Raw genomic sequence first — 115,343 nt, 5'->3', positions numbered from 1 at the left:
GAGCCTCATTTCGTCGCGACGCACGTCCGGCTCGCACCGGGGGACACCGTCGTGCTGTATTCCGACGGGCTGACCGAGGCGAGAACAGGCGTCGGCCGAGCGCGGTACGACGACACGGGGGCGCTGCTGGATTTCGCTGTCGCTCACGCCCCGTCGACGACGAGTGACATCGTCGCAGCACTCAAATCCTTGATGGAGAGCTTCGGCAGCGGGCTGGAGGACGATGCCGCCATCATGGCGTTCGGTCTCCCACACGAAGACCCCTAGAGAACGGCATCGACGACTTCCTGCATTCGCGAACGGAAATGCTCGCGTGAAAATCCTTCCGCCCACGAGCGAATTTCGGCTCGGTCGAAGTCCTTCGGACTGAACGACCGCATCGCGGTGGCGAAACCGTCGATGATCTCCTCGTCGGTACCGGGTGCCACGTGTAGACCGGTCTTTCCGGGCACCACCGTGTCGATGGCACCGCCCTCGCCGAGGGCGATCACCGGCGTACCGGTTGCCATGGACTCGACGGGCACGATGCCGAAGTCCTCGATCCCCGGCATCAGTAGCGCCCGCGCCTTGCGGTGCAGTTCGAGCAGATGCTCGTGCGAGACTCGGCCGAGGAACGTCGTCTTGGGGCCGGCGAGTTCGCGACAGGCGTCCATGGCGCGGCCGTCCCCGGCGACGACGAGAGGAACGTCTGCCGCCGCCGCTGCCCGGACGGCGATGTCAGGTCTTTTGTACGGAACCAAGCGCCCGGCGAGCAGGAAGAAATCCTCACGCTCGACGGACGCGTCGGGGGTGAACCCGTCGAGGTCGACGGGCGGGTGCACTACGAGCGCATCGTGGCGGTCCCACCAATCGGAAATTCGCTGCGCAACTGCCGTCGAGTTGGCTACGACCGTGGTCAGCTTCGGTGCGGCCGAGGTTTCGCAACGTCGTGCCACCGCGGACAGTGCAGTCAAGATTGCGGCGCCTGCCTTGCCTCCGCCTTCGCCGGCCCGGAGTTCGGGGTCCCACGCCCAGCGGGCGGGGCTGTGGACGTACGCGACAACTGGGGCCTCGGTGGCGAACACTGCCTGCGTCGCGAAAGCATGGTGGCTGACGACCACAGCGTCGTAGTTCTGCAACTTCATGTGTCGGAACGCCAGCGGAACCATGGGAAGTACGGGGGCGTACGAGCGTTGGCCGATCGCGTTGTAGACCTCGTTCAACCACGTAGTCCGTACGTCCTTCGATATGCCCGTCGGAACACCCTCCGGACGTGCGATCGGCGCGAAGACATCTGCCCGTGGCCAGTGAAGTGCCAGCTGCTCCATCACGTGCTCGGAGCCCGCGACCTCGGTGAATCGCTCGTGGACCAGGGCGAGTTTGTCATCCGGCATTGCTCTCGAGCTCCGTGTTCTGTGTGGTCGGTTGGGGAGCTGACGGCCGGTTGCGCCCCTCGAACTGTCGGGGGAGGTACGCGCGTCGTCCGAAACGCAGTCTATCCCGACCTGCCTGTTACTGGCCGCCCGCGATTCGAATCGTGGTCCCGGTCGCGTACGACGCGTCTGGGGACAACAATCATGCAACCGCGCCCGCGATCTCGGTCGGATTTCCCGCGCGTTGCATCGGAATCATGTCGGCGACCTTCGAAGGTCGGTCCGCATCTCGGTGGAACTCGGTCCAGATGACTCCCGGGGCAACAGCGTTCACACGAATGTTTCTCGTCGCCAGTTCCTTCGACAACCCGATCGTGAGCGCCTCCACGCCAGCTTTGGCGGCGGCGTAATGGACGTACATGTTCGGACTGCCGAGAGTGGCTGCCGCAGAAGAGATGTTGACGATCGACCCGCCGCCGGACTCGGTCAAGGGCTCGATCGAGTACTTGATGGATGCAAGGACGCCGACGAGGTCGAGGTCTATGTCTGCTCGTATCGCGCTGAGTTCGTTGTCGATCAGCGGCCCCACTGCACTAGCGGCCCCTGCATTGGTGACCAGACCGGTGAGAGAACCCGCGGCTCCGATCCCGCGGCTACCTCCTGTCACTACGGTGAGGGGAGGAGGCATGGCACCCACTGTGCCAGAGGCCGGCGTCGAAATTCTCCAGCGACGCTCGGACTCACTCTTGCTAGGGTCCTTGCTGTGGCATGGGAAGAAATTCTTCACGACGACGAGCTGACCGCTATGTTCGGCACGCCGAGTTACCGGGCGGCCAACAAGGATCGATCGTCGTTGCACGCTATGGATGTCCAGTGGTTGTCGCAGTCGCCCTTCTGTCTGATCGGCACCGCGGATACCGAGGGACGCTGCGATGTTTCGCCGAAGGGTGATCCGGCCGGTCAGCTGGTGCACATTCTCGATGACAAGACCGTCGCGATCGCCGAACGCCCCGGCAACAAGCGCATGGACGGATACCGGAATGTGTTGAAGAACCCGTTCGTCGGGATCAACTTCTTCATCCCCGGTCGAGGCGACACATTGCGCATCAACGGCGGCGCGCGGTTGATCAAGGATGCGCCGTTCTTCGACGACATGCAGGTGAAGGGTCATCGGCCGATTCTGTGTCTCGTCGTCGACGTCGAGCAGGTCTTCTTCCACTGCGCCAAGGCGTTCATGCGATCACGGTTGTGGGAACCGGAAACGTGGGACCCGACGGTGATGCCCTCCGTCGCCGTCATCACCAAGGCCGTCATGCCCGACTCGCCCGAGACGGTTGCCGATCTCGAACAGTATTACGGCCCGTCCTACGAAAAGCAGCTCTACCAACGTCAGTAGCGCTTTCTCGGGTCAGTCGACGCGTCCGAATGCGACGGCCCCGAGAATGGTGTGAGCGCTCGCGATGACACCGTCGAGGGATTCCGAGGTCGGTGCGAGCAACCATTGCTGGGTCATCATCAACACGGCGCCCACGAGTCCGACCGCCAGTGTTCGACGGTTGGGGCCCGCGAGTCCGTGTGCGGTCCCCGCCGCGTCCGCGACCGTGAGCACCACGTCGACGAACAGCGATGTCGTCTGCCGATAGAGTTCGTCTACTTCGGTCGATACGCCGAGCACTTCGAGTAGCACGATTCGGGCAGAACGCGGATCGTCCGCGACGCTCCGAAAGAAGTTCGACAATGCCGCTTGCAGTACGGCCTCCGGCGACTGGGTCTCATGTGTTGCAGGCGCCTGCACGCCGGCGAGCATCGTCTTCGTGGCGCGCAAGTACACCGCCTTCAGCAGATCCTCGCTGCTCTCGAAGGACTCGTAGAAGTAGCGTTTGGTGAGACCGGCCGTCGAGCACAGTCGATCGATCGACGCAGACCGGTACCCGGTCGTTCCGAAGATCTCGACCGCGGCGTCGAGCAGCTTCTCCCGACGTTCGTCCCGCCGTTGCACCGGCGACGATCCGCGGTACGGGCGGCCGCGGGCGTAGCCGGTCTCGGAAGTACTCACCACACGATCTTGACACTGATCGGTATCAGATGGGAAGCGAACCTGTCGGTCAGCTCAGCCGCAGCGCCAGATAGAACTCGACCCTGTCGTGCAGAAGAGATAGATCACGGCCGGTCAACTCCTCGACGCGCTGGATCCGGTATCGCACCGAGTTGACGTGAAGGTGCATATGCTCGGCGCACTTCGTCCACGACCCATTCGTGTCGAGAAACGCGGACAGCGTCGCGATCAAGTCGGTTCCATGAATGTCGTCGTACCGAGCGAGCGGGTCGAGCAGCCGAGACCGGAACATCAGGCGCACGTCCTCGGGTACCCCGGCGAGCAAGAGCACCAGCGTGCCGAGTTCGTCGTGGCCGACCACGTAGCGATCGTCGGTACGACGCGCGGCCAACGCTCGCGCGTGCTTCGCCTCCTCGACGGCGCTTCGCACGTCCCGCGCGGCGACCAGGCTGCTGACTCCGATCGACAGTCCGGTCTCGGACAGTCCGGGCGCGAGAACGTCGACGGCCCTGACGACGGCTGGTGTGATGTCGTCCTCGGCCGGGACGATCGCGATGACCTCACCGTCGATGATGCCGATCGCGGATTTCGCCGGTGCAGTGGTCTCGTGCACCAGTTGCCTGACCTCGCCCAGGCGCAGTACATCACCCGAGGCCGCAGCCGCGATTGCACTGTAGCGCGAGTGCACGGGAAGTCCGATGACGTGCATCTGTTGAGCGATGTCGGTCGGCGAGGCCCCATCGCACACGGCGCGCACGAATTCTTGTGCAAGGACGCCGGATCCGGTGAGTCGGTCGTCGGAGCGTGCGCGTTCGAGCGCGACGATCGAACATAGTTGTTCGGCGAGTGCCAGCCGCTCGGAATGCCATGTCTGCCAGTCGCTTCGAACGGCGACGAACCAGTCGACCACCCTAGCCGCGGAGTCGCTGTCGACTGGAAACATCGAGATCCCGTACCCGGGCGCGAAGTGTGGAAGCCTTCGCGCCGTGAGGAACTCGTGTGCGAGCGACTCGGGATCCGGTAGACCGTCAGGGCCGGCGAGCACGCGGCCCGAGGCCGCCATGATCCAACAATCCATTCCGAGCTCGGTACCGACGAGATCGAGGAGTGGCCCGATCCCACCGGGTCCTGTGCTCTCGACCAACCTCTGGTGTCGGTCGAGTACGGCTTTCAAATCCGAGGTTCGTGCGCTCGACAGCTGGCGAACCACGACCTCGGTCACCGTCGCGAACGCGACATCGGCGGGCACCCGAAACAGGGGCAGCCCGTGTTCGCGGCACGCTGCGACGAGGTCGTCGGGGACCACGCCGCCCTCGGATGCGGCGAGGGCCGCTACTCCCGCTTTCGCGATCGAACTGACGAATTTGTGTGAGTCGCCGGGTTCGGCCCGCCACATGAGACCGGTGAGCACCAACTCACCTCCGGTCAGGTATCGACTCGGATCCAACATGTCAGTGGTGACGACCCATCGGATCGTCGGGTCGAAGTGCTCGGGTGCCACCACTTGATGCAGCTTCAACTCGGCCAAACCCAGCAAATCGTGCAGCCTCACTGCCCATCTACCTCGCTCTTTGTAGGAACATCCAGAACCTACACTGTGATCGCCGTCATAGTTCGTCGTTCCTGTCCCTCGTTCGGGAAAGCCTGCGCAGCTGTACTGGATGCACACCCCAGCACCGACACTTTGGAGCCACGGCATCATGGACTTTCTACGGCCGCAGAACTGGGCCGACGCGTTGGCAATCAAGTCCGACGACGTCGACGCCGTTCCGATCCAGGGCGGTACCGACGTCATGGTCGAGATGAACTTCGACATACATCGGCCCACCGCGCTTCTCGACCTGAATCCGATTCGCGAGCTCACTCGGTGGGAGTGCTTGCCCGACGGCACCTTGCGGGTCGGTGCGGGCGTTCCGTACGTGCGCATCATCTCCGAGCTCGGGAACCGGCTACCCGGTATCGCGCAGGCATCGAGGACGGTCGGGTCGCCACAGATTCGAAACCGTGGCACGGTCGGCGGCAACCTGGGAGGCGCGTCGCCTGCCGGTGACCTGCATGCTCCGCTTCTCGCCGCCGATGCCGTGATCGAGGTCGAGTCCGCACGCCGCGGAGTCCGGATGATTCCAGCGACCGAGTTCTACGTCGGCGTCAAGCGGAACTCGTGTGAACCGGACGAGTTGATTCGCGCCTTTCACGTGTCTCCTGCGGCCGGGCCCCAGTACTTCTCGAAGATCGGCACCCGCAACGCGATGGTGATCGCGGTCTGTTCGTTCTCCATCGCGCTCTTCCCCGAGCAGCAGCGTGTCGGGACCGGACTCGGCTCCGCTGCGCCGACGCCTCGGCGGGCTTATGCTGCCGAGGAGTTCCTCGCCGCAGAACTCGACTGGTCCGGTCCGCTCGACGACCGGGTCGCCGCGCGATTCGGTGAGCTGGTTTCGGAAGCGGCGCGCCCCATCGACGATGTTCGCGGTACTGCGGATTACCGCCGCCACGCACTGGCAGTCATGGCGAAACGGACCCTTGGTTGGGCCTGGAAAGATCTCGGCGACAAAGGAAAGGCGGCATAGATCATGCGCGTCAATTGCACGGTCAACGGCAAAGAACTCGAAGCCGACGACGTCTGGGAGGGTGAGAGCCTGCTGTATCTCCTTCGGGAACGAATGGGATTGCCAGGATCGAAGAATGCATGCGAACAGGGCGAATGCGGTTCTTGCACCGTGTATCTCGACGGAATTCCCGCCTGCGCATGCCTCGTCGCTGCCGGGCAGGTCGAAGGCCGTCGGGTCCGGACGGTCGAAGGTCTCGCACAGGGTGAGAAGTTGGATCCGATGCAGGAAGCCTTCGTCGAATGCGGCGCTGTGCAATGTGGCTTCTGCACGCCGGGGCTCGTCGTTCAGGCGCACGACCTGATCGAACGAGTGCCCAACCCCTCCGATGCGGAGATCCGCGAATCGCTCGCCGGCAACCTGTGCCGTTGCACCGGATACGAAAAGATCCTCGACGCAGTACGTCTCGCTGCAACTCGAAAGGCCGAATCCCGATGACTCGTCAGATCATCCACAACGCGTACATCGCACCTATCGTCGGACACGAGATACCGCGTGGATACGTCGCGATCGAGGACGGGATCATTTCGGCACTCGGATCCGGTGACGCGCCTGCGCTCGAGGGGGCCGAGGTGATCGACGCCAGGGGTGGTCTCCTGACTCCCGGTCTGGTCAATACTCACCACCATCTGTATCAGTGGGCCTCACAGGGACTGGCCAAGGACAACACGTTGTTCGAATGGCTCGTTGCCCTGTACAAGCCGTGGTCGAAGATGGATGCCGAGGTCGTCGGCGGTGCTGCCGCCGCAGGTCTTGCCTGGTTGGCGAAGTCCGGATGTACGACGACGACCGATCATCACTACATCTTTCCGAAGGGTCGCGGTGATCTGTTCGCCGCAGAGATCGACGCCGCTCGTCGTATCGGCGTTCGCTTCCAGCCCTGCCGTGGGTCGATGGACCGAGGAGTGTCCGACGGCGGTCTGCCCCCGGACGAGGTCGTGGAAAGTCTCGACGACATCCTCACTGCCACCTCGGATGCGATCGACATCTACCACGACAGTTCGTTCGGATCGATGCTGCGCATCGCCGTAGCACCGTGCTCGCCGTTCTCGATCAGCAAGGACCTGCTCGTCGAGTCCGCAGCACTGGCGCGGAGCAAAGGCGTGCGGTTGCACACGCACCTCGCGGAAACTCTGGACGAGGAAGAGCACTGCATCGCTCAGATGGGCTGCACCCCTGTCGAATACATGGAACAGGTCGGGTGGCTCGGCGACGACGTATGGTTCGCCCACGCTGTACATCTGCACGACTCCGATATCGCGAAAATGGCCGCCACCGGAACCGGCGCAGCTCACTGCCCGAGCTCCAATGCACGCCTGGGTGCAGGAATTGCTCGGATATCGGATCTCCTTGCGGCGGGCGCACCCGTCGGCCTCGGCGTCGACGGCAGCGCCTCGGCCGAGATGGTGCCTCTCGCCGGAGAGATTCGTCAGGCGATGTACATGCAGCGCGCGAAGTTCGGTCCGACCGCACTCACGGCGCGTCAGGCGTTGGAAATCGGAACTCTAGGCGGCGCAACGGTACTCGGCCGCCAGGACGAGATCGGATCCATCGAGGTGGGCAAGGTCGCCGATCTGGCTCTGTGGAAGACCGATGGCTTCTATTCCGCCGTCGACGACCCGATCGTGGCCTTCGCCTACGGGCAGACTCCGCCGTTGGCCCGCCTCCTGGTCGGTGGCCGCACCATCGTCGAAGACGACGTACTGGTGAGTGCACCTCAGGATGCAGTGGCGCAGGAAGGCGTCGACGCGCACCGTCGGCTCATGACATTGGCGGAGGACGTCCTGTGACTACACCGACGAGGGCACCCGAGGACATCGCGGCCCCCGGCCGGGGCCGGGTGGGCGACAGTCCGCTTCGTCCCGACGGCACGCTGAAGGTCAAGGGAGAGTTCGCGTACTCCTCCGACCTGTTCATCGACGGAATGCTGTGGGGCGCCACACTTCGCAGCCCGCACCCGCGTGCCCGCATCGTTTCGGTCGACATCTCGAAAGCTCTTGCGGTGCCGGGCGTCGAAGCCGTTCTGACACACGAGGACGTGCCGGGGCGCAAGTGCTTCGGACTCGATCACACCTGGGATCAACCGGTTCTGGCGTTCGACGAGGTGCGGCACGAGGGTGAACCGATCGCCCTGATCGCAGCAGATCATCCCGAGACCGCGCGCAGGGCGATGGAGAAGATTCTCGTCGAGTACGAGGTGATGGAACCTCTTACCGACGCTCGACGTGCGGCGTTGGACCCGACCTATCCCAAGGTTCAGCAGCGTGGAGGCGTGGCGCGCCACCAGCCGGTACGGGTGGGTGATGTTGCCAGGGCTCGGGCGGTCGCCGAGGTCGTAGTGCAGAGCGAATTCTCCGTCGGTATTCAGGACCAGGCTTTCCTCGGACCAGAATCGGGTCTTGCGATCCCAGGCGAAGACGGCGGAATCGATCTCTACGTCGCCACACAATGGATGCACAACGACCTCGAACAGATCGGGCCGTGCCTCGGTCTGCCGAAAGAGAAAATCCGGATGACTCTCGCAGGAGTCGGCGGCGCATTCGGTGGGCGCGAGGACCTGTCCATGCAGATCCATGCGGCGATGTTGGCCATGCATACCGGCAAGCCGGTCAAGATCGTCTACAACCGATACGAATCCTTCTTCGGTCACGTGCATCGCCACCCGGCGCAGATGCACTACGAGTACGGCGCAACTCGCGACGGAAAGCTGCTCTACGCCGATGTGGAGATCATCCTCGACGGTGGTGCTTACACCTCGGCGACGCTCAACGTCGTCGGGAACGCCGCATCGCTCGGGGTCGGACCGTACATCATTCCGAACATCGAGATCGATGCCTACGGTGTCTACACCAACAATCCACCGTGCGGAGCGATGCGCGGATTCGGCGCCGTACAAGCATGTTTCGCCTACGAGTCGATGATGGACAAGCTCGGCGAGGCCTGCGGAATCGGCCCGATCGAGATCCGGCAGATCAACGCGGTGAGCCAGGGATCGATTCTGGCAACCGGCCAGGTAATCGAGGCGCCTGCTCCACTCGCAGAGATGCTTGCCAGGGCCGAGGCGATGGAACTGCCCGCCCCGCTCGATGCGTCGGACATCCGTAATCTTCCGGGTGGCGCGTCGCAGACAACCCACGGCGAAGGCGTCGTACGCGGTATCGGGTACGGCGTGGGCATCAAGAACATCTGCTTTTCGGAGAACTACGACGACTACTCGACGGCTCGTGTACGACTCGAAGTGATCGGCGGTGAGGCAACAGCATTGGTGCACACCGCCGCGGCCGAAGTAGGCCAGGGCCTGGTGACATTGGAAGCTCAGATCGCGCGGACCGAACTCGGGGTGACCAAGGTGGTCATCGCGCCGGCGGACACGAAGGTCGGCAACGCAGGCTCCTCCTCGGCATCACGCCAGTCCTACATGACCGGCGGTGCAGTGAAAGCCGCGTGCGAAGCAGTCCGTGAAGCTGTGTTCGTTCTTGCGGGTCTGTACGTGGGACGGGCAACAGCGGACCTCAGTCTCGACGGCGGCAAGATCGTCTCGCCCGATGGCGTTCTTGCCACGATCGAGGACGTTCTGGGCGAACGGGTCATCGAGCAGACCCGCGAATTCCACCACCGGCCTACCAGCGGAATGGATCCGGTCACCGGCCAGGGTGCGAGCCACACCCAGTTGGCGCTGTGTGTGCACCGCGCAGTGGTGGATGTCGACGTCGAGCTGGGATTGGTGAAGGTCGTCGAAATGGCGGCTGTTCAAGACGTCGGGAAGATTCTCAACAGGCTTTCCTTGGAGGGCCAAATTCACGGCGGATCGGCGCAAGGACTCGGCCTCGCGGTCATGGAGGAGATCGTCGTCAAGGACGGTCTCGTGAAGAACCCGTCGTTCACCGATTACCTCATTCCAACGATCCTGGACATGCCGCCGATGAAGCTCGACATACTCGAGAACGCAGACCCGCTCGCGCCCTACGGTCTTCGCGGTGCAGGCGAGCCACCGACACTTTCCTCCACACCGGCTGTCGTCGCCGCGATCCGCGACGCCACCGGACTGGCTCTCATGCGCGTCCCTATCCGCCCCGAACACATCGTGGGCAGCTGATCCATCTCATCCAGGCCGACCAAATGCACCCTCTCGTGCCAACTCCCCGGGTATGCGAGTGAAGTCTTTTCTCGGCCATCACAGCCCTGGGAGGGCATTGTCATGACACAGCTCGATTCATCCAGCACCAGCGAACGAAGCGTGTCCCAAGTGGACAAGTTCTTCTCGATCTCCAGTCGAGGCTCGACGGTGTCCCGCGAAATACGAGGCGGAGTCACTACTTTCGTCGCGATGGCGTATCTCATCGTGCTCATCCCTCTGATCATCGGCGACGCCAAGGACGTCACCGGGGCGACGCTCGACCCAGCGCAACTGTCGACCATGGTGGCGCTGTCCGCCGGGTTGACGACGGTGCTCATGGGAGTCGTCGGCAATGCACCTCTGGCCATGGCCGCCGGGCTCGGTGTCACGCCGATCGTGGTGTTTCAGGCAGCCCCGTACATGACGTGGCCGCAGGCGATGGGACTCGTGGTGCTCGAGGGCGTGGTCATCGTGATCTTCGCCTTGACCGGTATCAGGCAGCTCATCATGGACGCCATACCGTTGGTGCTCAAGCAGGCGATCGGCGTCGGCATCGGTGCGTTCATCGCACTGATCGGTCTCGTCGATGCAGGGTTCGTCGGCCATCACGAGGCTGCTGCTACCGCAGTGACACTCGGTACGTTCGGCAAGCTCGCGGGTTGGCCGGTGTTCGTGTTCTGTGTCGGGCTCGTCGTTATGCTCATGCTGTTCGTCCGACGGGTACCCGGTGCGATGCTGATCGGCATCTTCGTGGCAACCAATTTGGCCATCGTCCTGAATTCGGTGCTCGACATCGATCCCGAATCGTGGGGGCCTGTCGTGCCGAAGGTGCCGGATTCCATCGTCGCCACCCCTCAGTTCGGTTTGATGTTCGACGTCGACCTCTTCGGTGGGTTTGCCCGTGCCGGTGTCGTCACCGCCTCGGTGGTTCTGTTCACTCTCGTGCTGTCCGGTTTCTTCGACGCCATGGGCACCATTCTCGGCGTAGGTGAGGAAGCGGGCCTGGTCGACAAGCAAGGAAAGATGCCGGGGCTCAGCCGTATTCTGACCGTCGACGGCTTCGGCGCGATTCTCGGCGGCGCGATCAACGGTTCGGCCAACACCGCCGTCGTCGAATCCGCGGCAGGCGTGACCGAGGGTGCACGAACCGGCCTCGCAAGCGTCGTCACCGGTGGATTGTTGACGAGTTTGATCTTCTTCACCCCGCTTGCCGGCGTGGTACCGGTGGGTGCCGCAGCACCCGCGCTCGTGCTCGTCGGCGCACTGATGATGACTCACGTTCGCAAGATCGACTGGGCAGACACGGACATCGCCATCCCGGCGTTCCTGACGATCGTGTTGATGCCGTTCACCTACTCGATCACGGTCGGCGTGGCGGCAGGCGTCATCGCCTACACGCTGGTCCGTGTGGCGAAAGGTAAGACGCGCCAGACTCATTGGCTGCTCTACGTGATGTCGACGATCTTCCTGGTCTACTTCGCACTGCACCCCATCGAAGAAGCCCTCGGGATCTCGTGATGCGTGACATCGCGCCGCAGCTCGTCGAATGGCAGTCCGACGGTATGCCCTACGCGATGGCTACCGTCGTCGCCGTCTCCGGCAGCGCGCCTCGCCTGCCGGGGGCGGCGATGGCCGTCAATGCAGAGGGCGAGGCCGTGGGCAGCGTGTCGGGTGGATGCGTCGAGGGCGCGGTGTACGAGCTGTGCCGCGAGGTTCTGGCAAGCGGCACGTCCGTCCGGGAAGTCTTCGGCTACAGCGACGACGATGCGTTCGCAGTGGGATTGACGTGTGGCGGGGTGATCGAGGTCTTCGTATCGGTGGCCCCGCCTGCGTCGATCGTCGACGCGGTCGCCGCGGGGGCCGAGGTGGCGGTCGCGCAGGTGTTGGACGGGGTTGGCGCTCGTGTGGTCGTCGGCGAGCACGGCGTGTCGGGAACGACCGGGTACGCCGATATCGACGGTGTTCTGGTCGACGAAGCGCTGGCCATGCTCGATTCGGGTTCCTCGGGAATACGGTCGATCCGATGCAGGCCGGAGCTCGAAGTGTTCATTCAGTCCTACGCGTCGAAACCGCGGCTGTTGGTCTTCGGCGCAATCGATTACGCGACGGCATTGTCTTCGCTCGGCTCGTTCCTCGGCTACCACGTCACGGTGTGCGATGCCCGCCCCGTCTTCGCCACGTCCGCCCGCTTTCCCGTCGCGGACGAGGTCGTGGCCGAGTGGCCGCATTCGTATCTCGCTCGGACTGCCGTGGATTCACGGACCGTCGTCTGCGTTCTGACCCACGACGCGAAATTCGATGTTCCCCTGCTGAAGGTTGCACTGCGACTGCCCGTGGCGTTCGTCGGTGCAATGGGCTCTCGCCGAACACATCTCGATAGATTGCATCGGTTGCGGGAAGTCGGGCTCACTGAAGACGAGTTGTCGAGGTTGCGGTCACCCATCGGCTTGGACCTGGGGGCCCGCACGCCGGAGGAGACTGCGCTTGCAATTGCAGCGGAGTTCGTCGCCCTCCGCCGAGGGGGGAGCGCACTGCCGCTCGTCGGAACTCGGGGCCCGATCCATGGCTCGGCGGCTTCGCCGCCCGTGTTCGCGTAAGTACCGCCCAGGGTAACTACGCGCTCACGGTCGGCGACCTGGCCTGCGTCGTCAGTACGCGGCACCCGATGCCCCGAGGGGGTGCGTTGCGGCGCACCCGGGGTCCGATACCGTCGAAGAAGCGTCGACGCCGTTCCACTCGGTTACCTCCTGCGGGGTCGGCGCGGGGGAGGAGCTCGCGCATGGCCGATTTCGGGGAGCCGGGAACGTCCGGCGATATCTCGACCGAAGACCGGACGACGCCCTTGTCTGCGGTTGGCGTCGGCGTAGCAGTGCTGGCCGTCGTCTTACTCGGGATCAACCTGCGCTTGGTGTTCGGAAGCGCATCGTCGATGCTCGTCGAAATCCGTGGGACGTACCAGCTCGGCTCAGGATCCGCCGCGTTGTTGACCACAGGTCCGGTTCTGTGTCTCGGAGTGTTCGCGCTGGCCGCAACACGGGCGATTCGACGCTGGACCGTGCCCGCCGTGCTGACCGGTTGTCTGGTTCTCGTCCTCATCGGGACGGTGCTGCGGGGGTTGCCGTGGTGGCTCGCATTGGTGGGCGGAACGCTCATAGCGGGCGTCGGTATCGCGGTAGCGAACGTGCTCGGTCCGGTACTGATCCGCCTGCTCTTTCCTCATCGGATCGGGCTGATGACAGGCTTGTTCACTGCGTTGATCAGCGCGAGTGCCGGAATCGCCTCCGGAGCAACTCCTCTGCTCGATGCCAGGTTCTTGCACAATTGGCGTGTGACGCTCGCTCTGTGGGCGGTGCCCGCCGTTTTCGCCGTTGCGGCCATGGCGTTGGTCGCGTGGAGGCGCCGCCGTTTCGTTCCGATCGCGACATCACCGGCATCTGCCGGTCCGCGGTGGCAATCCGATGTGCTCCGTTCACCGGTCGCGTGGGCCATCACCGGATTCATGGGTCTGCAATCGCTGCTGGCCTATTCGATGATCGCGTGGCTCCCCACGATCTACCGAGACCGCGGCCTCACCGCCGAGAACGCAGGTCTGCTGCTGACAGCGCTGTCGATCTCGAGCATTGCGACGGCACTCACCGTTCCGATCCTCGCCGCTCGGTTGCGTAGTCAGAGTGTCCTCGCCGTCGCTGCGGCAGGATTGTCCGTCGCAGGACTGACCGGAGTCGTCGCCGGCGGCGTCGGGGGAGCGGTCGGGTGGGCAATTCTGCTCGGACTCGGGCAGGGGGCGCAACTTTCGCTCGCGCTGACATTGATGAACCTCCGCGCCCGGACTGCTGCGACCGCCACGAGTCTCTCGGCAATGGCTCAATCGGTGGGATACCTCGTCGCGGCGACGGGGCCGTTGCTGAGCGGGGCACTTCACAGCGCGACGGGTTCGTGGACTGCAACCCTCGCCGCACTACTGGTGCTGATGATCCCGTTGTCGGTGTGCGGTTGGATCGCGGGTCGTGACTCCACGCCCGGCGATCGGGCCGAGAGTGCGAGAACGGCATAGGGAGCTGACTCGACCCGCGCATGTTCGCTCACCGTGCGCGGAGGTAGCCCCTCTGCCGTAACTACGCGCGCACGAGCAGCGAAGCTGCAGTCACCCACGTCCGACGAACAACTCCACGCAGGCCGAGTTTGTCGTAGGCCGTCACGGCGTTCTTGTGATGCAGCGCTGCCACATCGACGGTGAACTCCTCGTCCGGGGCGAAGACGACCAGATCTGCGACGGCACCTACCGCGATACGTCCTCGATCGGGCATCCCGACCTGATCGGCGGTGTTCGTTGCCATCCAGCGGACCACGTCTGCCAGTGCGAACCCGCGTCTCGACGCCTCGGTCCACACCGCAGGAAGCGACACCTGCAACGACGCGATACCGCCCCACGCGTCACCGAAGTCGCCGGTGTCGAGGCGCTTGAGATCGACGGTCGACGGGGAGTGGTCGGTGACGACTGTGTCGATGACGCCGTCGGCAAGGCCCTGCCACAACAGTTCTCGATTGCCTGCCTCGCGGATGGGTGGGCAGCACTTGAACTGCGTTGCGCCCGGAGGAATGTCCTCGGCGTCGAAACACAGGTAATGCGGGCACGTCTCCGCAGTCACGCGAACCCCGTCTTGTCGAGCTTGGGCAATCATGGGGAGTGCATCCGCACTCGATAGATGAAGGATGTGCACCCGGCAGCCGGTACGCCTCGACAGGTCGATCACCTGGGCGATCGCCTGATTCTCGGCAGCCCGAGGGCGTGAGTCGAGGAATCCCGAGTACGAGGTACCCGACGCCGATGGGGCGGAGGAGATGACTGCTGCGTCCTCGGCATGCACGATCATCAACCCGTCGAACGACGCTATCTCGATCAACGCCTTCTCGAGTTCGGGCAGGGACAGCGGCGGGAATTCGTCCACACCCGAATGCAGCAGAAAGCACTTGAAACCGAAGACTCCCGCGTCGTGCAGCGGACGCAATTGCTCGAGGTTCCCGGGAACTGCACCACCCCAGAACCCGACGTTCACCACCGACTTGTCGGCCGCCACCCGTCGTTTGACGCTGAGAGCGTCGACATCGACAGTCGGCGGAATGCTGTTGAGCGGCATATCGACGATTGTCGTGATCCCGCCGGCGCGAGCGGCCCGGGTCGCACTGGCGAACCCTTCCCACTCCGTGCGCCCTGGTTCGTTGACATGGACGTGGGTGTCGACCAGCCCGGGAAGTAGTACCTCGTCAGGTCCGAGCTCGACGACCTCATCGGCGGCATGGGTGTCGTGGGCGTCCAAAGCGACGATGCGGCCGCGGCGGACTCCGACGTTCGCCGCGCGTTCCCGACCGTCGACGATTGCGCGCGGCGCGCGGATCAGCAGGTCGAACTTTTCAGGCATGTCGACTCGTGACGAGCTCGGGTGACGACGCTTGCCACGCCTGGTCGACGGAATCCAGAGCCTCGCCGTCGAGTTCGCCGAACAGTCTCAGCCTGGACAGGCCACCGTCCGGGTAGACGTCGAGTCGCAGGTGTGTGTACGCGTCGGACTTCTCGATCAGAAAGCGGTGCCGGGTATCCGGTTGGACGGCCGTGCGAGGAAGGATCTCGGTCCATGCGGTGTGATCGGCCTTGTGTCGCCGACGAGAGTCGATGGCACTGAGCCTGATCCAGCCTGGCGCGTTGCCGACGTAGTAGCTCGTGTCGACCTCCACATGTCGCGCAACACCGGGAGCTGCGAGCTCGAAGATCGCGTAGTCGTTTCCGCCGTTGCGTCGCCGAGAGTTCTCCCAGCCCTCGCCCATGTTGCGTGCCCTGCCGGGAAGAATGATGTTGGCGGGGGAGGAGTAGAACGCATCCGAGCACTCTGCGAGTCGCGCACCGTTCTCGGCAGCGAGCAGATCCACTGTGCCGCCCAAGAATCTTGGATTTTGAACCACCTCTCCGTGAACCCGGAACCGAGCGACACCGCCATCGGGATAGATCGACAGCCGAACGTGGGTCCAGCGATGCCGATCCGCCACCTCGTAGAAGTTGGCGGTGTCGCCCTCGGCCGGTGCCTTCGCGACGATGGTCTGCCAGTCGGCCTTCAACACCTCGTCGATCGACGGGTAGCCCTCGACGAACGCAGCCTCCACCGATACGAACGGGGGGTAGTTGCCTGTGAAATACGCGGTGTCGACGACAACGCCGTGCACGATTCCGGCAGCACCGAGCCGAACGACAGCCCAGTCGTGGCCGCCCTCGTCCCGGCGGCGACGAGTCTCCCAGCCGTCGTAGACCTTGCCCTTGTGCCCGAATTCGTGCGGATCGAAGAACGGTGCCTCGGGGCGAATAAGGTTCTCGCGCTGCGCGAAGAGCTCGTCGTTCGCGGCCGATACGCTCCCGCCGAGTGCACGAGAGGCAAGGTCGGTCAACAACGTGAAGTCAGGTGTAGTCATGAAACTCCTTCGGAAATAGTGGCGGAGAGGGCGATGAATTCACCGACCCTGCTCAAGAGTGCGGCCGCATCGCGCATCGACGCGGCCGGGTCTGGTTCGAGATCGGCCAGTGTGTACGAGTCGACGATGCCGTACTCGCGCAAACGGTCTGCCGCGACGGTGCGACGCCCGGACACTGTGAACACCGGGACGCCTGCCGTTCGGGCTGCCGCCGCCACCCCGATCGGTGCCTTACCGTGCAGTGACTGCTCGTCGAGCGAACCCTCGCCTGTGACAACGAGATCCGCCGACGCGAGATGCCGATGGAACTCGATGAGGTCGAGCATCGTGGCGATGCCGGGTCGAATGTCGGCACCCAATACAGCGAGCGCGCCGAATCCGGTTCCGCCGGCTGCACCGGAACCGGCAACACCACTGAGATCCCGACCGATTGCGGAGCGGACGACGTGCGACCACTGTCGCATCGCGTGTTCCAGGCAGAGCAGTTCTTGTGGACCCGCCCCTTTCTGCGGGCCGTAGACAGCGGCTGCCCCGGTAGGTCCCAGCAGAGGGTTGTCGACGTCGCACGCCAGCTGCATCCGTGGGCGCCACATCGCCGAGGTGTCGAGCCTGACCGCACCTCGCAGAGCACCGCCGCCGCGACCGACGTCGTTGCCGTCTGCGTCGAGGATGCGAGCCCCCAAGGCCTGCAGCATGCCTGCGCCGCCGTCGGTGGAGGCGCTGCCACCGAGTCCGAGAACGATGTGTTCGGCCCCGCCGTCGACGGCATGCGCGATGACTGTTCCGAGTCCGAATGTGCTCGCCCCGAGCGGATCGAGGGTGTCGAGCAGTTCGAGGCCTACTGCGGATGCGAGTTCGACGACGGCCGAGGTACCGCGGCGGGCATATGCCGTGTCCACCGGCAGGCCCGTCGGGCCCTCGCAGGACACGGCGACGGACTGCCATCCGGCGGCGACGGCAGCGTCTACGGTGCCGTCACCCCCGTCCGCGACTGGGAGGGTCACGATGTCCAGTGACGGATCGGCCGACACGAGGCCTGCCCGCAGTGCGTCGGCGACCTCCACGGCCGTCAGCGATCCCTTGAACTTGTCCGGAGCCAGAAGAATTCGAGTCATGTCTAGTCCAGTAACAGCAGGGCGGTCGGCGCGTCGGCGGACGTCTCGGCGAGTTCCTCGAACTCACCGACGTTGTCGATCTCGGTGCCCATCGAAATGTTGGTGACACGTTCGAGAACGATCTCGACGACGACCGGGACCTTGTGCTCGGACGCCAGTGTCCGTGCTCGGGTCAGGGCCTCGCCGATCAACGCGGGCTCGGTGACCCTGAGTGCTTTGCAGCCCAACCCCTCTGCCACTTGCACGTGGTCGACGCCGTATCCCTTGGGGATCCCGGGTTGGTTGTCCAGGTCCTCGTGGTGATTGATGTTGTCGAAACCGAGCTGCACGCAGAAGTCCATGTCGAATGCTCGCTGCGCCTGGCGAATCAGTCCGAGATAGGAATTGTTGACCACCACATGCACGTACGGCAGGTTGAACTGCGCGCCGACTGCAAGTTCCTCGATCATGAACTGGAAGTCGTAGTCCCCGGACAGCGCAACGACATCAGCAGTGGGATCCGCAGCAACAGCACCGAGAGCGGCGGGAATGGTCCAGCCCAACGGCCCGGCCTGCCCGCAGTTGATCCAGTTTCGCGGTGAGAACACGTGGAGGAATTGACCGCCTGCGATCTGGGAGAGGCCGATGGTGCTGATGTAGCGGGTGTCGCGGCCGAAGACCTTGTTCATCTCCTCGTACACGCGCTGCGGTTTGATCGGGACGTTGTCGAAATGAGTGCGGCGGTGCATGGTGCGCTTGCGGGAGGCGCAGTCGGACACCCAGCTCGTCAAGTCTTTGAGCTGTCCTGCGGTCTTGCGCTCGCGGGCGACCGCGACGAATTGCTCGAGTGCGGCTTTGGCGTCGGAGATGATGCCGTAATCGGGTGCGAAGACGCGACCGATCTGCGTCGGCTCGATGTCGACATGGATGAACGTGCGGCCCTTGCGGTAGGTATCGAGTCCACCCGTGTGGCGGTTGGCCCAGCGGTTTCCGATGCCGAGGACGAAGTCCGATGCGAGCAGCGTCGCGTTTCCGTATCGGTGCGCAGTCTGGAGGCCGACCATTCCTGCAGCCAGCCGGTGGTCGTCGGGGATAGTGCCCCAGCCCATGAGCGTCGGGATGACGGGCACGTCGAGAAGCTCCGCCAGCTCGACGAGTAGGTCCGAGGCATCGGCGTTGATGATGCCCCCGCCTGCCACGATCAATGGCCGTTCCGACGCGAGCAGCATGTCGATGGCCTTCTCGGCCTGTGCACGCGAACACAGCGGCTTGTGTACGGGAAGCGACTGGTACGTGTCGGGGTCGAAGTCGATCTCGGCGAGCTGCACGTCGATGGGCAGATCGATGAGCACCGGTCCGGGACGTCCGGAGCGCATGAGGTGGAACGCCTGAGCGAATGCCCCGGGGACCTGCGCCGGTTCGAGGACGGTCATCGCCATCTTCGTCACCGGTGCGGCGATGGAGGCAATGTCGACGGCCTGGAAGTCCTCTTTGTGCAGGCGTGCGACGGGCGCCTGGCCGGTGATGGCGAGAATCGGAATCGAATCGGCCATAGCGGAATACAGTCCGGTGATCATGTCGGTACCGGCCGGACCCGAAGTGCCGATGCAGATGCCGATGTTGCCTGCGGCAGCCCGAGTGAATCCTTCGGCCATGTGCGAGGCGCCTTCGACGTGGCGAGCCAGGACGTGGCGAATACCGCCGTGATCACGCATTGCGGCGTAGAACGGGTTGATCGCAGCACCCGGGAGTCCGAATGCCGTGGTAGCGCCTTCGAGTTCGAGGATCTTGACGGCAGCGTCGGCTGCGCGCATCTTGGCCATGTCAGTTCACCTTGCTTGTTTCGCGGTTGCCGGAGAGCCGTGCAACACCGCGGTAGAGAGCCGAATGATCGAGGCCACCATCGCCGTTGGCGCGGGCGGACGCCATCAGCTGTGCCAGGACTGCGCCCATGGGAACGACTACCCCTGCTTCTCGGGCAGCGGAGGTGACGATGCCGAGGTCCTTGTGGTGCAGGTCGATTCGAAATCCGGGCTCGAAATCACGGTCGAGCATCTTCTGCGCCTTCTGCTTCAGCACGGACGATCCGGCCAGTCCACCGCCGAGAACCTCGACCGCCGCAGCCAGATCGACTCCGTAGGCCTCGAGGAATGCGATGGCTTCGGCCAGGACCTGGATGTTGCCTGCAACGATGAGTTGGTTGGCAGCCTTGACGGTCTGCCCCGATCCGTTCGGGCCCACATGGACTACGGTCTTTCCCACGACATCGAGGACAGGCTTGGCTTCGGTGAAATCCTCGGAGCTGCCACCGACCATGATGGACAGCGACGCATTCTCGGCGCCGGCCTGACCGCCCGAGACCGGGGCATCGATCAGCCGAAACCCTCGTGCGGCAGCCTCGTCGGCCAGTGTGGCGGTGACATCGGGCCGGATGCTCGAGAAGTCGATGATCAGCGCGCCGCGTCGAGCGTTCGCGAATACCCCGTCCTCGCCGCTCAGAACGTCCTGCACATCCGGTGAATCGGGGACCATGATCGCGACGATGTCGGCGTCGGCTACCGCTTTGGCGATCGAGTCGGCGGCGATACCTCCGGCTTCGACGAGAGGCCCGGTGCGGTCGGGTGTGAGGTTGTAACCGACCACCTGATGGCCTGCGGTCGCGAGGTGAACGGACATGGGGCTCCCCATGATTCCGAGTCCGATGAAAGCGATGGTGCTCATGAATGTCCTTTGCTTCGTGGTGGTCTAGGTGCGGCCGGGAGTGGAGCCTGCGGAATGATCGGCCAGCCAGGAGAAGGTGTCCGGGCGGGTGGGCTTGTACTCGAGGCTGATGTAACCGTCGTATCCGCCGTCGGCGAGCTGGGCGAGGTAGCCCTCGATGTCGAGGGTTCCGGTACCGGGTTCGCCGCGGCCGGGGGAGTCGGCGATCTGTACGTGGCCGATGAGATCGATGTGCTCGTCGATCACTGCCGACACCGTGTCTCCGTTGACGGAGAGGTGATAGAGATCGGCGAGCAAGCGTAGGTTGTGGACGTCGTGCTCGCGGGCAACCCTTCTGATGGTGGCTACTGCACCTGCGGCACGCTTGATGGGGTACGCCGGGGCGCCGCTCACCGGTTCGACGAGGACGACTGCGCCGATTCTCGCGGCGGCGGTACCGGCTGCAGCGAGGTTCTCGATCGCGACGCGGTCCTGCTCGATCGGGTCGACACCGTCGATCCGGTTACCGTAGAGAGCGTTGAAGCCTTTGGTGCCCAACGTTTCTCCGATTCCGATTGTGATGTCGATGTTGTCCCGAAACGCCTGCACCTGGCTGGGATCGGACAGAATTCCTCGGTCACCTGCGGGCATGTCGCCTGCTGCGAAGTTGAGCCCGGTCAGTTGCACGCCTGCATCGCGGATGGCCGAAACGAAGGCATCGACATCGGCGTCGGCGGGGGTGGCTGTATCGAAGGGCCACCAGAACTCGACTGCGTCGAATCCGGCTTCCTTGGCTAGCCGAGGGCGTTCGAGGAGCGGTGTATCGGCGAACAGAATAGAGCAGTTGACGGTGTACGAATAATGCTGCATTCGCGTTCCTTTCGAGTTCAGGGTGTCGGAAGTCCGCGATAGCGACGCCAACTACCGGTATAGGTGATATCGATCAGTTCTTCGGGTTGCGCTTCGAGTACACCAGGCCGCAGGCCCACTCCTAGGACCGAGCGACCGTCGTCCAAGGCCACGACGGTGAGCTCCAGCTCGGGTGGTTCGTCGGGAAGGAACGCGGTCCTGATGTCGTCGAGAGGGATGTCGTAGAGCTCACCTTCGATGGCTGCGCCTGCCTTGTGGTCGAGCACGAGCGCAGGGAACTCGTCTCGGACCGAAAAGAACCGATAGCTGGGCGTCGTGCGCACAGTGCCGACGAAGGGATGCGCAGACACATTGTGGTGCAGGCTCCCGCCCCGCATGGCGCCGCCGTTGCAGAACAGCTCTGTCATGGGTTTGACTCCTTCCGAACCCGACGGTTCAAAATCCGTATTGCGGAATAGTAATTCCATCGATGGTTCGAGTGTGACCTGGTGCACTCGCTCCTGTCAACCGTCGGGGCCGTATTCAAGATCAAGTCCACAATGCGAAATATGCTGCCGTTCAATGATTCCTGCGAGAGGTCGAGATATGTGGCGATGCCTCTTGACACCACCTGTGACGGCTGTCACGCTCAATATATGGAATCCATGTTTCGCAATACGGAATCGTTGATCTCCGGTGTGTGCAGTCGTCTCAACGCAGCATCGGAACGAGACGGGCGGACTGCGCTTCGATTAGCTCTCGACGTTCCCCGATGGGTGGACGACATGCTCGGTCTACGGCCTTTCGCGAACGACGAGGCGGCTCTCAGGGCTATATTCACGGCAGCAGACCCGCTCACGCTCGCAGAGATCGACGGAGCATTGGACAAGCACCCTCGTATCGGCGACCGTCCGAGCGGTGACGATGCCCATTCCGAGCAGGCGCGGGGAGAACAGTCGGGCGTCGACCTGACCCAGGACGAGGTGGCCCACCGGCTGCGCGCGGGCAACATCGCATACGAGCAGCGGTTCGGTCGAGTGTTCCTGATTCGCGCTGCCGGACGTGATGCATCGGAGATCCTCGCTGCGCTCGACGAACGCATCGGAAACGATGCCGAGTCGGAGCTGCGCGTCGTCGAGCGCGAGCTGCGCGAGATCGCCGCACTCAGACTCGATCGGGTTCTTTCGAATGCCTGAACGTAGCCTGGTGAGCACGCACGTCCTCGACGCCGCGAACGGCGCTCCTGCCCAGGGAGTTTCGGTGACACTCGGACCCGATGCAGGGGCCGAGATCGCGTCGGGTATCACCGACGTGCAGGGCCGCATCGGAGATCTCGGTCCGCCCGCGTTGCCTGCCGGCCGCTACCGGCTGAAGTTCGACACCGGTCGCTACTTCGCCGGTAAGGGCGTCGAAACATTCTATCCCGCAGTCGAAATCGTATTCGAGGTCGTCGCCGACGCTTCGCACTACCACGTACCACTTCTTCTCAGCCCATTTGCCTTCACCACCTATCGAGGGAGCTAGTCATGAGCATCGTGCTCGGAGCCAACCAGTACGGCAAAGCCGAATGCAGACTCGTCCGGATCGACCGTGACACCGCTCGACACCGCATTACCGACGTCAGTGTCACATCGCAGTTGCGCGGCGATCTGGAAGCCGCGCACACCGAAGGCGACAACGGCCATGTCGTCGCCACGGACACGCAGAAGAACACCGTCTACGCCTTCGCACGGGACGGAATCGGCGCCATCGAGGACTTCGCTCTCAGGCTCGGTAGCCATTTCACCAGCAGTTTCGACTGGATCGACGGGGGACGCTGGGAGATCGAGCAGTACAACTGGTCGCGCATACCGTCGGGCACCGACGGCTACGACCATTCGTTCGTCAAGGGAAGTGACGAAAAGCGCAACACGATCGTCACCGTCGACGGTGACACCACCACCGTCATCAGTGGCATAACCGATCTCGTAGTGCTGAACTCGACCGCATCGGAATTTTGGGGTTATCCGAAAGATCGGTACACGACTCTCAAAGAGACAACCGACCGAATTCTTGCAACCTCGGTAAGCGCGCGGTGGCGGTATCTTGCGAACGACCTCGATTTCGACAAGATCTACGACGATGTCCGCACGATCATGCTCGACGCCTTTGCGTCGACTCACTCGCTGGCATTGCAGCAGAGCCTGTTTCAGATGGGAACCAAGGTGCTCGAAGCACATCCGGAAATCGGTGAGATCAAGTTCTCGATGCCCAACATTCACCACTTCCTCGTAGATCTGGAACCCTTCGGGCTCGACAACCCGGGGGAGGTGTTCTACGTCGCCGATCGGCCGTACGGCCTGATCGAGGCAACAGTCCGACGCGACGATGCCCCGGACGCCGGTCGCGCCTGGGACACCGTAGCCGGATTCTGCTAGGAGCGCGGCCATGAAGCTGACGAAACGCACTGGCACGCAGCATGACCACGACCCTGCTCGTCCCGAGGACGAGCGATTGTCGATCGGTAGGTCGTACATCTACGGATTGCAGCACATCCTGACGATGTACGGCGGCGTGATCGCACCTCCTTTGATCGTCGGTGGTGCGGCGGGCCTGACCGGAACGCAGATCGCCGTGTTGGTCTCTGCGGCCCTGTTCGTCAGCGGTGCCGCGACTCTCCTGCAGACGCTCGGGCTACCGTATGTCGGCGCAAAACTGCCACTGGTACAGGGAATTTCGTTCGCATCGGTGTCGACTATGGTCGCGATCGCCAGCGGGCCCGGCGGGTTGAACTCGGTGTTCGGAGCCATCATCGCGGCCGGTGCAATCGGAATTTTGATCACGCCGTTCTTCAGCAAGATCGTTCGCTTCTTCCCGCCCGTCGTCACGGGAACCATCATCACCGTCATCGGAATCTCGCTTCTTCCCGTCGCGGTGCGCTGGGCGATGGGTGGCGATCAGAAAGCCGCAGACTGGGGTTCGATGTCCAACATCGGTCTCGCCGGCTTCAGTCTGGGTGTCGTGCTCCTGGTGAGTCGCCTCGTGCAGGGGACGTTGTCGCGTCTGTCGATCCTGATCGGCATCGTGGTGGGTACGGTGTTTGCGCTGGTGATCGGTAAGGCAGATTTCGGAGGCGTCGGCGACGGCAGCATCTTCGCACTCCCGGAACCGTTCGCATTCGGTACTCCTGTATTCCAGATCGGCGCAATCATCTCCATGGTCGTGGTCATCCTCGTCATCATGACCGAGACGACCGCCGACATCCTCGCGGTCGGCGAGATCGTCGGCACCGAGGTGGACGCGAAGCGAGTCGGCGACGGACTCCGCGCCGACATGATCGCGACGACGGTAGCGCCCGTGTTCGGGACGTTTCCGGCCAGCGCATTCGCGCAGAATGTCGGACTCGTCGCTGTCACCGGCATCAAGAGCCGGTACGTCGTCGCGGCCGGTGGTTCCGTGCTGCTGTTCCTAGGCTTGTTTCCAGTGCTGGGCAGGGTCGTGGCGTCGGTGCCGCTCCCCGTCCTCGGCGGAGCGGGGATCGTGCTGTTCGGGTCGGTGGCCGCCAGCGGCATCAGAACCCTGTCGAAGGTGAACTTCGACGGCAATCTGAATCTGGTGATCGTCGCTGTCGCAATCGGATTCGGTGTCATACCCATCGCAGTTCCCGGGTTCTACGCCGCATTCCCCGAATGGGTCCATGTAGTACTCGATTCGGGGATCAGCGCTGCCAGCATCGTCGCGGTGCTTCTGAACATCTTCTTCAACGTGTTCACCCGGGGGCAAAGAAGCGCACCGTCGGTGGTGTCGGCGGCCCCGCCAGTGGGCACCGCGCATCATTCAGGCCGATAAGTTCCGCTTCGTGGAATAGTGTCGGTAGGTATCGACGGGAAAGGTGATTCACGTGGCAGCAGGCGGCGGTGTGCAGTCGGTCGAGCGAGCATTCGAATTGCTCGACATCATGGCCGCATCGGGTGGGTCGATCGGGATCAGCGAGCTTGCGGAAGCGGCCGACCTGCCGATGCCGACTGTGCACCGACTCGTCGGGACGCTGGTGACGCTCGGTTACGTACGTAGGCTTGCGACGCGTCGCTACGCATTGGGAACCAAGCTCATCGGGCTCGGGGAGAGTGCCACGAAACTGATCGGCGGTTGGGCGAAACCTTATCTCTCCGAACTGGTTCGACAGACCCACGAGACGTCCAATATGGCCTTACTCGAGGACGACATGGCAGTTTACGTCGCGCAGGTGCCGTCCGAGCACGCCATGCGGATGTTCAACGAGGTTGGCCAGCGCGTGCTTCCTCACTCCACCGGCGTGGGCAAGGCCTTGCTCTCCCAGCTCGACGACGAGTCGGTGCGTGCGCTGGTGGGGCGAACCGGTTTGGCGCCCAGGACAATCAACACCCTTACCACCCTCGACACCCTTCTCGCCGATCTCGAGGTGATTCGAGCCCGCGGGTACGCCATCGACGACGGTGAACAGGAAGTCGGCGTTCGATGCTTCGCGGTGCCCGTCATCGGGGCTCCGACCTTGACGGCGATGTCGATCGCGGGACCCACCGCACGTGTCACCCTCGAATCGGCCGAGCAGTTCGTTCCGCTTCTGCGTTCTGCTGCGGAGCGGCTGGCAAAGGATCTGGAGCCGAAGTAGCCGACCATGATCACGATCTTGACACCGGTCCGTATCAGATGGAAAGTGACACGTAGCAGTTCCCAATAAACCGGGGGGAACGGAAACTGGAGGTGACGGGCAATGCCCACACTCTCGAACAAGGTCGTATTCATCACCGGCGCGGCGCGAGGAATCGGCGCGGAAACCGCACGCGCACTCGCGGCTCGGGGAAGCAAGTTGGTGCTGGTCGACGTCGACGAGGCGCCGCTGGCCGAGCTCGGTCTGGAGCTCGGTGACGCAGCGGTGACCGTCGTCGCCGATGTTCGTGACCTCGACGCCGTGCAGGCCGCCGTCGACGCGGGTATTGCCCGGTTCGGGGGTATCGACCTCGTGCTGGCCAACGCGGGCATTTCGAGCTACGGATCCGTGCTCCAGGTCGACCCGGCGACATTTGCTCGGGTGCTCGACATCAACATTCTCGGCGTGTTCCACACGGTCCGCGCCGCACTGCCTTCCCTGATCGAACGCAAGGGATACGTTCTCATCGTGTCCTCGCTGGCGGCCTTTGCCGCGTGTCCAGGGCTTGCCGCGTACAACGCCAGCAAGGCAGGCGTCGAACAGTTCGCGAATGCGCTCCGTTTGGAAGTCGCCTACCAGGGGGTCGGTGTCGGATCAGCGCACATGGCCTGGATCGACACCCCGCTGGTGCAGGATGCGAAGGCCGATCTCGGCGCATTCCGAGAGATGCTCGACGTCATGCCGGGACCGTTCGGGCAGACCATGACCGTCGACAAGTGTGTCGACGCCTTCGTCGACGGTCTCGAAGGCCGCAAACGCAAGGTGTACGTTCCGAAGTGGGTGGGGTTTGCAGGCCGATTCAGGTCGATTGTGAACTCGGCGGTCGGTGACCGGGCTCTGCTCAAGCACGTCCCGCGGTTGCTCCCGAAGATGGACGCAGAAGTAGCAGCGCTCGGCCGCTCGACGAGCAAGCGCAACACCTAAGTCCCGCCCGTACTCACGAAAGTGTTTCGATGACCACGACATCCCCCTCGGAATCGACTTCTTCGACCGAAGTCGATTCGGTCGACTTCCTGATCGTCGGCGCTGGACTTTCCGGCATCGGTGCTGCGCATCACCTGCAGGCCAAGCTACCGAACAAGAGCTACGCCATTCTCGAAGGCCGCGGCGCCATCGGTGGAACGTGGGATCTGTTCCGTTATCCGGGAATCCGATCCGACTCCGATATGTACACCCTCGGATACAACTTCAGGCCGTGGACCGGCGACAAGTCCATCGCCGACGGTGAATCCATCCGGGACTACATCGAGGACACTGCCCGCGAGGGCGGGATCGACCGCCACATCAGATTCCACCACAAGGTTGTCTCCGCGGAGTGGTCGACGGCGACGTCGAAGTGGACCGTCACGTCGGTGCGGTCGGACACGGGCGCCAGCGTCGTCATCGAGGCTTCGTTCTTGATGTGTTGCAGTGGCTACTACGACTACGACAGCGGATTCACGCCGGAGTTCGTAGGGATCGAGACCTACGGTGGAGAGGTCGTGCACCCGCAGAAGTGGCCCGAGAAGCTCGACTACGCGGGCAAGAGGGTCGTGGTCATCGGTAGCGGTGCCACCGCAATCACATTGGCGCCCAATCTTGCTCGTGATGCCTCGCACGTCACTTTGCTGCAGCGATCGCCCAGCTACATCATGTCCCTGCCGTCGAAGGACAACATCGCCCTCGCGCTCCGGAAGTACCTGCCGGCGCGAGCTGCGTACGGAGTCACGCGATTCAAGAATGCTGTCACCGCGATCGGCATGTACGTGATCAGTCAGAAGTACCCGAACTTCATGAAAAAGCAGATCCGAAAGTTGCAGGAGGGGTGGCTTCCCGACGGATACGACCTCGACACCCACTTCACGCCGAAGTACAACCCGTGGGATCAGCGTCTGTGCCTCGTCCCGGACAACGACCTTTTTCGTTCCATCCGTAAGGACGAGGTCGAGATCGTGACCGACCACATCGAGCGCTTCACCGAGACCGGTATCGCGCTGACGTCGGGTCGGCACCTCGACGCGGACGTAGTCGTCACGGCTACGGGGCTCAATCTCGTCGCGTTCGGCAACGTCGAGATGAGCGTCGACGGCAAGAAGGTCGATCTCACCGAGACCATGGCGTACAAGGGCATGATGCTGACCGACGTCCCGAACTTTGCGTTCGTCGTCGGATACACCAATGCATCGTGGACTTTGAAAGCCGATCTCGTGTCCGACTACATCGCCCGGCTGCTCCAGAAGATGGACAGCGACGGTTTCCGCGAGGTCCGGTTGAAGCGCGACCCGTCGGTGGGGGAGGAGCCGTTCCTCGACTTCGCGGCCGGCTACGTCCTGCGGGCGGTCGACTCGTTCCCCAAGCAAGGTTCGATTGCGCCGTGGCGACTGCGGATGAATTACTTCCGCGACCTGCCCGCGCTGCGCTACGGGAAGCTCATCGACGAGAACATGACCTTGAAGTGAGGCGTCACTGACGTCACCCGTGAGGCGTCGTGAAGTAACACAGACCCCGGACCGTCCGATTTGGTATTCGAATCGTTATTCGGTGAGCGGCATTTCGGTTGGATGCACTGGCTGCGGCCTGGCAGTATTCGGTTCGAACTGATCGGTCGGTCTGGAAGTGGAGTGTTGATGAGGATCTCGCGCGGGATCGCGGCAGCGGCGGTAGCTGCGGTTGCGGCAACTGTCGTCCTGACCGGATGTACAGGCGCCACCGAAAGCAAGATCGATGCGGCGCCCATCGATTCGAACCCCATCGCCGAACTTTTGGGACCCAAGCTGTCGTCCACCGTCTCGGACGGCGCTGTCGGTTTCTCTCCGGCCGATCCGGTCACGGTCTCTGTCGCCGACGGAAAACTGGCCGAAGTCACCATGCTCAACCCCGAGGGGATGCAGGTAGCAGGCGCGATTTCACCCGACGGCCTGAGCTGGACGAACACCGAGCCGCTCGGGTACAACCGCCAGTACCGCGTGCAGGCCGACGCCTACGGCCTCGGCGGAGCGAGCAGCTCGGTCACCAGCTTCACGACGAGCCAGCCGGGGAACTTCACGAAGCCCTACGTGCTCCCGAACGAGGGTGCTGTCGTTGGAATCGGCCAGCCGGTCGCGGTGCAGTTCGACGAGACCATCACCGACAAGATCGCCGCCCAGAACGCCATTCAGGTCACCACGACCCCTTCCGTCGAAGGCGCGTTTTACTGGGTCAACGACCGTGAGGTTCGATGGCGCCCGCAGAACTACTGGGCGTCGGGAACTCGCGTCGATGTCGCCGTCGAGGTCTACGGACGCAATTTGGGCGACGGCATCTACGGCCAGGAAAACGCAAGAACCTCGTTCACCATCGGTGACGCCGTCGTGGCCACGGCCGACGACAACACCAAGCAGGTGACGTTCAACGTCAACGGCCAGGACGTCAAGACGATGCCGACGTCGATGGGCAAGGACAGTACGCCGACCGACAACGGCGTCTACATCATCGGCGATCGCTTCGAGCACCTCGTGATGGATTCGTCGACATACGGCGTCCCGGTGAACTCGTCGACGGGATATCGAACTCCCGTCGACTGGGCCACTCGGATGTCCTACAGCGGCATCTTCTTCCATTCGGCACCGTGGTCGGTCGGGCAGCAAGGCTATTCCAACGCGAGCCACGGATGCCTCAACCTGAGCCCATCGAACGCCAAGTGGGTCTACGACAACACCAAGCGCGGCGATATCGTCGTGGTCAAGAACACCGTCGGAGGCACACTGTCGGGCGTGGACGGCCTCGGAGACTGGAACATTCCGTGGGAGGAATGGAAGGCCGGCAACGCCACGAGCGTGTAGGTCCTAGTCGGAGCTCTGCTTCTCGTACCGTGCTGGATCGATGCCGAGAGTCTTCAGATAAGCGACAGGCTCGACGCTCGAACCGTTGTTTCTGACCTCGAAGTGTAGATGCGGCCCGGTTGAATTGCCGGTGCTGCCGACCGATCCAATCTGGTCACCCGCCGCAACGGTGTCGCCGACGTCGACGTTCACGCTCGACTGATGGCCGTAGTAGGTCACTGTATTGCCGCTCTTGATGCGAACCAGAGTGCCGTAGCCGTCACCGGCATCGCCTGCCTGCTCGACCGTGCCGCCCGTAACCGCATAAATCGGGGTTCCCGACGGTGCCGCCAAATCGACGCCCTGGTGGAACTGTCCACCGTTGCCGGTGGGGTTGTTCCGACCGCCGTAGCCGGACGTGATCTCGTAGCTGCGTGCGGGCAGCGGCAGGATCGAACCGCCGAGTCCGACGGATGGGGGAGCGATCTCGGTCTCGGGTTCGGCGGTGCTGCTGTCGTCGTTCGGGGCCGGACCGAAGTCGGAGTCGAGAATTACCGCTGCGACCTCGTTGATGAGCACGCCCGTCGCGTCCAGGACTGCGGCGAGGATCGCTGCTCGCTGTTGTGCGTCCGGCTGCGGTATGGGGATGTTGGGCAGCTCGATGGTCGGCTGCGCCGCGGCAACGGTCGGGTTGATCAGACCCGTGGTACCGAGGCACAGCGCCGCCGACAACACCGAACCTGCAATCACTCTGTGAACTCTTCGACCCACGTCTAGTGCCTCCTGCTTCTGACCCGACTGGTGTCCCAAGTGGGCTTCGAACTGCTGGTGGCGCATTTCGGGGCGCGTTGAATCAACGCTGAACGTTCACAGCTTTAACGTTGGTACTTTTCTTCCCCAAAAGTGCCATTTGTAACCGTACGTCACATGAACCCCATAGGAAACTCGAAAGTTGAATTACAACAACGTAATTCGTTGTGCGCCTGCGCCGCCCGTGCGTGCGTAGTTACGTCGGGCGGTAATTTTCCGCTCACCGACAGGTAGCGGGTCGTGCGCGCGTAATGACGGCGGGCTGTTACTACGCACGCACGGGCGGCGAAGCCGCGAACGCAAAAAAGCCGGCCTCCTCGCGGAGACCGGCTCTTCTGCTTCTATGGGGTGAGCGACGGGACTCGAACCCGCGACATCCAGGATCACAACCTGGTGCTCTACCAGCTGAACTACGCCCACCATAACTACGTCCACTCGGCCAATTTCTGGCTTGCGTTTCAGCAGCGTCGACAATACTAGCGGTTCGATTCTCAGGTTGCGAATCGCCCTCAGGTTGGCGTGTCGAGACCGTCCACGACGGCCGCGATCTCGCTGGTGGAGGGGCCTGGAGGGGCGACGAACACCGTCTGGCGGTAGTACTTCAGCTCCTTGATCGACTCCTTGATGTCGGCCAAGGCGCGGTGCGCGAGCCCCTTCTGCGGCTGGCCGAAGTAGATCCGGGGGTACCAGCGACGGGAGAGCTCCTTGATGGAGCTGACGTCGATCATGCGGTAGTGCAGGTAGGTGTCGAGATCGAGCATGTCTCGGGAGATGAAGCCGCGGTCGGTGGCGATCGAGTTGCCGGCGAGGGGAACAGTGCCCGCAACGGGTACGTGCTCGCGAATGTACGCAAGCACCTGTTGCTGAGCATCCTCGAGCGACACAGTGGACGCGCGCACTTCCTCGGTCAGGCCCGATTTGGCGTGCATCTTCTTCACCACGTCGGGCATACCGGCCAGGGCATCGTCGTCGGCGTGAATGACGATGTCGACACCCTCACCGAGAATGTTGAGCTCACTGTCGGTCACCAGCGCCGCAATTTCGATCAGCTTGTCCTTCGACAAGTCCAACCCGGTCATTTCGCAATCGATCCACACAAGTTTGTCCTGCACACGACACACACTAGTGCGACCATGCTCAACGTTATGGTTTGCGGTGGTGATCGAAGTAGTAGCGACGTGACAAAAGGAGTATGGAAGCAATGACGGTCGACCCGGCGTCCGAGAATCCCACCGCTGAAGCCCTGTCTCCAGCGGAGAGAGCGAAGGTGGCGAAAGCAGCTGCCGTAGAGGCCGCCCGCGTGGCCGAAGAGGCGTTGGCCGCCGCTGAGGCGGCCGAGAGGGAGGCTCTGGCCGCGGAAGCCGCTACCGACGTCGCACCGGCAGACACGGCAGCTCCGAACATCGCCGGCGAGATCGCTGCCGGGTACAACTCGAGCGGTGCGGCTCTCGAACTGGGCACCGTCGTCCTCGACGGCGTCACCGACCCTTCCGCACGAATACGAATCCCACTTGCGACGCTGAACCGCCACGGACTTGTCGCCGGAGCGACCGGTACCGGTAAGACGAAGACTCTGCAGGGAATAGCGGAGCAGCTGTCCTCAGCCGGCGTCCCGGTGGTCATGGCCGACGTGAAGGGCGACCTGTCCGGACTGTCGGCGCCGGGAGCCGACAACGATAAGATCCGCGCACGCGCAGTCGACACAGGGGATGTCGACTGGACGCCGTCCGGTCACCCCGTGGAATTTCTGTCGCTCGGGACCGAGGGTATCGGCATCCCTGTTCGCGCCACGATCACTGCATTCGGCCCGATTCTGCTGAGTAAAGTGCTGGGACTCAACAACACTCAGGAATCAACCCTGGGTCTGATCTTTCACTGGGCGGACAGGCAAGGCCTCGCGCTGCTCGACCTGAAAGACCTCCGCTCTGTCATCACGCATCTGACCTCCGATGAGGGCAAGGCGGATCTGAAAGGCATCGGAGGTGTCTCGTCGGCGACGGCAGGCGTTATCCTGCGCGCCTTGGTCAACCTCGAAGCCGACGGCGGCGACACATTCTTCGGCGAACCGGAACTCGAAACCGAGGACCTACTGCGCGTCGGTGCCGACGGCAAGGGCGTCATCACGTTGTTCGAACTCGGCGCGCACGCGGCGCGACCGGTCATGTTTTCGACGTTTCTGATGTGGGTCCTGGCCGACATGTTCCAGACGCTCCCCGAGGTCGGTGACGTAGACAAGCCCAAACTCGTTTTCATCTTCGACGAGGCGCACTTGTTGTTCGCGGATGCGTCGAAGGCATTTCTCCAGCAGGTCGAGCAGACTGTGAAACTGATTCGCTCCAAGGGCGTCGGCGTCATCTTCTGCACGCAGTTGCCGACGGACGTACCGAACGAAGTTCTCTCACAGTTGGGGGCACGTATTCAGCACGCATTGCGCGCTTTCACCCCGGACGATCAGAAGGCGCTGAACAAGACGGTTCGAACGTATCCGAAAACCAAGGCCTACGACTTGGAGAAGGCGCTCACCTCGCTCGGTACCGGCGAAGCGATCGTCACGGTTCTGTCCGAGAAGGGAGCGCCGACGCCGGTGGCCTGGACCAAGATTCGTCCGCCGCGGTCGCTGATGGACACGATCGGCAACGACGCGATCACCGCTGCGGCGTCGGCCAGTCCGTTGAGCGCCAAATACCGGGAGACGATCGATCGCGAGTCCGCGTACGAGAGGTTGGAGGCACGTGTCGCCGACGTTCCCGCACCGAGGGACGAGACGTTCGACCTTCCGCCGCTCCCGACCGATCTGCCCGATCTGCCACCGCCACCAGCGGAAGGCCCCTCCGCAGCCGAGCGGATCATGGACAACCCGGCCGTCAAGAGTTTCCTGAGATCGGCGGCTTCTGCTGCGGGACGGGAGATCTCACGAAGCATCTTCGGGACGGGGCGTCGACGCAGGCGTTGAGCCTACCCGCCCAGCTTCTTGTAGAAGCTCCCGACGATGGGTGCGGAGATTGCCCTCGGGCTGTACTGGCCTGCGATCGACATGCCCTTGCTAAGCAAGCCGGGTACGACACGCATCTTGTTCTTGGCCAACGAATCGAGCGACAGTTTCGCTGTGTAGGCACTGTCGATCCACAGGAAATCCGGCACGAGCTTGTCGACGATCGACGCCTCTGCCGGGTCGGGTGTCTCGGTACGCACCGGGCCCGGCGCCAGGAGGGTGACGTGCACTCCACTGTCCTTGAGTTCGAGCCGGAGCGACTCGGAGAACGTGTTGACGAACGCTTTCGTCGCGGCGTAGGTCGCGTTGTTCGGGATCGCCATGTTTCCTGCGGCCGATCCGGTGATGAGGATTCCGCCGCTGCCGCGAGAGAGCATCCCCGGAATGACCGCCAGCGTCAGGTCGTGAACAGCCACAGCGTTGAGTTCGACCTGATCGCGCTCGTAGGCGGGATCGAGACCCGACACTGGCCCGAACGTCGCGATGCCCGCGTTGTTGCACAGCACGCTGATATCACGATCGGCGAGCTCGTCGGCGAACGTTGTGCGTGCATCGCGGTCGGACAGATCGAGTACCCGAACTTCGACGGTCACCCCGTGCTCGTCGCGCAGCTTCGTCGCGAGCGCTTCGAGCAGCTCGCCGCGACGAGCGACGATGATCAACGAATGACCTCGGGCGGCGAGTTCGGTGGCTAACGCCTCTCCGATTCCGGATGAGGCTCCGGTAACGACGGCACGGGCTTCGGGCGTAGGGCGTGGCAGGCTCACGATGAGCCAGGGTAGTGGATGGGGCTACAGACGTGCGGCGAGGAGAGTTCCTTGCTCGATCGCGCGTTTGGCGTCCAACTCCGCCGCCAGATCGGCGCCGCCGATGACGTGCGTCGCTGTCCCTGATCCCTGCAGTTCGTCGACCAGTTCCCGGACCGATTCCTGACCGGCGCACACGACGATCGTGTCGACCTCCAGTGTCCTGGGGCGTTCGTGCTTCGCACCGAAGGTGATGTGAAGTCCGTCGTCGTCGATGCGTTCGTAGTTCACGCCGGATAGTTCGTGCACGCCCTTTGCCTTCAGCGCAGCTCGGTGGACCCAGCCGGTCGTTTTGGCCAAGCCGGCGCCGATTCTGCCCTCTTTCCGCTGAAGCAAATAGACCTCACGCGGCGATCGCGCTGGAACTGGCGTCGTCAGTGCGCCGGGAGCGGCTTCCGGTTCGGTCACCCCCCATTCCTGCTTCCACTCCTTCAGATCGAGGGTGGGAGATGCATCGGTGGTGAGGAATTCGGAAATATCGATGCCGATCCCACCTGCTCCGATTACGGCAACTCTCTTCCCGACCGGCTTGCCGTGCTCCACTACCTCCGCGTACGACAGCACGGACGGATGGTCGATCCCAGGAATCGACGGCATTCGCGGGACGACCCCGGTGGCGATGACCACCTCGTCGAAACCGCCCGCGAGTAGTTCGTCCGCGCTCACCCGGCGACCGAGATGCACCGTCACGTCTGCCTGTCGCAATGCGGTGGTGAAGTAGCGAATGGTTTCTGCAAACTCCTCTTTCCCCGGAATGCGCTGTGCGATACCGAACTGGCCGCCGAGAGTGGGCCGAGCTTCGAACAGGCTGACCGCGTGACCGCGTCGCGCAGATTCGAGCGCCGCGGACAGACCTGCAGGTCCGCCCCCGACCACGGCAATTTTCTTGGTCACCCGCGTCGGCATCAGCTGTAGTTCGATCTCCCTCCCCGCACGTGGGTTGACCAGACACGAGACGGTCTTGTGCACGAATGCATGGTCGAGGCACGCCTGGTTGCACGCGATGCAGGTGTTGATGCTCTCCGCCGAGTCTGCTTCGGCTTTACGGACCCAGAACGGATCCGCCAGCATGGGTCTGGCCATGGAGATGAGCTGAGCATCCCCGCGCACAAGAATGTCTTCCGCAGTGTCGGGCATGTTGATTCTGTTGGACGCGGCAACGGGAATGTTCACGTGCTTGTCGAGTTTGCCGGTGATGTCGGCGAACGCCGCACGCGGAACCGAGGTCACGATCGTGGGGACGCGTGACTCGTGCCAACCGATGTCCGTGTTGATGATGTCGACACCGACGCGTTCCAAATCCTGTGCGAGAGCAACGATGTCGTCCCAGCTCTGACCGCCCTCGACCAAGTCCGCCATCGACAGGCGGAACACGATCAAGAAGTCCTTGCCGACGGCCTCACGAATGCGACGGGCGATGTCCACTGCAATGCGACGCCTGTTCTCGGCGCTCCCACCCCACTCGTCGCGCCTGTGATTGGTGCGTATCGAAAGGAATTGGTTGATGAAATAGCCTTCGCCGCCCATGATCTCGACGCCGTCGTATCCGGCCGACTGTGCGAGCCGTGCGCAGCGGACGTAGTTGCGAATCTGCCACCTGACTCCGCGCGAGGTGAGCCTGCGGGGTCGAAAAGGATTGATGGGGGCCTTGATCGACGACGCAGAGACGCTGAACGGCTGATACGAGTACCGGCCGGCGTGCAGAATTTGCAGCGCGATCTTTCCGCCTTCGCGGTGCACGGCCTCGGTAATCCTGCGATGTCGTCGCGCTTCGATGCGATTGGTCAGCTTCGCTCCGAACGGCAGCAACCATCCCGTTCTGTTCGGCGCGTACCCGCCGGTCACGATCAATGCAACGCCGCCCCTGGCGCGCTCGGCGAAATAGGCTGCAAGTCTTCCGGTGTCGCGAGCGCGGTCTTCGAGGCCGGTGTGAATCGACCCCATTATGACGCGGTTCTTCAACGTTGTCGTCCCGACATCGAGCGGTGACAGCAATGTGGGATATCTGTCTTGAGTGTTCACAGTTTCTCCAGTATCTCGTCGCACCAGTCGGCAAAACCTTCTTCGACACGAATTCCGCCGCGCAGCACCAAGTACTGATGCAGCGCGGTTCCAGCAAGGTCGGACGGGGAGGGGAAGTCACGCTTCTCGATCAGGCGATACAGCTCCAGCCGTTCGACGTGAACCGAGCGGTGGCGTCGTACCTCGGCTTTCAGAGCGTCGATATCGCCGTGTGCCGCGCCGCGCAGCTTGACCGCGAGTTCCTCGCGCAGGACGCTCGGGTCGGTGGGTTCGGCGATCCACCGGTCCAGTTCGGCTCGTCCGGCGCGGCTGACCGAGTACACCTTCTTGTCCGGTCGGCCGTCCTGAACCACAGCCGCGCCGGTGATCCACCCAGCGCTGTCCATACGCGTCAACACCCGGTAGATCTGCTGGTGCGTCGCGCTCCAGAAAAAACCGATCGACTTGTCGAATCGTCGCGCGAGTTCGTAGCCCGACCCAGAGAGTTCGGTCAGTGAGACGAGTATCGCGTGTTCGAGAGCCACGCAGGCCAGTATGTATGCAACGAGGTGACTATGCAACTGGGTGCACCTCACGTCTTCCTCCATTCCGCCGGCTCCACTCCGGTCATCTTGGTCATTCCGCAGGCTCCACTCCGGTCTAGGCTTTCGGTCATGAGCACAGGGGCCGAGAATGCCGCCGTCGGCGTTGCGACTACGCGGAAGCAGGTATTCGCCTGGGGGATCTGGGATTGGGGATCGGCCGCGTTCAACGCGGTCATCCTCACCTTCGTATTCTCGGTCTACCTCACCGATGCCGTCGGTGAGGATCTTCCCGGCTCGATCTCTGCGACGTCGTGGTTCAGTTGGTCCGTCGGACTCGCCGGAGTGGTCATCGCGCTGCTGGCGCCGATTTCCGGGCAACGCTTCGATGCGCGCGGAAAACGAAAGCGCTCGCTGGCGTTGCTGACCGGCTTGACCGTCGTGTCGATGGCGGCCCTCTTCTTCGTCAAGGACGACTATCACTATCTGTGGCTGGGTCTCGTGCTTCTCGCAGCCGGATCCATCCTGTTCGAGCTGGCCAGCATTCCCTACAATGCGATGCTCCGGCAGGTCTCGACGCCGGAGAACATCGGTCGAGTCTCCGGATTCGGTTGGTCCATGGGTTATTTCGGCGGAATCGTGCTGCTGCTGGTGTGCTATTTCGGCTTCATCACCGGTGAGGGCGACACGCGCGGCCTGTTCGGGATCACCACCGACGGTGGTCTCAACATCCGGATCGTCGCATTGCTTGCCGCGGTGTGGTTCGCGGTGTCTGCGATCCCTGTTCTGTTGCGTGTTCCCGAACTACCCTCGTCGACAGCGGATCCCGACGCTGCCGACGCGGGATTGATCGAGTCCTACAAGGTGTTGTTTCGCGACCTCCGCGAACTGTGGGCGGTCGATCGACGAAGCGTCTACTTCCTTGTCGCCAGCGCGCTGTTTCGCGACGGATTGGCGGGGGTGTTCACCTTCGGCGCCGTGCTCGCGGTGAGCGTCTACGGTATCGGAACGGCTGATGTATTGCTGTTCGGCGTTGCTGCCAACGTCATGGCCGGGCTCGGCGCGATCACGGCAGGACGCATAGACGACAGAGTCGGGCCGAAGAAGGTCATCGTGTTCTCGCTCGTATCGATGATCGTCGCGGGAGTCGTGCTGCTCTTCGTATCGGGACCACTGCTGTTCTGGGTGTTCGGATTGATGCTGTGCTTGTTCGTCGGTCCGGCTCAATCGTCCTCGCGCACATATCTGGCGCGGCTCGCCCCGCCGGGACGCGAGGGCCAGTTCTTCGGTCTCTACGCGACGACGGGTCGAGCCGTGTCGTTTCTCGCGCCGACACTGTTCGGGCTGTTCGTGTTTCTGTTCGACGCCGATCGTGCTGGAATCGGCGGGTTGCTCGTCGTACTCGCCGTCGGGCTCGCGGCACTGCTGGCCGTGAAGTCTCCGGACAAGGTCTAAGGCGACACTCGCGAAAGGATTTCGGCAGCGAGGCGTTCGGGTGCTTCCTCGGGGATCCAGTGCGACACTCCGTCGAGTTCGACGAAAGAGTAGTCGGCGTCGACGAACTCACCGCAGCGCTCTGCGCCTGCTCGGCCGATGGCGGTGTCCCCGTTGCTCCACACGTACGTCGTGGGGATGCGCACCTCAGGAAGCTCACCGAACTCGTTCGTCATGGCTCGATACCAGTTGAGGGCTGCCGTCAACGCACCGGGCGCACTCAGGTGTTCGACGTACCTCTCGTCGGGGCTGTGCTCGGAGAACATGGCGCGCAGCCGAGCGGCGTTGTCCTCCAGCAGGACTCGCTCGGCCTTGTCCTCTTGTCGCAGGAGCGACATGTAGGTCGAGCGTTCGCGTTGGTCGGGGTCCTCGCGGAGAGCCCAGCCGAAGGCCGCGGTGTGTGGTACCGACACGGCGGTCAGCGAACGAACGTACTCGGGGTGCAGTCCCGCCAGCTGCCACGAGACGGCTGCTCCCCAGTCGTGCCCGACTATGTGGGCCGACTCCAGTCCGAATGCTCGGATGATCGACTGCACGTCACCGACCAACTTGGAGGACTCGTAGGCGTCGACACCGGTGGGCCGCGCACCAGGGGAGTAGCCGCGCTGATTGGGTGCGATGGTGCGCAGGCCCGCGGCAGTGAGCTGGGGAACGACTCGATCCCAGCAGTCGGATGTCTGGGGAAAACCGTGCAGGAGGACGACGGGAATGCCCTCGGCAGGTCCCTCGACGGCAACGTCGAAATCCAGATCATCGACGGACACCGTGGTCGTTGTCATGTGCAGTCCCTCTCAGCCGTGGTTCGGCTTCCACCCTCCCATGCCGAGCACGATCAGTCGTACCTGCTGTTCGGTGCGACGCAGCAACTCCCGTTCGTTCTCGCTGCCAGGCCTGTCGATCTCGAGCAGTCCGACGGTGGCAGTCAGCATCGTCGAGACGATCAGGTCGGCCGCCATTTCCAGGTCGGTGATGTCCCACCGTTCCAACCCTGGCATTCGGGAGAGATCGATGGTCAGTTCGCTGACGAACATGCGTAGCTCCGTGGCGAACGCTCTGCGAACTTCGGTGACTCCGCCGTAGCGCTCGCGCGCAAGGAATCGGAACTGGTCTTCGTGGGAGCGGACCTGACGGACGAGAATGCGTAGCGACTCGGTGGCGTTCTTGATGCTCGGGTCCTTGCGTGCATCACGAAGCATCTGCCTGAGCATCCGCATCGAATCCTCGACCAGTGCGACCCCCAGGTCCTCCATGGACGCGAAGTGACGATAGAACGCGGTGGGCACGATGCCCGCCGAACGCGTGACTTCCCGCAGGCTGACGCTGGCGAAGGAGCGGTCGCGCAGCAAATCCAGGGTGCCGTCGATGAGGGCTTGCCTCGTGCGCTCCTTGCGCTCGGCACGTGTGCCCGGTTCTGTCACGGGGTCGAGTTTATTGCTCTCCACTGCGAGATCACCTCCGGTCCTTCCGTGGCTACACCGTCGTTGTGATGACGGTCACTATCCGTGATCCTGTGTCGGTGCCATCACTTTTGCGTTGACAGGTCCCGGTGTGGATCTGCCACACTTGGATTCTAGTGCACAGACGTACACTCAATTGTTCGTCCGTTTCGACCGAGTGCGGGAGGCGACATGGCAATACAGCAGAAATCGCGTCGATCAGGATTTCGAGGCAAGTTCTCCTTGTTGTCCCTGTTCGAGGCCATGGCAACCCCGCATGCCCTCGACCGGTATCTGGAGTTGGTCGACCCGATGACCACCGTCAGGGATCTGCGCGGCGAGGTGACCGATGTACACCGGTCCACTTCGGACACCGTGACGTTGACGCTTCGCCCGACGCACCAGTGGGCGGGCTTCGAGGCCGGTCAGTTCGTTCAGGTCGGAGTCGTCATCGACGGAGTCCGCCACACGCGGTGCTACTCGCCTGCGTGCTCGCAGTACAGGTCCGACGGACGAATCGAACTGACCATCAAGGCGCACCCCGAGGGACTGGTCTCGCAGTACCTTCACCGCAACGCGCAACCAGGACTCGTGGTCAGCCTCTCGCAGGCGGACGGTACTTTCCATCTCCCGACGCCAAGGCCGGATCGCATTCTCCTGGTCAGCGGTGGGAGTGGAATCACGCCGGTGATGTCGATGCTCAGGACGCTGCTGGACGAGGGGTACAGCGGCGACCTGACCTTCCTTCACTACGCGTACACGGAGAACGACGTGTCGTATCGTGCAGAACTCGATGCTATCGCCAGTGAGCATCCCACTGTGCGTATCGCTCTGGCCTACACCGACCAAGTCGACGGTGGCGACCTGCACGGGTTCTTCGGCACAGAGCATCTCGACGCCGTCGCACCGTGGCACACCGATGCCGAGACGTACCTCTGCGGCCCACCGGGGTTGATGCGCGGAGTGAAAGGCGTGTACGAGGAACTCGGTCTGAGCGATCGCCTGCATCTCGAGGAATTTGCGGCCCCGACAATCGCCGTCTCGGAGGATGTAGACGGCGATGTGACGTTCTCGGACAGCAACGTGGTTGCGGAGAACTCGGGGCGGACGCTGCTGGAACAAGCGGAGGACGCGGGTCTCTCGCCTGCCTACGGCTGCCGCATGGGTATCTGCTTCACCTGCACGTCGGTCAAGACGTCGGGATGCACCACCAACGTCCAAACCGGCGAAATGGACAGTGAGCCGCACAAGAAGATTCAACTTTGTGTCTCAGTGCCCGTCGGCGACGTCGCCATCGAAATCTGACCGAATCGACCACATCTTTTCGACAACCGAAACGGAGAGTGTTTCAAATGTTCGGAATACCCTTGCCCTCACTGTCGTTGCCTTTCTTCGGCTCTGCTGAGAAGCCGGAGGGTTTGGCGCCGACCGTCCTGTCCTACGAGCAGGTCCAGGAGCTCGGCCGTGAGCTCGACGAGCTCCGAGCTCGCACCGTGGCCAAACTGGGTGACGAGGATCGTGAGTACATCTACAACATCGTCAAGACGCAGCGCGGCTTGGAGATCGCCGGGCGCGCGATGATGTATCTGCCTTTCCTGCCTCCGGTCTGGCTCGCGGGCGTCGGTGCGCTCGGTGTGTCGAAGATCCTCGACAACATGGAGATCGGCCACAACGTCATGCACGGCCAGTACGACTGGATGCGTGAGCCCGGGTTCAATTCACAGGTGTTCGAATGGGACACCGTGTGCCCGGCCGACCAGTGGAAGCACTCGCACAACTACATGCATCACACCTTCACCAATATCGTGGGCAAGGACCGTGACATCGGGTACGGAATCCTGCGGATGGACGAGGGTCAGAAGTGGAATCCGTACTACCTCGGCAATCCTGTCTACGCATTCCTGCTGATGACGTTCTTCGAGTGGGGCGTCATGCTTCACGATCTGGAGTCGGAGAACATCATTCAGGGCAAGCGAAAGTGGCACGACGTGAAGCCGCTGTTGAAGGGCATGTGGCGCAAGGCTGGTCGTCAGGTCCTCAAGGACTACGTGATCTTCCCTGCGCTGTCCGGTCCGTTCTTCGTCACGACCGTGGTCGGCAACGTCGGGGCCAACCTCATCCGCAATCTGTGGACCTACTCGATCATTTTCTGTGGCCACTTCCCGACGGGCGTGCAGACGTTCACCGAGGAGGAGACTGCAGACGAGTCGCGGGGAGAATGGTATGTCCGACAGATGCTGGGCTCGGCGAACATCGAGGGATCGCCGTTGTTCCACATCATGTCCGGCAACCTGTCCCACCAGATCGAGCACCACCTGTTCCCCGATCTGCCGGCGCATCGCTACCCCGAACTGGCTCCCGAAGTGAAAGCGCTGTGCGAGAAGTACGGATTGCCGTACAACACCGGCGGGTTCTTCAAGCAGATCGGTTCCGTGTGGGGCAAGATCTTCAAGCTTGCTCTTCCGAATTCGCTGACCGGATCCGAGCCGACGGTCGGTGTTATCGTCGAGCGCAAGAAGGTTGCTGCGTAAGTGGCCGGCGCTGTCGGGCCCGAATCCGAATCAGGGGTGGTCGTGGTGGTAGGCAAGTTCGAACGCAACAAGGACACCGTGCAGGAATTGACGGAGTCCGCCGCGAATCATGTGGGAAAGATCGCCGTCATCATCGCGGGGGCGGTTCGCGATGTCACCCGTGAGATCGGCGACTGGGTGTCCGACGGGATCGAAATGCGCGAGGCCGCAAAGAAGGCTCGCGAAGATTCGCCGGTCGGCAAGGTCATCAACGGAGAGTTCGAGAACCGCTGACCTTTCAGCCTTGACGATCCATTAGAGCGTTACCGCCGACGCCGGGTCACCGGTCCGCGAGGACCGGGGGCTCGGCGTCCGGCATTTTCGGATCTCGAGGCGAAACAATCTCAAAGAATGTTTGGCGTTCGTTTTCATACTTTCGGATCGCCAAATGGGTTACCGTTACCGGACGAACCACTAAGCGGCAGGAAAGGCGGCTCGACATGCGGTTGGATACCTCGTTCGCGCATTCCACGACCACATCTCATTCAATTGATCGCTCGTCGGCTCGCCCTGGCCGCGGAAACACACACGCTCTCGAATCGCTGAGCGCGCAGGTCGTGGCGCGATGCTTCCGAGCCGACAGGCTTCCGGTGAACGGTGAGCTGGAACCGGTGCGCTTGGCTGCCGATGATCTTGCGCGAAGCGGAGTGGCGCTACGCGACGCTCAGCGAGCCGTACACGTGGCTGTCAGTGCGGGACTCAGGACCAGCGTCGACGGCGACGCGGGTAGTGACGGCACGGATGTAGTCGGCAATGCAGTGTTCATGATGCGAGTTCTCGAGATACTGGGCAATGTCGTGTCCTCTACCTACCTCGATCACTGCAGGCAGGATTCGGGTGCGACGGGGGAGCGGGTCGCACAGTTGGTCGACCTTCTCGCATCGGACGATCCCGAAGCGCGTGCGGTTGCCGAGCGCAACGGAATCGAGGTAGCCGCGGAGTACGACGTGGTGTTCGTCCGATTCGTCGAAAGCGGCGCAGACGGCGGTCGGTCGATCACCCGGACACTCGACGCCGCTGCGGTCGCTGCTGCAGAGGCTGCCCTTGCCTCGGCCTCCTCCGTACGTGGTGCGTTGATCTCGCTGACCGCAGCGGGAGGAACCATTCTGGTGCCCTGCGTGGAATCGAACTCGGTCGAAGAATGTGTCGCTCGAGTCGGCTCGGTCCTACGCGTTGGAACTGTGTCCGCGACTGCGCGAGCGGCGCTAGGCGCCATCGAAGGTGCGGTGACCCACTGCCGCGAGTTGGTGGACCTGGCGAGATCGCTTCGGATGCAACCCCGGTTGTACCGCACGAGCGACTTGGCGCTGGAATATCAACTGTCGCGCCCCGGGCCCGGACGCTCGCGACTGCGATCGGTCATCGCACCGCTCGACGCGTTCCCGGAACTCATGCACACATTGCGGACCTTCGTCGACAGCGAAGCGAACCGTCGGGCGAGTGCGAAGTCCCTCTATGTTCACCCCAACACAGTCGATTACCGGTTGAAGCGAATAGAACAACTGACGGGAGTCGACCCGCTGAGTTCCACAGGGCTCATGTCTCTGCATGCGGCCCTCGTGGTGGACAGCCTCGAGCAGGCAAGCGTTGCACCTATTTCGCGCGAGAACGTGATCGCCGAAGCGTCGTGACCCTCGGTGCGGCGCCGACCGTCACTGCGCGATCGGCGCCCACGCAGCGGACGCTGTCAGTGATTACTCGGAACCCGGCGTCCGTTATCTCTCACACCGGAAGATGTGGATAGTCCGGGCTTCGGTGTTGGAACGCAAGGATGTTCGGATTCGCCACTGCGCCGTCGCGGATCTCGATCGATCGCTTGATGGTGTCATCGGCATCCCACGCGGCTGGGCCGTCGAGGACGGTACTGATGAACGGCAACAGCGATTCGCTGATTTCCCACGTCGCCGAATCCCAGAGGTACGACGGACTGTGGTCGACTGCGTAGTACCGGACGTTGTCGCCCACGGTGAACATGGGATCGGTGAACGAGGTTGGACGCGCCCATTCGAAACCCATGCCTTCGTCGCACGAGACATCCACGATCAGAGTGCCCGGATCGATCGATTCGAGGTCGGCGTTGGTGAGAAACGTCAACGGTGAATTCGTATCCTGCAGAACGCAGTTGACGATTATATCGTGATCGCCGAGGAATTCCGACAGGGGAACACGCCCGGTGTCCGTCAAAGCCCTACTGCGACGCGGGTTCTCGCCGTCGAGGTCGAAGTTGACGATTCTCGCGGAGTGGATCGGGGAGCTCACCGCGGTGACTCCGCGCTGAGTGAGTACGTCGACCTCGTGAATGCCGTGAGCGTTCAGAGCAGTGACCGCGCCGCGGGCAGTTGCCCCGAAACCGATAACGGCTGCTTTGAGCCTGCGACCGTAGTCACCGGTTGCGCCGATCAGCTGCATCGCGTGCAGAACCGAGCAGTATCCAGCGAGCTCGTTGTTCTTGTGAAAGACATGCAGACTGAACCATCCATCTGCTGTCCAGTGATTCATGGCTTCGAACGCAATCAGAGTCAGCTTGCGGTCGATGGCGACCTGCGTCAGTTTCTCGTCCTGTACGCAATGTGGCCAGCCCCATAGAATTTGGCCGTGCCGCAAGGACTCCAGGTCGGTCGACTGCGGTTTGGGGAGAAGGATCACATCGCACTGATCCACGAGTTCCGCGCGGGAACGCATGCCGCCGGTGAGCGACGCGATGTACTCGTCGGAGATTCCGAAGGGCAGTCCGTATCCGGTCTCGAAATAGATTCGACGCCTGAGCTCGTCGGGAATCCGGTCGATGTGCAAGGGATGTATCGGGAGGCGGCGTTCGTTCGGCTTCGATGACCGTGACGTGACGCCGAGGGTGAACTGGTGCACAATGGCCCCTTCGGTTGAGATCAGTCAACCACAACTCTGGCGCCCCGCTGACCCCTCGAGCAGCGCATCGAGCCGAACTCGGAAGCCTCCACCGAGTGAATTGAGCGAGCGGGTACACTCGTTCTCCGTGCTCGTACGAGGCCAACGGCCGGCGACGAGCAACGCCTCCGTAGCTCAGGGGATAGAGCAAGGGCCTTCTAATCCCTTGGTCGCAGGTTCGAATCCTGCCGGGGGCACTTCTCGGTGAGAAGGTGGTTCATGCGCGACATCCTCGATGATCTGTTAGCCGTGTGGCGTGCCGGAGGAACGGTCGGCATCGGAACCGTCGTACGTACGTTCCGATCGGCGCCGCGTCCTGCAGGCGCGTCGATGATGGTGAGTTCGGATGGTTCGGTACACGGATCGGTATCGGGTGGTTGCGTCGAGTCGGCGGTCTACGAGGCTGCGACGCTTGTTGCGGCCACCGGAAATCCGGTTCTCGAACGCTACGGAGTCAGTGACGACGATGCGTTCGCGGTGGGTCTGACATGCGGCGGGATACTGGACATCTTCGTCGAATCCGTCTCGCAGAACACCTTTCCCGAACTCGGCGCAGTCGCCGACGCCATAGCGGCCGACCGTCCCGTTGCCGTAGCGACGGTTGTCCGGCATCCTCTCGTCGAACGCGTCGGCCTGCGCATCGTGATCGAAGAGACCGACCATGCCGGTTCCGTGGGATCGGCCCGGTCCGATGCTGCGGTCGTCGACGACGCGCGTGGCTTGTTGGCGTCCGGGCGGACGGAAACGTTGACCTATGGACCCGACGGGGAGCGCCTAGGAGATGGGATGGACGTGTTCGTTTCCTCCTACGCCCCGCGCCCGCGCATGCTGGTTTTCGGCGCCATCGATTTCGCAGCCGCCGTCGCCGAACAGGGCACGTTCCTCGGTTATCGCGTCACGGTGTGCGATGCACGGGAGGTCTTTGCCACGCAACAGCGGTTTCCGTCCGCCGCCGATGTGGTCGTCGACTGGCCGCACCGCTACCTCGCCGGACAGATCGCTGCGGGCGCGGTGGATGACCGGACGGTTGTGTGCGTGTTGACACACGACCCGAAATTCGACGTTCCGCTGCTGGGCATAGCTTTGCGCCAGGCGAACTTTGCGTTCGTCGGAGCAATGGGATCCCGCCGGACCCACGAAGATCGCCTGCTTCGATTGCGGGAGGCCGGGTCGACCGAGGTCGAACTCGCGCGATTGTCGAGTCCTATCGGCTTGGACCTGGGGGCCCGGACTCCGCAGGAGACAGCGGTGTCGATCGCCGCCGAGATCGTCGCGCGTCGATGGGGTGGAACAGGGGAGCGGCTCGCGGGTCAGCGGGGACGCATTCACCACGACTGAGCGTGTGCCACGTCATATGATCTACGACGTGCAGTAGGACTTTGGGGGCGCTGGGTATCTGCGCACTGCAGAGACCTCTTACTCTGGGTGTATGGCAGCACCGCATGTGGAGACGAAGGAACCGGCATCGAGCGAGTCCACGGGGCTGGCGTCGACCTCGGTGTTCGCGACGGCCGGCCTCATCGCCGCTGTCGTGGCTGCCCTCGTGATCAGTCTGTCGGCTTCGGACGCATTGGTTCTGCTCGGCATTCCCGATCCGGGTCCGGCGACAACCTATGGCCTCCCGGCTGTGCGCGCAATCGGTGAGATCGCGGTGTCGATCGCCATCGGTTCGTTCCTTCTCGCCGCGTTCCTGGTTCCACCGCAGAGGAGCGGGGTACTCGACGTCGGCGGCTATCGCGCCGTACGGACCGGGTCGGTCGCTGCAATCGTGTGGGCTGCCTGCGCACTGGTTCTCGTACCCCTGACGCTGTCCGACACTTCTGGGCAACCCTTCACCGTGGCCGTCCAGCCGAGCAACTTGTGGGTCGCGCTCGATCAGGTTGAGATCGCGAGCGCATGGCGATGGACAGGCCTTCTTGCCGTGGTGCTCGCGATCCTGTCACGCGCGGTGCTTCGTTGGTCGTGGACGCCCCTGCTGCTGGTGTTCGCACTCGGAACGCTCATGCCGATCGCCGTCACCGGTCACTCGTCTTCGGGCGGCTCGCACGACGTCGCGACCAACAGTCTGATTCTGCACCTGGTCGGCGCGACGTTGTGGGCGGGTGGATTGTTCGCGGTACTCGCACATGCTCGACGCAAAGGTGCGCACACCGACGTGGCGACCAGACGATTCTCGGCGATCGCGACCGTGTGTTTCGTCGTCATGGCCGCCTCGGGAGTCATCAATGCACTCGTCCGCGTATCGATCTCGGACCTGTTCGACACCCTGTACGGACGGTTGATCCTGGGGAAGATTTTCGCGCTCGTCGTGCTTGGGATCTTCGGGTGGGTTCAGCGTCGCCGCTCCTTGCCCGCGCTCGCGGAGAACCCCGAATCACGAGGAGCGTTGATCCGCTTCGCCGGCGGCGAGGTTCTGGTGATGGCAGCCACGATCGGCCTGGCCGTCGGTCTCGGGCGCACTCCGCCGCCCTCGGACGTCGATCCCAACCTTTCCCTCACCGAGGCGGCACTGGGATACGACTTGAACGGGCCCCCTTCGGTGGCTCGGCTCGCGTTCGACTGGCGGTTCGACCTGATCTTCGGGACCGCGTCGATCGTGCTCGCGGTGGTGTACCTGCTCGGTGTACGGAGACTGCGCAAGCGGGGTGACGCTTGGCCGGTCGGCAGGACCGTCGCATTCGTGCTCGGGTGTCTGACGATGCTGGTTGCGACGTCCTCGGGCGTTGGAAGGTACTCGCCTGCGACGTTCAGCGTGCATATGGGCGCCCACATGGCCCTGTCGATGCTGGTACCGGTTCTCCTTGCCCTCGGAGGTGCCTTGACTCTGGCGCTCCGGGCCCTGCCCGCTGCGGGCAAGGATGGGATTCCGGGACCGCGAGAGTGGTTGCTGCTTGCTCTGCACAGTCCGGTCTCGAGGTTCCTGACCCAACCCGTCGTCGCGGCGGTGCTGTTCGTCGGCGGTTTCTACGCGCTGTACCTCGGCGGCATCTTCGGTGCGATTCTCGACAATCACGCCGCTCACCTGCTCATGAACGCTCACTTCATACTCAGCGGGTACCTCTTCTACTGGGTGGTCATCGGGGTCGATCCGTCACCGCGGCAGATCCAGCCGATCACGAAGCTCGCGATGGTCTTCGGTTCGCTGCCGTTCCATGCGTTCTTCGGTGTTGCGCTGATGAGCATGAACACGGTGATGGGCGGCTGGTACTACCGCACGCTCGGTCTCGACTGGAATGCCGATCTGATGGCCGATCAGAAGCTCGGCGGCGGCATCGCTTGGGCGACAGGTGAGATCCCTCTGGTGCTGGTGATGCTCGCACTGCTGGTTCAGTGGTCCCGTAGCGACGACCGAAACGCTCAGCGGACGGACCGCGCGGCTGATCGCGATCACGACGCCGACCTTGCCGCACACAACGCGATGTTCGCCGAATTGGCTCGACGAGACCGCGAGGCCGATCGCTGAGTTCGACTGTTCGTCAGTCGGCCGCGGTGATCTTGGTGAGAATCCGCTGCAGCTCCTCGCGCTCGGCGGCGTCGAGAGTGTCGAACAGTTCGACTGCCACTTTGCCTCGCGCGTCGTCGATATCGTGCAGCCTGGTGCGCCCGGTGTCGGTCAGTGACACCAGGACGGCTCGACGATCCGCTGGATCGTCAGCACGGGTCACGAGATCGGCAGCTTCGAGTGAGTCCACGATGTCCGTAGCCGATCGGGCGACGATGCGCAGCTGATCCGCGAGGGCGCGCAACCTCATCGGTTGCCCTTCGCGGGCCAAGACATGCAGCGCCCGGCTCTGGGACGGATTGAGGCCGAAGGGTTCGAGTGCGCCCATGTGCGTGTGGCGTATCCGGCGCGCGACGGCCATGAACGAATCGGCGAGGTTCGGGGTGTCTCCCGTGTGCATGGCGACAGCATAGCCCGGGTTGCCCGCAACCTCATAATGAGGTAACCTCTGCTTTATGCTTCACTTCGACCCAGGAGGATTACTTGGTACGCACACAAAGAGAAATCGCTGTCACTGATCCAGCGCCCGTCGGGCGAGTGCTCGCACTCTTTCGTCCCTATCGCACCCGCATCGCGGTCGTCACCGCGATCATCGTCTTCAGCGCCGTCGTCGCGCTGGCGTCACCCTTGCTTCTCCGCGAGCTGTTGGATCATGCCATCCCCGATCGCGACGTCACCCTCGTCACGCTGATCGCAGCCGGCATGATCGCCGTCGCAGTCGTCACCAATACCCTCGGCGTTCTGCAGACGTGGATGTCCAACGGTGTCGGTCAAAAACTCATGCACGACCTGCGGGTTGCCGTCTACAGCCACCTGCAGCGGCAGTCGCTCGGGTTCTTCGCGCGCACACGCACCGGTGAGGTGCAGTCACGCATCGCCAACGACATCGGCGGGATGCAATCCGTCGTCACCAACACGGCGACCTCCATCGCACAGAACGCGACCACGGTGTTCGCCACGATCATCGCGTTGTTCTTACTCGACTGGAAGCTCGCGCTGTTTTCGCTGATCATCCTGCCTGTCTTCGTGAGAATCGCACGGCGTATCGGCAACGAACGCCGCAAGATTTCCACCACACGACAGAAGTTGCTCGGTGAACTGTCCGTTCAGATCGAAGAGTCACTGTCGGTCAGCGGAATCCTTCTCGGCAAGACCACTGGATCCTCCGGTGTGTTGACCGAGCAGTTCGCGAAGCGGTCCGACGAGGTCGCCGACGTCGAACTCAGAGCGATGATGGCAGGCAAATGGCGCATGGCGAGCATGCAGATCAGCTTCGCCATCATGCCGGCGCTCGTGTACTGGTTCGCAGGTATCACCATCGGGAACGGAAGTGCCCTCACCGTAGGAACATTGGTGGCGTTCACCACGCTTCAGACTCAACTCTTCCGTCCAACGATGCAGTTGCTGAGCACCGGCGTCGAAGTGCAGAGTTCACTTGCACTCTTCGGTCGAGTCTTCGAGTATCTCGACCTCCCGGTGGACATAGACGAGCCCGCTTCGCCCACCGTCGTCGTGCGCGAGAACGTGCAAGGCAATGTCGCCTTCGAACACGTGGGATTTACCTACACGGATGCCACGCAGCCGACGTTGACCGATATCGACATCGATGTGCCGGCGGGAACCACGCTCGCACTCGTCGGATCCACCGGGTCGGGCAAGACCACGCTCGGCTATCTCGCGGCACGGCTACACGACCCGAGCGAGGGTCGAATCACGATCGACGGCATCGATCTTCGAGACCTGAGTACCTCCGCTGTCGCCGATCTCGTTGGCGTCGTATCCCAGGAGACGTACCTGTTTCACGCGTCGATTCGTGAGAATCTGAGGTTCGCCAAGCCCGACTCGAGCGACGTCGAGATCGAACAAGCGGCGCGCATCGCCCAGATCCATGACTTCGTCGTAGCTCTCGACGACGGATACGACACGTTGGTCGGCGAGCGCGGATACCGATTCTCCGGCGGAGAGAAGCAGCGCCTCGCGATCGCACGCACAGTGCTGCGGAACCCACCGATCCTGATCCTCGACGAGGCCACGAGTGCGCTGGACAACAGCACCGAGCGTGCCGTGCAGAAGGCACTGGACGAGCTGATGAAAGGCAGAACGACGATTCTCATCGCCCATCGGCTTTCGACCGTACGGGCGGCAGACCGCATCGCTGTTCTCGATCGCGGACGGGTCGTGGAAATCGGCACGCACGAGCAGTTGATCGGAGCCGACGGCCGGTACGCAGAATTGGTGCACGCGTCGGAAGGCGTTCCCGCAGTGATCGATCCAGAACGCGTCGCAGCGTAATTCGGCCCGAGACAGGACGGACAATGTATTACACCCTCGTCGACAGCGTCCGTGCCGAGATCGACATCAAGAAGTCCCGGTTCGTCGCTGTCGTTGCCCGAGCCGACTCCTCAGGAGCTGCACGAACTGTCGTCGCGGACGCCAGGAAGGCGAACAGTGCAGCAGGACATCATTGTTCCGCGTTCCTCGTCGGCGACGTTCCTGGAACGAGAATCGCACGCAGCAGTGACGACGGTGAACCGAGCGGAACTGCGGGGAACCCGATGCTCGAAGTCCTGACCGGCCACAACCTGACCAACGTCGTCGCTGTCGTCACCAGATTCTTCGGTGGCACCAAGCTCGGCACCGGCGGGCTGACCCGCGCCTATTCCGGTGCGGTGGCCGAGGCGCTGGCGGATGCACGATTGAACCGGAGAGTCCAGCGTGACCTGATCGGAGTCGAGCTCGATCACGCCGACGTCGGACGAATCGAGTCCGAGCTCCGCGGGCGCGGAATCACGGTCGTGTCGGTCGACTACCGGGCTCGCGCGGTGTTGACGCTCGCGGTGCCCGACGCCGAGGTCGTGTTCGGTGTTCTCGCCAATCTGACCTCAGGGACTGCGGAGCCTGCGCTGCTCGGTTCCGAGTACATCGACGAGGCCGTTTAGGTCCTAGCACGACGCACCGACGAGTTTTTCGTCGACAACGCTTCCGGCAGTGGGTTGTACACAGGTGTCGGCTTTATCCACAGATTGCGTTTCCGCCCGTTTTCGGTGGCGTTTCCACGGCACAGTGGATACGAGTCGGGTGCCACCCGATCGAAATCGACAGCCGAGGGGGCAGTTCATGTACGAGGCGCAATGTGCAGTGGTGGGGACGGTCATCACCAATCCGGTCAAGCGAGTGACCGCATCCGGTGACGAGGTACTGAGCTTTCGAATGGCAAGCAACGCGCGACGACAAGATCGCACGAGTGGCGAGTGGACCGACGGCGGCACCCTGTTTCTGACGGTCACCGCCTGGCGCAGGTTGGTCAAAGGCGTCGGCGGGTCGTTGATGAAGGGTGATCCCGTCATCGCCTACGGGCAGCTCAGAACAAACGAGTACACCACGAGAGAAGGCGTGGAACGATCTGCTCTCGAGATGACCGCCAGCGCGATCGGTCCCGATCTCGCACGCTGCATCGTCAAGGTCGAGCGCGCCAAGCCGGTGTACGCGTCGACGCAGGACGAAGGCCGGGAGGAGGACGAGTCCGATGACTCCTACGTTGAATCCGGCAGCGCAACCGGATTCGATGAGCCCGAATCCACGTCGGAATCGCAAGAGCCAGTGGGTGTGGGCGCCTAGGTGCCCAGGCGATCACCTTCGTAGTCCGGGCCCGCGTCAATGGTCGATTCGGGCCCGGATGAAAGTGGAGCCGATCAGGCGATAGTGTCGGAGGCGCTGTGGACCGATAAGCTGGCCCACATGGCGGAATTCATCTACACCATGAAGAAGGTGCGCAAGGCGCACGGCGACAAGGTCATCCTCGACGACGTCACGATGAGCTTCTACCCAGGAGCGAAGATCGGCGTCGTCGGTCCCAACGGCGCCGGCAAGTCCAGCATCCTGAAGATCATGGCCGGGATCGACCAGCCCGGAAACGGTGAGGCGTTCCTCGCCCCGGGTGCATCGGTCGGCATCCTCATGCAGGAACCGATCCTCGACGAAACCAAAACAGTTCGTGAGAACGTCGAAGACGGCCTCGGCGAGACAATGGTGCAGCTCAAGCGCTACAACGAGATCGCGGAGCTCATGGCTACCGATTACTCGGACGAGCTCATGGAAGAGATGGGTGAGCTGCAGGAGAAGCTCGACCACGCCGACGCGTGGGAGGTCGATTCTCAGCTCGAGCAGGCCATGGACGCGCTGCGTTGCCCGCCGCCCGAGTCCGGTGTCACCAACCTCTCCGGTGGTGAGAAGCGCCGTGTCGCGTTGTGCAAGCTGCTGCTCAGTAAGCCGGACCTGCTGCTTCTCGACGAACCGACCAACCACCTGGACGCCGAGTCGGTGTTGTGGCTCGAGCAGCACCTCGCGGCCTACGCTGGTGCGATTCTCGCCGTGACCCACGACAGGTACTTCCTCGATCACGTTGCGCAGTGGATCTGTGAGGTGGACCGCGGAAGGCTGCACGCCTACGAGGGCAACTACTCCACATACCTGGAGCAGAAGGCTGCGCGACTCGAGGTCGCGGGCAAGAAGGACCAGAAACTTCAGAAGCGCCTCAAGGACGAGCTCGCCTGGGTCCGCTCCGGAGCCAAGGCTCGCCAGGCGAAGAGCAAGTCGCGTCTGGCCCGCTACGACGAGATGGTGGCCGAAGCGGAGAAGACCAGGAAGCTCGACTTCGACGAGATCCAGATCCCGAATCCGCCACGGCTCGGTGACGTCGTGGTCGAGGTGAAGAGCCTGGACAAGGGGTTCGACGGTCGCGTTCTGATCAAGGACCTGTCGTTCACGTTGCCGCGTAACGGCATCGTCGGCGTCATCGGCCCCAACGGAGTCGGTAAGACGACGCTGTTCAAGACCATCGTGGGTCTGGAGGAGCCGGACGGCGGCGAGGTCACGGTCGGTCAGACGGTCAAGCTCAGCTACGTCGACCAGAACCGTTCGGGTATCGACTCGAAGAAGACCGTCTGGGAGACGGTGTCCGAGGGCCTGGACTTCATCACCGTCGGGACCTCGGAGTTCCCATCGCGCGCCTACATCAGTTCGTTCGGCTTCAAGGGGCACGATCAGCAGAAGCCGGCCGGAGTGCTCTCGGGTGGTGAGCGAAACCGTCTCAATCTGGCGATGACGCTCAAGCAGGGCGGCAACCTGATCCTGCTCGACGAACCGACCAACGATTTGGACGTGGAGACACTCGGCTCGCTGGAGAACGCGCTCGAAGAGTTCCCGGGTTGTGCCGTGGTCATCTCGCACGACCGGTGGTTCCTCGACCGGACGTGTACTCACATCCTGGCCTGGGAAGGCGGCTTCGGAGACAACGAAGCAGCCTGGTACTGGTACGAGGGCAACTTCGAGGGTTACGAGGCCAACAAGGTCGAGCGGCTGGGACCGGATGCGGCTCGCCCGCATCGCGTCACGCACCGCAAGTTGACCAGGGACTGATCGTTGGCCGACAAGAGATTCGAGTACCGACTTCAAGTCCGGTGGAGCGACTCGGATCGGCTCGGGCACGTCAACAACACCCGATTCGTCGAATATCTTCAGGAAGCTCGGGCGAACTTCATCACGCAATGCCTGCTCGAGGCGGAGGGTGCGCGGGGAGCGACGGTCGTGCGCAAGCTGACCATCGACTTCCTGCGCCCCTTGTTCGACGACTCGGGTCCGTTGGCGATCGAGATTTCGATTTCGAGCATCGGAAGGACGTCGTTCGGCGTCCGGCATGCGGTGCGCGATACCCACGGTGCGCTGTGCGCCGAGGCCACTGCCGTCATGGTTGCGTTCGACCTCGACACGCAGCACGCTCGGCCGTTGATCGACCGTGAGAAGGCAGTGCTCGCCGACTACGTCCACACCGCGCTCGACACCGAGTAGCCCGGCACCGCCGTCCGCACGACCGTTCCCCGATAGGCTCGCTGAGGCGAGGCCTTCGGGGCAACCGGTGGGCGCGGAAATCCTCACAAGGGAGTGTGGTTCAAGACATGCCGAACACGGCGGGTACGACGGATACCGACTGGACGAAAGAACTGCCGCCGGAGTTGACATCGCGGTTGCCGGAGATCGAGGCGGCGTACTTCGCACACGTCGACCTGGCCGATCGTGGCAACACCATCACCTCTGCAGAGCAGTACGTGTTCCGGTTGCACCTGCAGCTCGCTGCCCGCCGGATTCAGGGCAACGCCAATGTCCGGCTTCACGTTCCAGACGAGTCGAACACGGCGACGGGGCCGTCGTTGCAGATCGTCACCGATGACATGCCGTTGCTGGTCGAGTCGGTCGTGTCGGGGCTGTCGCGGTTGGGCGTCTCGGTCACGGAGATCATCCATCCCATCCTTTCGGTCACGCGCGAGCACGATGGGCGCCTCGTAGACGTCGGATCTTCCGCTCCGGGGACAGCTCGTGAATCGTGGATGCATCTGCAACTCGGCACCGGCGTCTCCGAAGACGTACTCGCTACGGTGGAACCTGCCATCAGGCAGGTGTTGAACGACGTTCGTGAAGTCATCGGTGATACCGAAGCCATGCGTGAGATCCAGAATTCGGTTGCGGCAACGCTGGAGGACGCGGCGACCGGGCGCGAGGCGACTGCCGCCGCTGAGCTACGCGACGCAGCCGGATTGCTGCGATGGCTGGCCGACGGCCACTACACGCTCCTCGGGTACCGCAAGTACATCGCGACGGAGGGTGCGGACGGAACGGTGCGCGCCGTGTCCGACGACGACAGCGGACTCGGAGTGCTGCGCCGCGACCAGGGCCTCGTGTCGGACTCGTGGACGCTCGACACACGGACCGAACTGGTCAACCTGACGCAGGGGTCGAGCCCAGCGACAGTGCACCGCTCGGTCTACCCGTATTTCGTGACCCTCTTCGACTCGGCGAATCCAGAGTTCGGAGAGCACCGGTTCGTCGGAGTGTTCACCGTGACCGCGTTGCACGAGAACGTCCTCGATATCCCCGTCATCGAATCGCGTGTGCGGTCGGTGATCGATCGCGCGGGTTACGACCTGTCGTCCTTCTCCGGTCAAGCGTTGCTCGAGGTACTCCAGTCGATACCTCGCGCAGAACTGTTCGCGACCGATTCCGACGCTCTGTACGAAACAGCCACAGCCGTTCTTGCGCTCGGTCGCCGACGGAAGGTCAAGGTATTTCTACGTGAGGACTCCAACGGTGCCTTCGTTTCGGCGCTCGTGTACCTGCCTCGCGATCGGTACACCACCCGGGTCCGGCTGGCCGTTCAGGATGCACTCCTTCGCGAACTGCGCGGTTCGGCAATCGATTACACCGCGCGGGTCACCGAGTCCGATCTCGCCCTTCTGCACGTGACCGTGCGACGCGACCGCGAGCAGTCGGGCGCCCCCGATCTCACCCGCGACAACGTGGCGCGGATCGAAGCGTTGCTCACCGAGACGATCAGGACCTGGGAAGACGGCTTGGCCGAGGCGGTGACGGCGAGTGCGACCACGGACTCGGGCGTCGCATCCAAGTACGCAGACGCCTTGCCCGAGGCATACAAGCAGGATTTCGGGCCCGAACGTGCCGTGTTCGACATCGCGCGTTTCGAGGCCTTGGCCGACGGTGCCATCGACATGCAGCTGTACCGCAACGCCGAATCCGACATCGGGAGTTGGCGTTTCAGCCTGTACATCGGTGGTAGGGGAGTGTCCCTCAGTCAAGTTCTCCCGGTCCTGCAGAGCCTGGGTGTCGAGGTCGACGACGAAAGACCGTATCCGGTAGTTCGCCCGGATGGACTGCAGTGCTGGATCTACGATTTCGGGGTGTCGGCGTCTCGCGAGATGCTGCTGGCTGCGATCGATGGTGACCTCGATGCCGAATTGCAGGGAGCCGGCGCTGCAGATCGCGAATCGCGTGTCCAACTCCGGTTCACCGATGCCTTCACCGCGGTGTGGGAAGGGCGCGCAGAGGCGGACCGATTCAACGAGCTGGTCATGCGTGCAGGTCTCGACTGGCGGCAGGCGCTGGTTCTGCGTGCGTACGCAAAGTACCTGCGGCAAGCCAATTTTCCGTACAGTCAGTTCAACATCGAGGGCGTTCTGCTGGCCAATCCGCGCACTGCGCAGTTGCTCGTCGGACTGTTCGAGGCGCAATTCGATCCAGACAACGCCTCCGAGGATCGGTCCCTCGAACTGAGTGGCGAACTGAAGTCGTTGATCGATCAGGTCATCAGCCTCGACGCAGACCGCATTCTCCGCGCCATCTTCGAATTGATCCGAGCGACGCTGCGCACCAACTTCTACGTGGTCGACGACGGTGATACGCGTCGGGAGTTCCTCTCGCTCAAGCTCGATCCGCAGCAGATCGAGGAACTGCCCAAGCCCAAGCCGACCTTCGAAATCTTCGTGTACTCCCCCCGTGTCGAAGGCGTCCATCTCCGTTTCGGGGCAGTTGCACGTGGTGGATTGCGATGGTCGGACCGTCGGGAAGACTTCAGGACCGAGGTGCTTGGCCTCGCCAAAGCGCAAATGGTCAAGAATGCCGTCATCGTGCCGGTCGGCGCGAAGGGTGGCTTCGTCGTCAAGCGTCCGCCTACCGCATCGGGCGATGCCGCGACCGATCGCGCCGCGACAGCCCAGGAGGGGCAGGCCTGTTACAGACTCTTCATCGCCGGCCTGCTGGATGTCACCGACAACTTGGATCGTGCAACCGGATCGGTGATTCCGCCGAGCAGGGTAGTGCGCCGTGACGACGACGACACCTATCTCGTCGTCGCCGCCGACAAGGGCACCGCGACGTTCTCGGACCTGGCCAACTCGGTGGCGGAGGAGTACGGATTCTGGTTGGGTGACGCCTTCGCGTCCGGCGGCTCCGCGGGGTACGACCACAAGGCAATGGGGATCACCGCGAAGGGCGCGTGGGAAAGCGTCAAACGTCACTTCCGTGAAATCGGAATCGATACGCAGAAACAAGATTTCACCGTCGTTGGCGTCGGAGACATGAGCGGTGACGTGTTCGGCAACGGAATGCTGCTCAGCCGTCACATCGGACTGCTCGCGGCCTTCGACCACCGGCACATCTTCCTCGACCCGACCCCTGATCGGGCTCGGTCCTTCGCCGAACGTGAGCGGTTGTTCGCACTGCCGCGCTCGTCGTGGGCGGACTACGACGCGTCGCTGATCTCGCCTGGTGGTGGAGTGTGGGAGAAGACGGTCAAATCGGTACCGGTCAGTGCGCAGGTGCGGGAAGCGCTCGGTCTGGGCCAGGACGTTACTTCGTTGTCGCCGCCCGAACTGATCCGTGCGATTCTGACGGCGCCCGCCGATTTGTTGTGGAACGGCGGGATCGGTACGTACATCAAGGCATCGAGCGAATCGAACGCCGACGTCGGTGACAAGTCGAACGACGCGGTTCGGGTGAACGGCAACGACGTTCGTGCGACAGTGGTCGGCGAGGGTGGCAACCTCGGCGCCACCGCACTCGGGCGCATCGAGTACGACATGGCGGGCGGTCGAATCAACACCGATGCCGTCGACAACTCCGCTGGCGTCGACTGCTCTGACCACGAGGTCAACATCAAGATCCTGCTCGAAGCCGCAATCGCCGACGGGGCGCTGGACCGAGACGACCGCGACGAGTTGCTCGCCTCGATGACGGACGAAGTCGGTCGATTGGTGTTGTGGGACAACATCATGCAGAACGAACTGCTGGGAACATCGCGGTTCGACGCGCCGGCGTTGCTGACCGTTCACCGACGCGTCATCGAAGATCTGGAGACGAGGCGTGGACTCGATCGGGAGCTCGAAGCTCTGCCGAGCGAGACCGAGATTCGCAAGCGTAAGGCAGAAGGACGTGGACTGACCTCTCCGGAGCTTGCGACATTGATGGCTCACGTCAAACTGACCCTGGAAAGCGATCTGCTCGCGAGCGAGTTGCCCGACAGCGACGTGTTCGCGTCGCGATTGCCCAAGTACTTCCCGGCGCCGTTGCGGGAGCCCTACGCGAGCTCGATCACCTCCCATGCGCTTCGCAGGCAGCTGGTCGCCACCACCCTGACCAACGAAACCGTCGACCGCGGCGGTATCACGTACGTCTACCGGTTGGCCGAAGATGCCGGTGCCACGGGGACCGACGCAGTGCGCGCGTTTGCCGCCGCCACCGCGATCTTCGGTCTCGAAGACCTGTGGCAGGAGATTCGCACCGCAGGCATGCCGACGGCGTCCTCGGACGAATTGCTCCTCGAATCGAGGAGGGTCCTCGACCGTGTGGCTCGGTGGTTGCTGACCAACCGTCCGCAACCACTGGCTGTCGGCGCCGAGATCAGCAGGTACGCGGGCAAGGTCGCTGCATTGAGCGGAATGGTCGGCGGATGGATCGACGGCCACCACTCGCGAAATCTCGACGGTCGCCTGAAAGCTGCCGTCGGCCGCGGAGCACCCGAAGAGCTTGCGACCAAGGTCTTTCGGCTACTCGACGTCTTCTGTCTGCTCGACGTCATCGATGTCGCCGACATCGTCGAGCAGGACCCGGCCGAGGTGGCCGAACTGTACTTCGCGTTGGATGCGCATATCGGGATCGATTGGTTGCTGACGTCGGTGTCCGGACTCGCGAGAGGAGACCGCTGGCATTCGCTGGCTCGCCTGGCCCTTCGCGACGACCTGTATTCATCTCTGCGCGCGATCACCAGGGAAGTGATTCTCGGCGGCGAGCCGCACGAGAGCACGGCCGAGAAGATCGCCGAATGGGAGTCGACGAACATGTCGAGGCTGGCACGCGCACGTGCAGCCCTCCGCGAAATCGCCGAATCGGGAACGCTCGACCTCGCCATGCTGTCGGTTGCTGCGCGGCAGGTCCGAAGCATGGTCCCGTAGAGCTGACCGATCGACATCGAAACGAGAAGAGGACACCCGCTGTGACCGTTCCCGCCGAACACCTGTCGGACCATCGAGAGCCGAAGGAGCGCATCGGTTTTCATACGAGCGTCGAGGTTCGCTGGTCGGACATGGACGTCTATCAGCACATCAACCACGCACGGATGGTGACGTTGCTGGAAGAGGCCCGCATCCCGTGGTTGCTGATCGACGGTCGGCCGACCGCGAACCTGCGCCACGGGGCGGTGATCGCGGACTTGCACGTGAAGTACCGCGGACAACTGCGGCACGAGGACGGACCTTTGGACGTGGTCATGTGGGTCGACAAGGTTCGCGCGGTCGACTTCGTCGCGGGATACGAGGTTCGAGCCAAGGGCAAGTCGCTCGACACTCCCGCGGCCATCGTGGCGTCGACGCAGATTGCTGCGTTCGACATCGATACGCAAAGACTGCGTCGGCTCACCGATGCCGAGCGCGTGTATCTGCAGAGCTGGCAACGTGTTTGAGCGGGTTCTCACCATTCCCGATGCCGTCGAACGCGAAAACCTGACGGCATTCCTGGGCAAGGCACTTCGGCTCGACGAGGCAGCCGTGGTGCGACTCAGAATGAGATCCGACCAGCGGTTGTCGGTATGGGTGTCGACGGGTTTCGACGCGCTGGCCGTGCGGGTCGTATCGGGAACGATCGTGCCCGACGACACGTCGGCCGGTGCCGATCAACTCCTCGCGGCTCTCGGTTCGGCCGTCGACGGCGTCGTCGACCCCGGTTTCTCGATGGATTCCGCGTGGCGCGGTGCCCTGCCCCCGGATGGAGGTTTCGAGCACGTCGACGACGTACCCGCCCGGGTGCTGATCGGTCTGGCCGGGCGAGGTGCTGCGTTGGCGAAGGAGCATGGGTCGAGTCACGGTCCGCCGGTGTCTCTGCTCGATCAAGAGGTGCTGCACGTCGACGGCGGTGCCGAAGATGTCTCGATCACGATGAGGACCGTGTTCGCCTTGACTGCAATGGGTTTCGTGCCGTACACCGGCGAGGACCCGCTCACAGCCGACGTCGACCTGGCGCGAATCGACTCTGCCGAGATCGTTCGTGTACGCGCGACCAAGGTGTGGCTGCGGTTGGACGCCCGCTACGGATCGGTGTTCAGTCGGCGGGCCAACCCGCTGTCGTTGACTGTCGAGCGCTAGCTCCCAGGCGGGTAGTGGCTCATACGAGCCAGGCAGCTGCGTCGGCGGGGAGTTGGCCGTCGACCAGCGGTGCGCTTGCCATCAGCAGTTCACCCGGGGGTAGGGGGATGGGCACGTCGGTCGCGTTGAGCGCGCAGATCAACCCGCCGCGTCGACGAAAGGCCAGGCATCCGGGAGGGCTGCCGTACCAATCCAGCCCCGAGCCGTCGAATTCGGGCCGCAGCGCCCGGAGTTCGAACGCCGACCGATACAGGCTGAGCATGGAATCGACGTCCTCCAATTGCTGCTCGACCGTCAGTGAGGCCCACTCCGCGGGGATGGGAAGCCATGTTTTTGCCGAGGTGCTGAATCCGAACGGCGGAGTCGGACCTTCCCACGGCAGTGGAACCCTGCAACCGTCGCGGCCACGTTCGGTGTGTCCGGATCGCTCCCACACCGGGTCCTGTAATGCATCGTCGGGGAGTTCGACGTTCGGAAGCCCCAGTTCGGCGCCGTTGTAGATGAACACAGCACCGGGCAACGCCAATTCCAGCAGGATCATTGCCCGTGCACGAGCGGTTCCACGGGCACCGCCGCCGTATCGACTGACTTCCCGCACTACGTCGTGATTCGACAAAGTCCATGTAGGGGTGCCGTCGACCAGGGCAACTGCGTCGAGTGAGTTGGTTACCGCTTCGCGGATCGCGGCGGCGTCGAACTCGGCTTCGGCCAGACGGAAGTTGAACCCGAGGTGGAGCTCGTCGGCCCGGATGTACTCGCTGAATCGGACGTTGTCCTGCACCCAGATCTCGCCGACGGTGGTCGCGTTCTCGTACTCGTCAACCACCTTGCGAATTCCGCGATGAATGTCGTGCACTGCGTCGTTGTTGAAGCGTGGGTCGTTGTCGTCGTTCTTCATCAACGCGTTGTGTTCGAGTTCCATGTCCGGCAGTCCGGCCGGCTTGGCCATTCCGTGCGCAACATCGATGCGAAACCCGTCGACGCCTCGATCGAGCCAGAATCGAAGTGTTGTTGCGAGGTCCTCGGAAACCTCGGGATTGTTCCAGTTCAGATCGGGCTGTTCGGCGGCGAAAATGTGCAGGTACCACTGGCCGAGCGAGCCATTCGATTCGCGGACGCGTGTCCACGCGGGGCCGCCGAAGATGCTGGGCCAGTTGTTCGGAGGCTCCGAGCCGTCGGCGCCTCGACCGTCGCGGAAGATGTACCGATTCCGTTCGGGACTTCCGGGCTCGGCCGCCAAAGCCGCAACGAACCAGGGGTGCTGATCGCTCGAGTGGTTCGGTACCAGATCCATCGTGACTTTGATATCGCGTGCGTGGGCCTCATCGATCAGCGCGTTCATGACATCGAGATCGCCGAACAGGGGATCGATCGCGCGCGGGTCGGACACGTCGTACCCGTGATCGGCCATGGGGGACTTCATCACTGGGCTCAGCCAGATCGCGTCGATGCCGAGAAGTTCCAGATATCCCAGCTTCTCGCGAACTCCGCCCAGATCACCTACGCCGTCGCCGTTGGAGTCTGCGAACGAACGCGGGTAGATCTGATAGAAGACCGCATTCTTCCACCACACGTCGGACATACTCGAGTTCGGATCGGTCACAATGATCAAGTCTGCCAAACGGTGCCCCTGCGACTCGATCAGGTACCGAGTTGATCTTCGTCACCGTCATCGACACAGACATACCGTAGAACAGGTTTCTGCCGGAAAAACGGTCGCTTTGTCCGAAAGATGAGGTACCGTGTCGAACTAACCGGAACGAGGGGCAGCACAACAGTCATGACCGAACAGTCGATCGAGGCAGTACGCCTGAGTGAAGTGCTACTTCAGCCGAGCCCCATCAATCCCGAGTGGATTCTCGATGGAACGCCGCAGGCGAGGGTAGCCGAATGGTCCCGAAGTGTGGACGGCACCACGACGACCAACGTCTGGGACTGCACCGCGGGCCGATTCAGGTGGTACTTCGCGATGGATGAAATCGTCCACATCATGGACGGCTCTGTGACGGTTTCTTCGGACGACCACCCGGCTCGCACTCTGGTCGCCGGCGATGCCGCCTTGTTCCGCGCCGGAACATGGTCCGAGTGGAACGTGGACGACTATGTGCGCAAGCACGCCATACTCAGACGCAACCTGCCACCGTCGTTGTTGCTGGCTTTGAAGTTCGGAGGCAACGTCCGGGCCGCGCTACGCAGAGCAAAGGGACTCGGCCGTTCCGATCAGCCCGCCACGGTGTCCACGAACCTCTGACCTTCGGGCGAGCGCCCGGCCTCAGAACGAAGAATTGACCATCGAATTCGCTGCCATTTCCATGTAGTCGATGATCTGTGCCCGGTGCGTCGCGTCGAGTACCGAATCGTCGATGGACGCGATGGCAACGTGCATGCACCGTAGCCATGCATCGCGCTCGAGCAGTCCAATCCGAAACGATGCGTGCCGCATCCGCAAGCGAGGATGCCCGCGCTCGTCGGAGTACGTCCGCGGACCACCCCAGTACTGCTCGAGAAACATCCGCATTCGCCGTTCGGCCGGACCGAGATCCTCCTCTGGATACAACGGTCGGACGATCTCGTCTTTGGCCACTTCTTCGTAGAACTTCGCGGTGAGTTTGTGGAACGTGTCCGCGCCGCCGACCGCGTCGTAGAAGGTCTGCTGCGGTTCGGTCATCGTCTTGTTCTCTCCGCTCGTTCGCAATGGCTCGGGTTCGTGTGGTCGTTCTACTGTGTCAGGCCGACGATCGTGCCGCCCTGGCGCCCTTCCGGGTACGGTGCCTTGACGCCCGCATCGTCGAACGCTTGAAGAATTTCACGGTGCAGCCGTCGCTGGACGGCCCACTGCTTACCCGGCCGCGTCTTGACGGTGATGCGAATGGTGACAGTGTCCGCACTCACCGCGTTCACGCCGAGCATCTCGGGATCCCCCAGAAGATCGTCCTCGAAGGCCCCCGACGCAACGACGTCGAGTGTCGCCTTTTCCGCCACCTCGCACGCCTCGTCGAGATTTGCCGTGTGGGCGACAGGAAGGTCGAGGACTGCGACGGCGAATCCCTGGCTCATGTTTCCGACGCGAAGGACCTCGCCGTTTCGGCAGTACCAGACCGTGCCGTTGATGTCGCGGATCGTGGTCACGCGCAACCCGACGCTTTCGACGGTTCCCACCGCTTCGCCCAGGTCGACGACGTCACCGACGCCGTACTGATCTTCCAACAGCATGAAGATGCCCGAAAGGAAGTCGCGGACCAGGTTCTGAGCGCCGAAGCCAAGCGCCACGCCGACAATGCCGGCCGAGGCGATGAACGGCGTCACGTTCACCCCGACGACGTCGAGCACCGAGAGAACGAACCACGTCAGGATCACGACGGAGACGCCCGATTTCAAGACGGACCCGATCGTTTGGGCGCGCTGCCTGCGCCGCTCCGTGAGAATGCTCTGCTTCATCGTCGACGGTGCGCGCTCGCGCAACGGTCGCAGGAGCATAGGGCCTTTGTCGCTGCCGGCCGCGTTGCGCTGGGTGAAACGATCGATCAGCTTGTGGAGCACGAGGCGAAGGAGGATCGCCAGTACGACGTACCCGACAACCTGTAATGGCCTGTCCACCAGCCAGTCTCGACCGGTTTCGGTAAGTTCGAAAGCCCGTGTGTCGAGGGCGAGTGCAACTAGGTCTTTGGGTGAGCTCGAATCGAATACAGACACTTGCAAAGTCTACGGACGTCGCGAAATCTCGCCACCCTCCCCGCAACTTCTTTCGTGTTGTCTCGAAATTCATGCTTCGGCCACCGCGACGATTGCCAAAAGGGGTGTGCAGACCGCGTGTTTTCGTGTTCCACTGTCTCACGTGTTCCGCGCAAGCCATGCGCGGACGCCGACAGCTTTTGGGAGTACACCCATGAAGAACAAGCAGAACCGCCATCGACAACTCCTGCCCACCGACGTCCACGACACCGCAGACCAGCGGGTACGGATATCGGGGGCCTCTCCACTTCATGTAGTTTCTCCCGGTGAATCAGGGCCTGACTGCGAAGGCGCCGTTCCTGCCTGGGTCAAGCGCCGAGTGCTGCTCCTCAACGCCACTTTCGAGCCGCTGACCGCCCTGCCGATGCGTCGCGCAGTGGTTCTGCTCGTGTGCAACAAGGCCGATGTCGTTCACGACGACCCCTCCGGCCCGTATATTCGCTCAGCGGATTTCGCCGTCCAGGTCCCGTCGGTGATCAGGCTGAGAACCTTCGTCCGTGTTCCGTATCGGGCGCGGGTGCCGATGACTCGAGCGGCCCTGATGCACCGCGACCGATTCCGGTGCGCGTACTGCGGCGCAAAAGCAGAGACCGTCGATCACGTCGTTCCCCGCAGCCGTGGCGGCGAGCATTCGTGGGAGAACTGCGTTGCCTGCTGCGCGCCGTGTAACCATCGCAAAGCGGACAAAATGCTCAGTGAGCTGGGGTGGTCGCTCCGGGCCCAACTCGTTCCGCCGAAGGGTCCGCACTGGCGACTGCTCGCGAGCAACAAAGAACTTGATCCGTCCTGGCTGGCGTACCTGGGTGAGGGCGCGGCCTAGCGACGAGGTCTGAGTAGACCCGGCGTCGCTCTGCGGTGAAAAGTCGGCTAACGTCACATCCTGTGAGCATCCTGGAGACTTCGCTGATATTCGGCGTGATTCCGATCGCGATAGTCGGAATCATCGGCGCACTGTCCTACCTCGCCGAGAGGCAGCCCGGCCTGAGCGTGACGCCGTACCGGCTGTCCGACGAATGGACACGTGAACCAATGTTGTGGACCGCGACCGACGAGGTGACACCGCATGGTGGGCACGGCGACGCGCACGCATCCGCATCGGATTCGATCGGAGGGTCGGCAAGTGGCAAGTGGTGAGCTGGTCAAGAGGAACGTCGACGTCGAGGACCTGCCCTACGGTTCCGCGCTGACATCGAGCGGCCGTGTGTCGGCTGCACACGAGTTCGGGACGAAGAGTCCCACGCACCTCCCGTTCGCAACTCAGGATCTGGTCGCGCTGGACGACGCGCTGATCGAGGCGACGCGCGCGACGCAGATCAGGTTCAACGTCTACGTCGGCGATCTCGGCGACGACGTGGCGGCAGGAGCGGACGAGGTGTTCCCCGGAACACCCGACGCGATCCGGTCGGTTCTGATCGCCGTGGATCCCAACCACAAAGCCATCGAGATTCGTACCGGGCGGCGTGTGTCCGATCGCGCGACCGCTCGGGTCGCCCAGCTGGGTATCACCGCGGCCGTCGGGCCGTTCCGCGATGGAAACCTCATCGACGGGCTCGTGAGCTCGGTGCGCGTCATGGCCGCCGCGATCGTCAGTCCCTAGCACGTAGTCCACGAGAAAGGCGCCGTCCGCGAGGACGGCGCCTTTCGTGGTTCGAAGGTCAGCTCGCGTCGAACTCGCGCGCCGCGAGGGAGCGGACGATGCCTGCCCGGCCCTCGATCACCAACCGTCGCAGTGCCGGTGGCAGATCCTTCTCGAGAAACGCATCAGCCGCCGCTACGGACTTCTCGCTGATCGACCACGACGGGTACAGACCGATCACCACGGTCTGGGCGACCTCGCTCGACCGACGGGACCACACGCCTTCGATCGCCGCGAAGTACCGCTCGACGTAGGGCGCGAGCAATTCGTCCTGCCCCGGACCTGCGAAGCCGCCGATGATCGACCGCGCTGTGATGTTCGGGACGGAGTCGTCGTCCACAACAGTGGTCCACGCCTGCTCCTTGACCGCGGCGTCCGGCCTGATGGCCCGAGCCGCTGCTGCCGAGCGTGCACCAGCCGCAGTGTTGTCCCGTGCGGCCTCGGAGTCGATGACGGGTGAGGAAATGCCCTCACCGTCGATTGCACCTGCAGCTGCAAGCGCGGACACCAGACGCCACCGAAGATCGGTGTCGACGTCGAGACCGTCGAGATCCTGACCCGCAACGTCGCCGTCGAGCAACGCGCGTACGACGCTCACGTGCCGCTCGGACAGCGTCGAGCCGGTCAGTGAGTTGACGAATGCCAGCTGATGATCGGAACCCGCTTCCGCACCACGTGCGAGTTCGAGCAGTGTGTCCGCGAAATCGGGCTGACCGTGCTCGGCCGCCCATCCCGGTTCGGCGTAGCTGCTGATCGCGGTCTGCGCCTGCAGCAGCAGGCGCTGAACCACGCCGACCTCGGTCTCGGCCGCGATACCGCGCTGAACGAGGGCGACGAAATCGCGCGCCTTCATCTCGGCCTGACGCGTCATCTCCCAGGCTGCCGACCATGCAAGGGTGCGGGGGAGTGGCTCGGCGATGTCGCCGATCCTGGCCACCAGGACCTCGAGCGATTCCGGATCGAGTCGCACCGCGCAGTACGTCAGGTCATCGTCGTTGACGAGAACGAGCTTGCCTCGCGAAACGCCGACCAGAGCGGGAACGTCGGTTCGCTCGGCGGCATCCAGGTCGAGTTCGACGCGCTCCGTGCGCACCAACTTTCCGTCCACATCGTCGTAGATGCCGACGGCGATGCGGTGGACTCGATGCTCGCCCGCGCCCGGTGCCGCGCCGCTCTGCTTCACGGTGAAGCGCGTGAACTTGCCATCGGAGTCGACGTCGAAGTCAGGACTGAGCGTGTTGAGACCGGTCGTGCGAAGCCACTGGTCGCCCCAGTCGGACAGGTCTCGGCCCGACGACTTCTCCAGAGCGGCAAGAAGATCGGAGAATGTTGCATTGCCGAAGGCGTGATCGACGAAGTAGCTGCGCAGGCCGGCGAGAAAGTCTTCCTTGCCGACGTAGGCGACGAGCTGCTTGAGCACACTCGCGCCCTTGGCGTAGGTGATGCCGTCGAAGTTGACCTCGACAGCAGCCAGATCGGGGATGTCCGCGGCGATCGGGTGCGTGGAGGGGAGCTGATCCTGCCGGTAAGCCCAGGCCTTCTCGACGTTGGCGAACGTCGTCCACGCATTGGTGTACTCGGTGGCCTCGGACTGGCACAGCACCGAGGCGAATGTTGCGAACGACTCGTTGAGCCACAGGTCGTCCCACCACGTCATGGTGACGAGGTCGCCGAACCACATGTGCGCCATTTCGTGCAGCACGGTCTCGGCGCGGCGCTCGTACGAGTACCGCGTCACCTTGGACCGAAATACGTAGTCCTCGAGGTAGGTGACAGCACCCGCATTCTCCATCGCACCTGCGTTGAACTCGGGAACGAACAGCTGGTCGTACTTGCCGAAGGCGTACGGGGTGCCGAAATTGGCGTGGTAGAACCCGAATCCCTGCTTGGTTTCGGTGAACAGACGCTCGGCGTCCATGTGCTCGGCGAGCGACGCCCGGCAGTAGATGCCGAGTGGGATCGTCCCGTGGTCGTCGGAGTATTCGTCTGTCCACTTCGCGTACGGACCGGCGATGAGAGCGACGAGGTACGTGCTCATCAGCGGTGTCGTATCGAAGACGTGCTCACCGGCAGCAGGCTCGGCGGCGCGCGCCGAGTTGGAGATGACTTCCCAGTCGTTGGGGGCAAGGACCTTCACGTCGAACGTTGCCTTGAGATCCGGCTGGTCGAAACAAGCGAACATCCGCTTGGCGTCGGCGGTCTCGAACTGCGAGTACAGGTAGACGGATCCGTCGGACGGATCGACGAATCGGTGCAGGCCTTCACCGGTGTGCGAGTAGACGCAGTCGGCGACGACGACCACCTCGTTGGTCTCCGCCAGATTCGGCAGTGCGATCCCGGATTCCTCGTCGTAATCGGCGATGTCCAGTTCGGTTCCGTTCAACGTCGCAGACCGGATGCTCTCGGCGACGATGTCGACGAACGAGGACGAACCAGCAGTCGCCGTGAACGTGATGGTCGTCGTCGACAGAAACGTCTTCTCACTCGGGTTTCCCGAGCCGTCGGTGAGGTCCAGGACGATCGAATAGGCGGTAGTGCCGATCACACTCGACCGCGCCGAAGCTTGGTCGCGGGTCAGGTTGGGAGCAACCACAGACGTGTTCACCTTCTCGAGTAGATAACGGTTGGTGCGTCCATCCCATCACGCCTACGGTCGGGCATGCTTGTGGAGGGCGCGCGCCTGGGGAATGTGCAGGCGACGACCGAGGTTGGCAAGTCACAGATCATTCGAACTCGATACGAAGGAGCTCTCCGTGGCAGACAGTGGACAGAAGGACACCGCAGATTTCTGGTTCGATCCGCTGTGTCCCTGGTGCTGGATCACCTCGCGCTGGATCCTCGAGGTCGAGAAGGTCCGCGACATCGACGTGAACTTTCACGTCATGTCCCTCGCCGTACTCAACGAGGGGCGCGATCTGCCGGAGCAGTACGCCGAGATGATGAAGACGGCATGGGGACCGGTGCGCGTCGCGATCGCAGCGTCGAAGTCCGAGGGTGACCAGATCCTGGCGCCGCTCTACACAGCACTCGGCACTCGCATTCACAACGGCGGTAACAAGGACTTCACCGAGGTGATCGAGCAATCGTTGGCCGAGGTCGGATTGCCGGCCGAGCTCGCGAAGGCAGCCGACAGCACCGACTACGACGAGGACCTGCGGACCAGTCACCACGCAGGCATGGACAAGGTCGGCCCCGATGTCGGAACTCCGACGATCCACGTCAACGGTGTCGCCTTCTTCGGCCCGGTTCTCTCGCGCATCCCGCGCGGCGAAGAGGCGGGCAAGCTGTGGGACGCGTCGGTGATTTTCGCGTCGTACCCGCACTTCTTCGAGCTCAAGCGCAGCCGCAACGAGGATCCGCAGTTCGATTAAGCGCTTCGCCCATGTGAACGGAAATACCTAGCCCACTAGGTAATTCCGTTCACATGGGCAGTCAGGCGACGATCCGATCGGCGTCGTCGCCGGCGCCGAACACCCGATGCTCGTCGCGGCTGTACCGCCATGCCGATACCGCTGCGGCGGCGGCATCGAGAGCGTCGTCGAGCACCGGGCCGGGCGGCAGAGCTGCAAGGCCGTCGACGATGTTCGCCGTATCGACCCACGCTGCCAGCGCGGAAAGACGTTGCCCTGCACCGCGTGCTGATTTCTTCGTCGCAAACCGAATCGTGGGGGCAATCGACCGAAACGTGCACTCCGGATGCACCTCCACGACGCGGTCGACGTCGAACGTGGCATCTCGCCACGCACGAACTCCGGCGAGCAGATACCAGGTCTGCTTGCTGATCGCTTTGCCCGTCACGGACCGCGAGATCTCACACGCGTCGCTGTAGGTCTCGGCATCGAGGACCGCCGCGACCGGAGTGTGGAAGATCGACGATCGGGCCGGCCCCAGAAACTGCTTCGCAGCCAGCTCGCTCGTTCTGTATCCGCTCGTCGGCATGTGCAATGGCATGTCGACGCCCACGGTTGTGCACTGGTGTGTCGAGTCGAGGACGGCTGCAACGTCGCCGGCCACGGTCCAGTCCATTCGAGTGCCGTCGAACAGCGCCACCACCCACTCGCCCTTCGCCCCGTCGACTCCGGCGACCGTATTTTTCGTGTGCGAGCTCACCTGTCAGACTCTAGGCATGCGCGTATACCTGGGTGCAGACCATGCCGGTCTCGAATTCAAGAATCAGATCATCGAACACCTGACGTCGACCGGGCACGAGCCCGTCGACTGCGGTGCATTCGAGTACGACCCCGTCGACGACTACCCCGCGTTCTGCATCGATGCCGCTCGCCGCGTCGTCGCCGATCCCGGCAGTCGCGGACTCGTCCTCGGTGGCTCGGGTAACGGTGAGCAGATTGCCGCCAACAAGGTGCCCGGTGCTCGGTGCGCCCTGGCCTGGAGCGTCGAAACCGCCAAGCTCGCCCGCGAACACAACGACGCTCAGCTCATCGGACTCGGCGGCCGGATGCACACGCTTCCCGAAGCCCTCGCGATCGTCGACGCCTTCCTCGGCACGCCGTTCTCGGGCGAGGAACGTCATCAGCGCCGGATCGACATCCTGTCCGAGTACGAGCGCAGTGGCGAAGCTCCAGCGGTCCCTGGTGGAGAAGCATTCGACGGCTCAGCGAAACCTGCGTAAGTGCCCGAGGGGCATACGCTGCACCGACTGGCTCGGTTGCATCAACGACGTTTCGGCGGGGCGCCGGTGGAGGTGAGCAGTCCGCAGGGACGGTTCACCTCCGGTGCCGCGTTGATCGATGGCCTCGTGCTCGAGAAGGCCGAGGCGTGGGGCAAACATCTTCTGCACCGGTACGAGTCGGACCTGATCGTGCACGTCCACCTCGGCTTGTACGGGAAGTTCACCGAACAGGCGGTGCCGATGCGTGATCCGGTCGGTGCGGTTCGGCTTCGGATAGTGGGGGAGGACTACGGGACCGACCTCCGTGGGCCGACTGCATGCGAGATCTACACCGAGGAGCAGGTCGACGCTCTCGTCGCTCGGCTGGGACCGGATCCACTCAGGAAGGATGCCGACCCCGATCGGGCGTGGGCGCGAATCGGCAAGTCTCGTACGGCGATCGGCACACTACTGATGGATCAGAAGGTGCTGGCCGGAGTCGGCAATGTCTATCGTGCCGAGATCCTGTATCGCCACAAAATCAACCCGATGCGTCCCGGTAAGGATCTCGACCGGTCCGAGTGGGATGCAATCTGGTTGGACCTGGTCGACCTGATGAAAATCGGCGTTCGCCGGGGGAAGATCATCACGATCAGACCCGAGGACGATCACGGTGACTCCGGATACGGACCGAAAAGGCCCCGCACCTACGTCTATCGCAGGGCGGGGCGTCCTTGTCGAATCTGCGGCACGGAGATAGTGCACTCGGTCATGCAGGCACGAAACCTCTTCTGGTGTCCGGTCTGCCAGGCCACTTAGAAGTCGAAGCCGCCGAAGTCCATGTCGCCGCCACCGGACATGTCGCCCCCGTCGCCCATCGCGCCGTAATCCTCGCCGCCACCCATGTCTCCGCCGGCGTCGCCACCGCCCATGTCGCTGTCGCCCATGTCACCACCGCCCTCGGAACCGTCACCGGTTCCGCTTGCAAATTCCTGTTCGCCGTACCCGACACCTGCCATGCCCGAGAACATCGCAGAGAACAAGAACATCGATCCGACGCCCCATGCCCCCGCCACCAGGGCAGGACGCCACCACGGTTCGGAGTACCACCCTGCGGGAACAGGACGACCTGCGACTTTGCCACCGGGATAGTAGTTCGGGGTGCGATCGGACGGGTTGGGTGACGCTTCGACCTGACGGCCCTCGAAATCGACCTTGCGATCCTCGGTGACCTGGCCGGCAGATTTCTGACCGTCGATGCCCTGAATCTCCGGGCCCGGGTCCATTCCCATCGCCAAGCGCGCGGCCCGAATGTAATAGAGGCCTTCGAGCGCGGTCTGCTTGGCCAAGCGAGCCTGCTCGACCGTCTTGGCTTGTTCGATCTGAGATCCTGCCGCGATATTGCGTTCCGACGCGTCGGCGAGAGCCTGCTTGGACGGGGTGTCGGAACCTGTGAGGTTGTAGATCTGACCGGCCAGTCGCTCGATGGACTGGCGGGCATCTGCCTTCGCGTCGTCGAGCGTGCTCGCTGATTTCGCGGCCGCATTCTTCTGGCTGCGTACGACGAGGAATACGACGGCTGCAATGACGAGTACGACGAGTAGGAGTGCTTCCACCTTGACAACCCCTTCCGGGGGACGCATTTTTAATCGAGCTTGGCATCCGTGTCCACGGCTGCCGGACAAATCGGACAGGTTCGACGATACCCGTCCGATCGCTCGGCGAACGAGGCCCTTGCGGGGCAGGATCGGCGTCATGACTCCCTCCGCGCAATTGACTCTGCTGTCAGCCGAATGTGACCGAATGGGTGCCCTCGATCTCGCCGACCTGAGCGTCGACGTACCGACGATGCCGGACTGGACCGTCGAGAAACTCGTCCGTCACGTCACGTTCGTCCACCGGATGGCGACGGTCGCACTCGATTCTCCCTCCGCGGACGGTATGGCGAACGTCGTTGCAGCAGTGGAGAAGCCGGAGCGCGGACCGCAGGTGCTCGACGACTATCGCGAGTCCGTAGTCGCGATGCTCGACGCCTACTCTCGGGTCGATCTCGCTAAGCGCGTTCCTACCTGGGCCGGCGAGGGGACCGCGGACTACTGGATTCGGCGTCAGCTGCACGAGGTCGCGGTCCACAGGTTCGACGCCCAGAACGCCGTGCACGCCCGAGGGGGACCCGAGCCCGACCCTGTCGACCATGCGGGCGCCGCGGACGGAATCGCCGAGTGGGCGGAAGCCTTCCTCACGAGAGTGCCGCTGGACCGTGTGCCTCGGCTCGCGGGCAGGACTGTTCACCTTCACACCGACGACGACACCGGCTTGGAATTGTTCCTCGACTTCGGCGGTGATGAGGTCACCGTCTCGCGTGAGCACCGCAAAGGCGATGTGGCACTGCGTGGTTCGGCCGAGAACTTGTTTCTCGCAGTGTGGAGGCGTCGTCCGTTGGATGTACTCGACATCGTCGGGGACACCTCGGTCGCGGAGGCGTTGTACGACGGCGTTCGACTCTGACGAATTTCGCTCGCTCCGAAGCCGCGCGCCGGCGATTCCCTGGCTCGCGTGGACCGAATGACTCATTCGGTCCAGCCTGGGATGCGCACCGCGCCCGAGAACGACAAAGCCCGCCTCCGCGGAAGCGGGGCGGGCTTTGTTTCGAGAGCCGATGACGAGAATCGAACTCGCGTAGCCTGTTTGGAAGACAGGGGCTCTACCATTGAGCTACATCGGCATGCGAACGGCGTTGACGGGATCACCGTCGGCGCCGCTTGCGATTCGAAACTCTACATAACGACGGTTCCGGATGACAAATTGCCTGCATGTAGAGTCGTCGAGGAAGCACGCGGTGGCCCGGCCACGGGGACCGCTGGTGTGTGCTGTTCAATGGAGCCTGTAGGTTGAACAGTGTCGGTACGACGGGGTGTGGCGCAGCTTGGTAGCGCATCCGCTTTGGGAGCGGAGGGTCGCAGGTTCAATTCCTGTCACCCCGACAAAGTAGAAGCCGGATCCACATGGGTCCGGCTTCTGACGAAGGTTCACTTCGCCATAAGATTCGCCCCTGGTCACAGCGGTCAGCCGTGTGTGACGAGGCGGATCGGTCCGACAGCAAGGCACGACCACCAGAAGGAGCATGACCCGTGAAGAGCACCGTCGAGCAGCTCAGCCCGACGCGAGTCCGTATCAACGTTGAGGTGCCCTTCGAGGAGCTCAAGCCTGATTTCGACCGCGCCTACAAGGCTCTCGCTCAGCAGATCCGTCTACCCGGATTCCGTCCGGGCAAGGCTCCGGCCAAGCTTCTCGAAGCTCGCGTCGGCCGCGGCGCAGTGCTCGAGCAGGTCGTCAACGACGCTCTTCCGACGCGCTACTCCGAGGCAGTCACCGCCGAGCAGATCAAGGTGATCGGCCAGCCCGACATCGAAATCACCAAGATCGAGGACGGCGAGGAGCTCACGTTCACCGCCGAGGTCGACGTTCGTCCCGAGATCACGTTGCCTGACTACTCGACCATCGAGGTCACCGTCGATCCGCTCGAGATCAGCGACGAGGCAGTCGACGAGCAGCTCCAGTCGCTGCGTCAGCGCTTCGGCACCCTCACCGGCGTCGACCGCGCGGTGCAGGACGGCGACTTCGTGTCGATCGACCTGTCGGCCACGGTCGACGGCGAGACGGTCGAAGAGGCGTCGGCCAGCGGCCTCTCGCACGAGGTCGGTTCCGGTCAGCTCATCGAGGGACTGGACGAGGCCATCGTCGGAGTGTCCATCGACGAGTCGAAGGACTTCACCTCCACGCTCGTTGCAGGCGACTTCGCGGGCAAGGAAGCAGTCGTCACGGTCAAGGTCGTCTCCGTCAAGGAGCGCGAGCTGCCCGAGGCAGACGACGAGTTCGCTCAGTTGGCAAGCGAGTTCGACACCATGGAAGAACTGCTCGCCGATCTGAAGACGCGCGTCGAGCGGGTCAAGAAGGTCGAGCAGGCTGGCCAGATTCGCGACAAGGTTCTCGAGACGCTGTTGGACACGGTCGAGATCCCGGCTCCGGAAGCGGTCGTCAAGGCCGAGGTCGACTCCCAGCTGCACGAGGCCATCCACGGCCTCGACCACGACGAGGCAAAGCTTGCCGAGCTGCTCGAGTCGCAGGGATCGAGCCGCGAAGAGTTCGACAAGGACGTCAAGGAGACGGCCGAGAAGTCGGTCCGGACGCAGTTGCTCCTCGACGCAATCGCAGAAGCTGAGCAGACGCAGGTCGGCCAGGACGAGCTCACCGAGCGGATCATCTTCCAGGCGCAGCGCTACGGCATCTCGCCCGAGGAATTCATCCAGCAGGTGCAGCAGGCCAATCAGCTCGGCGCAGTGTTCGCGGACGTGCGACGCGGCAAGGCTCTTGCCTCCGTCGTCGATCGCGTGAACGTCACCGACACCACCGGTGCCGCCGTGGATACCACCGAGCTCTTCGGTGGCCCAGCGGACGCAGAAGAGCCTGCAGCAGGCGATTCTGCCGAGGGTGAACAAGAGAAGTAACGCTGACAGCGAACGACGGCGGTTCCGGGACTCCGGGGCCGCCGTCTTTCGTTAGTGTCTGTATCAGGAACCAACGATCGTATGGAAAAGGCAGGTACCGTGACTGTTCAGAACCCGGCGGCTTCGCAGCAGCAGAGTCCCGTCATGACTTCGGCCTCAGCGGGCCTGAATCTCAGCGACTCGGTGTACGAGCGTCTACTTCAAAACCGCATCATTTTCCTCGGTACTCAGGTCGACGACGACATCGCCAACAAGCTGTGCGCGCAGATTCTTCTTCTGTCTGCCGAGGATGCAACGCGTGACATCGCGCTGTACATCAACTCGCCCGGCGGATCGGTCACCGCAGGCATGGCCATCTTCGACACCATGGAATTCGCCGAGTGCGACGTTGCCACATACGGCATGGGTCTCGCCGCGTCGATGGGCCAGTTCCTGCTCTCCGCAGGAGCGAAGGGCAAGCGCTACGCACTGCCGCACGCCCGCATCATGATGCACCAGCCGTCCGCGGGTATCGGTGGTAGCGCCAGTGACATCGCCATCATGGCCGAGCAGTTCGCGCACACCAAGCGTGAGATGGCCGAGCTGATCGCGCTGCACACCGGTCAGACCGTCGAGCAGATCACCGAGGACTCCGACCGTGACCGCTGGTTCACCGCGGCTGCGGCCAAGGAATACGGGTTCGTGGATCACGTCGTCAGCCGTGCACAGCAGGCAGGTGGGATCGGCGAGTAGATCGCCCGGTATTCCAGCACCCTCGATCACCCACATCTTGGAGAAACGATGACAAACCTGTTCGACCCAAATCAGTTGCCGTCTTCGCGGTACATTCTGCCGTCCTTCGTCGAGCACTCCAGCTACGGCGTCAAGGAATCGAACCCGTACAACAAGCTCTTCGAGGAGCGCATCATCTTCCTCGGCGTGCAGGTGGACGACGCGTCCGCGAACGACGTCATGGCTCAGCTCCTCGTGTTGGAGGGCCTCGACCCCGATCGCGACATCACGATGTACATCAACTCGCCCGGTGGTTCGTTCACGTCGCTGATGGCGATCTACGACACGATGCAGTACGTGCGTGCCGACGTGGCTACCGTGTGCCTCGGTCAGGCAGCGTCCGCTGCTGCTGTTCTGCTGGCGGCAGGCACCCCGGGTAAGCGCGCAGCGCTGCCGAATGCTCGTGTGCTGATCCACCAGCCCTCCAGCGGCGGAATCCAGGGCCAGGTCTCCGATCTCGAGATCCAGGCAGCCGAGATCGAGCGCATGCGTCGATTGATGGAGACCACCCTCGGACGCCACACCGGCAAGGATCCCGACGTGATCCGCAAGGACACCGATCGCGACAAGATCCTGACCGCCGAGCAGGCCAAAGACTACGGAATCATCGACACAGTCTTCGAGTACCGCAAGTTGTCGGCGCAGAAGTAGCAACAGCGGGTATCTTCGCAGGATCGCTGGTAGGTGTCGGGCGTGGGCGAACCCTCCGTCCGACACTCTGCGCAGATGCCGTGCGTAACGCTTCGAGGTCATCGAGGCGACACTTCGGTGGTGCACAGCGGTAGCGTGCGAGAGATTCGTGAGAATTCGAGCGCGAATCACCGGAAACAACCCGTCCTGCTCGCAGGATCACGGGTACGGTCGATCCAGGGCTCGAACGCTGTCGATCGAGAAGTTGCTCACGGCTGAACTCATATCCGGGATCGGGTGTGACGGTGGCCAGGCGCGGACAAGGAAGTAGGAACCTCGAACATGGCACGCATCGGTGACGGTGGTGATCTCCTGAAATGCTCTTTCTGCGGCAAGAGCCAAAAACAGGTGAAGAAGCTCATTGCAGGACCAGGGGTGTACATCTGCGATGAGTGCATCGACCTGTGCAACGAGATCATCGAGGAGGAACTCGCCGAATCGAGCGAGGTCAAACTCGACGACCTGCCGAAACCTTCCGAGATCAGAGACTTCCTCGAGAACTACGTGATCGGGCAGGACACGGCCAAGCGCACGCTGGCTGTTGCTGTGTACAACCATTACAAGCGCATTCAAGCCGGTGACAAGGCGCGCGATGCCCGCGGCGAGACCGTCGAGCTGGCGAAATCGAATATTTTGATGCTCGGACCGACCGGTTGCGGCAAGACCTACTTGGCTCAGACCTTGGCGAAGATGCTTAACGTTCCGTTCGCGATCGCCGACGCCACCGCCCTCACCGAGGCCGGGTATGTCGGCGAAGACGTCGAGAACATTCTGCTGAAACTGATTCAAGCCGCCGACTACGACGTGAAGCGCGCTGAGACCGGCATCATCTACATCGACGAGGTCGACAAGATCGCTCGCAAGAGCGAAAACCCGTCGATCACTCGCGACGTCTCGGGCGAAGGTGTCCAGCAGGCGCTGCTGAAAATCCTCGAGGGCACGCAAGCAAGTGTTCCCCCGCAGGGCGGCCGTAAGCACCCGCACCAGGAGTTCATACAGATCGACACGACGAACGTGCTGTTCATCGTGGCGGGTGCCTTCGCCGGGCTCGAGAAGATCGTGTCCGATCGGGTGGGCAAACGTGGCTTGGGATTCGGTGCAGAGGTTCGATCGAAGGCAGAGATCGACACTCAGGATCACTTCGCAGAGGTCATGCCAGAGGATTTGATCAAGTTCGGATTGATTCCGGAGTTCATCGGGCGACTGCCGGTTGTAGCCTCGGTCACCAATCTCGACAAGGAATCACTCGTCACCATCTTGTCCGAGCCGAAAAACGCGCTGGTCAAGCAGTACAGCCGCCTGTTCGAGATGGACAATGTCGAGCTCGAATTCACCAAGGACGCGCTCGAAGCGATCGCCGATCAGGCAATCCTCCGAGGAACCGGTGCTCGCGGGCTCCGTGCGATTCTCGAAGAGGTTCTGAACCCGGTGATGTTCGACATTCCGAGCCGCGACGACGTGGCCAAGGTCGTAGTGACCTCGGAAACCGTCAACGACAACGTGTTGCCCACGATCGTTCCCCGCAAGCCGGAGCGGCCCGAGCGTCGCGACAAGTCGGCGTAGTAGACAAGAGACAAAGACCCGGTCACCGTCCTCGGTGACCGGGTCTTCTCGTTACGGCTCAGGGATCAACCAATTCTTTCGAACACTGCAGCGAGGCCCTGACCGCCTCCGATGCACATGGTTTCGAGACCGTAGCGAGCCTCGCGACGGTCGAGCTCGCGCAGCAACGTTGCGAGAATTCGGCCGCCGGTGGCGCCGACAGGATGGCCGATCGAAATGCCGGAACCGTTGGGGTTGAGCCGTGGATCGTCCGGTTCGACACCCCACGTGCGTAGTACCGCCAGGGTCTGCGCCGCGAAGGCCTCATTGAGCTCGATGACGTCCATGTCGGACAACGTCAAACCGACCCGGCCGAGAGCTTTCTCGGTCGCGGGGACAGGTCCGATTCCCATGGTTCGGGGCGGGACTCCCGCCACCGCCCAGCTGACGAGCCGCGCGATGGGTCGGAGCCCCAGTGCGTTTGCTTTCTCCGGGGTCGTGACGATCGCCAGTGCTGCGCCGTCGTTTTGGCCGCTGGCGTTGCCAGCGGTGACCGTCGACTCGGGATCGATGTTCGCGCGGATCGCCCGTAGCTTCGACAGCGCTTCGACGTTCGTGTCGGCGCGCGGGTGTTCGTCGGTATCGACGACGAGAGGATCCGACTTGCGTTGCGGCACGGTTACTCCGACGATCTCCTCGGCGAAGACGCCGTTCTGCTGTGCGGCGACGGCCTTCCGGTGCGACAGAACCGCGAGTGCGTCCTGGTCGGTCCGACTGATCGCGAAGTCGGCCCGCAGATTCTCGGCGGTTTCGATCATGCCGCCGGGAACGGGGTAGTTTTTGCCGCCTGCCGTCACGCGGGCTCGGGCGAGTCGATCGGACAAGGCGACGGCCTCGGCCTTCACGCCCCAGCGCATCCCCGTTGCATAGAACTCTGCCTGGCTCATGCTCTCGGCGCCGCCGGCCAGCACTAGGTCGCTGCCGCCGGACTGCACCTGGAAACAAGCTTGAAGGACGGCCTGCAGACCGGACCCACATCGCCGATCGACTTGCTGTCCCGGCACATCGACGCCGAGTCCTGCGTCGAGGGCTGCGACACGACCGATGGCGGGCGCATCACCGTTCGGCGACGCCTGTCCGAGGATCACGTCGTCGATGTCCGAGCCGGAAATGCCGGTGCGGGTCACGATCTCGGTGATGACGGTGGCTGCGAGCGACTCGGGTGTGATGTCGCGGAACACTCCGCCGAAGCGGCCGACGGGGGTGCGTAGCGGCTCGCAGATGACGGCGTCAGGCATGGTGTGTTCCTTTGTTATCGGTGGACTGCGATTGCACGGACAGAAGATCGGATTCGATGCCTGCGGTGGCGCGGAGGAGCGCAGGCAACAGATGTTCCCGCACGCCGTCGGACGAGTGTCTGGCCGCTTGCATGGAGACGTTCGCGGCCGCGACGACCTCTCCGGTGTGGTCCCGGATGGGAGCTGCGATGGATCGAAGGCCCTCCTCGAGTTCCTGATCGACCAGGCAGAAACCCTGTGCGCGAACGGCGTCGAGCTCGGCGCGCAGCGAGGCGGCATCGGTGATCGTCTTGGTGGTGAGCGCGGCAAGCTCGACTCGCGCCAGATAGCGTTCCAGCAACTCCGAGGACAGCCCGGCGAGAAGAACTCGGCCCATCGACGTCGCGTACGCCGGAAATCGAGTTCCGATGGTGATCGCGACGGTCATGATCCTGCTGACCGGGACGCGGGCAACGTAGACGACGTCGTCGCCATCGAGAATGGAGACCGAGGACGACTCCCGTGTCTGCTCGGCCAGAGCTTCGAGGTGAGGGCCCGCGACCTCGGGAAGTGACAGCGAGGACAGGTAGCTGTATCCGAGTTCCAGGACGCGGGGGGTCAGCCAGAACAGTGATCCATCGCTGCGAACGTATCCCAGCTCGACGAGAGTCAGGAGAAATCGACGGGTAGTCGCTCTGGTCAGATCGGTGGTCCTCGCGACGTCGGACAACGTTCTGCGCGGATGTTCGGCGTCGAACGCCCTGATGACTGCGAGACCGCGCGCGAGCGATTGGACGTAGTCGGGGGAAGGGCCCTGCTGTTCGGTCATGTGTGCTCCGCAGCGTTCGATCGGTACGCGTCGCCGGTGATGTGCCGAACGATGAGCGAGGTGACGGTTTCTGCCTGCTCTACGTTTGCGAGGTGGGCTGCGTTCGGCACTACGTGAAATGTCGATCGGGCTACGCCGTCGGCGATGATTCTCAGGTCGGCGGGGTGGTGGCCGGATCCTGCTCGCCTGCGACGACAAGCGTGCGAGCACTGATCCGGCCGAGGTCGGCCCGGTTGTCCCACGCGGCCAACGCCTCGCACGCCGCCGCATAGCCCTCGTCGGGCGTGTTGCTGATCATCGCTCGGTGGTGCGCAGTGAGTTCGGCGTCTCGTGCGGCCAGTTCGGGCGTGAACCACCGCGAAAGCACTGCTTGGGCAATCGATTCGGTGCCGTCGGCGCGTACCGCAGCTGCGCGGTCGAGCCATCCCTGTGGGTCGCCGAACCGAGCCGACGTACACAGAAGGGTGAGGGTGAGAACCCGCGCGGGGCGGTGCACTGCGATCCACTGCGCGATCGCACCGCCGAGCGAGAGTCCGACGAGATGCACACGGTCACGATCGAGGGAATCGATCACTGCGAGAACATCTTCGGCCAACTCGTCGATCGAGTACGGCCCCGCCGGGACAGGTGACTGCCCATGCCCCCGAAGATCGACCGCGACGACGTCGACGACCTCGGCAAGACCCGCCAGCTGTCGATCCCACATCGATCGGTCGGAGCCGAGCGACCCCACCAGTACGACGGTCTCTCCGGGCGTGCCCGAGCCCGGCACGAGGTCGTAGGGCAGTTCGACGGTCACGATGGTCCCTCGCATGGAGCGCGAACGACGGCCGGCACTCGGTCGACGATGTCGCCTGTGTACCGGGGCGGTGGATGAATCATCGGATGTTCCTCCGGTTCGACAAAAAGTGTTCGTGATGTGGACGTCTCGCCGCAATGCGAACATCGTACGGGTGATGGTGCGCTCAGAGCAACGAAACTGGCAGAAGTGTTCGCAATGCGTCCACGTGTTCACATTGCGCACGAATTTTGCTAGAGTCGGACGCATGATGGACAAAGTGGTGGCGAGCGCTGCCGAAGCAGTGGCCGACATGCCTGACGGAGTTTCCGTCGCGGTTGGCGGGTTCGGGCTGGTCGGCGTACCGGAATTTCTGATCGACGCAGTCCTGCGGCAAGGCGCCACCGACCTGGAAGTTGTCAGCAACAATTGCGGCACAGATGGATTCGGCCTCGGTGTTCTTCTCGAGAAGCGACGGATCAGACGGACCATCAGTTCGTACGTCGGATCGAACAAGGAATTCGCCCGGCAGTATCTGGCGGGTGAACTCGAGGTGGAACTGACCCCGCAGGGGACGCTTGCCGAGCGGCTGCGAGCGGGAGGTGCAGGAATACCGGCCTTCTTCACCCCAGCGGGGGTGGGAACCCAGGTGGCCGACGGTGGACTACCGCTGCGATACGACGGCAGCGGGGGTATCGCGATTGCGAGCCCACCCAAGGAGACTCGCGACTTCGACGGCACCACATACGTGATGGAACGGGGAATCGTCGCCGATTACGCACTCGTACACGCGTGGAAGGGCGACCGCCACGGCAACCTCGTATTTCACGCGAGCGCACGAAATTTCAATCCGCCCGCCGCAGCGTCGGGTCGGATCACGATCGCGCAGGTCGAGCATCTGGTCGAACCAGGTGAGATAGGACCCGACGACGTGCACACTCCGGGGATCCATGTCCAGCGTGTTGTGCATGTCGGCCCGGTGGCCGTGGGAATCGAACAGCGGACGGTGCGAGCATGAGCGAGACAATCGTGAAACTGACACGAGAGCAGATGGCTGCGCGGGTGGCGCAGGAACTGAACGACGGCGAGTACGTCAACCTCGGTATCGGGATGCCCACCCTCGTGCCGAACTACCTGTCCACCGACATCACCGTGATCCTTCACTCCGAGAACGGTGTCCTGGGAGTCGGGCCGTACCCCACCGAGGACGAACTCGATCCCGAGATCATCAATGCGGGCAAGGAAACGATCACGGTCCTGCCGGGAGCCTCGTACTTCGACTCGTCGCAGTCGTTCGGAATGATCCGCGGAGGTCAGGTCGACGTGGCAGTGCTCGGTGCGATGCAGGTAAGTGCAACGGGCGATCTTGCGAACTGGATGATTCCCGGGCACATGGTCAAAGGAATGGGCGGCGCGATGGACCTCGTCCACGGTGCTCGACGAGTCATCGTGATGATGGAACACGTGTCCAAGAAGGGTGAGCACAAGATCCTGGAATCCTGCACCCTTCCCCTCACCGGACTCGGATGCGTTCAGCGCATCATCACCGACATGGCCGTCCTCGACGTGACCGAGCACGGTCTTAGGCTCGTCGAGACTGCACCGGGAATCACCGAAGAGCAGGTCCGCGCTGCGACGGGTGCACAGCTCAGCGTGTGACTCTCCGTGTGTGCGAGTAGAGGTTCATGTTCTCGCCGCGCAGGAACCCCACGACCGTCACACCGGACTCCTCGGCAAGGTCGACGGCCAAAGACGACGGAGCCGAAACGGCAGCGAGAATCGGAATGCCCGCCATCACGGCTTTCTGCGCAAGTTCGAACGAGGCACGCCCGCTGACCATCAGCACTGTGCCACCGATCGGAATTCGATTTTCGCCGGTTGCCCAGCCGATCACCTTGTCCACGGCGTTGTGGCGACCTACGTCTTCGCGACTGACCAGCATGGTGCCGTCGGTGTCGAACAAAGCTGCGGCGTGGAGCCCGCCTGTCGAGTCGAACGCTTTCTGGGACGCGCGCAGTGTGTCTGGAAGGGTCTTCAGAACCGATGACTTGACCTCTGTCTCATCGCCTGCGGGCGAGTGTCGAGTTTTCAAGCGGACCGCATCCAGCGAACCTTTCCCGCACACTCCACACGAGGACGTCGTGTAGAAGTTGCGCTCCACGCCGGGATCGGGCGGCGGAACTCCGGGCGACAGCACGATGTCGAGAACGTTGTAGGTGTTCTGGCCGTCGTCGTCCACGCCGTCGCAATACCTCGCCACCGCGATGTCGTCGCGTCCGCTGATGACGCCCTCCGTCAACAGAAACCCGTGTGCCAGTTCGATGTCGTGGCCGGGGGTTCGCATCGTCACCGCGAGCGCAGAACCGTTCACCCGAATTTCGAGTGGCTCTTCGACGACCAGGGTGTCCGGACGCGAACTTTCGTATGGACCACGGATCCGGATGACCGGGCGCCGGGCGGTGATTCGTCCCATTCCTCGAGTATGCGCCTTCGGCGCCCGTGCGTGCGTAGTGACCACCGACCGTAATTACGCGCTCACGAGGCGTGACCGCCTCGTGAGCGCGTAATTACCGCGGAATGTCATTACTCACGCACGGGCGCGGAGCGCCGCAACGAGCGACACCATTCGCGGATGATCGGCGAGATCGTCCACCCACACGGCTTTACCCGTGTGATCTGCCAACGGGACACGCCAGTTCTGATACTGGGTCTCGTCGGTACCGGGTTGATTCTGAATACGGTTCTCGCCTACGGCATCCACGAGTGCGACACCGAGAAGGTTGGACGGGCTCCGCGCGATCAGGCAATACAGCGCCTCGACCGTGTCCTGCTCGGACGCGTCGGCGGGAACCAACCCGCGAGCGCGAGCGAGGCCGATCACCGCGTCGCGCCCGGCAGCGTCGTGCTCGATTTCGGCCTCCACATCACGCTCGAGCAGACCCAGGCGCGAGCGTAGTGCGATGTGTTCGCCACGGAGGTATCCGACGGTCGGCGGCAGATCGTGAGTGGTGACCGAAGTCAGGCACAGCTCGCGGTAGTCCTCGGGCGGGATCGGCGAACCGCCGTCGTTCTCGAACCACAGGATCGACGTTCCGAATACTCCTCGTTGCCCGAGGTAATGCTGAACGCTCGGCTCGAACACACCGAGGTCCTCGCCGACCACGACCGCACCGGCACGTTCTGCTTCGAGTACGAGGATGCCGATGAGCGCCTCGTGGTCGTAGGTGACGTAAGCGCCGTCCGCTGGGGTCTCGGACTCCTCCGGGATCCACCACAGTCGAAACAGTCCGAGGATGTGGTCGACGCGGATACCGCCTGCCTGCCTCAGGATGGTGCGAAGCATGTCGCGATACGGCGCATATCCCAACTCGCGCAACCGATCGGGGTTCCAGGGTGGCTGGTTCCAGTTCTGGCCCTGCTGGTTGAAGTTGTCCGGGGGAGCGCCGACGGTGACTCCCGTTGTCAACGCATCTCCCAGCGTCCAGGCGTCGGCACCACGACGGTGCACGCCGACCGCGAGGTCGTGCATGATTCCGATGTCCATGCCCGCGCGCCGGGCCGATAGTTGTGCCCGCCCCAGTTGCTCGTCGCAGACCCACTGCAGCCACGTGTGAAATGCGATCCTCTTCGCGGCTTGCAGGCGGAACGACGTGGCGAACTCGGTACCCGGATTCGCTGCCTTGCCGGTCCAGATCTTGTCCTCGGGACCGTACTTCTCGGCCAGGGCGCACCACAGCGCGAAGTCGCTCAAACCATCGCCTTCTCGTGCGACGAACGCGTCGAACTCGGCCTGCCGCGCTGCAGAGCGCGGGATCCGATGAATTCGTTCCAGCGACCGAAGTTTCGCGCGGAACGACGGGTTTCGATCGATTCGTTTGGTGCGTTTGTTCGCCTTCGCGAACATGCGTGCAGACTCCCGCACCTTGGCGTACTGATCGCGGGGAAGGTACGACGTTTCGGGAATGTCCTCGACCCTGATGTACATGGGGTCGAAGAACCGTCGTGTCGTCGGAAGGTAGGGCGAGGCCTCGACCGGTGGTGCGGGTCGCTGAGCGTGCAGCGGATTGACGAGCACATAGTCGAATCCGTGCGTTCCTCCCGCGATGGCTGCAAGGTCGGCGAGATCGGCATAATCACCGACGCCCCACGATCTGTCCGACCGGATCGAGTAGAGCTGCGCGGCGAGACCGGTTCGCTGACGACCCAGTAGTGCGTCGTTCGCGGACAGGCGGGCAGGGGTGACGACGAGCGGACTCGTCGCCTGTGTTCCGAGTTCCGACCCGGAACCGACGGTGGCCGTCACGGTGTGCCAGCCCGTCGTGAGGTCGTGGGGAAGCTCGAAGGTCGCTCGCCCCACCAGTGCACCGTCGATCTCGCGGGGATCGACCCATACCTGTAGTTGACGGAGTGGGACCGTCTCCCCCGATTCCGTGGTCACCGAGACCGATACCGATTCACCGTGTGGCACATGTACTTCTACGGACCCTGGCTCACCGGCGACGGTGACGATCACCGGGGGGAGCGTGCGCCGCCAGCGGGCTTCGTCGTATTGGGACAACGACGCGGACACCTCGTCCTGGGTGTCTGCCGCAATGCCGCGGGCCGCGAGGATCCGGCGGAGGGTGGTCTCGGAGACCTCGCGTTCGGTCTGGTCCCACCCGCGGTACGACGTGGACACACCGCGAGATTCAGCGAGCTCGCGCAACTGCGAAGAGTAGGTCACTCGGTCGATCGTGCCAGGCGCACGGACTCACGTCATGTCCAGTCGCGCGTCTTCGGTGTGCAGCCGAGATTGAACTCGGGCAACCCCGGGTAGTCTGATCGCGGTCACGGCATGAAGTTCACGGTCGTCGTGGACAGCGTGCTTGCGAAGATCGAGGTTTGTCGAGACAACGGATAGGGAGCGCGAATGACTGGCGTCGGCAAGATCGAAGAGCTGGAACGAGATTCCGGCGCACCGGTCGAGCTGCGGGTGATTGCGAACGCCGATCAGTTGCCGGTTGTACGGGCTGTCGCCGAGACACTTGCGGTGTTGGCGGACTTCACCCTCGACGACATCGCGGACATCAAGCTCGTCGTGGACGAAGTCTGCTCGGAGCTGATTTCGGGGGCAGTCGACGGCGCGGAGCTGAGCTGTTCGTTCGTCGTGAGTCCCACCGGCATGCGTATCACAACGACATCCGTGGTCCACTCCGATCGAGTCCCGAAGGGCGACAGCTTCGGCTGGCACGTGCTGCAGACGTTGACCGATTCCATCTCGCTGAGCGCGTCGTCGGCCTCGGGTGGATCGGCCGTGGCAGTGGACGCGGTCAAGCGGAGGAGCACCGTATAGTGCCCGTGCCGTACGAAAAACCGACGCGGCGTCAGTCGGACGATTACAGCGAAGTAGTTCCCCTCATTCAGCAGATGCAGGCTCTCGAAGTCGGCTCTCCTGCACGTCAGGTTTTGCGGGACCGCATCATCACGCGGTGCCTCCCTCTCGCCGAACACATCGCCCGTAGGTTCGGCGGTCGTGGTGAAGCGCACGAAGATCTCCTCCAGGTGGCTCGGCTCGGTCTCGTCAATGCTGTCGATCGTTTCGACATCGAACGCGGATCGGATTTCGTCTCGTTCGCCGTGCCCACGATCATGGGCGAGGCGCGTCGCTACTTCCGTGACGCCGGCTGGTCGGTTCGCGTTCCGCGGCGGATGAAGGAGCTCAACTCGATGATTTCGGGAGCGGTGGGCACACTGTCTCAGAAGCTCGGTCGTGCGCCGACAGCCAGTGAGATCGCCGCCGAACTCGACATCGACGTCAAGGAAGCATCGCAGGCGCTTCTCGCTCGAAGTGCTTACCAGACCGTGTCCGTCGACTCGGTGGTCAGCGACGACCGCCTACCTCTGATGGACACGCTCGGGGCCGACGACCCCGAGCTCGAGAAGATGGAGAGCTATCTGACGGTTCGTCCGGCGCTGGAGAAGCTGCCCGAACGAGAACGCCAGATCGTCATTCTCCGGTTCTTCGGGTCGATGACGCAGACTCAAATCGCCGAGCGGATGGGTATTTCCCAAATGCACGTGTCGAGGATCCTCGCGCGAACGTTGGCTCAACTGAGGGATGACCTCGGACCTAGCTGAGTTGGTTTCGCTAGGCCGTAGCATTCGCTGAGCAACGAGGGACTCTTTCGACTCAGGAGTGACGCCAGTGTCAGCGAAGCCAGCCGGATTGTTCGACGACCTGGATCGGTACGTATCGGCACCGAGGGTCAGCGACCTCGCGGTGTCGACAGACGGTTCGAGGGCAGTGGTCGCGATCGCCGAACCGGACTCCGGCGGGTCGAAGTACGTCAGCGCGCTGTGGGAGATCGACGTCGACGGTGTGCAGCCGGCTCGGCGTCTGACATGGAACCCCGAAGGATCGTCGGGTCCCGCGTTCTCCGCGGCGGGTGACCTGTTGTTCGTTCGTCGTGCATCCGCGGACGACGAGGCCGCGGCGCTCTGGTCGCTACCGAGATCGGGTGGTGAGGCGCGCCTCGTCGCCTCACGCGCCGCGGGGTTCTCCGGAATTCGCGCTGCTACGAGCTCAGCCGTATTCGTGGCTGTCTCGGACGTACATCCATCTGCCGACACCGAGGAAGCGGACGAAAGAATTCTCTCGGCCCGCAAGGACGGGAAGATTTCCGCTGTACTGCACTCGGGATATCCGGTCAGACACTGGGATCACGACCTGGGTCCCGCCACTCCTCATCTGTTCGTGTCCGACGGCAACGCTGCCCGACGAATAACCGACAGCGCGGGTGGTGCTCTGCACGAGGCGTCGTACGACGTGAGCCCCGACGGGTCGTTCGTCGTGTCGACATGGACGGTCCCCGGCGCGCTCGCCACATCGCGGACCGTGCTGGTGAAAATTCTCGTCGCGTCGGGTGAACGAACCGTACTGGTCGACGACGACGCTGCGGACCTGGGCTCACCAGCGATCTCGCCCGACGGCCAGCGAGTCGCATTCGTCAGGGAATCGCTGTCCACTCCCGACGACGCGCCGCGAGTCGGTCTCCAACTTCTCGACATCGCGTCGGGCGTGGTCGAGGACGCCGTTCCCGAGTGGGACCTGTGGCCGACGAACCCCGTATGGCTCGTCGACGGGAGCGGTGTTCTCGTCGTCGCCGACGACAACGGCCGCGCGCCGATCTATCTCGTCCGCGGAGGCGTCGCGTCACGCCTGACCGATTCCGATGCGGCATACACCCACGTCCATGCAGGCGTCGACGGCTCCGTCTTCGCGCTCGAGGCGTCGTACCTCCAGCCGCCGCATCCCGTGCGCATCGACCCGGGCACCGGTGAGATCCGCCGGCTCCTTCCGGCCGACGAAGCGTCGGAGTTGCCGGGAATACTCACCGAGATCGACGCGACCACCGACGACGGGCAGCGAGTGAGGGCGTGGCTCGCAGTGCCGCACGACGCGTCCGACACTGCGAAGGCGCCGCTGCTGTTGTGGGTGCACGGAGGACCACTGGGCTCGTGGAACACGTGGTCGTGGCGTTGGAACCCGTGGTTGCTCGTTGCCAAGGGATACGCGGTGCTGCTGCCCGACCCCGCGCTCTCCACCGGATACGGCCAGAAGTTCGTTCAACGAGGTTGGGGCCGGTGGGGCAAGGAGCCCTTCACCGACCTGATGACCATCACCGACGCCGCAGCAGCGCTACCGCAGATCGACGAGACCAGGACTGCGGCGATGGGCGGATCGTTCGGCGGGTACATGGCCAACTGGATTGCCGGTCATACCGATCGGTTCGACGCGATCGTCTCGCACGCCAGCCTGTGGGCACTCGACCAGTTCGGTCCGACTACGGACGTCGCCTACTACTGGCAACGTGAGATGTCCCCAGAGATGGCGGTGGAGAATTCGCCCCACCTGTTCGTGGCGGACATCGTCACTCCGATGCTGGTCATCCACGGTGACAAGGACTACCGTGTCCCGATCGGTGAAGGCCTTCGGCTCTGGTACGAACTGCTCAGCGAATCGGGAATTCCTGCTGACGACGAGGGAAAGACCGACCATCGGCTGCTGTACTTCCCGACCGAGAACCACTGGGTCCTGACGCCCCAACACGCAAAAATCTGGTACGAGGTCGTCTTCTCGTTCCTTGCCGAGCACGTGCTGGGGGAGACGGTCGACCTGCCGGAAGCATTGGGTTGAGTCCTCGGCCGAAAGGGCGCGAGTCGGGGCTCGCCGCGTCGACCACTAGAATCGACCGGTGACCAGTTCAGCGCCGAAGACCCAAGAGACCCCCGCCGATGCCTTGCCGAAAAGCTGGGACCCGAGTGCGGTAGAGGCAGAGCTGTATCAGGGCTGGGTCGACGCCGGTTACTTCGAGGCCGATCCTTCCAGCGGCAAGCCTCCGTACTCGATAGTGCTGCCGCCGCCCAACGTCAACGGTTCGCTGCACATGGGACACGCGCTCGACCACACGCTGATGGATGCGTTGAGCCGACGCAAGCGCATGCTCGGCTTCGAGGTGCTGTGGCTACCCGGCATGGATCACGCCGGTATCGCGACGCAGATCGCAGTCGAGAAGGAACTCGCTGTCGACGGCAAGACCAAAGAAGACTTCGGCCGCGAACTGTTCATCGACAAGGTGTGGGACTGGAAACGCTCGACGGGCGGAAAGATCACCGGCCAGATGCGACTCATCGGGGATGGAATCGATTGGAGTCGTGAACGCTTCACGATGGACGATGGTCTTTCGCACGCAGTGCAGACCATGTTCAAGAGGATGTACGACGACGGTCTGATCTACCGGGCCGAGCGCCTCGTCAACTGGTCGCCGGTGCTGCAGACCGCGATTTCCGACATCGAGGTCAAGTTCGAGGACGTCGAGGGTGAACTCGTCTCGCTCAGGTACGGATCGCTGAACGACGACGAGCCGCACGTCATCGTCGCCACTACGCGCGTGGAGACGATGCTGGGCGATACCGCCGTCGCGGTTCACCCCGAGGACGAGCGGTACAGGCATCTCGTCGGAACGACGCTCCCACACCCGTTCACGGGCCGAGAAATACCGATCATCGCCGACGACTACGTCGATCCCGAATTCGGCACCGGCGCAGTGAAGATTACTCCGGCGCACGACCCGAACGACTTCGAGATGGGCCTGCGGCACAACTTGCCGATGCCGACAATCATGGACAAGGCAGGTCGAATCGCCGACACCGGTACCGAATTCGACGGTCTCGACCGGTTCGAGGCTCGGGTCAAGGTGCGCGAGGCTCTGGCCGAACAGGGCCGCGTCGTCGCCGAAAAGCGGCCGTACGTCCACAGTGTCGGACACTCCGAGCGCAGCGGCGAGTCGATCGAGCCCCGTCTGTCGCTGCAGTGGTGGGTCAAAGTCGACGGCCTCGCCGCAGCAGCCGGAGATGCGATCCGAAACGGAGACACGGTCATTCATCCCGCGAGCCAGGAACCACGCTGGTTCGCCTGGGTCGACAACATGCACGACTGGTGCATTTCGCGTCAGCTGTGGTGGGGGCATCGCATCCCCATCTGGTACGGCCCCGACGGCGAATCCGTCTGCCTGGGGCCGGGTGAAACCGCACCGGCAGGCTGGGAACAGGATCCGGACGTCCTCGACACGTGGTTTTCCTCGGGACTCTGGCCGTTCTCGACCATGGGCTGGCCCGACGCCACCGACGATCTCGCGAAGTTCTACCCGACCTCGGTTCTGGTCACCGGGTACGACATCCTGTTCTTCTGGGTGGCGCGCATGATGATGTTCGGTACCTACGTTGCGTCGGACGCGTCACTGAATGCGGGGGAGAATCCCGGAAAGGTTCCGTTCAAGGACTTGTTCCTACACGGTCTGGTCCGAGACCAGTTCGGCAAGAAGATGTCCAAGTCCAAGGGTAACGGGATCGATCCTCTGGACTGGGTCGAGCGATTCGGCGCAGATGCGCTGCGTTTCACGCTCGCTCGGGGCGCCAACCCGGGTGCGGACCTGTCCGTGGGTGAGGATCACGCTCAGTCGTCGCGCAACTTCGCCAACAAGCTCTTCAACGCCACGAAGTTCGCGTTGATGAACGGCGCTGCGCCGGCCGAGCTTCCGGCTCGCTCCGAGCTGACCGATGCCGATCGATGGATCCTCGATCGTCTCAATCACGTTCGCGCCGAGGTGGATACGGCGTTCGAGCGCTACGAGTTCAGCAAGGCCTGCGAGGCGTTGTACCACTTCGCGTGGGACGAGGTGTGCGACTGGTACCTCGAGATCGCGAAGGTGCAGTTCTCGGACGACGCACTGGCCGAGTCGACGCGCGGCGTGCTGGGCAACGTGCTCGACGCATTGCTACGCCTGCTGCACCCGGTGATTCCGTTCGTCACCGAGACGCTGTGGAAGGTACTGACAGGAGGTGAGTCGATCGTCGTGGCATCGTGGCCGACCGCGACCGATCTCGACGCGGACCTCGTTGCAGCGCAACGTGTGTCCGACATGCAGAAGCTGATCACCGAAGTTCGTCGCTTCCGCAGTGACCAGGGTCTGAAGCCGTCGCAAAAGGTTGCGGCCAAGATCGTGGGAGTCGACGCGGCCGATCTCGCCGCCCAGATACCGGCCACCCGGGCGCTGGCAAAGCTCACCGAGCCCGACGGCGACTTCAGTGCCACGGCCTCAGTGGAGGTACGTCTGTCCAGGGCGACCGTGACTGTCGAACTCGACACTTCGGGGACTGTCGACCTCGTGGCCGAACGTGCCCGACTGGTGAAGGATCTCGCGGCAGCGGAGAAGGAACTGGCACAGACGACGGCGAAGCTCGGGAACGAGGCGTTCCTCGCGAAGGCGCCGGACGCCGTGGTCGACAAGATTCGTGGACGCCAACAGATCGCCACCGAAGAGATTGCCCGCATCAGCGCGCGCCTCGAAGCGATGGGTACACAGTGAACGAATTCGACGGCCACAAGATCGATCCCGGGCCGGTCGATCTTGCGGAACTGGCGCTCGTGGAAGCGGAACTCGACAAGCGTTGGCCCGAAACGAAGATCGAGCCGAGCATTGCCCGCATAGCTGCCTTGATGGACTTGCTCGGGTCGCCCCAGAAGGCATACCCGTCGATTCACGTCGCAGGCACCAACGGCAAGACCTCGGTAACCCGGATGATCGACGCATTGCTGACGCATTTTCACCGCAGGACCGGGCGGACAACGAGCCCGCATCTGCAACTTGCCACCGAGCGCATCAGCATCGACGGCAAGCCGATCTCGCCGCGTCTTTACGTCGACACGTACAACGAGATCGCACCGTTCATCGAGATGGTGGACGCGCAGTCCGAGGCGTCCGGTGGCCCTCGCATGAGCAAATTCGAGGTGACGACGGCGATGGCCTTCGCGGCCTTCGCGGAGGCTCCTGTCGAGGTGGCCGTCGTCGAGGTCGGCCTCGGGGGGCGCTGGGACGCAACCAACGTCGTCGACGGCGAAGTCGCCGTGATCACGCCCATCGACATCGATCACGTCGAGTTTCTCGGTTCGGATCTAGCGGGCATCGCGGCGGAGAAGGCCGGGATCATCAAGAAGGCACCCGAGCGCCTCGTCCCGCGCGACACCGTAGCGATCATCGCGGAGCAGAAGCCCGAGGTCGCCGAGGTTCTCCTGCGCGCGGCAGTCGAGGCCGATGCCGCAGTCGCCAGGCAGGGATCGGAGTTCCGGGTACTCGCTCGGCGCATCGCGGTGGGCGGTCAGCAACTCGAACTGCAGGGGCTCGGCGGGGTGTACACCGATATCTTCCTCCCGCTGCACGGTGAACATCAGGCACACAATGCTTCCTTGGCTCTCGCCGCTGTGGAGGCCTTCTTCGGCGCTGGCGCAGATCGGCAGCTCGACGTGGAAACCGTTCAGGCGGCGTTCGCGTCGACCGTCAACCCTGGGCGACTGGAACGGGTACGCAATGCGCCGACGGTCTTTCTCGACGCCGCGCACAACCCGCACGGTGTGCGTGCGCTCGCGTCGACGTTGGCCGCGGAGTTCGACTTCCGCAAATTGGTCGGGGTCGTCAGCGTCATGGGGGACAAGGATGTCGATGCGATGCTCACTGCGCTGGAACCGGTGCTCGACGAGATCGTGGTCACGCACAACGGCTCACCCCGTGCGATGGACGTCGAGGAACTCGCCAATATCGCAGTGGCGAAGTTCGGCGACGAACGCGTCGTCGTCTCCGAGACTTTGGCTGACGCCGTCGAGACTGCGATAGCCCTCGCGGAGGACGTCGCCGACCCAGGTGAAGCTGTGTCCGGTGCCGGCGTGATCGTCACCGGCTCGGTCGTGACGGCAGGCGCCGCGAGATCGCTGTTCGGAAAGGAACCGGGATGAGCGAGGACGAACAGACGCCCAGTTACAGGCCGCCGACGACCGATCCGTGGAAGGGCTTTCGCGGCGTCTGTGCCGGGACACTCATCCTGGAGATGATCGTCGTGCTCCTGGCCCTGCCCGTCGTGTCGACCGTCGGTGGCGGGCTCGGATGGTTCTCGACTCTCTACATCGTGGGGATCGCGGTACTACTCGTGCTGGCGAGCGGAATGCAACGGCGTCCGCAGGCGATGCAGATCAACCTGGGTCTTCAGGTGCTGATCCTGGCCGGGGTGTTCATCCACCTCTCCATCGGGATCGTCGGAGTGATCTTCGCGATCGTGTGGGCATACCTGCTGTATCTACGCCGGGACATCACGCGCCGGATCGAGCAAGGACTACTGGCCGGTCAACGCGACGAGAGCTGACCGCCGGTGGCGAAGAGCCGTCCACTACGCTCTGTTGTCGTGACCGAGCGCACCCTTGTACTTATCAAGCCCGATGGAGTTGCCCGCCGATACGTGGGAGAGATTCTCGGCCGAATCGAGAAGAAAGGACTGAGTATCGCCGCACTGGAACTCAAGTCCGTTCCCACCGAATTGGCCAGTGCTCACTACGCCGAGCACGAAAGCAAACCGTTCTTTCCCGACCTGCTGGAGTTCATCACGTCGGGGCCCGTCGTTGCAGCTGTCCTCGAAGGACCGCGGGCAATCGCGGCCTTCCGTCAGATCGCCGGTGGGACCGACCCCGTCGAGAAAGCGGTTCCCGGCACCATTCGCGCCGATCTCGCTCTCGACGGGCAGCAGAACCTCGTGCACGGCTCGGACTCCGTCGAGTCGGCAGAGCGCGAGATCGCTCTGTGGTTCCCCAACCTGTCCTGATTTCTCCACCGGAACGGTAATCGGAAGTTCCGGTGTGCCCGCCACGCCGCCGAAGATGCATTCTTCTGCGGTGTGGCGGGTCCACTACCCCCGGTGTGGGATACTCGTGACGGTTGCTTCACAGTTTTGGTTTCACCGGCGACAGGCTTTCGTTCAATTTCTCCATCAGAAGTAGAAGAAGTGCATTACAGCCAGTCAGTGCAGTGCCGCCAGGCGGTGCAGTACAGCTCGACAGCAGGACGATCGAACGCCATGACAACGGTGTTCTCGTGACAGCAACCGGATGACACCGGAAGGTGCGATGCCCGTCATCGCTGCCCGAGGCGCGGAGGCAATCCTCCAGGGCTCAGGCATGCTTGATGATCAGGCGCTCGTACCGACGGACTTCGACAGCCATCCAGCCAGGCCTCGCGCTCGGCGTACCGGCCACTCGCCGTGGACAGTGCACCAAGTGCGAAGCGAGACCAGACAACACTGACGTCAAACCTTTCGTCAGAACACAAGAATGTGCCCTCGCGTGGCCGCGTCACACCCAGCAGATGCTGCTGGTGGACGCGCCCGGGGGCCCCTGAGGAGACTTACGTGGCCGATCAAGCCCCGCCAGAAGATGTACAGACGTCGAACAGGGAAAGTGCAGCAGGTGACGCGAATGCGTCCGCCGGGCTGACTCCGACGTTCCCCGATCGCCTCCGCGTCCACGCGCTGGCCAAGATCATCGGTGTCACGAGCAAGCAGGTACTCGCCAAACTCGGCGAGCTCGGCATCGAGGCTCGGAGCGCTCAGTCCAGTCTCGGTCGCGATGACGCGGTCACAGTGCACGGTGCATTCACCTCGCCCGAGGCGCCGGCACCTGTCGACGCCTCGCCCGACGCCGTCACCGAACAGCCAGCCGTGTCGGCCCCTGCCACGGCACCAGCCGACACAGCGGCACCAGAGGACACTGCGACACTAGAGGGCACTGCGACACCAGAGGGCACTGCGACACCAGAGGGCACAGCGACACCAGAGGACACTGCCGCGCCGGGTAGGCCGTCGACGGGGAGTCTGTTCTCGACCGAGGAAATCACGGTTGCAACGGCGACCACGCCGGGTTCCCGGCCCTTCGCGGGCCCCCTCTTCCTTCAGCCCGAGGCAGCCGCTCCCGAACCGCGGGTGCGTCGCCGGAGCAAGAAGGCCGCTGGCCCCGCAGTCGACACCGACCCATCGGTCAGCGAGACCGAATCGGTGACATCGGAGCCGGAGAAGCGTTCCGGCGCTGCTGTCAGTACGGACCCGGCCGTAAAAGAGACCCCCGCAGCTGCGGAGGTATCGACCGGTTCCAGCGATCGAGTCGGCACCGGTTCACCGATCGACACCCCGGGCACCGAGGGCGCATCGTCTTCGGACGACGCAGCGGTTTCGGACGACGCAGCGGTTTCGGACGACGACGGTGAGGGTGACGACGATCAGTCGCAGCCTCGTCGTCGCAGGCGCGGTCGTCGTGGGCGTGGTCGCGGTCGGGGAGACCAGCCGACCGACGACAACTCGGACGACTCCAATTCCGACGGCGCCACTGATGACGGCACCTCGGATGAGGGCACCACTGATGACGCCACCAGGGGCGACGGTGCCGGCTCCGAGGACTCGAACCTCGAATCGGGCGACTCGGGTAAGCGAGACCAGGACTCGAGCGCCGGCGAACCGGACGCAGAGGACCGGACCGCCGAGGTCGACTCCGCAGAGTCCGAATCCGGCGACGAAGACAAGCCGAACACCGAGCGTCGCTCACGCAGGCGTAGCAGGTCGCGCGGCGGATCCAAGGCATCGAGTGCAAGCGAGGACGAGTCATCGGCGTCGGATGCAGGTGACTCCGACGCAGGCGAGTCCGAGGATTCCTCGGCCGAGTCGGCGAGCGAGAGCGACGACGATCAGGACGAGTCGGACGGTTCGAGTCGTCGCCGTCGTCGTCGCCGTCGTCGCCGCAGTTCGGGCGATGCGTCGTCCGATTCCACATCGTCCGACTCCGCGTCGTCCGAGGATGATCCGCCGAACACAGTCGTGCACGAGCGCGAGCCACGCAGCAAGCCGCGCACCAAGGACGAAGTTCAAGGAATTACCGGCTCGACGCGTCTGGAGGCGAAGCGTCAGCGTCGCCGTGACGGTCGTGACGCAGGTCGCCGTCGTCCACCGATCCTGACGGAGTCCGAGTTCCTGGCTCGGCGCGAATCGGTCGACCGCGTGATGGTCGTACGCGAAAAGTCGTTCCCCGATCACGGCGACACGACACAGGTCGCAGTGCTGGAGGACGGGGTTCTCGTCGAGCACTTCGTGACCAGCAGCGCATCTGCGTCGATGGTCGGCAATGTCTACCTCGGTCGTGTGCAGAACGTCCTTCCGAGCATGGAAGCGGCGTTCATCGACATCGGCCGCGGCCGTAACGGCGTCCTGTACGCCGGTGAGGTCAACTGGGACGCAGCTGGACTCGGGGGCAACTCGCGCAAGATCGAGCAGGCGCTCAAGCCGGGGGACCAGGTCCTGGTGCAGGTCAGCAAGGACCCCGTCGGCCACAAGGGCGCCCGTCTCACGACACAGCTCTCACTTGCCGGCCGCTACCTCGTCTATGTGCCGGGTGGCAGCTCGACCGGCATCAGCCGCAAACTTCCCGACACCGAGCGCAAGCGACTCAAGGAGATCTTGCGCGATATCGTGCCGGCGGAGGCCGGAGTCATCATCCGTACGGCCGCCGAAGGTGTCAGCGAAGAAGAACTCGCCCGTGACGTGACCCGGTTGCAGGCGCAGTGGGCGACCATCGAAGAAGCGTCGGCACAGGCCGAGTCGAGCAAGGGAAGCCAGCCGCAGACGCTGTACGAAGAGCCCGATCTGTTGGTCAAGGTCATTCGCGATCTGTTCAACGAGGACTTCGTCAGACTCGTGATCGAGGGTGAGAAAGCCTGGACCACCACCTCCAACTACATCGAAACCGTCGCCGCGGACATGTTGCCCAAGCTGGAGAGGCATGTGTCCGAGTCGGGTCGGCCTGACGTCTTCGAGGCGTACCGAATCGACGAGCAGCTGGCCAAAGCACTCGATCGCAAGGTCTGGTTGCCGTCCGGTGGCACGCTTGTCATCGACCGCACCGAGGCCATGACGGTCGTCGACGTCAACACTGGCAAGTTCACCGGGGCAGGCGGCAACCTCGAGGAGACCGTCACTCGCAACAACCTGGAAGCGGCCGAAGAGGTTGTCCGTCAGATGCGGCTGCGCGACATCGGCGGGATGATCGTCGTGGACTTCATCGACATGGTCCTCGAGCAGAACCGCGATCTCGTCCTGCGACGACTGACCGAGGCGCTCGGGCGTGACCGGACGCGTCACCAGGTGTCGGAGGTGACGTCACTCGGACTCGTCCAGATGACCCGGAAGAAGCTCGGAACCGGTCTGGTAGAGGCGTTCTCGACAACGTGCGAGCACTGCCAGGGACGCGGAATCATCGTTCATCCGTTCCCGGTCGAGAGCAAGCCCGACGATGGTTCGAGGTCCGGCTCGTCCCGTGGCGAATCCACTTCGCCGCGCAAGCGCCGAGGCCGTGACAAGTCCGAGACCGCGAACAACGCGCAGGCTCAGACCGATCACACCGATGCGACACCTGATCCGTCGGTGAAGCGAGCGCATCCGGTCGCGCTCGCGATGGCGGCGCATCACGACGAGGTAGTAGACGACGTGACGCCGGCTGATGTCGTCGACGACGGTTCCGAAACGGTCATCGGTGCATCCGAGGTAGCTGCGATCCAAGGCAAGGATTCGCAAGAAGCGTCCGGGCGCAGCGAAGACGCTGAACCCGCGACGCCGATCGAGACCATTGCTCCTGACACCATTCCCTCCGACACCACTGCCCCGGACGCTATTGCCCCGGATGCGACGCCGACCCGGCGCGGTGGCAGGAATGCGCGCCGAAAGGCGTCGAGGCCTGCGGCGCAGGCTGTGGTGGACACCGACGAGGTCTCGACCGACCCACCGGTGCCCGTTGTCCCCGACACGGCTCCTACCGGCACGGCTCCCGACGACGCGGCTCCCGACGACGCGTCCGCTGAGACACCCAACTCGGCGCCGGAAGGCGAGACCTCTGTCGACACGGGAGAGGTTGCCGCCGAGCTTGGTGCTGCGGAGTCGGTTGCTTCCGAGCCGGTCGTCAAGGCACGGCGTGGGCGCCGAGTGGCCAGGAAGGCAGCTGCGCCGACAGCGGAGACGCCTGATGCAGGAGCCGTCTTCGTGATTCCCGCTACGTCCGATGGCGGCGCAGCGACGGAGGAGTCCGTGCAAGCGCCGGTCACTGCGCCTGCATTTACCCAGGTGAACGCTGATGCCGTGGTCGAGGAAGCGCCGGTGACGAAGCCTCGTCGACGTCGCGCAGCCGCCAGGCCTGCAGGCCCGCCCGTCGACGCTTAGGAGACCGTAGACGGGCGGTTTGACCACGGCCGTCCGTCTACCGTAACCTTGATAAGTCGCTCCCGGTGACACTGTTCTGCTGTGCCGTCACTCCGAAAGATTGTGACGCAGGCGAACACGCCCGGGAGTTCAGTTAAACAGCAAGATCAGACCAGTCGTGTTGCCGTGGGCAGCGCGAGCAAGTTCGAAGAAGCAAGGGGTAGCCCTCCGATGGCAACGTACGCGATCGTCAAGACCGGCGGAAAGCAGTACAAGGTCGCTGTTGGTGACCTCGTCAAGGTCGAGAAGATCGAGGGAGCGCCCGGCACTGCTGTCTCGCTTGCTCCGGTCCTCGTCGTAGACGGTTCCGACCTGACCACAGATGCAGACAAGCTGGCGAAGATCTCCGTCGCCGGCGAGATCGTCGAGCACACCAAGGGCCCGAAGATCCGCATCCACAAGTTCAAGAACAAGACCGGATACCACAAGCGTCAGGGACACAGGCAGAAGCTGACTGTCCTCAAGGTCACCGGTATCAAGTAGCCACTCTTTCATTGCCGGTTTCGTCGATGGAGCTGGCGTTCTTCTTACCCGAGGAGGGTACGCAACATGGCACATAAGAAGGGTGCATCAAGCTCCCGTAACGGTCGCGACTCGAATGCTCAGCGCCTCGGCGTCAAGCGTTTCGGCGGCCAGACCGTCAGCGCAGGCGAGATCCTGGTTCGTCAGCGCGGCACGCACTTCCACCCCGGCGTCAACGTCGGCCGTGGCGGCGACGACACGCTGTTCGCTCTGTCCGCAGGTGCCGTCGAATTCGGCGCGAAGCGTGGACGCAAGACCGTGAACATCGTTCCGGTCGCAGTCGAGGCCTGAGTCTCCGCTGCACCAACTGCGTGAGTGATCCCGACGGGATTCTCACGCGCCCAGCTTCACGATGAGGGCGGACCAGGGTCATTGAAACCCGGTCCGCCCTTATCGTGTTTTTCGGGCAACGAACATTTCGGTCGACACGACCGAGGAAGGATCGAAGGCAGCTATGTCACGATTCATAGACCGCGTGGTGCTGCACGTCAGCGCCGGTAAAGGCGGCAACGGCTGCTCTTCGGTTCATCGCGAGAAGTTCAAGCCGCTCGGCGGCCCCGACGGTGGCAATGGAGGCCAGGGCGGCGGTGTCGTGTTCGTCGTCGACAGCAACGTCCACACGCTTCTCGATTTCCACTTCCATTCGCATGCGAAGGCGGGCAACGGGACTCAGGGGATGGGTGGCAACCGTGAGGGTGCCAACGGCGAGGACCTGATCCTGAAGGTCCCCGACGGAACCGTCGTACTCGACAAGGACGGGCGCATCCTCGCCGATATGATCGGCGAGGGCACACGTTTCGACGCTGCTCCCGGTGGCCGAGGCGGACTCGGCAATGCTGCTCTCGCGTCCAAGGCGCGCCGAGCACCCGGATTCGCCCTACTGGGCGAAGAGGGCATCGAGCGCGATGTAATTCTCGAACTCAAGTCCGTCGCCGACATCGGACTCGTCGGATTTCCTTCGGCGGGTAAGTCCTCGCTCGTGTCGGTGCTGTCCGCCGCGAAGCCGAAAATCGCCGATTACCCGTTTACCACGCTTGTCCCCAACCTGGGCGTCGTGTCCAGCGGGGACACCACCTACACCGTGGCGGACGTTCCCGGTTTGATTCCCGGTGCGAGCCAAGGCAAAGGTCTCGGTCTCGATTTCCTTCGGCATCTGGAGCGAACCGCTGTGCTGGCGCACGTGGTGGATTGCGCGACACTGGATCCGGGCCGCGACCCCGTCTCCGACGTCGATGCACTCGAAGCTGAACTGGCCGCATACAAGCCGGCAATGTTGGGCGACGCAAGTCTGGGCGACCTCGCCGACCGTCCGCGGATCGTCGTGCTCAACAAGGCTGATATCCCCGAAGCCGCGGAGCTGGCCGAAATGGTCACTCCCGAGTTCGAAGCACGCGGATGGCCCGTCTTCACGATTTCCGCGGTGAGCCGAGAAGGCTTGAAGCCGCTGATCTACGCATTGGGCAAGATGGTCGAGGACTATCGCATCGCGCACCCGCCCGCAGAGCCACGCCGACCGGTCCTTCGACCTGTCGCGCGCAACGAAGAGGGCTTCCAGGTCGTCAAGGATCCGGATGTGCCTGGCGGCTTCCTCGTCCTCGGAACACGCCCGGAGCGGTGGGTACGCCAGACGCAGTTCAGCAACGACGAGGCCGTGGGTTACCTCGCCGACCGTCTGGCGCGTCTCGGTGTCGAGGACGCCCTCATCAAGCTGGGCGCCGAACCTGGCGCACCGGTAACCATCGGTGACGTGTCCTTCGATTGGGAACCGCAGACGGCCGCAGGTGTCGAGATCACGCGAACCGGACGCGGCACCGACGTGCGTCTGGATCAGGTCGAACGAATCGGTGCGGACGAACGCAAGCATGCTCGTCGAGTCCGTCGCGGACTCGAACCCGAGGAGTGATGGACAGGTGACTGCCGAATCCGATTCGGCCGCAGCCGTTTCCATGACCAGAGTCGACATCGCGGACGCCAAGAGGATCGTCGTCAAGATCGGTTCTTCCGCATTGACCTCCTTGGTCGGCGGCTTGGATCTCGGTCGTCTGGACCTACTGGCGGAAGCCGTCGAACTCCGCATGCGTGCGGGTACCGATGTCATCGTCGTCTCGTCCGGGGCGATCGGTGCGGGAATCGCGCCGCTCGGACTGACCAAGAGGCCACGGGATCTCGCGACGAAGCAGGCCGCTGCGAGCGTCGGCCAGCTGGCGCTCGCCCACGCGTGGGGTACCTCGTTCGCTCGGTTCGGCCGCACCGTCGGACAGGTTCTGCTCACGGCCGAGGACATCGCGCGCCGCACGAACCATCGCAATGCGCAACGAACCCTCGACCGATTGCGTTCACTCGGCGCTGTTGCCGTCGTCAACGAGAACGACACAGTGGCTACCGCCGAAATTCGTTTCGGCGACAACGACCGTTTGGCCGCGCTCGTCGCACATCTCGCCGGAGCCGATGCGCTTGTGTTGTTGTCGGACGTCGACGGCCTGTACGACGGTGATCCGCGCAAGGGACATGCCACTCTCATTCGTGAGGTGGACAGCCCCGAGGACCTCGACGGCGTCGTCGCCGGGTCCGGGGGAGCGCTCGGCACCGGCGGAATGGCGTCCAAGCTGTCCGCTGCGCGCCTCGCGGCCGACGCGGGTGTTCCGGTTCTGTTGGCGTCGGCGCAGGACGCAGCAGCTGCGTTGACCACTGCTCGGGTCGGCACGGCGTTCGCCGCCCGCCCGACGAGACTGTCGTCGAGGAAGTTCTGGGTTCGGCATGCGGCCGACGTTCAGGGTGACCTTCACCTCGACGCAGGGGCGGTTCGCGCCGTCGTCGAGCGTCGACGGTCATTGCTGTCGGCGGGAATCACCGGGGTCACCGGGCGGTTCTACGGTGGCGACGTGGTGGCCCTTCGGGACCCCGAGGGCGCCGTGATCGCACGGGGAGTCGTGGCCTACGACGCGTCGGAGTTGATCGGAACGATCGGCAGGTCCAAGGCGGAGCTGTCGCCCGAACTCCAGCGGCCCGTCGTTCACGCCGACGATCTGGTGTCCGTGCACAGCTAGTATTTCCTCTCATACCGGACAAAGCGGTCCATTTTCTCTCGTAGGTGTTGCGGTGCAGGTGCATTCGCAGTTGCATGATCTGCACAGACCTGAGCTGGGAGTGCACCATGGAGCGGACCGATATCCCCACCGACGCGGACACCGTGTACGGACGGCGGTGGTTCGTACTCGCGGTCATGGTGGTGTGCCTGCTTGTCGTCATCCTCGACAACACCATCCTCAACGTCGCGCTCAAGACCATTCAGGCAGATCTCGATGCGTCGCAGAGCGCGATGCAGTGGGCGGTGGACAGCTATGCCGTGGTCTTCGCCGGTCTGCTCATCGTGTGGGGCGTCACTGGTGATCGCATCGGGCGCAAACGCACGCTCGTCGTGGGGATGGTGCTCTTCGGGATCACCTCGGCGTTGTGTTCCACCGCGGACACCGCCACCGAGCTCATCGTCTATCGCGCGTTGATGGGTATCGGTGCCGCAGCCGTCCAGCCGCAGACTCTGTCGATCATTCAGAACGTGTTCGAGCCGGAGGAGCGCCCCAAAGCCATCGGGATCTGGGCGGCGGCGTCGGGAATTGCCATCGCTCTCGGTCCCATCACCGGTGGTGCGCTGCTCGAATTCTTCTGGTGGGGTTCGGTTTTCCTCGTCAACGTGCCTATTGTCATCATCGGGGTCGTGCTGATCTTCCTGCTGGTGCCGGAGTCGAAGGATCCGAACCCCGGAAAGATCGACCCCTTCGGTGTCGTTCTGTCCATCGTCGCTCTCGTCGTGCTCGTCTTCGGAATCATCGAAGGCGGCAACACCAACGATTGGCTCCAATGGCGTTCACTGGGCGCTATCGTCCTCGGTTTGATCCTGCTGACGCTGTTCGTGATTCTCGAACGGCGAAGCTCGCACCCGACGATCGACGTGACATTGTTCAAGAACCGCCAATTCTCCGCGGGCACCATTTCCATTGCGCTCGTGTTCTTCTCGCTCATGGGTGCAACGTTCTACCTCGCGTACTACCTGCAGGCCATCCGTGGATATACCCCACTTGCTGCGGGCGTCGCACTCATCGCCGTAGCGGCCGGTGTGATGATCGCGGCGAGTCAGGCGGCGCGTCTGTCCGAAAAGCTCGGGGCGCGGTACGTCGCGGGTTCGGGTCTGACTCTCTTCGCGCTCTCGATGTTGTCCTACGGCCTCGTGGGGGAGAGCACTCCTCAGTGGATCGTCGAAGTCCAGATGTTCGCGCTCGGCTCGGGAATGGGCCTGACGATGACGCCTGCCACCAACGCCATCATGGGTGCGGTCCCGCGGGACAAGGCAGGCGCGGGATCGGCGGTGAACAACACCGTCAGGCAGGTCGCGGGCGCACTCGGGGTCGCAGTCCTCGGGTCGTTGCTTGCAATGTCGTTCCGAGCCGACTTGGGCGCCGGGACGCCCGAGAAGGTTGCTGCTGCACTCGATCAACCGTCGCAGATCGTGTCCCAGCTACCGGCAGAAGTTCGTATCACTCCGCTCGCGACTGCCGATGCGAGCGAATCGATCGGCGGTGCACTCGAATTCGTCGGCAGGTCCGCGGAGGCACTACAGGCCCGTGCCGCGCTGCCACAGGCATCACAGATCCCCGCTGATGTTCTCGCGGAACAGAAACAGAACGCCGAAGCCACGCTGACCACGTTCGTGGCGGACGCCAAATCCGCTTTCATTCATGGAATGCACGTGTCGTCGGTTGCGGCGGCCGGAAGTGCATTCCTCGGCGCCATCTCCGCGTTCACGTTGTTGCCGGGCCGGCTCGAGGTGGAGGACGACACCCACATGCTGATGTGACGTTCGGCGACCTGTTCAGGCGACCGGCGGAAGCGCGTCCAGTAGGCCCACGAGCGTCTCGGAGCATCCTGCGTGGCTGGTGATGGTGGCGAATTCGTCGCCTCGAGTGGAACCCCGGTTGACGACGACGATCGGGAGGCCGGCTTTCGCTGCCCGTCGAACGAACCTGAGCCCGGACATGACCGTCAACGAGGATCCGACCACGAGAATCGCATCGGCGTGATCGACGAGGTCGAAGGCCTGCGCGACCCGCGGTTTCGGCACACTTTCACCGAAGTAGACGATGTCGGGTTTGAGGACGCCGCCACAGTGCTCGCAGTCGACCATGCGGAAGTGAGCGGTGTCGGTGATGATGGCATCGGCGTCGGGGGCGATCTCCACGCCCTGAGCGGGCGCGACGCTCTCCAGAAAGCCGGGGTTGAGGCTGTCGAGCCGCGCAGCCAAGGTGAAGCGCGAGATGAGCCGCTCGCACTCGAGACAGCGGACTCGGGCGTACACACCATGGAGATCGATGACGTTCCTGCTGCCTGCTTTGGTGTGGAGCATGTCGACGTTCTGGGTTATCACTCCGGACACGATTCCGCGACGTTCGAGCGCAGCGAGCGCACGGTGGCCCTCGTTCGGCCGCGCTGCGTCCATGTGCCGCCATCCGACGTGGTTGCGTGCCCAGTAGTGGCGCCTGAACTCGTCGTCACCGACAAATTGCTGGAACGTCATCGGGTTGCGAGGAGGGGAGTCGGGGCCGCGATAGTCGGGGATACCCGAATCGGTGGACATTCCCGCTCCCGATACGACCACGATGCGTTTGCCCGACAGCAGTCGAACCATGGTTTCGAGCTGCGCCGGGCCGGTGTCGTGTCGGACGGGTGCGTGCACGTCTTCCAGGTTAGCGCTCAGTACCCCTGGACCCGATCGATCGGGGCGGCCAGCGGTTCACCGGTGACGAAGCGATTCACGTTCGCTTCGACGAAGTCGGCGTATGCGGCGTTCTTCAGCCGCGGCGGATTGGAGTCGTGAGGGGTGACGATGGCGTTCGTCAGGGTCCAGAGCGGGTGACCGTCGGGGAGCGGTTCGGGGTCGGTGACGTCGAGCCCGACGCCGCCGATCGTGCCTGCCTGCAGTGCAGCGACCACTGCATCGGTATCGACGAGAGGTCCGCGCGCGACGTTGATCACCCAGGAATGGGGCCGTAGGCGGGCGAGCTCGGCTGCACCTACGAGGTGATGTGTCGCTGCCGTCGAGGGGGCTGCGACGACCACGTGATCTGTGCTGGCCCACACTTCGTCGAGTGCGCTGACCGGGAGCGATCGCCGAGCACCGGGAACTGGTTTCCCCGAGCGATTGACAGCGATGACGTCGGCCCCGAGGGAAGCAAGCATCGGAATCAGCGCGCGGCCGATACCGCCGGCGCCGACGATCGTTACCGTCGCGCCGCGTAGGGTGCCGATTCGGTCGTAGAAGTGCCGCGAATCCCAGGTCCGGGCGGCCAGGTGCTCGGGCAACGCGCGAACGCCCGCCAGGAGTAACGACAGAGCGTGCTCTGCCACCGTGGCTGCGTATGCACCTGCAGCCGAAGTGAATTGGACGTCGGGGTGTGCGTCGATTGTGCCCGCCTCGAACCACGATTCGACACCGGCGCTGGGAAGTTGAACCCAACGAACGTGTGCGGGCAAGGTTTCGGGAAATTCTTCCGGTCCCGCGGTCCAGATCAGGGCGGATGCGTCGACGAGGGGTGCAGAGACGCCGCCGCCCCGCTCGACCGCTGCCACCAACTTTCGGTCCTCTTCGGGTCCGATGGCTACAGCGTTCGAGCGGGGCGAAGTCACAAGATCAGGTTAAGCGGGAGCGCAGCCTGCGGAGTGACCAGGGTCAGGCGGGAACTTCCACGAGTGGGTAGACGCCGTTCTCGTCGTGCGTTTCGTTACCCACCACTGGTGGGTTGAACACACACAACATGCGCATTTGGGTGCGCGGTTCGACGGTATGGCGTTCGTTTCCGTTGAGCAGGTACATCGAACCTGCACCGAGCTCGTAGGTCTCGCCGGTCTCGCGATCGGTCAGTGTGCCTTCACCTTCGATGAGCCACACAGCCTCGACGTGGTTGGCGTAGTGAAAGTTGTTCACCGTGCCGGCCTTGATGGTCGTCTCGTGGAACGAAAATCCGACCTTGTCGCCGCCGAGGATGATGCGCTTGCTGCGCCAGTTGCCGTCCTCGCTCGAGATGTCGCGGTCGGTTCCGGTTATTTCCTGCGTGGTACGCACAATCATGTGTTGTCTCCCTTCGGTGGTACGACTACTGCCAAAGCTGAGCCCGATTCACTTTTCAGGCTCCACTCCCGATCGCTCAGGAGCACACTTTTGCGGTCGCGCCTGCAATGATGTCGAGTCCGCGATCCAGTTCCTCGATCGTGGTGGTCAGCGGAGGAAGCAACTTGACGACTTCGTCCGACGGACCTGCAGTTTCGACGAGCAGACCTTCGTCGTAGCAGAGTGCGGCAACCTTGCCCGCCTTCTCCGGCTCGTCGAAAACCAACGCCTGGACCATGCCGCGTCCACGAGTGGACACGCCGTCGAACTTGGCGCAGAGCTTGATGAAGTTGTCCTGGATGTGCTCACCCTTGGCGAGAACTTCCTTCTCGAACTTGTCGTCGGACCAGTAGGTGTCGATGGCCGTCTTCGAGGTGACGAACGAGGGATTGAAACCGCGGAACGTCCCGTTGTGCTCGCCCGGTGCCCACACATCGAGTTCGGGCTTGAACAGTGTGAGGGCCATCGGCATTCCGTAGCCACCGATCGACTTCGACAGCGTGACGATGTCGGGAACGATGCCCGCCTCCTCGAACGAGAAGAACTGGCCGGTACGACCGCAGCCCATCTGAACGTCGTCGACGATCAGCAGGATCTCTCGGCGCGAGCACAATTCGGCCAATGCACGCAGCCATTCCGGTCGCGCGACGTTGATGCCGCCCTCACCCTGAATGGTCTCGACGATCACTGCGGCCGGGCGGTTGAAGCCACTACCGGAGTCGTCGAGGACACGCTCGAACCACTGGAAGTCCTCCGTGACGCCGCCGAAGTAGTTGTCGTACGGCATCGGCGTGGTGTGCACCAGCGGGATTCCGGCGCCAGCTCGCTTCATCGAGTTGCCGGTGACCGACAACGCGCCGAGTGTCATGCCGTGGAATGCGTTGGTGAAGTTGATGATCGACTCGCGGCCGGTCACCTTACGAGCCAGCTTGAGTGCTGCTTCGACTGTGTTGGCACCTGTCGGCCCGGGGAACTGGACCTTGTAGTCGAGTCCGCGGGGATCGAGGATGTTCTTCTTGAAGGACTCGAGGAACTCCCGCTTCGCGACAGTCGACATGTCGAGCCCGTGCGTGATGCCGTCGCTCTGGATGTAGTCGACCAGCGCGTCCTTGAGGATCTGGTTGTTGTGGCCGTAGTTCAATGCGCCTGCGCCACCGAAGAAGTCGAGGTACTCGCGGCCGTTCTCGTCCATGAGGGTCGAGTTCTTCGCGGTCTTGAACACAGCGGGCCACTGGCGGCTGTAACTGCGGACGGCGGACTCGACGGTCTCGAAGACGTCGGGCTTCTCTGTGGTGATTGTCTTTTCGGTCATGTTCTGCTTGTTCCTTTCGTTTGTGCGCACGGTGGCCGGCCCTACTGTGTAGAGCTCCTCTGCCTCGTGGCTATCAGGGAAATCATTGGGCGCGAACAGATCTGATTTTCTTATCTCGGTTCCTCGTGTTCGAGCGAGGGCCGTGAACAGCGCAATCGACGCTTCGTTGTCGGGGCTGATCGTCGTCTCCAGGTGCGTGATGCCCTGTGGGGTAAGGCGGTCGAGAAGTTCGTTGAGCATCTTGCCGGCGAGGCCCTTGCCTCGTTGATCAGCATCGACCGCGACCTGCCACACGAAAAATGTTGTGGGGGCGTCCTGCCGGATGTAGCCGGTGACGAAACCAACTGCTCGCCCGTCGACGTCGGAGACGACGGAAGTGGCGGAGAAGTCTCTGCACCACAGTACGTAGGAGTAGCTCGAATTAAGATCGAGTACTTTCGAGTCTCTCGCGATTTCCCAGAGCCGGACTCCGTCGGAAACCTTTGGCTTACGGAACTTCACTGCGTCCGGCGCAGTGATTGTGGTCGCTCTCAGCTGTGCGGGCTTCATTGGAAATACAAACTTAACAAGGTGGCCATGGCATTTCATCTACCCACGAGAATTGGTCTCTCAAACACCCTTGCTTCCCCAGGTTGGAGGCCGATTGTGACGCTGGTCACAAACGTGCGATTCGGGGTAACGCGGGGCCGATTCGGCAACGATGTTGTGAGCCGTCCGGCGTCGTCGATCAGCCTTGTCCGAAGTGTCCGGTTCGATCGTGGCGCGACCGGGCCTGCCTCTACTTGGGGGTTGCCAGAGCGAACGGCAGAACGGCGTCCGCACCTGCCTGCGCCAACGCAACGGACGCACACGTGAACGTCCATCCGGTGTCGGTCACCAGGTCGACCAGCAGTATCGGGCCATCGGTACCCGTCAGGTCGGGGACCTCCCACGAATCGACCAGGCCCGCCACCCTGAACGCCGAATTGGCGGCGGTGACCCGCGGATGATCCGGTCGCTTATGAAGAATTCCCAGGTCGACCAGCCTGCCGATGCGTGCGAGCTCGGCTGCTACCGAGCGAACCAGTTCTGGGTGACTGTCCGATTCCAGTGCGAGGACCGAAGTCGGCCTCACCTTCCAGTCCCATGACGCCAATACTTTGATGCAGCCGTCGATGAGGGCGGACGGAGCCGGACCGTCCGGTCCGTCCAGCACCGCCCGTAGCCGTCCACCCCATCCCAAATCGGTCATCCGGCCGAGAATTCTGCCCGGCTCGGGACCGTCGGAGATCTTTCCCGACAGCGAGACCCCCAGCTTCTTCATCCCGCTCGGCCACTGCTTGCGAGGCTGAAGGTCGAATCCCGGTCGGTCGAGTCGGCTCTTGGCCGCGTCGACGGCGGCGGGGTCGACCTGTGGGGAGTAGGACTGCCCTGTGCAGTTGTCACACCGGCCACACTTGCTCGGTCCGTCTCCGAGGTCGGGGTCGTCCAACTGGCGTCGAAGAAACTCCATTCGGCAGCCGTCGGTGCGCTGATACTCGACCATGGCCTCTTGTTCCGCGTCCCTGGCCTGCTCGAGGCGCTCGTATCGTTCGGCGTCGTACGTCCAGTCCTGCCCAGTGGAGATCCATCCACCTCGAACGCGCTGAACCGCTCCATCGACGTCGAGGACCTTGAGCACCATCTCCAGCCGACTGCGATTGAGATCGACCAGTGGTTCGAGCGCCGGCGTCGACAGCGGCTTCACTGGATCGAGGTTCTCGATGACTTGCCGAACCACATGCTCGCGCGGGAACGCCACCGATGCGAAATAACTCCAGATCTGCCTGTCCTCGTGACCGGGCAACAGGATGACGTCTGCGCGCTCGGTGGCGCGCCCTGCACGTCCGACCTGCTGGTAGTACGAAATCGGTGACGAAGGCGCTCCCATGTGTACGACGAAGCCGAGGTCCGGCTTGTCGAACCCCATTCCCAGAGCGGACGTGGCAACCAGGGCCTTGACGTCGTTGTTGAGTAGGTCGTTCTCCAGGGATTCACGCTCTGTCGTGTCCGTCTGCCCGGTGTACGACGCCACTGCCAGTCCCTGATCGGACAGCAGGCTTGCGAGGTCGCGCGCCGCGGAGACGGTCAACGTGTAGATGATTCCGGACCCGGGAAGCTTGTCGAGGTGCGAGGCCAGCCAGGCTGCCCGTTCGGTTGAGTTCTCGATCTTCACCACCGAGAGGTGCAGCGATTCGCGTTCGAGGCCACCCCGCAGAACGAGAGTGTCCCCGCCTCCCACTCCCAGCTGCGCCGCGACGTCCGAGACCACCCGGTCGTTCGCGGTCGCGGTGGTGGCAAGGACTGGAATCCCTTCCCGCAGTTCGGCGATCAGTGTTCGGATTCGACGGTAGTCCGGGCGGAAGTCGTGCCCCCAGTCGGAAACGCAGTGTGCCTCGTCGACCACGACGAGGCCCGCGTCGCCGGCCAGCGATGGCAGCACCTGGTCGCGGAAGTCGGGGTTGTTGAGGCGCTCGGGGCTGACGAGTAGCACATCGAGGTTGCCCGCCGCGACATCTGCGTGAATGTCCTCCCATTCGGTCATGTTGCCCGAGTTGATGGTGGCGGCCTTGACTCCCGCTCGCTCGGCCGCAGCCACCTGGTTTCGCATCAACGCCAGCAGAGGGGACACGATGACGGTCGGGCCGAGACCTTGCGCACGAAGGAGCTTGGCGGCAATGAAGTAGACCGCCGATTTTCCCCAGCCCGTGCGCTGCACCACGAGGGCGCGGCGCCGATGTACGACGAGGGCCTCGATGGCAACCCACTGATCCTCGCGCAGGTGCGCGTCGGGGCCTGCGAGTTCGCGGAGCAGTCGCTCGGCGTCGGTGCGCAGGTCTGTCGGGGTTGCCGGTGCTTCTGTCATGCCCCCATCGTGCCGCACGGCTCCGACAGAACCGTGGGGTGCGACGGTTACCCTGACGAACAACGAGGAGGGAGGCGAGGATGGTCGAGAGCCCCGATACAGGTGATGGGCACTCCGAATTGCCGATGGATCCGGACATCGGGACCGATGCCAGGAGTCCACGAGCGCTCCACCTTCGTCTCTCGGCGCTCGCCGCGGTATTCGTCGGCGGGATGTTCGGTACCGCGGCGCGCTACGGACTCGAATCGGCTCTCCCACACCGCAGCCCGGATTGGCCCGTCGCGACCTTTGCGATCAATATCGTCGGGGCATTCGTACTGGGTCTCGTACTCGAAACTCTGTCGATGCGCGGCCCCGATGTGGGAGCGCGCCAACGCGTCCGGTTGCTCCTCGGGACCGGCTTCTGCGGTGCGTTCACGACGTACAGCACGTTCGCGCTCGAGACAGTGATGCTCACCAGGGACGGCGAGGGGGGGACCGCGATCGCGTATGCGGTGACCACGGTGATTCTGGGTGTACTTGCGGCGTGGGCGGGGATTGTCGTCGGAGCGGGCGTACATGCGCGAAGGAGGGCTCGATGATCGCGGTTCTTCTCGTTCTCGCGGGTGCGCTCGGCGCGGTGAGCCGATTCGTCCTCGATTCCTACGTCAAGTCCAAGACATCGACATCGCGGTTCCCGTGGGCGACCGTCGGGATCAATGTCACGGGGTCCCTCCTGCTCGGCGTTCTTGCGGGATTTGTGCTGTTTCGTGACGGTTCGACGGATCTTCAGGCCATCGTCGGGACGGGGTTCTGCGGCGGCTACACCACTTTCAGCACGGCGAGCTTCGAGACGGTCCGACTAGTTCAGTCCGGCAAGCGCTTCCTCGCATTGATCAACGCACTGGGAACGTTGGTGTTGTCGGTTGCAGCGTGCGCGGTCGGGGTCGCAGTTGCAGGCCTGACGATGTGATCGATCGTTCAAGATCGTCGATCGGACAGTGACTCGATGTCGATTCTGGTGCCCGAGGACGAACCCGCGCCGCGCCGTGTCGTCGCGAAAGCTCCAGCGGCGCAGGCCCACCGCACCGCCTGCAGCGGTCCGCGATGCCACTCGGCCGCCAGCGCACCGGCGAACGCATCGCCGGCTCCGGTGGTGTCGACGACGTCCACAGTCGCAGAAGGAAGGTCGTAGCCGGTCTCGGGTCCGCGGTAACGAGCGCCGGCCGCGCCCAGGGTGGTCACCACGTGTGTGATGCTGTCGGTCTTCACCGACACCGCTTCGGCTTCGTTGAGCACGAGGATGTCGACAAGGGCCAGGAGGGCATCGGGTAGTTCCTGTACCGGGGAGGGGTTGAGCACGACGAGGGTGTTGTTGTCGCGTGCATGGCTGGCCCCCTCGATGACCGTTCCGAGAGGAATCTCCAACTGGCACAACAGGATGTCCGCTTCCGCGATGGCGGAGCGTTCCGCTTCGGTGAGGTCGCTCATCGATGCGTTGGCGCCGGGCACGACGACGATCGTGTTCTCGCCCTCGGCGTCGACGGTGATGATGGCTGTGCCGCTGGCTCCAGATGTGCGACGAGTGCGAGTGATGTCCACTCCCGAGTCTGCGAGCGCGTCGAGCAGTTCTTGGGCGAAGGTGTCGTCACCGACGGACCCCAGAAATATTGTTCTCGCCCCTGACCTGGCCGCGGCGAGAGCTTGATTGGCGCCCTTCCCGCCTTGCGATGCGGCGAAGGAATCCCCGAGCAATGTCTCCCCGGGCCGGGGGAGTCTCGGTGCGTACGCAGTCAGGTCCATGTTGATGCTGCCGAGAACGGCCACTGTTGTTGCTGCCATGCTCCGAGGTTATGCGGCTCCGCCGCCTGTGCGTGCGTACGTACGTCGGGGTGTCACTATGCACGCACGACCCCAAAATCTCACGGTGAGTGGGTAGTGACACTCCAGTGTCATTACGCGCGCACGGGCGGGAAGCCGCTGTTGCAGATTGTTGACAATCTGCAAATTCTGAACCACGATGGTCGACATGACAGCGTCGACCCGCACCCACCTCAGCCCCGCACTCAAGCAAGCCACACCGGTTGTCGTCGATTACGCAGCCGGCAGCTGGATCCACGGCACCGACGGGAATCGGTACCTCGACTTCACGACGGGCATCGGCGTCACCAGCACCGGTCACTGCCATCCCCGCGTCGTCGAAGCTGCCCGCGAACAGGTCGGCAAAATCATCCACGCGCAATACACGACCGTCATGCACAAGCCACTTCTCGAGCTCACCGAGAAGCTAGGCGACTTTCTCCCGACCGGCCTCGACAGCGTCTTCTACGCGAACTCCGGTTCGGAGGCGGTCGAAGCCTCCATCAGGTTGGCCCGCATGGCAACCGGTCGGCCGAACATCATCGCCTTCCACGGCGGCTTTCACGGCCGGACCGTGGCCGCAGCGTCGCTCACCACTGCCGGCACCAAGTTTCGTTCAGGATTCTCGCCGATCATGGGCGGCGTCCACATAGCGCCGTTCCCGTACGCGTTCCGCTACGGCTGGGATCTCGACACCGCGGTTGCGTTTGCTCTGCAGGAATTGGACTACCTTCTCGCGACGATCTCCAGCCCCGCGGACACGGCCGCGTTCATCATCGAACCGGTTCTCGGTGACGGTGGATACCTCCCGACCCCGCCTGCATTCCTCGAAGGACTGCGGCAGCGGGCGGACGAACACGACATCGTTCTCATCGTCGACGAAGTCCAGGCGGGCGTCGGCCGCACCGGCAAGTTCTGGGGCCACGAGCACTCGACGGCAAAGCCCGACATCGTCATCACTGCGAAAGGACTGGCGTCCGGGTTCCCGATCTCCGCGATCGCCGCATCGACCGAACTGATGTCCAAGGCATGGCCCGGGTCCCAGGGCGGAACCTACGGCGGAAACGCTGTGGCTGCGGCGGCAGCAGTCGCCACACTCGACGTCGTACGCGACGAGGGCTTGGTGGAGAACGCAGCCAAACAGGGTGCGGTCCTGCTCGACGGTTTGAAAGCACTGAAGGAGCAGTACTCGGCCATCGGTGACGCTCGCGGGCTGGGCCTGATGCAGGCGCTCGAATTCGTGGACGAGAACGGAAAGCCCGACGGCGCCGCAGCCGCCCGCGTCCAACAGACAGCCATCTCGGAAGGCTTGCTGCTGCTCACCTGCGGCGCGCTCGGCAATGTGGTCCGTGTGATTCCGGCGCTCGTGGTTACCGACGACGAGATCGCGGAGGGCCTGGACGCTATCGGACGTACGCTCAAGCGAGCACTGTGACAGTAACGAGCGCGGAGTCGGTGCCAGCAGTCCTGGAAAGAGCAGGGGTCGACGTCGATTCGTCGTCGCGTCGCCTCTCGGAGTATTCCTACGACGCGTCGAACTATCGAGTGCCTCCGACTGCGGTCGTGTTTCCTCGCAGCGTCGACGACGTGCGCCTGACGGTCAGGATCTGTGCGGCGAACGGTGTTCCGATTGTCAGTCGTGGCGGTGGAACGTCCATGGCGGGCAACTCGATCGGTGCGGGTGTGGTGCTCGACTTCTCGCGCCACATGAACAGGGTGATCTCCATCGACGACGCGGCGAACTCAGCTGTCGTCGAGCCGGGGATCGTCATCTCGGAACTCGCCGCGGCGGTATCGTCCGCGACGAACGGGAGGTCGACCTTTGCTCCCGATCCATCGAGCAAGTCCCGCGCCACGGTAGGCGGCGCAATCGGGAACGACGCCTGCGGGAACCATTCGGTTCGGTACGGACGGACGGCGGATCACACGATCGCGCTGGACGTCGTGACTGTCGACGGATCTCTGCTGCGCGCAACTCGTTCGGGTATCCAGGCCGTCGATGTCGCAGACTCTGCATCGGTCGAGGCCGCGGCGCGCATCGACGCGGAACTGCGATCGCTCGTAGCCGACAACATGGCCGACTTCCGGCTCGAACTGGGGCTCATTCCTCGACAGGTATCCGGATTTCATCTGTCCACTTTGTTGCCGGAGAACGGATTCGACGTCGCCCGGGCGCTTGTCGGCAGCGAAGGCACCTGTGCGGTCGTTGTGGCTGCAACCGTCGTACTCGTGCCGGTGCCATCTGCTGCTTTGCTGCTGTGCCTGGGTTACGAGGATGTCGTGGAGGCCGCCGAGGACGTCATGACGATCCTCGAGTTCTCGCCCGCCGCCATCGAAGGAATCGACGAAAAGATCGTCGAGACGATGCAATTTCGCCGCGGAGTCGATTCGGTTCGCGGCCTCCCGTCCGGAAACGCATGGCTCTATGTCGACCTCGACGGCGACGATCCCGAGGAAGTAGAAAACAAGGCCGAGCTGTTGCTCGCGCGCCTGAAGGAACGTGGACGTCTGAAAGACGGTCGCGTGGTTGCCGACCCAGCCGAACGTAAGTCGCTGTGGCGGGTCCGCGAGGACGGTGCTGGACTCTCGGCGCGACTCGCCGGCGGATCCACCGTGACCGAGTCGTGGCCGGGGTGGGAGGATTCGGCGGTGGCGCCGGAGAACTTGGCCGCGTACCTCGCCGACTTCAGAGAATTGTTGGCGACGCATTCACTGACGGGAGTGATGTACGGCCACTTCGGTGCCGGATGCATGCACGTGCGGATCACGTTCGATCAGCGGACCGACCGCGGTCGGTCGACTATGCACGCGTTTCTACGCGATGCTGCGGAACTGGTTGTTCACCACGGCGGTTCGTTGTCCGGTGAGCACGGTGACGGCCGAGCGA

General features: G+C 63.3%; 100 protein-coding genes, 4 tRNA genes and 2 pseudogenes (2 of these 106 running past the window's edge). 66 read left to right on the top strand and 40 right to left on the bottom strand.

What is annotated here, in order from left to right:
• A protein-coding gene (locus tag D8W71_RS20400) for a PP2C family protein-serine/threonine phosphatase (protein WP_121116034.1) crosses the window boundary here: on the top strand, window positions 1–267 show its end. The gene continues 912 nt to the left of window position 1, outside the view; 267 of the gene's 1,179 nt are visible here — the last part of the coding sequence; its start codon lies off the left edge, out of view; the stop codon is at window positions 265–267.
• Here the strand turns inward: D8W71_RS20400 and D8W71_RS20395 are convergent.
• Window positions 264–1,373 carry a glycosyltransferase gene (locus tag D8W71_RS20395; RefSeq protein WP_121116032.1) on the bottom strand — a complete coding sequence of 370 codons (1,110 nt, stop codon included), beginning with the start codon at window positions 1,371–1,373 and terminating at the stop codon, window positions 264–266. The two genes, D8W71_RS20400 and D8W71_RS20395, sit on opposite strands and share 4 nt — an antisense overlap.
• Window positions 1,374–1,554: 181 nt before the next feature.
• Window positions 1,555–2,040 carry an SDR family NAD(P)-dependent oxidoreductase gene (locus tag D8W71_RS20390; protein WP_236077524.1) on the bottom strand — a complete coding sequence of 162 codons (486 nt, stop codon included), beginning with the start codon at window positions 2,038–2,040 and terminating at the stop codon, window positions 1,555–1,557.
• A 75-nt stretch (window positions 2,041–2,115) separates the two neighbouring features.
• Here D8W71_RS20390 and D8W71_RS20385 point away from each other — a divergent pair, with 75 nt between their 5' ends.
• Window positions 2,116–2,748 (top strand): MSMEG_1061 family FMN-dependent PPOX-type flavoprotein, encoded by a 633-nt coding sequence (locus D8W71_RS20385; protein WP_121116030.1) that lies wholly within the window; start codon window positions 2,116–2,118, stop codon window positions 2,746–2,748.
• A 12-nt stretch (window positions 2,749–2,760) separates the two neighbouring features.
• On the opposite strand, the gene D8W71_RS20380 is transcribed toward D8W71_RS20385, so the two are convergent.
• Window positions 2,761–3,408: a TetR/AcrR family transcriptional regulator gene (locus D8W71_RS20380; protein ID WP_121119660.1), complete on the bottom strand. Its 648-nt coding sequence runs from the start codon at window positions 3,406–3,408 to the stop codon at window positions 2,761–2,763.
• A gap of 49 nt (window positions 3,409–3,457) precedes the next feature.
• Window positions 3,458–4,960, bottom strand: a complete 1,503-nt coding sequence (locus D8W71_RS20375; protein WP_236077523.1) for a PucR family transcriptional regulator — start codon at window positions 4,958–4,960, stop codon at window positions 3,458–3,460.
• A 148-nt stretch (window positions 4,961–5,108) separates the two neighbouring features.
• On the opposite strand from D8W71_RS20375, the gene D8W71_RS20370 reads away from it, so the two are divergent.
• From D8W71_RS20370 to D8W71_RS20340, 7 genes are all read left to right on the top strand, one after another.
• Entirely contained in the window at window positions 5,109–5,975 is an 867-nt protein-coding gene (locus D8W71_RS20370; protein WP_121116028.1) for an FAD binding domain-containing protein, read from the top strand.
• Between the two features lie 3 nt (window positions 5,976–5,978).
• On the top strand, window positions 5,979–6,452 hold the full coding sequence (locus D8W71_RS20365) for a (2Fe-2S)-binding protein (RefSeq protein ID WP_121116026.1): 474 nt from the start codon (window positions 5,979–5,981) through the stop codon (window positions 6,450–6,452).
• On the top strand, window positions 6,449–7,804 hold the full coding sequence (locus D8W71_RS20360; protein ID WP_201265146.1) for an 8-oxoguanine deaminase: 1,356 nt from the start codon (window positions 6,449–6,451) through the stop codon (window positions 7,802–7,804). The genes D8W71_RS20365 and D8W71_RS20360 overlap by 4 nt, the downstream gene beginning before the upstream one ends.
• Window positions 7,801–10,110, top strand: coding sequence for a xanthine dehydrogenase family protein molybdopterin-binding subunit (locus D8W71_RS20355; protein WP_236077522.1), 2,310 nt, complete (start codon window positions 7,801–7,803; stop codon window positions 10,108–10,110). Before D8W71_RS20360 ends, D8W71_RS20355 begins: the two co-directional genes overlap by 4 nt.
• A 102-nt stretch (window positions 10,111–10,212) precedes the next feature.
• Entirely contained in the window at window positions 10,213–11,649 is a 1,437-nt protein-coding gene (locus D8W71_RS20350; protein WP_121116022.1) for an NCS2 family permease, read from the top strand.
• The gene (locus D8W71_RS20345) at window positions 11,649–12,728 is read left to right on the top strand and encodes an XdhC family protein (protein ID WP_121116020.1); all 1,080 of its coding nucleotides are present in this window, start codon (window positions 11,649–11,651) and stop codon (window positions 12,726–12,728) included. Before D8W71_RS20350 ends, D8W71_RS20345 begins: the two co-directional genes overlap by 1 nt.
• Window positions 12,729–12,910: 182 nt before the next feature.
• Window positions 12,911–14,185 (top strand): MFS transporter, encoded by a 1,275-nt coding sequence (locus tag D8W71_RS20340; protein WP_161965473.1) that lies wholly within the window; start codon window positions 12,911–12,913, stop codon window positions 14,183–14,185.
• Between the two features lie 61 nt (window positions 14,186–14,246).
• Here the strand turns inward: D8W71_RS20340 and allB are convergent, their stop codons facing one another.
• The 7 genes from allB to D8W71_RS20305 are packed head-to-tail and all read right to left on the bottom strand — an operon-like array spanning window position 14,247 to window position 21,661.
• A complete protein-coding gene (gene allB / locus D8W71_RS20335; RefSeq protein ID WP_121116016.1) occupies window positions 14,247–15,551 on the bottom strand; it encodes an allantoinase AllB in 1,305 nt (434 codons plus the stop codon).
• Window positions 15,544–16,590, bottom strand: coding sequence for an allantoicase (gene alc / locus D8W71_RS20330; protein WP_121116014.1), 1,047 nt, complete (start codon window positions 16,588–16,590; stop codon window positions 15,544–15,546). The genes allB and alc overlap by 8 nt, the downstream gene beginning before the upstream one ends.
• Window positions 16,587–17,705 (bottom strand): glycerate kinase, encoded by a 1,119-nt coding sequence (locus tag D8W71_RS20325; RefSeq protein WP_121116012.1) that lies wholly within the window; start codon window positions 17,703–17,705, stop codon window positions 16,587–16,589. The genes alc and D8W71_RS20325 overlap by 4 nt, the downstream gene beginning before the upstream one ends.
• 2 nt (window positions 17,706–17,707) lie before the next feature.
• Complete coding sequence (gene gcl, locus D8W71_RS20320) at window positions 17,708–19,507, bottom strand: glyoxylate carboligase (protein WP_121116010.1); 1,800 nt, start codon at window positions 19,505–19,507, stop codon at window positions 17,708–17,710.
• Window position 19,508: 1 nt separating this feature from the next.
• The gene (locus tag D8W71_RS20315) at window positions 19,509–20,405 is read right to left on the bottom strand and encodes a 2-hydroxy-3-oxopropionate reductase (RefSeq protein WP_121116007.1); all 897 of its coding nucleotides are present in this window, start codon (window positions 20,403–20,405) and stop codon (window positions 19,509–19,511) included.
• Window positions 20,406–20,429: 24 nt separating this feature from the next.
• On the bottom strand, window positions 20,430–21,254 hold the full coding sequence (locus D8W71_RS20310) for a hydroxypyruvate isomerase family protein (protein ID WP_121116005.1): 825 nt from the start codon (window positions 21,252–21,254) through the stop codon (window positions 20,430–20,432).
• Between the two features lie 17 nt (window positions 21,255–21,271).
• Window positions 21,272–21,661 (bottom strand): allophanate hydrolase-related protein, encoded by a 390-nt coding sequence (locus D8W71_RS20305; protein ID WP_121119654.1) that lies wholly within the window; start codon window positions 21,659–21,661, stop codon window positions 21,272–21,274.
• Between the two features lie 228 nt (window positions 21,662–21,889).
• On the opposite strand from D8W71_RS20305, the gene uraD reads away from it, so the two are divergent.
• The 8 genes from uraD to D8W71_RS20265 all read left to right on the top strand — a co-directional run bounded on the left by uraD (window position 21,890) and on the right by D8W71_RS20265 (window position 29,702).
• On the top strand, window positions 21,890–22,429 hold the full coding sequence (gene uraD, locus D8W71_RS20300) for a 2-oxo-4-hydroxy-4-carboxy-5-ureidoimidazoline decarboxylase (RefSeq protein ID WP_121116003.1): 540 nt from the start codon (window positions 21,890–21,892) through the stop codon (window positions 22,427–22,429).
• A complete protein-coding gene (uraH, locus tag D8W71_RS20295) occupies window positions 22,422–22,757 on the top strand; it encodes a hydroxyisourate hydrolase (RefSeq protein ID WP_121116001.1) in 336 nt (111 codons plus the stop codon). Before uraD ends, uraH begins: the two co-directional genes overlap by 8 nt.
• 2 nt (window positions 22,758–22,759) lie before the next feature.
• Window positions 22,760–23,650 carry a factor-independent urate hydroxylase gene (pucL, locus tag D8W71_RS20290; protein ID WP_121115999.1) on the top strand — a complete coding sequence of 297 codons (891 nt, stop codon included), beginning with the start codon at window positions 22,760–22,762 and terminating at the stop codon, window positions 23,648–23,650.
• Between the two features lie 10 nt (window positions 23,651–23,660).
• Window positions 23,661–25,061, top strand: coding sequence for a nucleobase:cation symporter-2 family protein (locus D8W71_RS20285; protein ID WP_121115997.1), 1,401 nt, complete (start codon window positions 23,661–23,663; stop codon window positions 25,059–25,061).
• A 52-nt stretch (window positions 25,062–25,113) separates the two neighbouring features.
• The gene (locus D8W71_RS20280; RefSeq protein WP_121119652.1) at window positions 25,114–25,863 is read left to right on the top strand and encodes an IclR family transcriptional regulator; all 750 of its coding nucleotides are present in this window, start codon (window positions 25,114–25,116) and stop codon (window positions 25,861–25,863) included.
• 102 nt (window positions 25,864–25,965) lie between these two features.
• Window positions 25,966–26,826, top strand: coding sequence for an SDR family oxidoreductase (locus D8W71_RS20275; RefSeq protein ID WP_121115995.1), 861 nt, complete (start codon window positions 25,966–25,968; stop codon window positions 26,824–26,826).
• 29 nt (window positions 26,827–26,855) lie between these two features.
• On the top strand, window positions 26,856–28,340 hold the full coding sequence (locus D8W71_RS20270) for a flavin-containing monooxygenase (RefSeq protein ID WP_121115993.1): 1,485 nt from the start codon (window positions 26,856–26,858) through the stop codon (window positions 28,338–28,340).
• A gap of 168 nt (window positions 28,341–28,508) precedes the next feature.
• Window positions 28,509–29,702 carry a L,D-transpeptidase gene (locus D8W71_RS20265; RefSeq protein ID WP_121119650.1) on the top strand — a complete coding sequence of 398 codons (1,194 nt, stop codon included), beginning with the start codon at window positions 28,509–28,511 and terminating at the stop codon, window positions 29,700–29,702.
• Between the two features lie 3 nt (window positions 29,703–29,705).
• Here the strand turns inward: D8W71_RS20265 and D8W71_RS20260 are convergent, their stop codons facing one another.
• The 3 genes from D8W71_RS20260 to orn form a co-directional block, all read right to left on the bottom strand.
• Window positions 29,706–30,431, bottom strand: a complete 726-nt coding sequence (locus D8W71_RS20260) for a M23 family metallopeptidase (protein ID WP_236077521.1) — start codon at window positions 30,429–30,431, stop codon at window positions 29,706–29,708.
• A gap of 404 nt (window positions 30,432–30,835) precedes the next feature.
• A tRNA-His gene (locus D8W71_RS20255) sits at window positions 30,836–30,911 on the bottom strand.
• An 89-nt stretch (window positions 30,912–31,000) separates the two neighbouring features.
• Window positions 31,001–31,603 carry an oligoribonuclease gene (orn, locus tag D8W71_RS20250; protein ID WP_121115991.1) on the bottom strand — a complete coding sequence of 201 codons (603 nt, stop codon included), beginning with the start codon at window positions 31,601–31,603 and terminating at the stop codon, window positions 31,001–31,003.
• A gap of 89 nt (window positions 31,604–31,692) precedes the next feature.
• Here orn and D8W71_RS20245 point away from each other — a divergent pair, with 89 nt between their 5' ends.
• The gene (locus tag D8W71_RS20245; RefSeq protein ID WP_121119646.1) at window positions 31,693–33,444 is read left to right on the top strand and encodes a helicase HerA-like domain-containing protein; all 1,752 of its coding nucleotides are present in this window, start codon (window positions 31,693–31,695) and stop codon (window positions 33,442–33,444) included.
• Between the two features lie 2 nt (window positions 33,445–33,446).
• Here the strand turns inward: D8W71_RS20245 and cmrA are convergent, their stop codons facing one another.
• Genes cmrA through D8W71_RS20230 form a run of 3 tightly spaced genes read right to left on the bottom strand, consistent with a single transcriptional unit; the run spans window position 33,447 to window position 36,835 of the window.
• Window positions 33,447–34,250: a mycolate reductase gene (gene cmrA / locus D8W71_RS20240; RefSeq protein ID WP_121115989.1), complete on the bottom strand. Its 804-nt coding sequence runs from the start codon at window positions 34,248–34,250 to the stop codon at window positions 33,447–33,449.
• 24 nt (window positions 34,251–34,274) lie between these two features.
• On the bottom strand, window positions 34,275–36,311 hold the full coding sequence (locus D8W71_RS20235) for an NADPH-dependent 2,4-dienoyl-CoA reductase (protein WP_121115987.1): 2,037 nt from the start codon (window positions 36,309–36,311) through the stop codon (window positions 34,275–34,277).
• Window positions 36,308–36,835, bottom strand: coding sequence for a PadR family transcriptional regulator (locus D8W71_RS20230; protein ID WP_121115985.1), 528 nt, complete (start codon window positions 36,833–36,835; stop codon window positions 36,308–36,310). The genes D8W71_RS20235 and D8W71_RS20230 overlap by 4 nt, the downstream gene beginning before the upstream one ends.
• A 129-nt stretch (window positions 36,836–36,964) precedes the next feature.
• Here D8W71_RS20230 and D8W71_RS20225 point away from each other — a divergent pair, with 129 nt between their 5' ends.
• Complete coding sequence (locus tag D8W71_RS20225) at window positions 36,965–38,287, top strand: MFS transporter (protein ID WP_121119644.1); 1,323 nt, start codon at window positions 36,965–36,967, stop codon at window positions 38,285–38,287.
• Here the strand turns inward: D8W71_RS20225 and D8W71_RS20220 are convergent.
• Both D8W71_RS20220 and D8W71_RS20215 read right to left on the bottom strand, forming a co-directional pair.
• Window positions 38,284–39,105 carry an alpha/beta fold hydrolase gene (locus tag D8W71_RS20220; RefSeq protein WP_121115983.1) on the bottom strand — a complete coding sequence of 274 codons (822 nt, stop codon included), beginning with the start codon at window positions 39,103–39,105 and terminating at the stop codon, window positions 38,284–38,286. The two genes, D8W71_RS20225 and D8W71_RS20220, sit on opposite strands and share 4 nt — an antisense overlap.
• A gap of 12 nt (window positions 39,106–39,117) precedes the next feature.
• Complete coding sequence (locus D8W71_RS20215) at window positions 39,118–39,744, bottom strand: TetR family transcriptional regulator (RefSeq protein WP_121115981.1); 627 nt, start codon at window positions 39,742–39,744, stop codon at window positions 39,118–39,120.
• Window positions 39,745–39,954: 210 nt separating this feature from the next.
• On the opposite strand from D8W71_RS20215, the gene D8W71_RS20210 reads away from it, so the two are divergent.
• The 4 genes from D8W71_RS20210 to D8W71_RS20195 all read left to right on the top strand — a co-directional run bounded on the left by D8W71_RS20210 (window position 39,955) and on the right by D8W71_RS20195 (window position 43,963).
• Window positions 39,955–41,067 carry a ferredoxin reductase gene (locus D8W71_RS20210; RefSeq protein ID WP_121115979.1) on the top strand — a complete coding sequence of 371 codons (1,113 nt, stop codon included), beginning with the start codon at window positions 39,955–39,957 and terminating at the stop codon, window positions 41,065–41,067.
• A 47-nt stretch (window positions 41,068–41,114) separates the two neighbouring features.
• Window positions 41,115–42,293, top strand: coding sequence for a fatty acid desaturase family protein (locus tag D8W71_RS20205; RefSeq protein WP_121115977.1), 1,179 nt, complete (start codon window positions 41,115–41,117; stop codon window positions 42,291–42,293).
• A gap of 45 nt (window positions 42,294–42,338) precedes the next feature.
• Complete coding sequence (locus D8W71_RS20200; protein ID WP_121119642.1) at window positions 42,339–42,566, top strand: hypothetical protein; 228 nt, start codon at window positions 42,339–42,341, stop codon at window positions 42,564–42,566.
• Window positions 42,567–42,772: 206 nt separating this feature from the next.
• Window positions 42,773–43,963: a PucR family transcriptional regulator gene (locus D8W71_RS20195; protein WP_121115975.1), complete on the top strand. Its 1,191-nt coding sequence runs from the start codon at window positions 42,773–42,775 to the stop codon at window positions 43,961–43,963.
• Window positions 43,964–44,054: 91 nt separating this feature from the next.
• On the opposite strand, the gene D8W71_RS20190 is transcribed toward D8W71_RS20195, so the two are convergent.
• Complete coding sequence (locus tag D8W71_RS20190; RefSeq protein WP_121115973.1) at window positions 44,055–45,197, bottom strand: N(5)-(carboxyethyl)ornithine synthase; 1,143 nt, start codon at window positions 45,195–45,197, stop codon at window positions 44,055–44,057.
• 163 nt (window positions 45,198–45,360) lie between these two features.
• Here D8W71_RS20190 and D8W71_RS20185 point away from each other — a divergent pair.
• The 3 genes from D8W71_RS20185 to D8W71_RS20175 all read left to right on the top strand — a co-directional run bounded on the left by D8W71_RS20185 (window position 45,361) and on the right by D8W71_RS20175 (window position 48,699).
• Window positions 45,361–45,433, top strand: a tRNA-Arg gene (locus D8W71_RS20185).
• 22 nt (window positions 45,434–45,455) lie between these two features.
• Window positions 45,456–46,574, top strand: coding sequence for an XdhC family protein (locus tag D8W71_RS20180; RefSeq protein ID WP_121115971.1), 1,119 nt, complete (start codon window positions 45,456–45,458; stop codon window positions 46,572–46,574).
• Between the two features lie 91 nt (window positions 46,575–46,665).
• Window positions 46,666–48,699 (top strand): cytochrome c oxidase assembly protein, encoded by a 2,034-nt coding sequence (locus D8W71_RS20175; protein ID WP_121115969.1) that lies wholly within the window; start codon window positions 46,666–46,668, stop codon window positions 48,697–48,699.
• A 13-nt stretch (window positions 48,700–48,712) separates the two neighbouring features.
• On the opposite strand, the gene D8W71_RS20170 is transcribed toward D8W71_RS20175, so the two are convergent.
• On the bottom strand, window positions 48,713–49,138 hold the full coding sequence (locus tag D8W71_RS20170; protein ID WP_121115967.1) for a MarR family winged helix-turn-helix transcriptional regulator: 426 nt from the start codon (window positions 49,136–49,138) through the stop codon (window positions 48,713–48,715).
• Window positions 49,139–49,221: 83 nt separating this feature from the next.
• Between D8W71_RS20170 and D8W71_RS20165 the strand changes: the two genes are divergently transcribed.
• The 8 genes from D8W71_RS20165 (at window position 49,222) to D8W71_RS20130 (ending at window position 60,719) form a co-directional block, all read left to right on the top strand.
• Entirely contained in the window at window positions 49,222–51,030 is a 1,809-nt protein-coding gene (locus D8W71_RS20165; RefSeq protein WP_201265145.1) for an ABC transporter ATP-binding protein, read from the top strand.
• Window positions 51,031–51,053: 23 nt separating this feature from the next.
• Window positions 51,054–51,677, top strand: coding sequence for an IMPACT family protein (locus tag D8W71_RS20160; protein ID WP_121115965.1), 624 nt, complete (start codon window positions 51,054–51,056; stop codon window positions 51,675–51,677).
• A 178-nt stretch (window positions 51,678–51,855) separates the two neighbouring features.
• Entirely contained in the window at window positions 51,856–52,356 is a 501-nt protein-coding gene (gene ssb, locus D8W71_RS20155) for a single-stranded DNA-binding protein (RefSeq protein ID WP_236077520.1), read from the top strand.
• Between the two features lie 120 nt (window positions 52,357–52,476).
• Complete coding sequence (gene ettA / locus D8W71_RS20150; RefSeq protein WP_121119638.1) at window positions 52,477–54,156, top strand: energy-dependent translational throttle protein EttA; 1,680 nt, start codon at window positions 52,477–52,479, stop codon at window positions 54,154–54,156.
• Window positions 54,157–54,159: 3 nt separating this feature from the next.
• Window positions 54,160–54,585, top strand: coding sequence for an acyl-CoA thioesterase (locus D8W71_RS20145; RefSeq protein ID WP_121115963.1), 426 nt, complete (start codon window positions 54,160–54,162; stop codon window positions 54,583–54,585).
• Window positions 54,586–54,692: 107 nt separating this feature from the next.
• Window positions 54,693–59,534: an NAD-glutamate dehydrogenase gene (locus D8W71_RS20140; protein WP_121119636.1), complete on the top strand. Its 4,842-nt coding sequence runs from the start codon at window positions 54,693–54,695 to the stop codon at window positions 59,532–59,534.
• Window positions 59,535–59,575: 41 nt separating this feature from the next.
• Window positions 59,576–60,040, top strand: a complete 465-nt coding sequence (locus D8W71_RS20135; protein ID WP_121115961.1) for an acyl-CoA thioesterase — start codon at window positions 59,576–59,578, stop codon at window positions 60,038–60,040.
• A complete protein-coding gene (locus D8W71_RS20130) occupies window positions 60,033–60,719 on the top strand; it encodes a hypothetical protein (RefSeq protein WP_121115959.1) in 687 nt (228 codons plus the stop codon). Before D8W71_RS20135 ends, D8W71_RS20130 begins: the two co-directional genes overlap by 8 nt.
• A gap of 19 nt (window positions 60,720–60,738) precedes the next feature.
• Here D8W71_RS20130 and D8W71_RS20125 read toward each other — a convergent pair whose 3' ends face one another.
• A complete protein-coding gene (locus D8W71_RS20125) occupies window positions 60,739–62,301 on the bottom strand; it encodes a glycoside hydrolase family 13 protein (RefSeq protein WP_121119634.1) in 1,563 nt (520 codons plus the stop codon).
• A 198-nt stretch (window positions 62,302–62,499) separates the two neighbouring features.
• Here D8W71_RS20125 and D8W71_RS20120 point away from each other — a divergent pair, with 198 nt between their 5' ends.
• Window positions 62,500–62,970, top strand: a complete 471-nt coding sequence (locus D8W71_RS20120; RefSeq protein WP_121115957.1) for a cupin domain-containing protein — start codon at window positions 62,500–62,502, stop codon at window positions 62,968–62,970.
• Window positions 62,971–62,991: 21 nt separating this feature from the next.
• On the opposite strand, the gene D8W71_RS20115 is transcribed toward D8W71_RS20120, so the two are convergent.
• Together D8W71_RS20115 and D8W71_RS20110 are read right to left on the bottom strand one after the other, a co-directional pair.
• A complete protein-coding gene (locus D8W71_RS20115; protein ID WP_121119632.1) occupies window positions 62,992–63,387 on the bottom strand; it encodes a globin in 396 nt (131 codons plus the stop codon).
• Between the two features lie 50 nt (window positions 63,388–63,437).
• Window positions 63,438–64,412 carry a mechanosensitive ion channel family protein gene (locus tag D8W71_RS20110; protein ID WP_121115955.1) on the bottom strand — a complete coding sequence of 325 codons (975 nt, stop codon included), beginning with the start codon at window positions 64,410–64,412 and terminating at the stop codon, window positions 63,438–63,440.
• A gap of 193 nt (window positions 64,413–64,605) precedes the next feature.
• On the opposite strand from D8W71_RS20110, the gene D8W71_RS20105 reads away from it, so the two are divergent.
• From D8W71_RS20105 to D8W71_RS20095, 3 genes are all read left to right on the top strand, one after another.
• Window positions 64,606–65,271 carry an HNH endonuclease gene (locus tag D8W71_RS20105; RefSeq protein ID WP_201265144.1) on the top strand — a complete coding sequence of 222 codons (666 nt, stop codon included), beginning with the start codon at window positions 64,606–64,608 and terminating at the stop codon, window positions 65,269–65,271.
• Window positions 65,272–65,333: 62 nt separating this feature from the next.
• Window positions 65,334–65,585, top strand: a complete 252-nt coding sequence (gene ctaJ / locus D8W71_RS20100) for an aa3-type cytochrome oxidase subunit CtaJ (RefSeq protein WP_121115953.1) — start codon at window positions 65,334–65,336, stop codon at window positions 65,583–65,585.
• Window positions 65,572–66,048, top strand: a complete 477-nt coding sequence (locus tag D8W71_RS20095; protein ID WP_121115951.1) for a DUF5130 family protein — start codon at window positions 65,572–65,574, stop codon at window positions 66,046–66,048. The genes ctaJ and D8W71_RS20095 overlap by 14 nt, the downstream gene beginning before the upstream one ends.
• A gap of 58 nt (window positions 66,049–66,106) precedes the next feature.
• Here the strand turns inward: D8W71_RS20095 and pepN are convergent, their stop codons facing one another.
• Entirely contained in the window at window positions 66,107–68,680 is a 2,574-nt protein-coding gene (pepN, locus tag D8W71_RS20090; protein WP_121115949.1) for an aminopeptidase N, read from the bottom strand.
• A gap of 160 nt (window positions 68,681–68,840) precedes the next feature.
• Here pepN and D8W71_RS20085 point away from each other — a divergent pair, with 160 nt between their 5' ends.
• Window positions 68,841–69,458, top strand: a complete 618-nt coding sequence (locus D8W71_RS20085; RefSeq protein ID WP_121115946.1) for a mycothiol-dependent nitroreductase Rv2466c family protein — start codon at window positions 68,841–68,843, stop codon at window positions 69,456–69,458.
• A gap of 61 nt (window positions 69,459–69,519) precedes the next feature.
• Here the strand turns inward: D8W71_RS20085 and D8W71_RS20080 are convergent, their stop codons facing one another.
• Entirely contained in the window at window positions 69,520–70,197 is a 678-nt protein-coding gene (locus D8W71_RS20080) for a DUF429 domain-containing protein (RefSeq protein WP_121115944.1), read from the bottom strand.
• A gap of 16 nt (window positions 70,198–70,213) precedes the next feature.
• Between D8W71_RS20080 and D8W71_RS20075 the strand changes: the two genes are divergently transcribed.
• Together D8W71_RS20075 and D8W71_RS20070 are read left to right on the top strand one after the other, a co-directional pair.
• Complete coding sequence (locus tag D8W71_RS20075) at window positions 70,214–70,717, top strand: ribose-5-phosphate isomerase (RefSeq protein ID WP_121115942.1); 504 nt, start codon at window positions 70,214–70,216, stop codon at window positions 70,715–70,717.
• Complete coding sequence (locus D8W71_RS20070) at window positions 70,718–71,515, top strand: Fpg/Nei family DNA glycosylase (protein WP_121115940.1); 798 nt, start codon at window positions 70,718–70,720, stop codon at window positions 71,513–71,515. It begins immediately after the preceding gene.
• Here the strand turns inward: D8W71_RS20070 and D8W71_RS20065 are convergent.
• Entirely contained in the window at window positions 71,512–72,339 is an 828-nt protein-coding gene (locus tag D8W71_RS20065) for a DUF1542 domain-containing protein (RefSeq protein WP_121115938.1), read from the bottom strand. The genes D8W71_RS20070 and D8W71_RS20065 overlap by 4 nt on opposite strands.
• Before the next feature lie 112 nt (window positions 72,340–72,451).
• On the opposite strand from D8W71_RS20065, the gene D8W71_RS20060 reads away from it, so the two are divergent.
• Window positions 72,452–73,204 (top strand): maleylpyruvate isomerase family mycothiol-dependent enzyme, encoded by a 753-nt coding sequence (locus D8W71_RS20060; protein ID WP_121119628.1) that lies wholly within the window; start codon window positions 72,452–72,454, stop codon window positions 73,202–73,204.
• 146 nt (window positions 73,205–73,350) lie between these two features.
• Here the strand turns inward: D8W71_RS20060 and D8W71_RS20055 are convergent.
• Window positions 73,351–73,421, bottom strand: a tRNA-Gly gene (locus D8W71_RS20055).
• Between the two features lie 185 nt (window positions 73,422–73,606).
• On the opposite strand from D8W71_RS20055, the gene D8W71_RS20050 reads away from it, so the two are divergent.
• The 5 genes from D8W71_RS20050 to clpX all read left to right on the top strand — a co-directional run bounded on the left by D8W71_RS20050 (window position 73,607) and on the right by clpX (window position 78,228).
• Window positions 73,607–73,680 (top strand) — tRNA-Pro (locus tag D8W71_RS20050).
• A gap of 147 nt (window positions 73,681–73,827) precedes the next feature.
• Complete coding sequence (tig, locus tag D8W71_RS20045; protein ID WP_121115936.1) at window positions 73,828–75,204, top strand: trigger factor; 1,377 nt, start codon at window positions 73,828–73,830, stop codon at window positions 75,202–75,204.
• Between the two features lie 81 nt (window positions 75,205–75,285).
• Entirely contained in the window at window positions 75,286–75,936 is a 651-nt protein-coding gene (locus D8W71_RS20040) for an ATP-dependent Clp protease proteolytic subunit (RefSeq protein WP_121115934.1), read from the top strand.
• A gap of 48 nt (window positions 75,937–75,984) precedes the next feature.
• The gene (locus tag D8W71_RS20035) at window positions 75,985–76,626 is read left to right on the top strand and encodes an ATP-dependent Clp protease proteolytic subunit (RefSeq protein ID WP_008715342.1); all 642 of its coding nucleotides are present in this window, start codon (window positions 75,985–75,987) and stop codon (window positions 76,624–76,626) included.
• Window positions 76,627–76,947: 321 nt separating this feature from the next.
• A complete protein-coding gene (gene clpX, locus D8W71_RS20030) occupies window positions 76,948–78,228 on the top strand; it encodes an ATP-dependent Clp protease ATP-binding subunit ClpX (protein ID WP_068378592.1) in 1,281 nt (426 codons plus the stop codon).
• Between the two features lie 65 nt (window positions 78,229–78,293).
• Here the strand turns inward: clpX and D8W71_RS20025 are convergent, their stop codons facing one another.
• From D8W71_RS20025 to pcaD, 3 genes and pseudogenes are all read right to left on the bottom strand, one after another.
• Window positions 78,294–79,505: an acetyl-CoA C-acetyltransferase gene (locus tag D8W71_RS20025; RefSeq protein WP_121115932.1), complete on the bottom strand. Its 1,212-nt coding sequence runs from the start codon at window positions 79,503–79,505 to the stop codon at window positions 78,294–78,296.
• Window positions 79,498–80,313, bottom strand: a complete 816-nt coding sequence (locus D8W71_RS20020) for an IclR family transcriptional regulator (protein WP_121115931.1) — start codon at window positions 80,311–80,313, stop codon at window positions 79,498–79,500. The genes D8W71_RS20025 and D8W71_RS20020 overlap by 8 nt, the downstream gene beginning before the upstream one ends.
• A 35-nt stretch (window positions 80,314–80,348) precedes the next feature.
• Window positions 80,349–81,112, bottom strand: a pseudogene (gene pcaD, locus D8W71_RS20015) (3-oxoadipate enol-lactonase); the annotation flags it as partial.
• 250 nt (window positions 81,113–81,362) lie between these two features.
• Here pcaD and D8W71_RS20010 point away from each other — a divergent pair.
• Entirely contained in the window at window positions 81,363–82,109 is a 747-nt protein-coding gene (locus D8W71_RS20010) for a CoA transferase subunit A (protein ID WP_121119627.1), read from the top strand.
• On the top strand, window positions 82,106–82,750 hold the full coding sequence (locus D8W71_RS20005; protein ID WP_121115929.1) for a CoA transferase subunit B: 645 nt from the start codon (window positions 82,106–82,108) through the stop codon (window positions 82,748–82,750). Before D8W71_RS20010 ends, D8W71_RS20005 begins: the two co-directional genes overlap by 4 nt.
• Here D8W71_RS20005 and fdhD read toward each other — a convergent pair.
• Both fdhD and malQ read right to left on the bottom strand, forming a co-directional pair.
• The gene (fdhD, locus tag D8W71_RS20000; RefSeq protein ID WP_121115927.1) at window positions 82,740–83,564 is read right to left on the bottom strand and encodes a formate dehydrogenase accessory sulfurtransferase FdhD; all 825 of its coding nucleotides are present in this window, start codon (window positions 83,562–83,564) and stop codon (window positions 82,740–82,742) included. The two genes, D8W71_RS20005 and fdhD, sit on opposite strands and share 11 nt — an antisense overlap.
• A 114-nt stretch (window positions 83,565–83,678) precedes the next feature.
• Window positions 83,679–85,814: a 4-alpha-glucanotransferase gene (malQ, locus tag D8W71_RS19995; RefSeq protein WP_121115925.1), complete on the bottom strand. Its 2,136-nt coding sequence runs from the start codon at window positions 85,812–85,814 to the stop codon at window positions 83,679–83,681.
• Window positions 85,815–86,000: 186 nt separating this feature from the next.
• Here malQ and D8W71_RS19990 point away from each other — a divergent pair, with 186 nt between their 5' ends.
• The 13 genes from D8W71_RS19990 to D8W71_RS19925 all read left to right on the top strand — a co-directional run bounded on the left by D8W71_RS19990 (window position 86,001) and on the right by D8W71_RS19925 (window position 104,114).
• Window positions 86,001–86,423, top strand: coding sequence for an ATP-binding protein (locus tag D8W71_RS19990; RefSeq protein ID WP_121115923.1), 423 nt, complete (start codon window positions 86,001–86,003; stop codon window positions 86,421–86,423).
• A gap of 74 nt (window positions 86,424–86,497) precedes the next feature.
• The gene (locus tag D8W71_RS19985) at window positions 86,498–87,208 is read left to right on the top strand and encodes a SigB/SigF/SigG family RNA polymerase sigma factor (RefSeq protein ID WP_236078108.1); all 711 of its coding nucleotides are present in this window, start codon (window positions 86,498–86,500) and stop codon (window positions 87,206–87,208) included.
• A gap of 58 nt (window positions 87,209–87,266) precedes the next feature.
• The gene (locus D8W71_RS19980; protein ID WP_442971985.1) at window positions 87,267–89,267 is read left to right on the top strand and encodes a prolyl oligopeptidase family serine peptidase; all 2,001 of its coding nucleotides are present in this window, start codon (window positions 87,267–87,269) and stop codon (window positions 89,265–89,267) included.
• Window positions 89,268–89,325: 58 nt separating this feature from the next.
• Window positions 89,326–91,998 carry a valine--tRNA ligase gene (locus D8W71_RS19975; RefSeq protein ID WP_121115917.1) on the top strand — a complete coding sequence of 891 codons (2,673 nt, stop codon included), beginning with the start codon at window positions 89,326–89,328 and terminating at the stop codon, window positions 91,996–91,998.
• Window positions 91,995–93,419: a bifunctional tetrahydrofolate synthase/dihydrofolate synthase gene (folC, locus tag D8W71_RS19970; RefSeq protein WP_121115915.1), complete on the top strand. Its 1,425-nt coding sequence runs from the start codon at window positions 91,995–91,997 to the stop codon at window positions 93,417–93,419. The genes D8W71_RS19975 and folC overlap by 4 nt, the downstream gene beginning before the upstream one ends.
• On the top strand, window positions 93,416–93,823 hold the full coding sequence (locus tag D8W71_RS19965) for a DUF4233 domain-containing protein (RefSeq protein WP_121115913.1): 408 nt from the start codon (window positions 93,416–93,418) through the stop codon (window positions 93,821–93,823). The genes folC and D8W71_RS19965 overlap by 4 nt, the downstream gene beginning before the upstream one ends.
• Before the next feature lie 39 nt (window positions 93,824–93,862).
• Complete coding sequence (gene ndk / locus D8W71_RS19960) at window positions 93,863–94,276, top strand: nucleoside-diphosphate kinase (protein ID WP_121115911.1); 414 nt, start codon at window positions 93,863–93,865, stop codon at window positions 94,274–94,276.
• Window positions 94,277–94,858: 582 nt separating this feature from the next.
• Window positions 94,859–98,701: a translation initiation factor IF-2 N-terminal domain-containing protein gene (locus D8W71_RS19950; RefSeq protein WP_121115909.1), complete on the top strand. Its 3,843-nt coding sequence runs from the start codon at window positions 94,859–94,861 to the stop codon at window positions 98,699–98,701.
• Between the two features lie 210 nt (window positions 98,702–98,911).
• Window positions 98,912–99,223, top strand: a complete 312-nt coding sequence (gene rplU, locus D8W71_RS19945; RefSeq protein WP_032394581.1) for a 50S ribosomal protein L21 — start codon at window positions 98,912–98,914, stop codon at window positions 99,221–99,223.
• 66 nt (window positions 99,224–99,289) lie between these two features.
• A complete protein-coding gene (gene rpmA, locus D8W71_RS19940; RefSeq protein WP_072802495.1) occupies window positions 99,290–99,553 on the top strand; it encodes a 50S ribosomal protein L27 in 264 nt (87 codons plus the stop codon).
• A 163-nt stretch (window positions 99,554–99,716) separates the two neighbouring features.
• On the top strand, window positions 99,717–101,165 hold the full coding sequence (gene obgE, locus D8W71_RS19935) for a GTPase ObgE (protein WP_121115907.1): 1,449 nt from the start codon (window positions 99,717–99,719) through the stop codon (window positions 101,163–101,165).
• A gap of 43 nt (window positions 101,166–101,208) precedes the next feature.
• Window positions 101,209–102,309 carry a glutamate 5-kinase gene (gene proB, locus D8W71_RS19930; RefSeq protein WP_121119625.1) on the top strand — a complete coding sequence of 367 codons (1,101 nt, stop codon included), beginning with the start codon at window positions 101,209–101,211 and terminating at the stop codon, window positions 102,307–102,309.
• 107 nt (window positions 102,310–102,416) lie between these two features.
• Entirely contained in the window at window positions 102,417–104,114 is a 1,698-nt protein-coding gene (locus tag D8W71_RS19925; RefSeq protein WP_161965472.1) for an MFS transporter, read from the top strand.
• A gap of 15 nt (window positions 104,115–104,129) precedes the next feature.
• Here D8W71_RS19925 and D8W71_RS19920 read toward each other — a convergent pair whose 3' ends face one another.
• The 6 genes and pseudogenes from D8W71_RS19920 to D8W71_RS19900 form a co-directional block, all read right to left on the bottom strand.
• The gene (locus D8W71_RS19920; protein ID WP_121119623.1) at window positions 104,130–104,942 is read right to left on the bottom strand and encodes an NAD-dependent protein deacetylase; all 813 of its coding nucleotides are present in this window, start codon (window positions 104,940–104,942) and stop codon (window positions 104,130–104,132) included.
• Window positions 104,943–105,007: 65 nt separating this feature from the next.
• Window positions 105,008–105,940, bottom strand: a complete 933-nt coding sequence (locus D8W71_RS19915) for a D-isomer specific 2-hydroxyacid dehydrogenase family protein (RefSeq protein ID WP_121115903.1) — start codon at window positions 105,938–105,940, stop codon at window positions 105,008–105,010.
• A gap of 43 nt (window positions 105,941–105,983) precedes the next feature.
• Window positions 105,984–106,382 (bottom strand): ectoine synthase, encoded by a 399-nt coding sequence (locus D8W71_RS19910; protein ID WP_121115901.1) that lies wholly within the window; start codon window positions 106,380–106,382, stop codon window positions 105,984–105,986.
• Between the two features lie 76 nt (window positions 106,383–106,458).
• Complete coding sequence (gene ectB / locus D8W71_RS19905; protein ID WP_236078106.1) at window positions 106,459–107,733, bottom strand: diaminobutyrate--2-oxoglutarate transaminase; 1,275 nt, start codon at window positions 107,731–107,733, stop codon at window positions 106,459–106,461.
• Window positions 107,734–107,778: 45 nt separating this feature from the next.
• A pseudogene (ectA, locus tag D8W71_RS28030) lies at window positions 107,779–108,282 on the bottom strand (diaminobutyrate acetyltransferase); the annotation flags it as partial.
• Between the two features lie 229 nt (window positions 108,283–108,511).
• Entirely contained in the window at window positions 108,512–110,617 is a 2,106-nt protein-coding gene (locus D8W71_RS19900) for a RecQ family ATP-dependent DNA helicase (protein ID WP_201265143.1), read from the bottom strand.
• Window positions 110,618–110,697: 80 nt separating this feature from the next.
• Between D8W71_RS19900 and crcB (D8W71_RS19895) the strand changes: the two genes are divergently transcribed.
• A complete protein-coding gene (gene crcB, locus D8W71_RS19895; RefSeq protein WP_201265142.1) occupies window positions 110,698–111,198 on the top strand; it encodes a fluoride efflux transporter CrcB in 501 nt (166 codons plus the stop codon).
• Complete coding sequence (gene crcB / locus D8W71_RS19890) at window positions 111,195–111,569, top strand: fluoride efflux transporter CrcB (RefSeq protein WP_121115897.1); 375 nt, start codon at window positions 111,195–111,197, stop codon at window positions 111,567–111,569. Before crcB (D8W71_RS19895) ends, crcB (D8W71_RS19890) begins: the two co-directional genes overlap by 4 nt.
• An 8-nt stretch (window positions 111,570–111,577) precedes the next feature.
• Here crcB (D8W71_RS19890) and D8W71_RS19885 read toward each other — a convergent pair whose 3' ends face one another.
• Window positions 111,578–112,438, bottom strand: a complete 861-nt coding sequence (locus tag D8W71_RS19885; protein WP_121115895.1) for a ribokinase — start codon at window positions 112,436–112,438, stop codon at window positions 111,578–111,580.
• A 187-nt stretch (window positions 112,439–112,625) separates the two neighbouring features.
• Here D8W71_RS19885 and D8W71_RS19880 point away from each other — a divergent pair, with 187 nt between their 5' ends.
• Entirely contained in the window at window positions 112,626–113,891 is a 1,266-nt protein-coding gene (locus tag D8W71_RS19880; protein ID WP_121119617.1) for an aspartate aminotransferase family protein, read from the top strand.
• 20 nt (window positions 113,892–113,911) lie between these two features.
• Window positions 113,912–115,343: the start of an FAD-binding and (Fe-S)-binding domain-containing protein gene (locus D8W71_RS19875; RefSeq protein WP_236077518.1), read on the top strand. Its footprint extends 1,493 nt past the window's final position; only the first 1,432 of its 2,925 coding nucleotides appear in the window; it begins with the start codon at window positions 113,912–113,914; the stop codon falls past the right edge of the window.

The sequence above is a fragment of the Rhodococcus sp. P1Y genome, from assembly GCF_003641205.1.
Classification (GTDB): Bacteria; Actinomycetota; Actinomycetes; order Mycobacteriales; family Mycobacteriaceae; genus Rhodococcoides.
This window is presented reverse-complemented; position numbering and strand designations above follow the sequence as displayed.

Bases quoted from the DNA above. Each gene is read 5' to 3' on its own strand.
- D8W71_RS20395 (WP_121116032.1), bottom strand. From the start codon at position 1,373: ATGCCGGATGACAAACTCGCCCTGGTCCACGAGCGATTCACCGAGGTC.
- D8W71_RS20390 (WP_236077524.1), bottom strand. From the start codon at position 2,040: ATGCCTCCTCCCCTCACCGTAGTGACAGGAGGTAGCCGCGGGATCGGA.
- D8W71_RS20370 (WP_121116028.1), top strand. From the start codon at position 5,109: ATGGACTTTCTACGGCCGCAGAACTGGGCCGACGCGTTGGCAATCAAG.
- D8W71_RS20365 (WP_121116026.1), top strand. From the start codon at position 5,979: ATGCGCGTCAATTGCACGGTCAACGGCAAAGAACTCGAAGCCGACGAC.
- D8W71_RS20360 (WP_201265146.1), top strand. From the start codon at position 6,449: ATGACTCGTCAGATCATCCACAACGCGTACATCGCACCTATCGTCGGA.
- D8W71_RS20350 (WP_121116022.1), top strand. From the start codon at position 10,213: ATGACACAGCTCGATTCATCCAGCACCAGCGAACGAAGCGTGTCCCAA.
- D8W71_RS20345 (WP_121116020.1), top strand. From the start codon at position 11,649: ATGCGTGACATCGCGCCGCAGCTCGTCGAATGGCAGTCCGACGGTATG.
- D8W71_RS20340 (WP_161965473.1), top strand. From the start codon at position 12,911: ATGGCCGATTTCGGGGAGCCGGGAACGTCCGGCGATATCTCGACCGAA.
- allB (WP_121116016.1), bottom strand. From the start codon at position 15,551: ATGCCTGAAAAGTTCGACCTGCTGATCCGCGCGCCGCGCGCAATCGTC.
- alc (WP_121116014.1), bottom strand. From the start codon at position 16,590: ATGACTACACCTGACTTCACGTTGTTGACCGACCTTGCCTCTCGTGCA.
- D8W71_RS20325 (WP_121116012.1), bottom strand. From the start codon at position 17,705: ATGACTCGAATTCTTCTGGCTCCGGACAAGTTCAAGGGATCGCTGACG.
- gcl (WP_121116010.1), bottom strand. From the start codon at position 19,507: ATGGCCAAGATGCGCGCAGCCGACGCTGCCGTCAAGATCCTCGAACTC.
- D8W71_RS20315 (WP_121116007.1), bottom strand. From the start codon at position 20,405: ATGAGCACCATCGCTTTCATCGGACTCGGAATCATGGGGAGCCCCATG.
- D8W71_RS20310 (WP_121116005.1), bottom strand. From the start codon at position 21,254: ATGCAGCATTATTCGTACACCGTCAACTGCTCTATTCTGTTCGCCGAT.
- D8W71_RS20305 (WP_121119654.1), bottom strand. From the start codon at position 21,661: ATGACAGAGCTGTTCTGCAACGGCGGCGCCATGCGGGGCGGGAGCCTG.
- uraD (WP_121116003.1), top strand. From the start codon at position 21,890: ATGGAATCCATGTTTCGCAATACGGAATCGTTGATCTCCGGTGTGTGC.
- uraH (WP_121116001.1), top strand. From the start codon at position 22,422: ATGCCTGAACGTAGCCTGGTGAGCACGCACGTCCTCGACGCCGCGAAC.
- pucL (WP_121115999.1), top strand. From the start codon at position 22,760: ATGAGCATCGTGCTCGGAGCCAACCAGTACGGCAAAGCCGAATGCAGA.
- D8W71_RS20285 (WP_121115997.1), top strand. From the start codon at position 23,661: ATGAAGCTGACGAAACGCACTGGCACGCAGCATGACCACGACCCTGCT.
- D8W71_RS20275 (WP_121115995.1), top strand. From the start codon at position 25,966: ATGCCCACACTCTCGAACAAGGTCGTATTCATCACCGGCGCGGCGCGA.
- D8W71_RS20270 (WP_121115993.1), top strand. From the start codon at position 26,856: ATGACCACGACATCCCCCTCGGAATCGACTTCTTCGACCGAAGTCGAT.
- D8W71_RS20265 (WP_121119650.1), top strand. From the start codon at position 28,509: ATGAGGATCTCGCGCGGGATCGCGGCAGCGGCGGTAGCTGCGGTTGCG.
- D8W71_RS20245 (WP_121119646.1), top strand. From the start codon at position 31,693: ATGACGGTCGACCCGGCGTCCGAGAATCCCACCGCTGAAGCCCTGTCT.
- D8W71_RS20225 (WP_121119644.1), top strand. From the start codon at position 36,965: ATGAGCACAGGGGCCGAGAATGCCGCCGTCGGCGTTGCGACTACGCGG.
- D8W71_RS20220 (WP_121115983.1), bottom strand. From the start codon at position 39,105: ATGACAACGACCACGGTGTCCGTCGATGATCTGGATTTCGACGTTGCC.
- D8W71_RS20210 (WP_121115979.1), top strand. From the start codon at position 39,955: ATGGCAATACAGCAGAAATCGCGTCGATCAGGATTTCGAGGCAAGTTC.
- D8W71_RS20205 (WP_121115977.1), top strand. From the start codon at position 41,115: ATGTTCGGAATACCCTTGCCCTCACTGTCGTTGCCTTTCTTCGGCTCT.
- D8W71_RS20195 (WP_121115975.1), top strand. From the start codon at position 42,773: ATGCGGTTGGATACCTCGTTCGCGCATTCCACGACCACATCTCATTCA.
- D8W71_RS20180 (WP_121115971.1), top strand. From the start codon at position 45,456: ATGCGCGACATCCTCGATGATCTGTTAGCCGTGTGGCGTGCCGGAGGA.
- D8W71_RS20175 (WP_121115969.1), top strand. From the start codon at position 46,666: ATGGCAGCACCGCATGTGGAGACGAAGGAACCGGCATCGAGCGAGTCC.
- D8W71_RS20170 (WP_121115967.1), bottom strand. From the start codon at position 49,138: ATGCACACGGGAGACACCCCGAACCTCGCCGATTCGTTCATGGCCGTC.
- D8W71_RS20160 (WP_121115965.1), top strand. From the start codon at position 51,054: ATGTATTACACCCTCGTCGACAGCGTCCGTGCCGAGATCGACATCAAG.
- ssb (WP_236077520.1), top strand. From the start codon at position 51,856: ATGTACGAGGCGCAATGTGCAGTGGTGGGGACGGTCATCACCAATCCG.
- ettA (WP_121119638.1), top strand. From the start codon at position 52,477: ATGGCGGAATTCATCTACACCATGAAGAAGGTGCGCAAGGCGCACGGC.
- D8W71_RS20140 (WP_121119636.1), top strand. From the start codon at position 54,693: ATGCCGAACACGGCGGGTACGACGGATACCGACTGGACGAAAGAACTG.
- D8W71_RS20125 (WP_121119634.1), bottom strand. From the start codon at position 62,301: ATGTCCGACGTGTGGTGGAAGAATGCGGTCTTCTATCAGATCTACCCG.
- D8W71_RS20120 (WP_121115957.1), top strand. From the start codon at position 62,500: ATGACCGAACAGTCGATCGAGGCAGTACGCCTGAGTGAAGTGCTACTT.
- D8W71_RS20115 (WP_121119632.1), bottom strand. From the start codon at position 63,387: ATGACCGAACCGCAGCAGACCTTCTACGACGCGGTCGGCGGCGCGGAC.
- D8W71_RS20105 (WP_201265144.1), top strand. From the start codon at position 64,606: ATGAAGAACAAGCAGAACCGCCATCGACAACTCCTGCCCACCGACGTC.
- D8W71_RS20075 (WP_121115942.1), top strand. From the start codon at position 70,214: ATGCGCGTATACCTGGGTGCAGACCATGCCGGTCTCGAATTCAAGAAT.
- D8W71_RS20065 (WP_121115938.1), bottom strand. From the start codon at position 72,339: ATGCGTCCCCCGGAAGGGGTTGTCAAGGTGGAAGCACTCCTACTCGTC.
- D8W71_RS20060 (WP_121119628.1), top strand. From the start codon at position 72,452: ATGACTCCCTCCGCGCAATTGACTCTGCTGTCAGCCGAATGTGACCGA.
- D8W71_RS20040 (WP_121115934.1), top strand. From the start codon at position 75,286: ATGGAAAAGGCAGGTACCGTGACTGTTCAGAACCCGGCGGCTTCGCAG.
- D8W71_RS20035 (WP_008715342.1), top strand. From the start codon at position 75,985: ATGACAAACCTGTTCGACCCAAATCAGTTGCCGTCTTCGCGGTACATT.
- clpX (WP_068378592.1), top strand. From the start codon at position 76,948: ATGGCACGCATCGGTGACGGTGGTGATCTCCTGAAATGCTCTTTCTGC.
- D8W71_RS20025 (WP_121115932.1), bottom strand. From the start codon at position 79,505: ATGCCTGACGCCGTCATCTGCGAGCCGCTACGCACCCCCGTCGGCCGC.
- D8W71_RS20020 (WP_121115931.1), bottom strand. From the start codon at position 80,313: ATGACCGAACAGCAGGGCCCTTCCCCCGACTACGTCCAATCGCTCGCG.
- D8W71_RS20010 (WP_121119627.1), top strand. From the start codon at position 81,363: ATGGACAAAGTGGTGGCGAGCGCTGCCGAAGCAGTGGCCGACATGCCT.
- D8W71_RS20005 (WP_121115929.1), top strand. From the start codon at position 82,106: ATGAGCGAGACAATCGTGAAACTGACACGAGAGCAGATGGCTGCGCGG.
- fdhD (WP_121115927.1), bottom strand. From the start codon at position 83,564: ATGGGACGAATCACCGCCCGGCGCCCGGTCATCCGGATCCGTGGTCCA.
- D8W71_RS19990 (WP_121115923.1), top strand. From the start codon at position 86,001: ATGACTGGCGTCGGCAAGATCGAAGAGCTGGAACGAGATTCCGGCGCA.
- D8W71_RS19985 (WP_236078108.1), top strand. From the start codon at position 86,498: ATGCAGGCTCTCGAAGTCGGCTCTCCTGCACGTCAGGTTTTGCGGGAC.
- D8W71_RS19965 (WP_121115913.1), top strand. From the start codon at position 93,416: ATGAGCGAGGACGAACAGACGCCCAGTTACAGGCCGCCGACGACCGAT.
- rplU (WP_032394581.1), top strand. From the start codon at position 98,912: ATGGCAACGTACGCGATCGTCAAGACCGGCGGAAAGCAGTACAAGGTC.
- rpmA (WP_072802495.1), top strand. From the start codon at position 99,290: ATGGCACATAAGAAGGGTGCATCAAGCTCCCGTAACGGTCGCGACTCG.
- obgE (WP_121115907.1), top strand. From the start codon at position 99,717: ATGTCACGATTCATAGACCGCGTGGTGCTGCACGTCAGCGCCGGTAAA.
- proB (WP_121119625.1), top strand. From the start codon at position 101,209: ATGACCAGAGTCGACATCGCGGACGCCAAGAGGATCGTCGTCAAGATC.
- D8W71_RS19925 (WP_161965472.1), top strand. From the start codon at position 102,417: ATGGAGCGGACCGATATCCCCACCGACGCGGACACCGTGTACGGACGG.
- D8W71_RS19920 (WP_121119623.1), bottom strand. From the start codon at position 104,942: ATGGTTCGACTGCTGTCGGGCAAACGCATCGTGGTCGTATCGGGAGCG.
- D8W71_RS19910 (WP_121115901.1), bottom strand. From the start codon at position 106,382: ATGATTGTGCGTACCACGCAGGAAATAACCGGAACCGACCGCGACATC.
- ectB (WP_236078106.1), bottom strand. From the start codon at position 107,733: ATGACCGAAAAGACAATCACCACAGAGAAGCCCGACGTCTTCGAGACC.
- D8W71_RS19900 (WP_201265143.1), bottom strand. From the start codon at position 110,617: ATGACAGAAGCACCGGCAACCCCGACAGACCTGCGCACCGACGCCGAG.
- crcB (WP_201265142.1), top strand. From the start codon at position 110,698: ATGGTCGAGAGCCCCGATACAGGTGATGGGCACTCCGAATTGCCGATG.
- crcB (WP_121115897.1), top strand. From the start codon at position 111,195: ATGATCGCGGTTCTTCTCGTTCTCGCGGGTGCGCTCGGCGCGGTGAGC.
- D8W71_RS19885 (WP_121115895.1), bottom strand. From the start codon at position 112,438: ATGGCAGCAACAACAGTGGCCGTTCTCGGCAGCATCAACATGGACCTG.
- D8W71_RS19880 (WP_121119617.1), top strand. From the start codon at position 112,626: ATGACAGCGTCGACCCGCACCCACCTCAGCCCCGCACTCAAGCAAGCC.